Origin of the sequence: Guyparkeria hydrothermalis, assembly GCF_023555375.1 — a bacterium.
GTDB classification, from domain to species: Bacteria; Pseudomonadota; Gammaproteobacteria; order Halothiobacillales; family Halothiobacillaceae; genus Guyparkeria; species Guyparkeria hydrothermalis.
Genome location: NZ_JAJSEE010000001.1, coordinates 1 through 115,343, shown reverse-complemented (window position 1 = coordinate 115,343; position 115,343 = coordinate 1). Strand labels below are relative to the sequence as shown.

The following is a 115,343-nucleotide window of genomic DNA, read 5'->3' as shown; positions in this document are numbered from 1 at the left end:
CTCACGGCTTGAGCTGGATCGAGCCGGCCGAGCGACGGGCACGCTCGCGCGCCTGCTCGATCGACTCGCCTCGGGCCAGCGCCACGCCCAGGCGGCGCTTGCCGGAGACGACGGGCTTGCCGAACAGCCGCAGTTCCGTGCCGGGTTCGGTCAGCGCGGCCGCCGTCCCGGTCAGTACCGGGTGTCTGCTCTCGCCCTCGCGCACGATGGCACAGGAGGCCGACGGGCCGCGCTGGGCGATCTCGTGCACCGGGAGACCCAGCATCGCCCGTAGGTGCAAGGCGAATTCCGACAGGTCCTGCGAGACCAGGGTCACCAGCCCCGTGTCGTGCGGGCGCGGCGAGACCTCGCTGAACCAGACCTGGTCGTCCTTGACGAACAGCTCCACACCGAAGATCCCGTAGCCGCCCAGTTCCTCGACGATGGTACGCGATATCTCCCCGGCCCGTGCCAGCGCGGTCTCGCTCATCGGGTGCGGCTGCCAGCTCTCGCGGTAATCACCGTCGACCTGGGTGTGACCGATTGGCGGGCAGAGGGTGATGCCGCCGCGATGGCGGACGGTGAGCAGGGTGATCTCGTAGTCGAAGTCGATGAACGATTCGACGATCACCCGGCCCCGTCCCGCCCGGCCGCCGGACTGGGCGAATTCCCAGGCGCGCAGTGCCGCGCCCGGCTCGCGCACCAGCGACTGGCCCTTGCCCGACGAGCTCATCACCGGCTTGACCACGCAGGGCGTGCCGATCTGATCGATGGCATCGAGGAACTGCGCTTCGGTCTCGGCGAAGGCGAACCGGCTGGTCGGCAGGGAGAGGGTCTCGGCGGCCAGTCGGCGGATGCCCTCGCGGTCCATGGTCAGCCGCGCGGCGCGGGCGTTCGGGGTGACCACGAAGCCCTGTGCCTCGAGCTCGAGCAGGGTGGCGGTGGCGATCGCCTCGATTTCCGGGACGATCAAGGCCGGCATCTCCTGGGTGATCACGCTCTTCAAGGCCGCACCGTCGAGCATGTCGATCACGTGCGAGCGATGCGCGACCTGCATGGCCGGCGCATTGGCGTAGCGGTCGACCGCGATCACCTCCAGGCCCAGTCGCTGGGCCTCGATGGCAACCTCCTTGCCGAGCTCGCCGGCACCCAGGAGCATCAGGCGGACCGCCTCGGGCGAGCCGGGGGCGCCCAGTTGCGCCGCGCGGGTGTCGATGCTGCCGTGATCAGCCATGACCGAAATGCTCCGTGACGTAGTCGATGTCCTTGTCGCCGCGCCCGGAGAGGTTGGCCAGGATGGTGGTGCCGGGGTTCTCCCGACCGAACTTCATCGCCCAGGCGATCGCGTGAGCCGATTCCAGGGCCGGGATGATGCCCTCGCGCCGCGAGATCTTGTAGAAGGCGTCCAGGGTCTCGTCGTCGCTGATCGCGTGGTAGTTCACCCGACCGGAGGTCTTGAGGTAGGAATGCTCGGGGCCGACACCGGGGTAGTCCAGCCCCGAGGCGATCGAGTGCACCGGCGCCGGGTTGCCTTCCTCGTCACTCAGGAGCAGGCACTTAAAGCCGTGGATCATGCCCGGCTTGCCGAAGGTCATGGTCGCCGAGTGCTGGCCGAGCTCGGTGCCCTTGCCCAGCGGCTCGACGCCATGGAGCTGCACGTCGTCATCGTCGATAAAGCCCGCGAAGATCCCCAGGGCGTTGGAGCCGCCACCGACGCAGGCGGTGACGTGGTCCGGCAGCTCGCCGGTCATCTCCAGGTATTGCTCGCGCGCCTCGAGGCCCATCACCGACTGGAAGTTGCGCACCATCTGCGGGAAGGGGTGCGGGCCGACCACCGAGCCGATCGCGAAGATCGCCTCGTCGGCCTGCGAGAGATAACTCTGGAAGGCCGAGTCCACCGCTTCCTTCAAGCTGCGGCCACCGAAGCCCACCGGCACCACGTTGGCCCCGAGCAGCTTCATGCGCGTGACGTTGGGCGCCTCCTTGGCGATGTCGATCTCGCCCATGTGGATCTCGCATTCCATGCCGAAGTAGGCCGCCGCGGTCGCCAGGGCCACGCCGTGCTGCCCGGCGCCGGTCTCGGCGATCAGCTTCTTCTTGCCCATGTGCTTGGCGAGCAGCGCCTCGCCCATGCAGTGGTTGAGCTTGTGCGCGCCGGAGTGGTTGAGGTCCTCGCGCTTGAAGTAGAGGTGCGCGCCGACATCGGCACTGAGGTTGTGCGCGTAGTAAACCGGGGTGGGGCGGCCCTGGTAGTGCTTGCGGATGTAGCGCAGTTCGTTGAGGAAGTCGGCCGAGCGCATCAGGCGCCGGTAGGCCTGCTCGATCTCGGCGAAGTGCGGTTCGAGCTCGGGGGGAAGAAAAGCGCCTCCAAATTCACCGAAGTAGCCTTCCTTGTTCGGAAAATCCTTGAGATAAGACATTCAAACTCCCTGCCAAGTGATTGGGTTGCGTGCCTGCATGATCCAACGCCGGGCAGGCGTTGCCAAGCCCGACGGCGAACCGGATGGCGGAATGGCATTCCTCGAGCCGTTCGTCCCGGTTGTCGTGGTCTTTCCGGTCCTGCCTTCCCCATTGGGGTGCATAAAGTTCTGCATAACCTATACAAGAGGTATACAATACCGATACAAACACGCCGGCCGACGCACCCGTCGGGTGCGAGCCGGTCGGGAGGAATCGAAGATGTTCAATCGTCGTCTGCACCACGAACTGGCCGAGTGCCAGGACCAGCTGCGCCAACGAAACGCCGTATTGGATGCGGTGCGCGATTCGGTCGCCTACATCGAGTTCAGCCCGGATGGTCATGTGCTGGACGTCAACGCGCGTTTTCTCGAGACGGTCGGGCGATCACGTGGCGAGGTGATCGGGGCGCACCACCGCCTGTTCTGCGACGACGATTACGCCGCATCCACCGCCTACCAGCGGTTCTGGGAGATCCTGCGCAGCGGGGAGTCGCACTCCGGGACCTTCCCGCGGGTGACGGCAGGCGGTGATCGCCTTTGGCTGGAGGCCACCTATTTCCCGGTCAAGTCGGCGGACGGCCGGGTCGAGCGGGTGGTCAAGATCGCCTCGGACGTGACCGAGCGGGCCGAAGAGCTGCGCGAACACGAGGCGATGTTCAAGGCGCTGGATCGATCCATGGCGGTGATCTCGTTCACCCCGGACGGCACGATCATCGACGCCAATCGCAATTTCCTCGACACGGTGGGGTACTCGCGCGAGCAGGTGCGCGGCAAACACCACCGGATGTTCTGCGACGACGCCTTCTATCGCGAGCACCCGGATTTCTGGTCGGAGCTGGCCGACGGGGCGTTTCGCTCCGGCCGTTTCCGCCGCTATCGCGCCAACGGCGCGGAGGTCTGGCTGGAGGCCACCTACAACCCGATCTTCGATGAGGACGGACGCGTGGAAAAAGTGATCAAGTTCGCCACCGACGTGACCGAGGCGGTGCTGGCCGCCGAGCAGACGCGGGACGCCTCGTCGGTTGCCTACTCGACCGCCCAGCAGACCGCCGACATCGCCGCGCGCGGTGCCGACTCGCTGCGCACGTCGATCGAGACCTCCGAGCAGATCCGCGACCTGATTGCCGAGGCCAAGGCGGTGATCGGCAACCTCAACGACGAATCCAAGAACATCGAGACCATCGTCGCTACCATCAGCGCCGTGGCCGACCAGACCAACCTGCTGGCGCTGAACGCCGCGATCGAGGCGGCCCGTGCCGGCGAGCAGGGGCGGGGGTTCGCCGTGGTGGCCGACGAGGTGCGCCAGCTGGCCGCGCGCACCAGTGCCGCGACCGGTGAGATCGCCGAGGTCATCCGGGGCAACCTCGACTACACCGGCGACATCGTCCAGCGCATCGAAAACGCCAGCCGGGTGGCCGACCTGGGCCGGGAACAGGTCCGATCGGTCGAGGCGATCGTCGAGGAAATCCGCGAAGGCGCGTCTCACGTCCTCGACTCGGTCTCGTCGATCCCGCGCGGGTAATTCCATCGATCCGGTCTGCCGCCCCCAAAGCGATCGATAGGGGGTAATTGAACCCTTGGTCCACGGCGCGCCCCGGTGAACGCTCAGGCCCGGGGGCGCCACAAGTTGTAAGCTCGCCCCAGCACCAGCTCCCGGGGCGGGTACGTCGTCCCGGTGCAAGCGACCACCGACGGACGACGGATGCCGCTGAACCACGCCCCCATCAGACGCCTCTACCTTCGCCATGCGCTGGTCATCCTGACCGTGCTGGTGGGGTTTGCCGTGCTGGTGTGGACGTTCGTCGATTCGCATCGCGACCTCAAGCGCTCGCTGGCCAAGGAGACCTTGAATCACCTGGCGATGGAGTACGACCTCCTCAAGAGCTACCAGCGCACGCTGGCAGACGAGGTGGTCACCGATCACCTGCGTACACCGGTGGTACTCGAGCTCATGCACCGGGCGGCGAGCACGGAGGACCCGGCCGAGCGCGCACGCCTGCGCGAGCAACTCCATGCCCGGCTGGAGCCGGTCTACAAGCGGATGCGCGAGAACGGGTTTCGCCAGCTGCACTACCACCTGCCCGGCGCGGTGAGTTTCCTGCGCTTTCATCGCCCGGACGCGTTCGGCGACGATCTCTGGGACGTGCGTGCCGGCCTGCGATTGGTCAACGAGACCCGACGCCCCGTGTTCGGCTTCGAGGAAGGTCGGGTCTACAACGGCTTTCGTCACATCTACCCGTTGCTGCACGAAGGCGAGTTCGTGGGCTCGGTCGAGGCCTCGTTCTCGTTTCGCACCTTCCTGCTCCACCACGTCGATCTCGATGCCAGCCTGTATCGGCTGATCCTGCCGCAGTCGCTGGTCGACTCGACGGTCTGGAGCGAGCCGCGCGAACGCTACTACGCGGGCACCCCGCTGCATCCGGACTACCTGCGTGACAAGGAGGCCGATCCCTTCAGCAACCCGGCCCTGTTGCCGCCGGCGGGCAACTGGAGCGAATCCGAGGTGGACGCGCTGGAAGCCGCCGTGGCCGATCGAGCCGCGGAGAAGCTTCCCGAGGGGCGGGCGTTCTCGCTGGTCACGCTTGCCCCCAGCCCGGTGGTGATCTCATTCCTGCCGGTCGAGAACACGCTCGGCGACTCGGCGGCCTGGATCATGCGTTTTCAGCGGGCGCCCGAGGCGGCGGTCTCGTGGGGCTGGATGTGGCTCAAGATCGCGATCGCCCTGGGCTTGTTGCTGCTGGTCATCGCAACCCTGCTGGTGCTCGATCGGCGGGATTACCTCGGCAACCGCGCGCGGGCGCAACTGCTTGCCGATCTGCACGAGGAACACCAACGTCTCCAGCAGGCGCAGTGGATCGCCCGTTTGGGCAGCTGGGAATCGGACGGCCCGAATGGCGAGATCCGTTGGTCGGACCAGGTGTACGACATCTTCGGGGTCTCTCCGGGATCCTTCCGACCCACCCACGAGTCGTTCATGGCGTTGGTGCACCCGGCCGACCGCGACCGGGTGGCCGAGGCCGCCGAACACTCGTTCGCCACCGGCGCTCCCTACGTGATCGAGCATCGCATCCTGCGCCCGGACGGGCAGGTGCGCCACGTGCTGGAGCGCGGCGTGGTGGAGACCGGCGCAGATCGCCGCGAGCGCATGATCGGCACCGTTCAGGACGTCAGTGAGCAGCGTGCGCTGGCGGAAAGCCGACTGGAATCCGAGGCGATCATCGAGTCGGCGCACGAGGCGATCTTCGTCTGCGACACCGAGGGGCTCGTGCAACGTTGCAACGCCTCGTTCCGGCGACTGGTCGGCGTGGACGAGACGCAGTCCACGTCCCTGCACGTGCAGACGATCTTTGCCAGTACCGCTCGCGACGATGCCGTCGACCTTCCCGCCGCCTGGCGCGAGGCGCGGGAACAGGGCTCCTGGGAAGGCGAACTGATGCTGCTCGATCGGAAACGGGGCGAGCGCACGCCGGTGTTGCTCTCGCTGACGGCACTGACCCTCGACTGGGGGGAACGCCGGCTGGTCGGGCTGTTCAGCGACATCAGCGACATCCACGATCGCGAGCGGCGCATGTGGTACCGGGCCCATCACGATCCGCTCACAGGCGCGGCCAACCGGGTGCTGTTCCACGAGCGCCTGACTCGCGCGATCGCCGAGGCCGAGCGCCACGGCGACCTGGTCGCGGTGCTCTACCTCGACCTGGACGACTTCAAGCCGATCAACGACACCCATGGCCACGACGTGGGGGACCAGGTGCTGGTCACCCTGGTGCGTCGGCTGCAGGAGGCGACACGCGAGACCGACAGCGTGGCGCGTCTCGGTGGCGACGAATTCGCGGTGCTGGTTGTGCGTCCGGCCGATGCCGAGGACGTACGCACCGTCGCCGAAAAGCTCGGCGAGGTGGTCGAGCGGTCGATCACGCTCGACGGGCTGACCGTGCGGGTTACGGTCAGTATTGGTTCGGCGGTCTACCCGACCGACGGCACGACGCCGGAGGCCTTGCTGCAGGCCGCCGACGAGGCCATGTACCAGCAAAAGGCCCGGTAACGCGCTGGCGTCACCGGGCCTTCGATCGACGCCCGGATGCCCGGGCGGCCTGCATTGGCGTTGGGTCCGTGCCGGACCGGGTGTCGAATCAGCTTCCGTTGGGCGGGGTGGCGCTGATGCGATGGATCGACAGGTCCGCGCCCTCGAACTCCTGTTCTTCGGTCAGGCGGATGCCGACGCTGCGCTTGAGCAGCCAGTAGACGAGAAAGCCGCCGGCCAGCGCGATGGAAACGCCCACCGTGGTGCCGATCAGCTGCGAAACCAGGCTCACGCCGCCCATGCCGCCAAGCGCCTCCAGCCCGAAGATGCCGGCGGCAATCGCGCCCCAGGCGCCGCACAGCCCGTGCAGTGGCCACACGCCCAGCACGTCGTCGATCTTCCAGCGGTTCTGGGTGAGGATGAACGTCGCGACGAACAGGGCACCGGCAATCGCGCCGATCGCGAGTGCGCCCAGCGGGTGGACGATGTCCGAGCCAGCGCAGATGGCCACCAGCCCGGCCAGCGGACCGTTGTGGACGAAGCCCGGGTCATTGCGACCGACGAACAGGGCGGCGAGCACGCCGCCGACCATCGCCATCAGCGAGTTGAGCGCGACCAACCCCGAGACCGCCTCGACCGACTGGGCCGACATGACGTTGAACCCGAACCAGCCCACGGTCAGGATCCAGGCACCCAGGGCGAGAAACGGGATGCTCGACGGCGGGTGGGCGGCCATGCCGTGCTTGCCGTAGCGCCCGCGACGCGCCCCCAGCAGCAAGACCGCGGCCAGGGCGATCCAGCCGCCCATGCCATGCACCACCATGGAGCCGGCGAAGTCGTGGAAGCCGGCCCCGAAGGTGGATTCCAGCCAGCCCTGCAGGCCGAACCGGCCGTTCCAGACCATGCCCTCGTAGACCGGGTAGATGAACGCCACGATCAGGAAGGTCGCCGCGAGCACCGGGTAGAACTTGGCCCGCTCGGCGATGCCGCCGGAGACGATGGCCGGGATGGCGGCGGCGAAGGTCAACAGGAAGAAGAACTTCACCAGCTCGTAGCCGTTGCCGACATTGAGCTCGGCGGCCGCGGCGTAGAAGTCCATCCCGTAGGCGATCGAGTAGCCGATGAAGAAGTAGGCGATCGTCGCGACGGCGAAATCGGCGATGATCTTGACCAGGGCGTTGACCTGGTTCTTCTCGCGCACCGTGCCCACCTCGAGAAAGGCGAAGCCGGCGTGCATGGCCAGCACCATGGCCGCACCGATCAAGAGAAAGAAGGTGTTCGCACCGTCCTGAAACGTTTCCATCGAAGTCTCCGGTCTGAAGGGTTGCTTGCACCATAGGCAGGAATCGTTCCATGGCCACATGCCGCATTAAGGGGCAGTCGACCGGCAACGAATGCGTCTCTCTGGTGCAGAGACGCCCATGCATGCACAACCGGGGTGCAAAAACGGCGGCGGGCGTCGTTCGATAGTGCATTGACTATGCTCACCTGACCTCGTGTTCCATGACGGTTCCCGTCGGGGGTGAGCCATGACCGATTCAGACTGGAAATTCCGTCGCGAGACGATGGTTGAACACCAGGTGCGAGCTCGAGGCGTCCGATCACCCCAGGTGCTCGAGGCGATGCGGCAGGTGCCACGCGAGGCGTTCGTGCCGCAGGACCTGCGCGAGTTCGCCTACGAGGACACCGCGCTGCCGATCGCCGCCGGTCAGACCATTACCCAGCCCTGGGTGGTCGCGATGATGATCGAGGCGCTCGATCTCAAGGGGGGTGAGCGCGTGCTCGACATCGGTACCGGCTCGGGTTACGCCGCGGCGGTAGTCGCGCGGATCGCCGCCGCGGTGTACAGCATCGAGCGCATCGGGGAGCTCGCCACCCAGGCGCGTCGCGCGTTGAGCGACCAGGGGGTTGGGAATGTCGAGGTGCGCGAGGGCGACGGGTCGCTGGGCTGGCCCGAGGCGGCGCCCTTCGATGCAATCATGGTGGCCGCGGCGAGCCCCGGTGTCCCGGATCGACTCAAGCGCCAGCTGGCGATTGGCGGCCGATTGGTGATCCCGGTGGGTGAGGACGACGAGGCGCAGGAGCTGGTGCGGATCACGCGCCTGGGCGAGAACGCGTATCGCACCGAGGATCTGGCCGACGTGAGCTTCCTCCCGCTGTTGGGCGAGGCCGGCCGGGACGAGGCTCGCGCCCGTTCGCCGCGGGCCGGCCCGCGCACGATGTCGCCACGCGATCAGTCACTCGGTCGCCGCATGGCGGCGGTGGCCGAAGGGTTCGATGCGGTCGACGACCTGCCGCTGGACGGCCTGCTGGAGCGCATCGGCGACTCGCGTCTGGTGCTGATCGGCGAGGCCTCCCACGGCACCTCGGAGTTCTACCGCGCCCGCCAACGGATTACCCGGGCGCTGATCGAGGCGAAGGGGTTCGATTTCGTCGCCATCGAGGGCGACTGGCCCGATGCCGCCCGCATCGATCACTACGTGCGACACGCCGAGTACCCGCCATCCGAATGGACCGCTTTTGCCCGGTTTCCCACCTGGATGTGGCGCAACGCGGAGGTGCGCGGGTTCGTCGACTGGTTGCGCGAGCACAATGCCGATCGGGCGCCCGCCGATCGTGTCGCCTTTCACGGCCTGGACCTCTACAGCCTCTACAACTCGATCGCGGCCGTGCTCGACTACCTCGACGACGTCGACCCGGAGGCCGCCGCCGTTGCCCGGCAGCGCTACGGCTGCCTGACGCCCTTCGAACCCGACCCGGCCGACTATGCCCGGATGTCGCTGAGCCCAGGCTATGCCGGCTGCGAGCGACCGGTGGTGGCGATGCTGCGCGATCTGCAGCAACGTCACCGTCGGTACGCCGAGCAGGACGGCGACCGGTTCCTCGACGCGGTGCAGAATGCCCGCCTGATCGCCAACGCCGAGGAGTACTACCGCTCGATGTTCTACGGCTCGCGTAGTGCCTGGAACCTTCGCGATGGCCACATGTTCGAGACCCTCGAGGCGTTGCTGGCTCATCACGGCGAGGACAGCCGTGGCGTGGTCTGGGCGCACAACTCGCACGTGGGCGATGCACGGGCTACCGACATGTCGCGGCGCGGCGAATTCAATATCGGCCAGTTGTGTCGGGCCCGATTCGGCGAGGCCGTCTACTCGATCGGTTTCGGCACGGACACCGGCACGGTGGCGGCGGCCTCGAACTGGGACGAACCGATGGAGATCAAGACGTTGCGCCCGGCGTTGCCAGACAGCTACGAGCGTCTCTGCCACGAGACCGGTCGGGCCGGTTTCCTGTTGCCGCTGGGCCGGGGCGGCGACCCCCAGGTACGCCAGGGCTTGGCCGAGTCACGCCTGGAACGGGCGGTCGGGGTGATCTATCGTCCGGAAACCGAACGCGCCAGTCACTACTTTCACGCCGAGCTGCCGCGCCAGTTCGACGAGTACGTCTGGGTGGACCGCAGTCGGGCCGTGACGCCGCTGGACAGCCGAGCGCTCGAGGGTGCGGCGGATACGTATCCCTTCGGCCTGTGAGGCCCGGTCAGAACGTCGACAGGCCGGTCGCCTCCATCAGTCGGTAGCGCCAGTAACGCCACCACGAGTCGTCGGCGTACTCGGCAAAGGGCAGGCTGTGGTGCTCGCCGTTGGTGTTGCACCAGCGCGTATCGAAAAAGGCCATGGCCTCGCGGAGCGCCGGGTGATCGGGCGGGGCCTGCCATTCGACGTTGGTCTCCATGTTGAAGTTGTCGAGGTTGCGGCGGGTGAAATTCGCCGACCCGAGCAGCAGCCGACCGGAGCCATCGGCCTGGCGATGGAGCAGCATCTTGCTGTGACACTGCTCGCCGCGCGTATCGCACCAGCGCACCGGGACGCCCGCTCGGTGCAACTCCATTCCGACCGGCCGGTTGGGGATGCCGCTCTTTTCCCGGCCGAAGGCATCGTGGTTGGCGTCGAGCAGCACGCGCAGCGCCACCCCGCGTGCGGCTGCCTGCTTGAGGGCATCGATCACCTCCCGGTGCGAGAGGTAGAACATCGCCAGGTCCAGTCGCTCGCCGTCCTCCGCCGCCTGGATCATTGCGACGGCGGCCTCGCGGATACGTGCCTCGGTCAGTACCCGTAACCGTCCTTCCTTCGAGTCGAGGGGGTCGCCCCGCGGGGGCGAGGGGAGGGCGAAGGCGCGCTCGGCGCCGGACAGCTCGGCGGCGGCCTGCTCGGTCGCTAGCAGGTCCAGGGCGGCCGGGCCGGCAAACCGCAGGGCGACGTTGCCATGCCGGCTGCTCGCGTCATGCGGGTTGGCCGAGGTCACCAGCCCGATCCATTGCTCCCCCCGATCGGCGATCACGGTCTTGCGGTGGTTGGCCTTGAAATTGAGCAGCCGCATCCACGCGGCGAGCGTGGCGCCACGGTCCTCGGCCAGGGGGTTGGGCAGCCATCCGGCGCCGGGTTCGCTCTCCAGCCATCGGCAGCACAGCCGCCACAACCCGGACCACAAGGGGTTCGGATCGCGCAGACGGTCGAGGTCGGTAGTGATGACCCGAACCCCCTCATCTCGCAGTTTGCCGAGGTGGTCAGCGGCCACACCGCCGTACGCGGTATTGACCGGGTCGGTGATCAGCACGGCCTTGAGATCGGGCTGTCGGCCTCGCTGGTCGATCAGCGCCTGGGTCAGCTCGGTCGACAGCGGGCGATGACCGTCACCGGTCTCGCCGGCGAAATCGTTGAACAGGAACATGTCGAGGACGAGCAGCCGTTGCGACCCGACGATCATTTCCCGGATCGCATCGAATATCCGCTGGTCGCTGACGCGCGTCCCGTCGGGCGCCGTGTAGGTCGTGTCGGCGAGAAAGCGCACCTCCTCGGCGGGGACCCACGGCGTGGCCACGTCCAGCCCGCCGGGCATGGGCTTGTAGACATGCCAGGCGCCCATGGCCAGCCAGGCGATCAGCCCGATCGAGAGCAGGGCAATCAGGCTGCGCTTGCCGGGACGGTAGCGGCGGTGGCGGGGCGGCTGAGGTGGGTGCATGTCGGGCCTCGGTATGGATTCGGACCCCTCACCTGAGCGTTACCTGGCGGGGCTTGATCGGAATGCTACACGCTTGCCAGGTAATCGGGCTCGGGGGCCACGACCTTCCTTTTTCGGGCGGCGTGGTGCCGCGGTGGTGGCGATAGGCCGTAACTATTGAACGCCAAGGAAAAATCAATTTGCAGGCGGTGGACGGGAGGCCTAAGTTCGATCACTGATTCGGTGGCGCATGGATCCCTGGGGTTCCGGTGCCGCTGTCGTTTTCCCGGCGGACACCCGTCGGGCGTTTCGCATCAGCGAACCCGGAGAGTCGGCCGTGCAAGGCGGACCTCTGCCAAGACCACGAGGAGTAGGAAATGGGCGAGAACGCGAACGCAGGCAAGTGTCCGGTCATGCATGGCAGCCGCACCAAGATGGGCGGCGGCGGTGGTGGTGCCAAGGATTGGTGGCCTAACCAGCTCAACCTCGGCATCCTGCACCAGCACACGGGCGTGTCCAATCCGCTGGGCGAGGATTTCGACTACGCCGAGGAATTCAAGAAACTCGACCTCGAGGCGGTCAAGAAGGATCTCGTCGACCTGATGACCGACTCGAAGGAATGGTGGCCGGCCGATTACGGTCACTACGGCCCGTTCCTGATCCGCATGGCCTGGCACTCGGCGGGCACCTACCGCACCGCCGACGGGCGCGGCGGCGCCTCCACCGGCAACCAGCGCTTCGCGCCGATCAACAGCTGGCCGGACAACGCCAACCTCGACAAGGCCCGCCGCCTGCTGTGGCCGATCAAGCAGAAATACGGCAACAAGCTCTCCTGGGCGGACCTCTACATCCTCGCCGGCAACATGGCGCTCGAGTCCATGGGCCTCAAGACCTTCGGCTTCGGCGGCGGTCGCGTGGACATCTGGGCACCGGAAGAGGACATCTACTGGGGCGCCGAGGAGGAGTGGCTCGCGACCAGCGACGCGCCGCACAGCCGGTACTCCGGTGACCGTGAGCTGGAAAATCCGCTCGCCGCCGTGCAGATGGGCCTGATCTACGTCAACCCGGAAGGCCCGGACGGCGAGCCCGACCCGCTCGCCTCGGCGCGGGACATCCGCGAGACCTTCGAGCGCATGGCGATGAACGACTACGAGACCGTCGCCCTGACCGCCGGCGGCCACACCTTCGGCAAGGTCCACGGCGCCGGTGATGCCGCGCTCGTCGGCCCGGAGCCCGAGGCCGCGCCGATCGAGGAGATGGGCTTCGGCTGGAAGAGCCGCTATGGCAGCGGCAAGGGCCGCGACACCATCACCAGCGGGCTGGAAGGGTCCTGGACGCCGACCCCGACCCAATGGGACATGACCTACCTGGACGTGCTGTTCGGCTACGACTGGGAGCTGACCAAGAGCCCGGCCGGCGCCTGGCAGTGGACGCCCAAGAACCTGGCCGAGAAGGATCACGCCCCGGATGCCGAGGACCCGAACCGGCGGGTCGGCATCATGATGAGCACCGCCGACATGGCGATGCGCGAGGACCCCGAGTACCACAAGATCGCCAAGCACTTCCACGAGAACCCGGAGGAGTTCGCCGATGCCTTTGCCCGGGCCTGGTTCAAGCTCACTCACCGCGACATGGGCCCGAAGGACTGCTACCTCGGCCCGGACGTGCCGGACGAGGACCTGATCTGGCAGGACCCGGTGCCGCCGGTCGATCACGTGCTGATCGACGAGCAGGACGCCGAGGACCTCAAGGCGGCCATCCTGGATGCCGGGCTGGGCGTGCGCGAGCTGGTCTACACCGCCTGGTCGTCGGCCTGCACCTTCCGCGGCTCGGACAAGCGCGGCGGGGCCAATGGCGCTCGAATCCGCCTGGCGCCGCAGAAGGACTGGGAGGTCAACGAGCCCGAGCAGCTCGCCCGCGTGCTCAAGACCCTCGAGGGCATCCAGAAGGAATTCAACGACGCGCAGTACGGCGGCAAGCGCGTGTCGCTGGCCGACCTGATCGTGCTGGGCGGCGCGGCGGCCATCGAGCTGGCCTCCTGGGATGCCGGTTACCCGGTCGAGGTGCCGTTCGCGCCGGGTCGGACCGACGCGACCGACGAGCAGACCGATGCCGATTCCTTCGATCCGATGAAGCCCGAGGCCGACGGGTTCCGCAACTACCGTCGCGCCAAGTTCACCGTCTCCGACGAGGAAATGCTGATCGACCGCGCCCAGCTGTTGGGCCTGTCGGCACCGGAAATGACCGCCCTGGTCGGCGGCATGCGGGTGCTGGGCGCGAACCACGGGGAGAGCAAGCACGGCGTGTTCACCGACGAGCCGGGCACCCTGACCAACGATTTCTTCGTCAATCTGACCGACATGGACACGGTCTGGAAGCCCACCGAGGCGGACGAGGACATCTACGAGGGGCGCGACCGCAAGACCGGCGAACTCAAGTGGACCGGCACGCGCGTCGACCTGGTGTTCGGTTCGAACTCGCAACTGCGGGCGATCGCCGAGGCCTATGCCCAGGACGACGCCGGCGGGCGGTTCGTGCACGACTTCGTCGCGGCCTGGAACAAGGTGATGAATGCCGGGCGCTGCGACCTCGGCTGACCGCTAGGCTGCCGCCGGCAACGCCGGCGAGCATGTTCGACAAGGGCCACCGATCCACTGGGTCGGTGGCCTTTTTGTTGCTCCCGGGTATAGGCCTCATGCCATGGGCGTCAGATTGTGCGGCCAAGGCGTCCCCCGGAGGCAGCGGCAGTGAGCCGGCTGCCGTTTTTCGCCTTACCGTGGCCTGTCGGATTCCTCGTCCCGGTCGCCCGAGCCTGACTGTCCCATCGTATCCGCTAACTCGGCGGGCTCTGCCGTCGTCGGGGTGGCGGCGTTGGTCATCTCCATGACGGCGTCGTCCCGGTAGGTGTCGGTGTCCTCGGGGCGCGCACCCTCGTCACGGTGCTGGTAAAGCTGCTTGCGCAGACGGCGGGTGTACTTCGCCGCCTTGTAGGACTGGTCGACGATGCGCCGGACGTGGCTCAACTCGTCGAGCCGGGCGACCATCTGGCGCACGGGCAGGCGGTCGTCGGCGCCGGCGCGCAACAACAGCGCCTTGAGCGCCTGGTAGTCGTCAGCGAAGTCCTTGATCGCGCGCTTGATCGGCTTCATCTCGAAGCCCTCGGCGTCCGGGTCGGCCAGGGCGAGGAAGTGCGCCGTCTCGCGGCGGAACTCGGTGAGTGCCTCGGCGATTGCCGGGTCGGTGGGCGCGGTCAGGGTGGCCTCGAGCTTGGCGATCTCCTCGACGTGTTCGGCGATGTCGCCGTAGTAGCGGCTGATGCGCATGGCCAGCGGGAAGCCCTCGGCGATCGAGGCGGGGATCTCGCCGTACTGGGCCCGGTTGGAAAATTCCACGCAGGCGAGGATCAGCCGGTCAACGATGGCGCGGTCACGGTGCAGCCGATCGATGGCCGCCGAGCCCTCCATGCTCACCACGTCACGCGCGCCACGCCGGGCGATCTCGCCGATGCGCTTCAATTCCATGTTCAGCGCATCGAGCGCGAGGTCCGGGGTGCTGGCGATGTGGCGGTCGAGATGCCGTGGCTGACCCTCGTCTTCCTCGGCGCTGCGAAACCGCGTCTCGAGGAACGACACCAGCCGTGGTGTCAGTGGCCAGAATATCGCCATGCCCAGCAGCTTGGTGGTGGTGTGGAAGATCGCGAGCGAGGTGGCCGGGCCCGGCTCCAGGCGCATCAGTTGCGCGGTCTGCGCCACCAGCCAGAGCAGGGCGGGCAATGAGACAAAGGCGACGATGCCGACCACCACGTTGAACAGCACGTGGGCCACCGCGGCGCGCTTGGCCGAAGAGGTCGCGCCGATGACCGCGAACAGGGCCGTCGAGGTGGTGCCGACGTTCGCACCGATCACCATGGCGGCCGCCGCGGTCAACGGGATCAGGCCGGTGCCGGCCGCCGTGAGCGTGATCGCGAGCGAGGCACTCGACGAGTTCATCACCACGGTCATGACCACGCCGATGGCGACGAACATCAGCAGGCTCAGTATGCCGTTGCCCGTGTGGTCGGCGAGGTCGAAGCCCTGACCGAAATCGCCGAACGCGGTCTTGAGCACGTCCAGCCCCAGGAAGAAGATGCCGAAGCCGGTCAGGGCATCCCCCAGGTAGGCGCGTCGCTTGCCCTGGCCGGTGACTCGCAGCAGCATGCCGATGGCCACCGCCGGCAGGGCGAGGGCCTGCAGATCGACCTTGAAGCCGACCAGCGCGACCAGCCACGAGGTGGCCGTGGTGCCGATGTTGCTGCCGATGATCACGCCGATCGCCTGGAACAGCGTCAGCAGACCGGCATTGACGAAGCCGACCGTGGCGAAGATCACGGCCGACGAGGATTGCACCACCGCCGTGATGCCGATGCCGGAGACGATGCCGCGTGGGGTGGTGGCCGTGCCGCGGGCGAGTATCTCGCGCAGGGCATCGCCGGCGGCGACCTTGAGGCCGTCGGTCATCAGGCGCATGCCCAGCAGAAACAGGCCCACGCCGCCCAGGAAGGTGAGTATCAGGTGAAGGTTCATGGGGTCATGATAGCTAGGGAAACTCTGCACGATTCGATGGCATCTCTGGCTCGCGGGTTTGTTCGCAATCGAGACGCCGGACCGAAGGCGGGCTTATTGCCCGTCGAGGGACGGCAACGACGAGTGCGGGCAAACCCGCGAGCCCCGTCCGGGCGGGCCTCCAAGGGCCCATCTGCGGCGTTGCAGCCCTTGTAAAGGGCGACGGCCCTTCACGGCGGACTGTGCCTTGCATCTGGACCCTTGGAGGTCCCGCAGAGACGTCATCGAATCGTGCAGAGTTTCCCGAGGAAACCCTGCACGAATGAATGCCAAGCCCCGCCGGGCGCGCGGGACGGGTGCTAGACTCCGCTTCCCCGTCAACACCCTGATCGGCCGGGCGTCTGTCAATCCGAGGACGACTGGTCGTTGCGCGAGACCGTGAGGTTGCCATGCCCCGTCGTATCGTCCTGATGCCCTTGTTGCTGGCCGGCATCGGCCTGTCCGCACTCCTGACCGGCTGCCAGGCCGAGGTGGAGGCCGAACTCCGGGTCAGCGACATCAGGGATCGGGAAACCCGCGGGCTGTTCGCCACCAGCCGGGTCGGCACGGACGACTGCGATCGCGGCCCCCGGAGCAACGTGCGCGACGGGAGCGCGGGCTGGACCACCTGGGTGCTCTCCGGCGTGTTTCCGGACACCCGTTACCGCGCCTGCCGCGTGACCGACTCAGGCGCCGAGACCACATTTCGCAACATGTTCGTCTTCGATGCCATGCCCGGCGAGGCGCTGGGCGGGCTGTCGCACGTGAACGTCAAGTTGCACGAGCAGACGCTCTCGGTCGGCTTGCCGGACTACGTGCAGGGCAACATCGAGCGGGTGCGTGGCCAGACCGGGTTGGATGACAACCCGCGGATCACCACCCGGCTGACGCTGGTGAACAACGAGGACGACGCATTCGTCTACCGGCTGGCCCGCTACGAGGACGGCGGACAGGCCGACTGGAGCGAGTCGCGTGTACTCGAGGCCGGTACCCGGGTGTCGCTCGACTACCCGGCCGCGCTGGCCGAGCAGGTGCTGGTCGACGGGCGGGCACCGTTGTTGCGGATCGAGTCGGGCGACGACTGAGCCCCCGGCCGAATCGATTCGACCGAATCGGTCGAGGGCTGTCGGGCAGCGCTGAACGCGAGTGCCCGTCTTACCGCGAGCAGCCGCTCGGTCGCTCGCCGGTCGGGTCTTCGTCTCGGAAGGGGTGACAGCGGCGCGGGATCAGGCGCAGGTCGGCCAGCAACGCGCAGGTCAGCGAGCGCCGGCGGCTTTCGGGGTAGAGCGCGCGGTAAAGCATGATCTTGAGCGTCACGAACGCGCCCAGCACGATGCCGCCCAGGGCGATCAGGCTCCCCAGTGCCAGGGTCGAGGCGCCGGACAGGCCCTGGCCCACCGAACAGCCCATCGCGATGATCCCGCCGGTACCCATCAAGAGCCCGCCGATCGAGTAGGTGCCGAACTGCGACCAGGCACGGAATCCCTGCAGTCGGAAATGGCCGCGCACCACGGCCCACATGCCGGCGCCGACGATGACCCCGAGCATGGCGACGATGCCGAAGGTCACGAGACCTAGCGCCGGCGATTCGGCCAGGCGGAGCACCTCGGCGGCCGGCGCAACGAAACTCAGCGACTGGGTGCCGGTACCCTTGGGCGGGTCGAATGCAAGGGCCGCCTCGCTCATCAGGACCTGCCCCATGGGCGAGCCGGTCCAGAGCCAGCCGGCGGTGATCACCAGGCCGATGCCCAGCCCGCCAATCACGTCCGCACGACGCATGCGTTGTCCATGATCCATCCGCCACAGCCAGGCGAGCAGCCCGACCGTGACGACCAGCGCGATGGCCAGTCGCCAGTGTTCCAATGACCCGCCCGGAGTGATGCCCGCGAGCAGGGCGCCCAGATCCTGGTGGCCGATCGAGATGGCCTCGAAACTGAAGTGCGGCCAGGCCAGCGTCTGGTCGACGAACCAGCGCGCCTCGGGCCAGTAGAGCAGCCCGGCGGCGGTCACGCCCACCACGGCGTAGGCCCACAGCGATTTCATGTCCCCCTGGCCGATGTTGACCAGCGTCTTGGTGGTGCAGCCGCCGGCGAGCACCATGCCCACGCCGAACAGCAGGCCGCCGAGCAGGTAGCGCAGCCATGGGAAGTCGGCGGCACGGTAGTTCACCCGCGTCTGGTCGAGATCGAATACCCCGCCGGTCTCGAGCAGCGCGACCCCGAGGATGGCCACCGCGATCGACAACAGCCAGGCGCGCATCCGGCCCGGATCGCCGGTCAGCACCCAGTCGGACACCGCGCCCATGTTGCAGTAGCGGGTGGCCGCGGCGATGGCGCCGAAGGCCAGTCCGATCAGGGCGGCGCCAGCCAGTAGGGTCAGCCAAGGGGTGTCGAACAGTAGGGGCATGAGGCGGTCGTCGATTATCGAAGGGCGAATGTCCCCTCATGGTAGGGCGAAATGCCCGTCAGGGCGTTGTTTTCGCCACAGAATCTCGTGATCGGGGCATAAGTCGGGTATCCGTCGCGGCCGGATGAGATATTACCGAATCGAATCAAAGGTTTCGAATAGTTCGACAACGTCACCGGAAATCTGGTCCATACTCCGGCGCTTGCCAGCACAGTGCCAGGAGAAACGCGTGAGTCTGCTCATCGAGGGGAAACTGCATACCGATTGGTTCGAATCCGAGTCCGAGGGCGGCGAGTTCGTCCGCAAGGACTCGATGTTCCGTCACTGGATCACGCCGGATGGCTCGCCGGGGCCGACCGGGGAGGGTGGCTTCCCGGCCGAGGCCGGGCGCTACCACCTCTACGTCTCCTACGCCTGCCCCTGGGCGCATCGCACGTTGATCTTCCGGGCCATCAAGGGGCTCCGGGACCTGATCAGCGTCGACGTGGTCCACCCGCACATGCAAGCCGAGGGCTGGCACTTCGGCGAATTTCCCGGTGCCACGCCGGACAGCCAGATGGGCGCGCACCACCTCCACCAGTTGTACACCCGGGCCGATCCCAAGGTCAGCGGCATCGTCACCGTGCCGGTGCTCTGGGACAAGCAGCGCCAGACGATCGTGAACAACGAATCGTCCGAGATCATCCGCATGTTCAACTCGGCCTTCGACGACCTGACCGGCAACCGGCACGACTACTATCCGGCCGATTTGCAGGGGGCGATCGACGAGATCAACGCCACCGTCTACGACAACGTCAACAACGGCGTGTACCGGGCGGGGTTCGCCACCACGCAGGAGGCCTACGAGGCGGCCTTCGACCGCCTGTTCGAGGTGCTTGACGAGCTCGAGGAGCGACTGTCCGGCCAGCGTTACCTGGTCGGCAACCGGATCACGGAAGCCGACTGGCGCCTGTTCACTACCCTCGCGCGCTTTGACGCCGTCTATCACGGTCACTTCAAGTGCAACCGGAACCGGCTCGTCGACTTCCCGAACCTGTGGGCGTTCACCCGTGAGCTCTACCAGTGGCCAGGTGTGGCCGAGACGGTGCGCCTCGATCACATCAAGCACCACTATTACGTCAGCCACGACTGGATCAATCCCACCGGCATCGTGCCGCGCGGGCCCAAGATCGACTTCGACCAGCCGCATCATCGCGGCGTTCACCGTGACGAGCGCGAGGTGTTGCTGTGAGTATCGAGATCCGGGATGCCACCGTGATGGCCGAGGGGGCCGGCGCACGGGTCAAGCGCCATCTGCCGCTGCCGGCGTTCATGAACTTCGACCCGTTCGTGATGTTCGATCACTTCGAGCTCGGCCCGGGGACGGGCTTTCCCGAACACCCGCATCGGGGCTTCGAGGCGATCACCTACCTGTTCCGTGGCGAGATCGAGCATCGTGACAACCTCGGCAACGTCTCGACGGTCGGGCCCGGTGGCGCGCAACGATTCACGGCCGGGGCGGGGATCGTCCACTCCGAGATGCCCTCGGTCGAGGAGACCACCAGCGGGATCCAGCTGTGGGTGAACCTCCCGCGTCGGTTGAAGGCCAGCGAGCCTGCCTACGAGGAAGCCCCGGCCGAGACGGTGCCCGAGGTCGACTTCGAGGGCGGACGCGAGCGGCGCATTGCCGGCGAGGGCGGACGGGTCGTCTTGAAGACCGACGCCCTGTATCGCCATGTCCTGCTCGATGCCGGCGGTCGGCACGCCATCGCCTTGCCTGCCGGTTGGCGGGCGATCGTTTATCTCAAGGATGGCGCGGCGCGGATCAACGGGCAGTCGCTCTCGCCGGCGCAGGCCGCCTTCCTCGACGGCGAGACGCGGATCGAGCTCGAGGCGGTCGACGACAGCGAGGTGATGGTGGCGGCCGGCCGTCCGCACGGTGAGCCGATCCGTCAGCGTGGGCCCTACGTCGATTAGCGTCGATCTGACGGGCCGCGCGTTGCCGCGTTGAAGCCGGCTGGGTAGCATGGCGATTTTTTGGACGGTCATTCCATGAATCAACGTTCCATCGTGGCCCTGACGGGCTTGGCGCTGGCGGTCTATGCCGCCTGGCTCGTCTACCTGGGGCTGGTGCTACCGCCCGAGCGCGCGGACGCCCTGTTCAGTGAAACGGGCTGGTTTGAAGACTTGAGCGCGGTGTTCTGGCTGGTTCTGGCCGCGGTGCTGCTGTTTGCCAGACCAATCCGCCTGTCGCGTCGCATCGGCATGGCCGTGATTGCCGCGGCACTGGCTGCCCGCGAGGAGGGCTGGCACAAGAAGTTCACCACCGACAGCCTGTTCAAGTCCGACTACTACCAGATGACCGGCGTCCCGATGGCCGAAAAGCTGATCGCCGGCGCCGTCGCGGTGGGGCTGACGATCACGCTGATCTGGTTGCTGGTGCTGGGCGGACGGGAGATCGTCGGGCGTGGCGGCTGGCGTCGTCCCTGGGGCTGGCTCGCCCTGTTCGCGGTGGCGATCTCGCCGATCCTCAAGGCCGTCGACCGTGGCCCGTCAATCCTGCGGGTGCAGTTCGACATTACGCTGCCGGAGAACATCGACATGGTGATGCTTTCCCTAGAAGAGGGCATGGAGTCGGCCCTGCCGGTGCTGTTCCTCCTTGCCCTGGGGCTGTACCTGATGGACCGCCGATCCGGCGGGACCACGCCCGCCGCGGATCGTGCCCATGGGTGAGGAGTCGGGCGCCGATTTCCGCTGCGGCATCGTGGACGTGCTGGAGGCTGCGGCATTGCACAAGCGGCACGCCGAGGTCCAGGTGGATGGTCGCTGGCGGCGCATTCGGGTCATCGACGTGGTTACCGATCACGGCGAGGACTGGGTGGTGCTTCCCGGGGATGACCGCCTGGCGGTAAGCCGGATCGAGAAGGCTCGCCCGGAGCGGTAGTAAGCAAGGGGTGAGGCAAGGCACGAAAAAAACGGGGCGAAAAGCCCCGTTTTCCGTCGCCGACGCCCGCCTGATGCGACCGGGGGCGCTTGCCGTTCCCCCTACATGCCTTCGAACAGGATGAACGTGCGGTTCATGTTGGTGCGATGCCAGCTGTCGTAGTGCTCGAGATACTTGAAGGCCTCGAGGTCGTCGTTGGCATTCATCACGTCGCTCATGGCCTCGAAGTTGCGGGCCGCCTCGCCGACGGTGTTGACCAGAAAGTCGTAGTAATCGCCGCTGTCGCGTCGGGCACGCTCCATGTCGCTGACGCGGCCATGGCCCGGCACGACGTGTTCGGGGTCGATTTCCTCGAGTCGGGCGAAGGCCTCCAGGCCGTTCTGCGGGTTCGACCACGGGTGAATGCCCAGCAGGCGATCGACGTAGACGAGGTCGCCGGTGAACGCCACGTCGCTTTCCGGCAGGTAGGCCATGGCATCGCCGGGGAAGTGGGCGTTGGTCAGGGAGAGGTCGATCTCGGTGCCGCCGAGCGTGATGGAGGTGGTCTCGCCATCGAGGACCCGGTCGGCATAGGCCGGCCTGGTGCCCTCGAAACGTTCGCCCAGTGCCTCGGGCAGTCGACCTTCCATGTGCTGGTCGGCGAATTCCTGCTGCGACTCGACGGTCTGCTCGAGGGCGATGACCTCGGCACCCTGTTGCTGGAAGTAATCGTTACCCAGCCAGCGATGGTCCTGCACGCCGATATTGACCACCCAGCGGATCGGCTGGTCGCTGACCTTGGCGACGGCTCGCTCGATGTACGGGCCGCTGAAGGCACCCGGGCCGGAGTCGATCAGGATCACGCCCTCGTCGGTCACGATCACCCCGTAGTTGGCGTTCATGCCGTGATTTTCGTAGGTGCGGGCATCGGTCGGCCCGATGATCGCGTACACCGAGTCGGTGACCGGCTCGGCCGTCGGCTGGTAGGTGGTCTCGCCATCGGCATGGCCGAGGGCGGTGGTCAGCAGGGCCAGCGTGCCGGCGAGGAGGGCGGTGAGTCGTTGCATGGGTCTCTCCAGTGAGGGGGTGGTCGAGTATACATTCGTCCGATCGAATATTGTCAAAAAGGTTCCCGCAACGACACCTCGGCCGGTGCTAAGCTCGACCCAAGGTCATGGACACAAGGCCCTGGGCACCAGGGCCATTGTCCGGGCCATGGCCAGGCGATCGGGTCAGGCGATTCGGGGCGGCCGGGATTGATCAAGGGAGAGGCAGTAATGCGCTTTGTGCGGCGATTTTCCGAACTGGGCATGAACGACGTGGCCACGGTGGGGGGCAAGAACGCCTCCCTGGGCGAGATGGTCGCCCAGCTTTCTGAGCGTGGCGTGCGGGTGCCCGACGGGTTCGCGACGACCGCGGAGGCCTATCGCCATTACCTCGAGCACAACGATCTGACCGACCGGATCGGCGAGGTACTCGGTTCGCTCGATACCAACGACGTCACCGCGCTGGAAAAGGCCGGACGGCAGATCCGCGGCTGGATTGCCGAGGGTGAGGTGCCGGCGGACCTTGCCGAGGAGATCGTCGCGGCCTACCGGGAACTGGGCCAGGAGTACGGCGAGAACACGGACGTGGCCGTGCGCAGTTCGGCCACCGCCGAGGACCTGCCTACCGCCTCGTTCGCCGGCCAGCAGGAAAGCTATCTCAACATCGCCGGCGAACAGGCCCTAATCGACAGCATCCGCCACGTGTTCGCCTCGCTGTTCACCGACCGGGCGATCTCCTACCGGGTGCACCAGGGATTCGATCACATGGCGGTGGCCCTCTCGGCCGGGGTGCAGAAGATGGTGCGCTCGGACAAGGCCGCCTCGGGGGTGATGTTCACCATCGACACCGAGTCGGGCTTCCGGGACGCCGTGTTCATCACCGCGGCCTACGGGCTGGGCGAGAACGTGGTGCAGGGGGCGGTCAACCCGGACGAGTTCTACGTCTACAAGCCAAAGCTCGAGGAAGGCTTGTGCCCGATCGTCTCGCGCCAGCTGGGCGTGAAGGCGATCCGCATGATCTACACCGAGGATGCCCGCCACGGTGCCTCGACCCGCAACGTCGACGTGCCGGTCGAGGAGCGCCAGCGTTTTGCGATCACCGACGAGGAGGTGCTGACGCTGGCCCGCTTTGCCGTGGAGATCGAGCGCCACTACAGCGAGCAGGCCGGCGAATTCCGCCCGATGGACATCGAGTGGGCCAAGGACGGCGACAGTGGTGAGCTGTTCATCCTCCAGGCCCGTCCCGAGACGGTCCACTCGCAGCGCGAGGCCGCCACCCACGCCACCTACCGGCTGGAAGAGCGGGGCGAGGTGCTGGTCGAAGGCAAGAGCGTCGGCGAGCGCATTGCCGCCGGGCGCGCCCGGACGATCGAGTCTTCGGCCGAAATGGCGAAGCTCGACGACGGCGAGATCCTGATCACGGACATGACCGACCCCGACTGGGAGCCGATCATGAAGCGCGCCGGGGCGATCGTCACCAACCGGGGTGGACGGACCTGTCACGCCGCGATCATCGCCCGCGAGCTGGGCATTCCGGCGATCGTCGGCTGCGGCGATGCCACCGAGCGGGTGCCCGACGGCGAGGAGGTGACCGTCTCCTGCGCCGAGGGCAGCACCGGGCATGTCTATCGCGGCGTGCTGCCGTTCACGGTCGAGCGGCTCGACCTGTCGGGGACCGAGACCACGCGCACCGACTTGATGATCAATCTCGGCGATCCCGAGCAGGCCTTCCGGCTGGCCTCGCTGCCGGCGGCGGGCGTGGGCCTGGCGCGACTGGAATTCATCATCAACAACCGCATCGGCATTCACCCGCGGGCGTTGCTCGAATATGACCAGCTGGATGCCAAGACACAGGCCGAGATCGATCGGCACACCGTGGGTTTCGCCGATCGACGCGAGTTCTACATCCAGAAGCTCGCCGAGGGCGTGGGCACGATCGCGGCGGCCTTCCACCCGCGGCCGGTGATCGTGCGCCTGTCGGACTTCAAGTCGAACGAGTACGCCGCGATGGTCGGCGGGGCGGGGTTCGAGCCCCACGAGGAAAACCCGATGCTCGGCTTTCGCGGGGCGTCGCGTTACTACGCCGAGTCGTTCGCCGAGGCGTTCCTGCTCGAGTGCGAGGCCCTGCGGCGCGTGCGCGAGGGGATGGGCCTGACCAATGCCCAGGTGATGTTGCCCTTCGTACGCAGCGTCGAGGAGGTCGACCGGGTGCTGGCCCTGATGGCCAAGGCGGGGTTGGAGCGCGGCCGGCACGACCTCAATGTCTACCTGATGTGCGAGATCCCGGCCAATGCACTGCTCGCCGAGGAATTCCTCGAGCACGTCGATGGCTTTTCCATCGGCTCGAACGATCTCACTCAGCTGACATTGGGGGTCGATCGCGACTCCTCGCTGATCGAGGGGCTCGACGAGCGCAACCCGGCGGTCTTGAAGCTCATGGCCATGGCGATCGCCGCCTGCCGCGAGCAGGGCAAGTACATCGGGATCTGCGGTCAGGCGCCCTCGGATTTCCCCGAGATCAGCGAGTGGCTGGTCGAGCAGGGCATCTCGAGCCTGTCGCTCAACCCTGACAGTCTCCTGCCCATGCAGCAGACGGTGCTCGAGGCCGAAAAACGGTTGGCATAACCAGACCGGATTGGTCCGATTTTGCTACCCTAGGGGGCTAAGCCAATAGCGGAGTGACGAGATTGATGGGCCTGTTCGGCAAGAAGCGCAACGCCAACGACGAACGAACTGCCGAGATCCAGCGAGCGGTCGAGGCGATTCACGATCCCAACAACGACCAGACGCTGGCCGAGTCGGGGGCGGTCGAGCGTGTCGAATGCGGCGACAAGTCATGCCAGATCGATATCGTGCTCGACTACCCGCCGGGGGACTGGGAGGCCGAGCTGACCAGTCGGGTTCGCGAGGCAGTCGCCGGCGTTGATGCCTCGCTTGCCCCCGCCGTCACGGTGGCCTTTGTTGCCCCCGAGGGCTCGGCCCTGCATGGCAAGCCCCTGCCGGGCGTGAAGAACATCATCGCGGTGGCCTCGGGCAAGGGTGGCGTGGGCAAGTCCAGCACTAGCATCAACCTCGCCCTGGCCCTAGCGGCCGATGGCGCGAAGGTGGGGCTGCTGGATGCCGACATCTACGGCCCGAGCCAGCCGCGCATGCTGGGTAGTCACGAGAAGCCGCGCCAGGTCGACGACAAGTCGATGGCCCCGGTCGAGGCCCATGGCCTGCAGACCATGTCGATCGGATACCTGGTCGACGAGGAATCGGCGATGGTGTGGCGTGGCCCGATGGTCACCTCGGCCCTGATGCAGTTGCTCAACGACACCCGCTGGGACGGCCTGGATTACCTGATCGTCGACATGCCGCCGGGTACCGGCGACGTGCAGCTGACGCTGGCGCAGAAGGTGCCGGTGGCCGGCAGCGTGATCGTCACCACCCCGCAGGAAATCGCCACCCTGGACGCGCGCAAGGCGATCACCATGTTCAACAAGGTGAACGTGCCGATCCTGGGCGTGATCGAGAACATGGCGACCCACGTCTGCTCGAACTGCGGTCACGTCGAGGCGATCTTCGGCGAGGGCGGCGGCGAATCGATCGCCAGTCAGTACGGCACCGACTTGCTGGGCCGCCTGCCCCTGGATCTGCGGATCCGCGAGGACCTGGATGCCGGCACCCCGACGGTCGCCAAGGACCCGTCCGGCGCGCTGGCCGGCACCTACCGTCAGGCCGCGCGACGGCTTGCCGCGGGCCTTGGGCGTGCCGTGCGTTCGGAGCAACAGGCCGGACCCGAAATCGTCATCGAGGAGTAAACCATGCTCGAAATCACCATCCCCAGTCGGGGCGTCCTGCACCTGTCGCACCTGGTGCTCGACTACAACGGCACGCTCGCGCTCGACGGCGCCCTGGTCGAAGGCGTGGGCGAGCGCCTGCACGAGCTGTCCAAGCACCTGGACGTCCACGTCATCACCGCCGATACCTACGGTGACGTCGAGGGGCGACTGGCGGACCTGCCGGTGACGCTCTCGACCTTGTCCGACCACCTGCAGGACGAGGCCAAGCAGCGCTACGTGCGCACGCTCTCGGCGCGTGAATGCGTCACCATCGGCAACGGGCGCAACGATGCCCTGATGCTGGCCGAGGCCGTGCTGGGTGTCGGCGTGATGCAACCGGAAGGGCTGTCACGCCACGCGCTGGATGCCTGCGACGTGATCTGCCCCGACATCAACAGCGCCCTTGATCTACTCTTGAAACCCAAGCGGCTGATCGCGACGCTGCGTAACTGATACGCACTGGCGGCGCCCTGCGAGGCCACCGCCATTTCGACCCATTTCGACAATCATTTCAGCCAGTTCGACTGGCCCAAGAGAAAGGAGGCAATCCATGTCCCAGGTCACATTCAAGGGCTCGCCCGTCAACGTTGCCGGCGCGCTGCCGTCCGTGGGTGACAAGGCGCCCGCGTTCTCGCTGACCGCGAGCGATCTTTCCGACAAGGGGCTGGAGGCATTTGCCGGCAAGAAGAAGGTGCTCAACATCTTCCCGAGCCTGGATACCGGCACCTGCGCCCAGTCGGTGCGCGAGTTCAATCGCCGCGCCGGCGAACTCAACGACACGGTCGTGCTGTGCATCTCGATGGACCTGCCGTTCGCGCAGGGTCGCTTCTGTGGCGCCGAGGGGCTCGATGATGTGGTCACCCTGTCCGCTTTCCGTCATCCGGAGTTCCTCGACGATTACGGCGTGCGCATCGCCGACGGCCCGCTGGCCGGATTGGCCGCCCGTACCGTCGTGGTGCTGGATGCCGACAACACGGTGCGCCACGTCGAGCAGGTCGGCGAGATCGCCGACGAGCCGAACTACCAGGCCGCCCTCGGCGCGCTCTGACGAAAGAACTACCGACTGCCTGGCACCCGCGGGGTGCCGGGCGACCATCGGCCCGGCACGTGAACGGATCGCGGCCGGGCCGTTGTCTTTTCGAGCAGGGGAATAAGGCGATGAGCAATCGACTGGGCGTCGACCTGGGGGGCACCAAGATCGAGGTGGCGGTACTGGACCCCGACAACCACATCCGCTGGCGGGAGCGCGAACCCACGCCCAAGGGTGACTACGCCGGGACGGTCGAGAGCATGGCTGCGCTGATCGAACGCGCCGAGCGCGAGTGCGGTCGGGCCGACGGCATCGGGGTGGGCACCCCCGGCACGATTTCGCCGCGTACCGGCCTGATCAAGAACGCCAACTCCGTGGTACTCAACGACCGACCGCTCAAGGCGGATCTCGAGGCCCGCCTGGGGCGCGAGGTGCTGATGGCCAATGACGCCAACTGCCTCGCGCTGTCCGAATCGGCGGATGACGGGGCCGCGGCGGGTGCCGATTCGGTGTTCGGCGTGATCCTCGGTACCGGCGTGGGCGGCGGGCTGGTGATCGATGGCCGGGTGCTGGTCGGGCGTAACGCGATCGCCGGCGAGTGGGGGCACAACCCGTTGCCCTGGGCGGAGGGTGACGAGTCGCCCGGCCCGGCATGCTGGTGTGGCCTCAACGGGTGCATCGAGCAATGGCTCTCCGGGCCGGCATTCGAGCGCGATCACGCCGAGCGCAGCGGCGAGTCGCTAACCGGCGAGGCCATCGTGGCCCGTGCGCTGGACGGCGACGAGGTGGCCAACGCGAGCCTCCTCCGCTACGAGCGGCGCTTGGCACGCGCGCTGGCGCACGTCATCAACCTGTTCGATCCTGACGTGATTGTGCTCGGCGGCGGGATGTCGAACGTCGACCGGCTCTACCAGAACGTCCCGGCGCAGTGGGACGAGTTCGTCTTCTCCGACCCGATCAGCACGCGTCTGGTGCCGCCACGTTTCGGTGATTCGAGCGGGGTACGCGGGGCGGCGTTCCTGGGCGAGTCCCTTGCCTAATTTCTGGCCGATTCGCCGGGCCAACGCCTGCGCTGACGCTGTTTGCCGATCGATCGCTCACTCCGGCGAATACTGCAGTGATGCGCTGGGTTGATAGGTCCATAAGCAGGGTCTAGATTCAGACCCATGACCTGGCCTGACCAAGGCGGTCATGCGATCAAACAATCGGAGGTTGATTGTGATGGACATCGAACTGCAAATCGTACTGGTCAGCATCCTCGCCATGATCGGCATCATCGGCATGCCTCTGTACGCCTTCTGGATGCTGTGGAAGAAGTCGGGCGAGGCCAAGCACGCCCAGGAAGAGCGACAGCACCAACATCAGCACAGCTAACGCCGCTTGAACGCTCGGTGGTCGAGTCCGGACCACCCGGGAACCCGAATTGAGGAAGGCCGGTGCCGCAAGGCACCGGCCTTTTCGTTTGTCGAATCCGGAAAAGAGCCAGCATTTGCCTAGGCTGACTAGCCGTACGGACCGCGCTCTAAGCTAGACTGGTTTTATCGGGTAATCCGCATCAAAGGAGAGATCGGTGGTGGGCAGTCTCCACACCGGCCGGCGGGCCGAAAACCAGGATATGCCGGGGCCGTTTCGTGGCGGCTCGCGGCCTCGCTATGCCCGTCTCAAGCGCATGCTTCCGTCGTTGGTCGCCGGCCTGGTGGTCAGTGGCGTGCTGCTGGCCTCCACGTGGGTGGTCGAACGGCAATTGACCACGGCGGTCCTGCAGGCCGATCTGGATGACCTGGCCCAGATCCGCACGCGCATCGAATCCCAGCTCAACCAGGCCTCGAATGTGTCCGACGGTGTTGGGGCGATGATCGAGGTCAACCACGGGCTCGACGTCGACAGCCTGCGCTCCGTCGCCGACCGGATGCTCGAACGCACGCCGGTAATCCGGTCGATCGCGATCGCCCCGGACAACGTCATCCAGATCAGCATTCCGCTCGAGGGCAACGAGGCGGCAATCGGCGTGGATCTCGCCGCTCATCCGATTCAGGGGACGTCGTTGCGCCGCGCGATGCAGACGGGTGAACCCGTGCTGGGCGGGCCCTACGAGCTGGTGCAGGGCGGTTACGCGGTCATCCACCGGGTGCCGGTCTTCTTCGACACCGACGGTGACGGGGCCGAAGAGTACTGGGGCGTGGTATCCACGCCCATCGACGTCATGCGGCTGTTCGAGAGTGCCGGGGTGAGCGACCGACTGAACGAGGGCAGCCTGGCCGTGCGCGGCATGGATGGCCTCGGGGCGGACGGGGCGGTCTTCCTGGGCCAACCGGAGCTGTTCGCCGAAGGCGATGTCCTGACCACCCCCGTGATCGCCCTGGACGGGCGCTGGCAACTGGCCATGCAGCCCAGCCAGCCGCCCGCGATGGTCACGTGGTTGACGCGCGCCGCCGAGCTGCTCGCCGTGCTGGTCGGCCTGCTGGTGATCTGGCTGGCCGTGCGCTGGCAGGCACAGCAGCGTTCTCTGGTCGATTCCGAGCGACTGTTGCGTGACGTGACCTCCAACGTGAGCGACGTGGTGTTTCGCACCGATCGCCGCGGACAATTGGTGTACGTCAGCCCGGCCTACGAGCGGATGGTGGGACGTTCCGAACAGGGCGTCATCGGGGCGTCCTGGCTCAACCTCTTTCCCGAGGAGGAACGGCGACGCATCCGCGAGGCGGCCGAGCGCATGCGGGGGCGTGGCCGCGCCGGCACCGGTCAATCGCGCCTCGAGCGCGTCGTGTTGACCACGAGGCTGGTGCGCAACGACGGCACGGAAGTGCCCGCCGAGGTGCGCGTCGAACCGGTTGCCACCGCGGCGCAAGGGCAGTCCGGCCTGGTCGGCACGCTCACCGATCTCTCCGACCGGCAGGCGTTCGAGCAGCTCGAGGGGCTGGCCACGGCCGTGTTCGAGGGGGCGGGGGACGCCATCGTCATCCTCGACCGTTTCCGGCACGTGCTGGCCGTCAACCCGGCCTTCGAGCGGCTGGTGGGGCAGTCGTCCAAGGAACTGGTCGGGGCGCGCCTGACCACCCCCGAGGTACTGGATCACAGCCGTCGACGACTCGAGGCCTGTGTCCGCGGCCTGCGCCAGCGCGGGCGCTGGACCGAGGAGCTGGCCTGTCGGCTGCCGGACGGTCGCGAGCGCGTGCTGGGCTGGTCGGTCGACCTGATCCGTGACGATCGTCGCCGGGTGAGCCGCTACGTCGCCGTGATCAGCGACGTCACCGTTCGCCATCGCCGCATGCAGGCCATGCACCATCGCGCCCTGCACGACCCGCTTACCGACACGCTCAACCGCTCCGGGCTCGAGGAACGCTTCGAACAGGCCCGGTTGCATGCCATCCGCGAGGGTACGGGCATCGCGTTGGCGTTCGTCGATCTCAACGGCTTCAAGCCGATCAACGACACCCTGGGGCACCACGTCGGCGACGAGGTGCTGCGCGAGGTGTCACGGCGCCTCTCCGGTGTGGGTCGTCGCGAGGACATCGTGGCGCGACTGGGCGGCGACGAGTTCGTGGTCGCCTTCTACGGGGTGCGCAACGACGCGGACATGGTCCGCCTGGGTGACGCACTGCTCGAGGCGCTGCGGGAGCCGATGATGCTCGGTGGCACCGCGCAGCTGATCCACGTGCAGGCATCGATCGGTTTTGCCCGGTTCCCGGACGATGCCGACACGCTCGATGGCCTGATGCGGCGCGCCGACGCGGCCATGTACCGCGCCAAGGAGAAGCGTGACGACACCGTGGTCTTCCATCGTGACCTGGTCGCGGCATCCGACTCCACCAGTCATGAATGAAAATCATGTAAAAAGAGAATAAGGCGCGACGAAATGCATGTTGTCTTTCGATAGGGTGAATCCACATCCATTATCGAGAGTCACCGACATGACCGCCGCGACCATCCCGCCCGTCACCCATACGCCCTTCACCAACAAGCTCGTCACCCACACCCTCGGCTTCCCCCGCATCGGTCAGAATCGTGCCCTCAAGTGGGCCCTCGAGGACCATTGGCGCGGGACGTCCGATCGGGTCGCCCTGCACGAGACCGCCCGCCAGGTGCGCGACGATTCCCGCCGATGGCACCGTGAGGCCGGTATCACGCGTCCGGCCTGCGGCGATTTCACGTTCTACGACGGCATGGCCGACCTGTGCCTGTTGTTCGGCCAGGCACCGCAACGGTTCGGCGACCGGCCCAATGACCTCGACTCGCTGTTTTCCCTGGCGCGTGGGCAACAAGGAGAGCAGGGCAGCCTCGCGCCGCTGGCGATGACCAAGTGGTTCGATACCAACTATCACTACCTGGTGCCCGAGCTGGACGCGGCACGCCCATTCCGGCTCGATGCCGGGCGCCTGCTCGACGAGATCAAGGAGTCGCTCGCCGACGATCCGTCCAGCAAGCCGGTACTGATCGGGCCGCTGACCTTCCTGTGGTTGAGCGGGGGTGCCAGCCGGGAGGAGCGCCTGGCCCGGGCGCCGGAACTCGCCCATGCCTACGCCGCGCTGTTGAGCGAGATCGCGGCCCTGGGCGCCGAGTGGGTGCAACTGGACGAGCCGATCCTCGGGCTGGATCTGCCGGCCGACTGGCTGGCCGCGTTCGAGCCGGTTTATCACCGCGTGAAGACACCGGGACTCTGCCTGATGCTGGCAAGCTACTTTGCGCCGATCGACGGGCGATTGTCCCTGCTGGCCGGCCTGCCGGTCGATGGCCTTCACGTCGATGCCTCGTCCGGTGGCGAGCTCGACGCGATTGCCGATCGTCTGCCGGCGTTCAAGGTGCTCTCGGCGGGGGTGCTGGACGGTCGCTCGATCTGGCGTGCCGACCTGGCCGCGCTGCTTGATCGACTCGAGCCGCTGCATCGACGCTTGGGAGACCGCCTGTGGCTGGCGCCGAGCTGTTCGCTGTTGCACCTGCCCCTCGACGCGGGCGAGGAGTCCCAGGCTGACACGGCGCTGCCGCCAGCCTTGGTCGAGAATTTGAGCTTTGCGCGTCAGAAACTGGTTGAACTGCAATTGCTGGCGCGGGGGCTGGCCGAGGGGCGCGACGCCATTGCCCCTGAGATCGAGGCGGCCACGGCCGCCCGCCAGCGTCTGGCCGCGTTGCCGGGACGACGGGATGACGCCCGCCGCGAGCGGTTGAGTCGATCGCTCGACCGTGAACCCGTCCGCCGTCACGCCTACCCCGATCGGGCCAGGGCCCAGCAGGCCCGGTTGAGGCTCCCGGCGTTTCCCACCACGACCATCGGCTCGTTCCCGCAGACCGACGAGATCCGGGCGACGCGCCGGGCCCATCGGCGCGGGGAAATCGACACGAACGCCTACGAACGGGCGATGCGTGCCTCGATCGCCGACACCATCGCCGAGCAGGAAGCCCTGGGTCTCGACGTCCTGGTGCACGGCGAGCCCGAGCGCAACGACATGGTCGAGTACTTCGGTCAGCAACTGGATGGATTCGCCTTCACTCGTGCCGGCTGGGTGCAGTCCTACGGATCTCGCTGCGTTAAGCCGCCGATCATCTGGGGTGACGTGGCGCGTGCTCGTCCGCTGACCGTCGAGTGGAGTCGCTATGCCCAGTCGCTCACCGATCGGCCGGTCAAGGGCATGCTCACCGGCCCGGTCACGATGCTCTCCTGGTCGTTCGTGCGCGATGACCTGTCCCGTGAAGCGGTCGCCTACCAGCTTGCCGCGGTGCTGCGCGAGGAGGTCGCCGACCTGTGTGCCGCCGGTATCGCCGCGATCCAGGTGGACGAGCCGGCCTTCCGCGAGGGATTGCCCCTGCGCCGCGCCGGCTGGGATGGCTATCTCGACTGGGCCGTGCGCGCCTTCCGGTTTGCGACCGCGTTGGCACCGACCGACGTCCAGATCCACACCCACATGTGCTACAGCGAGTTCAACGACATCATCGCGGCCATCGCCGCGCTGGATGCCGACGTGATCACCATCGAGACGACCCGCTCGAACATGAAGTTGCTGGATGCCTTCGCCGAGTTCGAGTATCCCAACGAGATTGGCCCGGGCGTCTGGGACATTCACTCGCCGCTGATCCCGAGCGTGGCGGAGATGGTCGACCGGCTGGAACTGGCGCTGGACAAGGTGCCGGCCGACCGATTGTGGGTGAACCCCGACTGCGGGCTCAAGACGCGCGGCTGGGAGGAGGTGCGCGCCGGATTGCGCAACCTGGTCGCCGCGGCGCATGAATTGCGCGAACGGGCACGCATCCGGTCATCCCGCGCGCGCTGAGTCGGTCTACACTCCGTGGCCCTGCGCGATGACCACGGAGCAAACGCGTGAAACGAATCCTGACCGCGATCACCGCGGCGAGTGTGACCCTGCTGAACCTGACTGCCTGTTCGGGGGCGCGGGTCCTCGAGTCACTCGCACCGAGCGAATCGGTGGCCGTGACCCGTGACGTGGTCTTCGATGCCGAGCGCGAGTTGTCGCTGGACGTCTACCGCCCCGTCGATGCGACCGACGCGCCCGTGGTGGTGTTTTTCTGGGGCGGTAGCTGGCAGTCGGGCGATCGTTCCACCTACGGGTTCCTGGGGCGGACACTGGCGAGTCGCGGACTGGTGGTGATGATTCCGGACTACCGCGTCTACCCGGAGGTGCGCTACCCGGCGTTCCTGTGCGACTCGGCCCGCGCGGTGGCCTGGGCCCGCGAGCAGGCCACGGCGTACGGCGGCGATCCCGCACGGCTATCGCTGTTGGGGCATTCGGCCGGCGCGTACAACGCCGCGATGCTGGTCACCGATGCACGCTATCTCGAGTCCGTGGGTGGCGGGCGCGACTGGATTGCCAGCTGGGCGGGACTTGCCGGCCCCTACGATTTCCTGCCGTTGAACGACGCCACGCTCGAGCGCATCTTCGAGCCGGCCGACCCGTTGGCATCCAGCCAGCCGGTCAACTGGGTCGATGCCGACGTGCCGCCGACGCTGCTGGTGGTGAGCGCGGACGATCCGGTGGTCGATCCGCGCAACACCGAGCGCCTCGCCCGCCGGCTGGAACAGTCCGGCGTGCCGGTGGAGTTGTTGCGCGTGGATAACCTGCGTCATGCCGGGCTGGTGATCAGCCTGTCGAACGTGTTCCCGTTCGGCGAGGAAGTGCTGGCGACGGTGTCGCGGTTCTTACTTGGTCCGGCAACCCCGGATGATGGGATGCCCGGGCCGGTTCATGCGAGCGCCGAGGCTGGCACGCCGGCTAGGGAAACTCTGCACGATTCGATGACGTCTCTGCGGGACCTCCAAGGGCCCAGATGCAAGGCGCAGTCCGCCGAGAAGGGCCGTCGCCCTTTACAAGGGCTGCAACGCCGCAGATGGGGCCCTTGGAGGCCCGCCCGGACGGGGCTCGCGGGTTTGTCCGCACTCGGCGTTGCCGTCCCTCGACGGGCAATAAGCCCGCCTTCGGTCCGGCGCCTTGATTGCGAACAAACCCGCGAGCCAGAGATGCCATCGAATCGTGCAGAGTTTCCCCTGGTGACTCAGGTCGAGTCGCCGTCTTCCGGGGCCGCGCGCAAGGCAGCGACCGCACGGATGCGTTCCCGCCTCAGGGCCTCGCCGAGTGCCTTGCCGCGAATGCCCCGTTCGAGCAACGGCTGGGGCGAGACGGCCGCGACCGCGGCGCGCACCCGGCGCAGCCAGTCGCCCTCCGGGTAGTCGACCGATTCCTTGCCCGGTTTGCCGCGCGAGTCGGCGTGGCAGACGGTGAGGATGTCGTCGAAGCGTTCCGGGCGTCGCAGGGCGTCGAGCTCGTCGAGCAGGTCCACCAGCGTGGCATCCCGCATCTCCAGGGCCCGATGGATGCGACCGTGCTGGGCGGTGACGGTGATGGCCAGTTCGCGGACCGCCTTGGAGGTGCGCAGGCGTTCGCAGAGCGCCCGGGTCGGCTGGATGCCACGCCGTTCGTGGCCGATGTGACTCGGCCATTCCTCGCGCGGGGTCAGGGCCTTTCCCAGGTCGTGGCAGACGGCGGCGAAGCGCACCGCGACCGAGTCGCTCAGCCCGGCGGCGGCATCCAGCACCAGCAGGGTGTGGATGCCGGTGTCTACCTCCGGGTGGTATTCCTCGGGCTGTGGCACGCCGAACAGGGCCTCGACCTCGGGGAAGGTCGCGCCGAGGGCATCGACCTCGTGAAGCACCGCGAAGTAACGCGAGGGCCGCTCGGTGCCCAGGGCCTTGACGGTCTCGGCCCAGACGCGTTCCGGGACCAGGTCGGCAAGCTCGCCGCTGTGGCTCATCTCCCGCATCAGCGCGGCGGTGGCACCGTCGACCTCGAAGCCGTGTGCGCCCAGTTGCGCGGCGAAGCGCGCCACGCGCAGTACGCGCAGCGGGTCTTCGACGAAGGCCGGGCCGACGTGGCGCAGTCGGCGCGCCTCGAGATCGGCCTGACCGCCGAAGGGGTCCACCAGTTCGCCGTCCTCCCGCATCGCCATCGCGTTGATGGTCAGATCCCGCCGCGCGAGATCGTCCTCGAGCGTGACCTCGGGGGCGGCGTGGACGGCAAAGCCGTGGTAACCCCGGCCCTGCTTGCGCTCGGTGCGGGCCAGCGCGTACTCCTCACCGGTCTCGGGATGCAGGAACACGGGAAAATCGGCGCCGACCTGGCGAAACCCGCGTTCGAGCATTGCCTCGGGCGTGGCCCCCACCACGACCCAGTCGCGGTCGACGACCTCGCGACCGAGCAATCGATCGCGCACGGCGCCGCCGACGATGTAGCACTCGAGGTTGTCGGTGACCGAATCGGGCATCGTATCTCCGGGTGATTGAGTCGGGTTTGGGTGGCAAAAGCCTGCTTTATCATGACGGTTGGCGGCGGTAGACTACCGCCCGAACCAGTCACGTTGCGGACACAAAGTCATGAACGCGAACCCCTATCTTGAGGCATTGCAGAGCCAGTCGCCACGTTTCGAGTCCACGCTGCGCAGCATCGGGCTGGTCGCGGCGACCGAGGCGACGGTGCTGATCACCGGCGAGACCGGCACCGGCAAGGAACTGGCGGCCCGGGCCATCCACGCCGGCTCGCCGCGCGCCGCGCGTCCGCTGGTGACGGTCAACTGCGCCACCATTCCCGACGAGCTGGCCGAATCGACCCTGTTTGGCCATCGGCGTGGGGCGTTCACCGGGGCGCTCGCCGACCAGCCGGGCCTGGTCGACCAGGCCGATGGCGGCACGCTGTTTCTCGACGAGTTGGGCGAGTTGCCGTTGGCGCTGCAGGCCAAACTGCTGCGGCTTCTGGAGAGCGGCGAGACGCGCGCCGTGGGCGAGACCGGCACGCGCCGGGTCGACCTGCGCGTGGTGGCGGCGACTCATCGGGATCTCGCCGGCATGGTCGAGGCAGGCGAGTTCCGCGCCGACCTGTACTTCCGCCTGGCGGGCGTGCCGATCGAGCTGTTGCCGCTGCGGGATCGTCAGGGCGACGTCGACTGGCTGTTCGGCCGCTTTCTGGAGGAGAACGCGGCCCGCAACGGGGTGGCCTTGCCGCGGCTGACCGCGCGTGCCACCGGCGTGCTGCGGCGCTACCGCTGGCCGGGCAACGTCCGGGAGCTCAAGCAGCTCGCCGAGCGGCTGGTGATCTTCCACCCGGGTGGGGTAGTCGACGTCGAGGCATTGCCGCCGGCGATGCGCTCGGCGGCCCAGAGCGAGCACGGCGGACCGATCGCCCCCGGTTTCCTGCTGCCTGAGGGCGGCGTCGACCTGGAGGCCGTCGAGAGCGACCTGCTGCGCCAGGCCCTGGTCCAGAGCGGTGGCAACAAGTCGCGCGCCGCGCGCCTGCTCCATCTCAGTCGCGATACGTTTCTCTATCGCCTGAAGAAGTTTGCCATCGAATAGCGGCGCGGCTCATCGGGCCCTCAGCCCCGTGTCGGTGCATGCCGGCACGGGGCTTTTCGTTTGCGGTGCCGGCGTGCGTGGGGCGATCTCGGCAGCAAAAAAAACGGCAGCCCATGGCTGCCGCAAGGCCACGCCGCGGCGTGACAGTCTGGAGAGAGCAAGGGATCAGAAGGTGGCGGTCAGGCGCGCCCAGACGGTGCGGCCCGGTTCGTTGATGCGCGCGGTCGGGTCGCCGAACACGCTGCTGTAGGCACGGTTGACGTGCTGGGCGTAGGTTCGGTCGAAGAGATTGTCGATACCGGCCTCGAGGCGCCAGTGGCGGTGGATGTCGTAGCCGGCAGTGAGGTCGAGCACGGCGTAGCCGGCGGTCTCGGAGGTGTCGAGTCCGCTTTGTTCATCGATGGCCTCGGCGCGCGCGGCCCAGCGCAGGACCACGGCGCCGTCGAGGGCGCCTCGCTCGGCGTGCAGGCCGAGATTCCCCGACAACGGCGGGATCTGCGGCAAATCGCGGGAATCGCTGGTGTTGCGGCCACGCACGTAGCTGACCTGGGCCTGGGTCGTCAACCAGTCGGTCACCGCGTAGCTCAGGTCGAGCTCGCCGCCGTAAAGGCGCGCGTCGACGTTGCGGAAACTCGTGGTCATCGGCATCAGGCCCGCGATCTGCCGATCCTGCAGGATGTAGTTGTCGACCTGGTCGACGTACAGGTTGGCGTTGGTAACGAGCCGCTCGCCTTGCCAGGACAGGCCGGTCTCGACCTGGTGATGGATCTCGGGTTCGAGGTCCGGGTTGCCCACCTTCATGAGGTTGCCGTTCATCAGCGTGCTGAGGTAGCGCTGGGTGAGGTTCGGGGCGACCGCGGTTCGGCTGATCCCCACGTGCCCCGCGAGATTGCCGGTGAACGTGTGGTGGTAGCGGAGCAGGGCGCTGATCGCCGAGTCGCTCTTCATCTCTCGGGCGGACTCGCGGATGGCGATCGGCACCATCGGGTGCGTCGCGATGCTCTTGTCGAGGCGCGAATCGATCTCGCTCTCGAAACGATCCACCCGCAGGCCGGCGCGCAGCGCATTGCGTGCATCCACTTGCCAGTCGCCTTCGACAAAGGCACCCATCTGGTCGGTCCGGCCATCGGGCCATTGGCGGAACATCAGCATGTCGGTCATCCCATTGAACGCTTGGGCATCCTGTTCGACGCGCTGGAAATCGAGGCCGTAATCGAGCTCGACCTGGTGGATGCGGGAAGACGCGGTCAGGCGCGCGGTGGTGGTGTGCGATTCGGCCGGCGCTTCCATGGGCATCGGGGCGGTAAGCTCGCGCAGGCTGTAGTTGTCCATGAGGTGATCGACATTCGCGCGCGAGACCTCGAGCCGCAGGGCATCGACCGGACCCTCGAGATCGCCGAGACGGCCGTCGAGGCGATAGATGGTGGCGTTGTCGAACACCGAATCCATGCCGGAACCGGCGTAGCGGGTATCGAGCATCCGGTTGCGATCGATGGACACCTCGATACCGGTCGCCTCCGACACGCGGTAGCCGCCGATGATCGTGCCGCTGCGCTGCTTGAACGACGAGGGCACTTCGTTGCCGTCACCGTCCTCGTAGTTCTCGCCGTTGCCGATCTGGCCGATCACGCGGCCGTAGGCGTTGCCGTCGCTGAGTAGCACGTCCGCGCTGGTCTGGTCGGCCAGGCCGTTGCTGCTGGTGGCAAAACCGAGGCGTGACTGCATGCCGGCTTCGGCGGCACGCTCGACGGTGTTGCGGGTGAGCTCGATGCGGCCGCCGCTGCCGCCCGGGCCCCGGGTGAGGGAGGTCACCCCCTTGTGTACCTCGACGGCATCAAAGCCGGCCAGATTGCCGAAGCTCGTCGGCGGGTCCATGCGGTTGGGGCAGGCGTTGGCGATGCCCGCGCCGTCGAGGAGCACATTGAGCTGGTGTTCCCGTTGCCCGCGAATGATCGGATCGAGCCCGTGCCCCGACATCCTGCCGGCCTCCACCCCGCTGATCTCGCGCAGTGTTTCGGCCAGGTCGGCCCTGGGCGCGGTTTCCTCGCCCGTCAGCGTGGCCGGTTCGTCGATCGCCGGCGGTTCGGCGGCGGTGATCAGGATCGTCTCCAGGCCCTCGGCCTCAGCGGCCTGGCAAGTGGTCATCAGGCCGGCGAGGATCGAGGCGCGCAGCAGGGTGGGTCGATGCAGGGGGCGGCAGACGGTCATGCGGTGGTCATCCCTCGATGGTTCGTTATACGTCACGATTGGTTCCCCTCTGGTTTGCAGAAACCGGGCCATCGATAACCCATTGATTTGTCGTTGTCCGAGGGAGGCAATCCGTGGCAGGTGGCCCATGCGGTGCGGCAAATGCCGCGGTGTGGCGAGGCCGGTAATCGAGAAGGGCCGTGGTTTGTGCCAGAATCGCGGGCCTGTTTACCCGCTTAACCTGATGTAAGGAGTCGCCCATGGAAATTCGGCAGGATCGGCGCTACGGCGAAACCCACGAGTGGTACACCGTCGAGGACGACGTAATCACCGTGGGCGTGACCGAGCAGGGTCAGGAGATGCTGGGCGACGTGGTGTTCGCCGACCTGCCGGACGTCGGGCAGGCGGTTTCCGAGGGCGCGCCTTGCGCCACGCTCGAGTCGGTCAAGGCGGCATCGGACGTGCTTTGCCCGGTTGATGGCGAGGTGCTCGAGATCAACGAGGCACTCGAGGACAGTCCCGAACTGATCAACGACGATCCGCTCGACGAGGGCTGGATCCTCAAGATCCGCATGGAGGGCGAACCGGCCGACTGGATGAGCCCCGACGAGTACGGGCGCATGCTCGAGGCGACCGACTGACCGCGGCGGCGCGTTTGACCGATTGGCCGCCAGGGACGAAAGACAGGCTCGATACCAAGCCGGAGAGAGGCCGATGGCATCCGAACAGAATTACGGGCTCCGGCGCGTGTGGTTTGCGTTGCGCTATTCCCTGCAAGGGTTACGCGCGGCATGGCGCAAGGAGGAGGCGTTCCGTCAGGAGATCGTGGTGGCGCTGGGGGCCGTGCCGGCGGCGTGGTTCGTCGGCGACACCGCGCTTGAGCGGGCGCTGCTGATCGCGGTCGTGCTGCAGGTGCTGATGGTCGAGCTGATCAACACCGGAATCGAGGCGGTGGTCGATCGTATCGGACACGATCCGCACAAGCTGTCCGGACGCGCCAAGGACGTCGGCTCGGCGGCCGTGTTGATGGCGATCGTGATCGCCGCCGTGGTCTGGGGCGTGCTGTTGTTCGACTGACGTGGTCCCGGGCCCGGGGAGGCCCGAGCTCCGGGTCAACGCTCCGAGATGCGTGCCAGTCGGCTGAGCAGGAAGAACACCACCGGCCAGGCCGCCAGGTTGCTCAGCGCCCGCGAGAGGTAGGTGGCCATGGAGACCAGATCGTTGGCCACGCCCTCGACCCACAGGGCCACCATCAGGAACACCAGGGTGAATGTCGCGATCAGCAGCGCCTGGGAGAGCAGTGGGGCCACGCTGAGGCGTTGTCGCAGGGACAGGACGAGGAAGACCGTCAGGGTGAACAGCAGGGCGTTGAGTCCCAGCAGCCCGTTGGTGGCCACGTCGAGCATCAGCCCGGCGATCCAAGCATAGATCAGTCCGGCCTGAGCCGGGCGGTAGAGCGACCAGAAGATCACCGTGAGCAGCAGCCATTGCGGGTTGTGCACCTGCACGGCCGCCGGCAGCGGCAGCAGGGTCAGTGCCAGCGCCGCAATGCTCGTCAGGAGAATCGCGAACCAGCTAGTCGTCATCGCTCTCCCCCGTAGCCGTCGTGGCGGACTCGTCTGGTGCCGGCGCGACGGCCGGGCGCTCGAGAGTCTCCCCGGGTGTTCCGCCTGCCTTGGGCGAGGCATCCGGGGCATCCGGGGGCTCGGTAATCACCAGCACGTGATCGAGACGTTCGAGGTCGGCGACCGGTTCGGCAATCAGCCGGATGAAGCCCTGGGCCTCGTCCATCTCGATGGTGGACACGCGGGCGACCGGGTAGCCGCGCGGGAAGGCGGTGTCGATGCCGGAGGTGGTCAGCAGGTCGCCCGGTTCGATCGCGGTGCGCTCGGGCACGCGTTCAACGACCAGTTGCCGGTCGCCGGTGCCCCGGAGCAGGGCACTGCGGCCGGTATCGCCGAGGATGACCGAGAGCATGTGGTCGCGAGAGGTCAGCTGGATGACGGTCGCCCCAAAGCGCGTGCTGCGCAGGATCTGGCCGACCACCCCGTGGGCGTCGATGACCGGGTCGCCGGGGCGCACGTCATCGCCAAAGCCGCGCCCGATGGTGAAGAGATTGCCCCGCAGGCTGGGCGGGTGACCGATGCGCCGGGCGAGCAGTACGCCCGGAATCGTGCTCGCCTCGCCGTCGAGCATGGCGCGGAGCTCGTCTACCTCGCGTTGCAGGGCGACGAACTGCTGCATCTGGCCGCGTAGCAGCGTGTTCTCCTCGCGCAGGCGCTCGACCTCGGCGTGCAGCTCGCGGCGTTCCACGAACCATTGCCCGATGCCGCGGGCCATGACCACCGGCTGGTGGATGGTCTTGATGATGCCGTCGGTCGCCCCGCCCAGCCCCTGATCGAGCTGACCGACCCAGCGGGTGCCGATCCGGTCGAGGCTCATCAGGGCGATCGATACCACCACCAGCACCAGGAGCAGGTTGAGTCCGGGCCGGTGGGAATCGAAAAGCGCCATGACCGGCGCCGTTACTCGTCAGCGAAGAGGGTGTTGTTGCGCTGGTCGATCAGCTCGAGCACCTTGCCGCCACCGCGCGCCACGCAGGTGAGCGGGTTCTCGGCGACCACCACCGGCAGACCGGTCTCTTCCATGATCAGCTTGTCGAGATCCCGCAGCAGGGCCCCGCCACCGGTGAGCACGATGCCGCGCTCGGCGATGTCGGCACCCAGTTCCGGCGGCGTCTGCTCGAGGGCGGCGCGCACGGCCTGGACGATGCCGAACAGCGGCTCTTGCAGCGCCTCGAGGATCTCGTTGGAGTTGAGGGTGAAGCTGCGCGGCACGCCCTCGGCCAGGTTGCGGCCCTTGACGTCGATCTCGCGCAGTTCCTTGCCCGGGTAGGCCGAGCCGATTTCCTTCTTGATCCGCTCGGCGGTCGCCTCGCCGATCAGGATGCCGTAGTGGCGACGGACGAAGGCGATGATCGATTCGTCGAACTTGTCGCCACCGATGCGTACGGAGGAGGAGTAGACGATGCCGTCAAGCGAGATGACGCCCACCTCGGAGGTACCGCCACCAATGTCGACGACCATCGAGCCGCGCGGCTCGTCGACGTCGACCCCGGCGCCGATCGCCGCGGCCATCGGTTCCTCGATGATGAAGGCGCGGCGGGCGCCGGCCGAAAGCACGGATTCGCGGATCGCGCGGCGCTCGACCTGGGTCGCGCCCACCGGCACGCAGACCAGCACGCGCGGGCTGGGGCGGAACCAGTGCGAGGAGTGCACCTTCTTGATGAAGTGCTGCAGCATCTTCTCGGTGACGTGGAAGTCGGCGATCACCCCGTCGCGCAGGGGGCGCACGGCGTGAATCGACTTCGGCGTGCGGCCGACCATCTGCTTGGCCTCGTTGCCGTAGGCCTGGATCACGGTCTGACCGCCATCGTTCCGCAGGGCGACCACCGAGGGCTCGTCGAGGACGATGCCCTTGCCGGACACGTAGATCAGGGTGTTTGCCGTGCCCAGGTCGATGGACAGGTCGGTGGAGAAGATGCCGCGGAAGCCTTTGAACATGGGGGATATAACCGAATGATGTCTATTGTTATGTGGTCGAACCGGGGAGCGGTTCGTGAGCGCGCTGCCGCGGCGAGACGACAGCGCCTGAGTCCTTTCCCGTTCGCGCGGCGCGATGGACCTGCCTGGCCGGCAGGCAACCTCCCTCGGTATCGGTCCGTCGACCGACCGCGATGAGCCGCGAAAAATAAGCGGTTACGGTAGCAACATGCGCGCTTTCAGGCAAGTGCCGAACTCGGCAGGCAGGCGCGGCTGTGGTAGGCTTCGCGCCGGATTTCCACCCGCCGGCACGCGCCTTTCGACAGGCGACCCGCCGGCGGGTTCCCATCGCCGTCGGGTGAATGCCTTGGCGAACGGCCGCGCGGCCGGGTGGGGGCGGATACGTCAAGCCACGTTACGTGCCAATCTCACCAATTTCACGTTACACGCCAATCACGTTCCTTGAGGGATGACGACCATGTCGTTGACCAACGATCAACTGCAAGCGGTGGCGCACCTCGCCCGGATCGCCGTCGAGCCGGACTGGGCCGAGGCGCTGCGCTCGGATATCAACGGGATCCTCGAGCAGGCCGACCGCCTTGACGACCCGAGGCTGAACGACCTCGAGCCGATGGCCCATCCGCTCGACCAAGTGCAGCGGCTGCGTCCCGACGAGGTCACCGAGACCGACGACCGCGAGACCCTGATGGCCGCCGCCCCGGCACAGGAAAACGGCCTGTTTTTGGTGCCCAAGGTCATCGAATGAGTCGAACCCGGCCGGCCGCGCCCGGCCCGGTCGTCATGTATGCCGACAACGACCCACATTGCCTGCAAGGGGATTAGTTTTCGTGTCCACCAGTGATATTCCGCATCGTGGCGGGGATGCCGCCCTGATCAATGCCTCGATCGCCGAGTTGCGCGCGGGACTGGCCGCCGGCGAGTACACCGCTAACGACCTGTCCGCGGCATTCGCCGCACGCATCGAGACGATCGATCCGTCGCTCAATAGCCTGGTCAGTCGGGTCGAGCCGGTCGAGCCCGCCTCGGAGACCGGTCGCCTGGCCGGTATCCCCTACGTGCACAAGGACATCTTCTGTGCCAAGGGCACGCGCACCACCTGCGGTTCGCGCATGCTGGCCGACTGGGTCGCACCCTACGACTCGACCGTCCACGAACGCCTGACCCGGAGCGGTGCCGTGCTGCTGGGCAAGGCGAACATGGACGAGTTCGCCATGGGCTCGTCCAACGAGAACAGTCACTTCGGCGCGGTCGCCAACCCCTGGGACACGAACGCGGTACCGGGTGGCTCGTCGGGTGGGTCGGCCGCGGCCGTCGCCGCGCGGCTGGTGCCGTTCGCCACCGGCACCGACACGGGCGGCTCGATCCGCCAGCCGGCCGCCTTCTGCGGCGTGACCGGCATCAAGCCCACCTACGGCCGCGTCTCGCGTTACGGGATGATCGCCTACGCCTCGAGCTTCGACCAGGGCGGGGTGATCGCGAAGTCCGCCGAGGATTGCGCCACGGTGCTCGGCGAGATGGCCGGGTTCGACGAGCGGGATTCGACCTCCGCCGACCGCGAGGTGCCCGACTACGCCGCCACGTTGAACGACTCGATCGCCGGTCTGCGCGTCGGCATCCCCAGGCAATGGTTCTCCGAGGCGCTCGACCCGGCCGTGGGCGACGCCGTGACGGCGGCGATCGACGAGCTGCGCGCCGCCGGTGCCGAAACGGTCGAGATCGACCTGCCGGACGCCGACATCGCGCTGGCCGCCTACTACCTGCTCGCCCCGGCCGAGGCCTCCTCGAACCTGTCGCGCTTCGACGGCGTGCGCTTCGGCTATCGCTGCGAGGATCCGAAGGACCTGCAGGATCTCTACGAGCGCAGCCGCTCCGAGGGCTTCGGCGCGGAGGTCAAGCGCCGCATCCTGGTGGGCACCTACGCGCTGTCCGCCGGCTACTACGACGCCTTCTACCGCCGCGCGCAGAAGGCCCGCCGCCTGGTGACCGATCACTTCCAGCGTGCCTTCGAACAGTGCGACGTCATCGCCGGGCCGGTCACGCCCACCCCGGCATTCGACCGCGGCGCGCACAGCGACGACCCGGCCAAGATGTACCTCGAGGACATCTTCACGATCCCGGTGAACCTGGCCGGACTGCCGGGCATGTCGGTGCCCGCCGGTTTCGTCGCGGGGCGCCCGGTCGGCCTGCAACTGATCGGCCGCCACTTCGACGAGGCGCGCCTGCTCAACGTCGCCCACCAGTACCAGCAGCGTGTCGACTGGCACACCCGCATGCCGTCGCTGGGCGGCGATTCCTCCAACCACTAAGCGAAGGGCAGAAAACGACATGTCTGACTACGTCATCCCTTCGGGCTGGGAAGCGGTCATCGGGCTGGAAATCCACGCCCAGCTGGCCACCCGTTCCAAGATCTTCTCCGGCGCGTCGACCGCCTTCGGCGCCGAGCCCAACGCCCAGGCCTGCGCCGTCGACCTCGGGCTGCCGGGCGTTCTGCCCGTGCTCAACGAGGGCGCGGTCCGCATGGCCTCGCTGTTCGGCCTGGCCATCGACGCCGAGATCTCGCGCGTCTCGAGCTTCGACCGCAAGAACTACTTCTACCCGGACCTGCCCAAGGGTTACCAGACCACGCAGCTGGCCCGGCCAATCGTCGTCGGCGGCCAGGTGACGATCACCACCGGCGAGGGCAAGCAGGCGCGCGAGCACACCATCAACGTCACCCGCGCCCACCTCGAGGAAGACGCCGGCAAGTCGCTGCACGAGGATTTCCACGGCATGACCGGCATCGATCTCAACCGGGCCGGCACCCCGCTGATCGAGATCGTCTCCGAGCCGGACATGCGCACCCCCGAGCAGGCGGTCGCCTACGCCCGCAAGATCCACGCGATCGTGCAGTACCTGGGTATCTGCGACGGCAACATGCAGGAAGGCTCGTTCCGCGTCGATGCCAACGTCTCGGTGCGCCCCGAGGGCGAGACGGCCTTCGGTACCCGCGCGGAGATCAAGAACGTCAACTCCTTCCGTTTCCTGCAGCGGGCGATCGAGTTCGAGATCGAGCGCCAGGTGGATCTGTTGGAGACCGGCGGCGAGGTGGTCCAGTGCACGCGCCTGTACGATCCGGACCGCGACGAGACCCGCCTGATGCGCACCAAGGAAGACGCGGACGACTACCGCTACTTCCCCTGTCCGGACCTGCTGCCGGTGGTGCTGGACGAGGCGACGATCAAGTCCTGGCGCGCCCAGCTGCCCGAGCTGCCGGACGCCAAGGCCGGCCGCTACCAGTCCGAGTACGGTCTGAGTGCCTACGACGCCGGCGTGTTGACCGCCAGCCGTGCGACCGCCGAGTACTTCGAGGCGGTGATTGCGCGCGACGGTGCCGATCCCAAGCTGGCCGCGAACTGGGTGATGGGCGAGGTCGCCGCGCTGTTGAATCGCCTCGAGCTCGAGATCGGCGACTGCCCGGTCCCGGCCGACAAGCTGGCCGACCTGCTCGAGCGGATCGGCGACGGCACCCTCTCGAACAAGCTCGGGCGCGAGGTCTTCGAGGCCCTGGCCGAGGAGGGCGGCTCGGTCGACGCGATCATCGAGGCGCGCGGCTTGAAGCAGATCTCCGACACCGGCGCGATCGAGGCGATGGTCGACGAGGTGATCGCCGCCAACCCCGGCCAGGTCGAGGCCTACCGCGGCGGCAAGGACAAGCTGTTTGGCTTCTTCGTCGGCCAGGTGATGAAGGCCGCCAAGGGCAAGGCCAACCCGCAGGCGGTCAACGAGGTGCTCAAGCGCCGCCTGGACGGCGACTGAGCCGACGCACGCCAACCGGAGAGTCTCATGAGCGAAATGACCGGCAAGGCCGAATCGATCGACTGGCAGCGTTTGCCGCAGGGCGACGAGCTGTTCCGCTTTTCCTTCGAGGACGGGCGGGTGCGGGGCGTCTCGCTGCGCCTGGAGACCACCTGGCAGGCGGCGATCGAGAACCACGATTACCCGCCCGCGGTGGCCAGCCTGCTCGGCCAGGCGGTGGCCGGGGCCGTGCTGATGGTGGCCAGCCTCAAGTTCGAGGGGCGGCTGGTGCTCCAGTTTGCCGGCCGCGGCCCGATCAGCCTGCTGGTGGTGCAGGTCACCTCCGACCGGCGCTTTCGCTGCATGGCCAAGTGGGACGACGAGCGCCTCGCCGAGGCGGGCGATCACCTCGAGGAGCAACTGGGCCGCGGTCAGCTGGTGCTGACGATCGAACCCGAGGACGGCGCGCGCTATCAGTCGCTGGTTCCGATCGCGGGCGCCGGCCTGGAAAACGCCATCGAGGGTTATTTCCAGCAGTCCGAGCAACTCCCCACCCGGCTGGTCCTGGCCGCGGATGACGAGGTGACCGCCGGCATGCTGATCCAGCAGATGCCCGAGACCGGCGGGATCGTGCCGACGGCCGGCGCGGCGGCCCGCGGGTTCGAGCACGTCGGCAAGCTCGTGGACACCCTGCTCGGTGACCAGGGACGTCGCGAGATGCGACAGGTCTCGGCACCGGAGTTGCTGCACCGGCTGTTCCACCAGGAGGCGCTGCGCATCCACGACGTGGCCCGCGTGGCGTTCAACTGCGGTTGCACTCGCGAGGGCGTCGGCCAGATGCTGACCAGTCTCGGCCGCGAGGAACTCGAGGCCACGCTGGACAGCGAGGAAACGCCGGACGTCATCGAGATCCGTTGCGACTTCTGCGGCAGCCTGTATCGCTTCGATCGCGTCGACGTCGAGCAGCTGCTCACCAGCGAGAGCGTCGAGCCGCCCGAGTCCACCCGTCACTGACCACGAACGTGCCGGCCTCTGGTCGGCAAGCGCCATCGCCCCCATACTGGACGACAGCAACGACCACCCGGTGTATCGCATGACGTCCGGTCACGCCCTGCCCAGTTCACCTGCCGACGACGGCGTGTCGCTCGATGCGCTGTTCGTCGAGGTCCGTCGCCATATCCTCGATCGCCAGCACCCGATCTCGGGACTCCTGCCCGCGAGCACCGCGGTGACCGCCCACGGCGACTACACCGATGCCTGGGTACGGGACAACGTCTACAGCATCCTCGGCCCCTGGACACTGGGCATCGCCTGCCGGCGTGCCGGTGAGACGTCGCGTGCCTTCGAGCTGGAGCAGGCGGTGGTGCGCAACATGCGCGGCCTGCTGATGGCCATGATGCGGCAGGCCGATCGGGTCGAGCGATTCAAGGCAAGCCTCGACCCCATCGATGCGCTGCATGCCAAGTACGACACGGCGACCGGCGAGGCCGTGGTGGGTGACGAGGACTGGGGGCACCTGCAACTGGACGCCACCTCGCTGTACCTGTTGATGCTGGTGCAGATGACCGCCTCCGGTCTGACCATCGTGCAGGGACGCGACGAGGTCGATTTCGTCCAGAACCTGGTCTGGTACCTCTCGCGCGCCTACGTGGTGCCCGATTACGGCATCTGGGAACGCGGCAACAAGATCAACCACGGCGTACGGGAACTCAACGCCAGTTCGCTCGGCCTGGTGCTGGCCGCGCTGGAGGCCGCCGACGGCTTCGACCTGTTCGGCGCCAATGGCGATGCGCGTAGCCGGTTGCTGGTCGTGCCGGACGACATCGCCCGGGTGAGGCAGTGTCTGGACTCGATCCTGCCCCGCGAGTCGGCCTCCAAGGAAATCGACTCGGCCTTGCTCGCCGTGACCGGCTTTCCCGCCTTTGCCGCCGGTGAGAAGGCCGCCGAGGTGATCGAGCGCATCGACACCCGCCTGGCGGGATGCTACGGCTACAAGCGCTTTCTGCGCGACGGCCATCAGACGGCGATCGAGGACGAATCCAAGCTGCATTACGAGCCGGAGGAGCTCGAGGCATTCGCCCGCATCGAGTGCGAGTGGCCGCTGTTTTTCACCTACCGGTTGATCAACGCCTGTTTCGCCGGCGACCTGGCGTCGGCCCGGGCCGTCCACCGCCAGATCGAGTCCGTGGCGGTCTGCGAGGGCGGGGCCCCGGTGTTGCCCGAGCTCTACTTCGTGCCGGCCGATTCCATCGAGGCCGAGCGGAAGCGGCCCGGTTCGGTCAACCGATTGGCAAACGAGAACCGACCACTCGTCTGGGCACAGAGCCTGTGGGTGGTCGGGCGGTTGCTGCTTGCCGGGTGCATCCGCCCGGCGGACATCGACCCGATCGGGCGGCATCGTGGTGCCGAGCGACTGACCACGCAGGAGATCGGCGTGGCGCTGCTGGCACGGACCGAGACGGTCGCCGATCGACTCGCGGCGGCGGGCGTGAGCCATGTGACGCGTGAGGGCCGGCAACGCACGTCGGTGATCACCGCCGACACCCTGGTCGAGCGCCTTGCCTCGTTCGGGGCCAATGGCCACCTGGCGCTGACCGGCCGTCCGGCCCGGCGCCTGCTGGGTCTGTCGGCGGCCCGGGTCGTCGCAACCGACCGTGGCGAGACCGCCGTGCTGCCGGCGCTGTTCGATAGCGACACCTTCCTGCTCGGCCGGGATGCCGAGTTGCTGGTCCACGAGATCCGGACCAGCCTGGCCTACCTGGCCCGGCACGCGAATGGGGCAAGCCACCCGATCTGGGTGATCCCGGTGGACGAGTGGATGCTCGATGGTGCGGGAGGCGAGGCCGTGCTGTCCTTCTGCCGCGAACTGGAGAACGGGGCGTTGGACGGGATGCCGGTGACGCTCGCTCACCTGGATACCCTGGTCGAGTCCGCGTCACGCTGGGTGTTGCCTGGCGAGCTGCCGCCGGCTCGGCCGGCCGAGCCGTTCGTTCCCGGCCGCTGGGAGTGCGGGGGCGACGTCGACGGTCTGGCCGCGTCGCTGGGCGAATCGCCGTCGGTCGATGCGCTGACGGCCGCCTTCGGCGAGGCTGTCGCGCTCGACGAGCGGCTCGCCTTGCTCCGTTGGCTGCGCGCCGCCGATGTGTCGTCCGAGCGGCGGTTTGCCGATATCGATGGCCGGGTGGGTGACTGGCACGCGCACGGTATGGCGCTGTTGCGCCTGGCCCAACGCGTGGCGGCGTGGCGCGTGATGCGACTGGCCGCCGATCTCGTCGGGGTGGTCGACGGGTTTCTCGAGGTGGCCCTCATGGATCTCGTGGTGCGACAAAAGCGCGTGGCCGTGGGGCGTTCCTACAGCCGACGGGCGGTGATCGACGCGCCGATTTCCAACCGCGAGATCCTGCGCCGGATCCACGCCTACTGCGGTGACGATGCCCGTGAACGGGCCTTGACGCAGGAACTGGTCATCCACCTGGGTGCCTGGCTGCGGGCCTCGCCGGAGCTGTTTGATCACGTGCTCACGCTGCGCACGGGGCCGTTGCTGCAGATCCTGGTCGCCTTGCGGGCGCGTGAGTCCGGCACCTCACCGGCGCAGGCGCTGGACGAGCTCGTGTCCATGGCACCACAGGAATTGCGGCAGCGGCTGCGCGAGGCGATCGACTGGCGTGATCGTCCTGAACGGCTCGAGGCGTTGCATCGACGCGATGGTGGCGGCGTGGCGACGGTCGCACCGCGGAGCGAGACGCTGACCCCGCAGGATCCCATGCCGCTCAATCGACCGTATGCGCACGACGCGGGCGCAGGGGACGAACGAGGGGTCGACTGGTATCACCAGCGCGAAATCGGTGGGGCGATGAGTCGCTTGCCGGAACGATTCTACGAGGGGGTCTGGGAATTGCTGGGCCACGTCCCGGCGCTGGTGATCGGCAACCGCTACGACTCGCGCAACGTCCTCGACAGCCAGGTCTACCGGGGGCAGTCGACGGCGAGGGAACACAATTTCGCGCTGGCCGTCGAGCATCGACTCAACCGGATCGAGGCGCCCGAGTACCGCGAGCTGACCGTCGAGGCGATCGTCGCGTTGATCGAGATCCTGACGGCCGGCGAGGATCTGGTGATCGAGGAACCGCTGGTGCTCGACGTGGTGATCGGCCACGCCGTGCGGCTGGCCTGGATGGCCGAGCACCCCGACGATGCCGGTCGTTACGACGACGCGAGGGCGGATGCCTGGCAGGCGTTCTACCGCCGGTCGCCACGGGCCGTCGCCCACTGGGTGGGCAAGGCGCTGGATTACCTGTTGACCGCGGATGCCGCCGGGCAGGCCGGGGCGGCCGGCGGTGCCGGGATGCAGAGGGAGGTGAAGGAATGAACCGGATGATCCTGGCCGGAGATATCGGCGGCACACGGGCGCGCCTGGCGTTGTTCGAGCCCGGGGCGGCAACGGCGTGCTTCGTGCGCACGCTGCCCAGTCGTGACCACGCGGATTTCGCCACCCTGCTTGCGGCCTTTCTCGACCTCGCCGGCCAACGGAGGGGGGCGCAAGGGCGGACCATCGAGGCCGCGGCGTTCGGTGTGGCCGGGCCCGTCGATGGTGAGGGGGCCGAGGCGCGTGTGCGGGCGACCAATCTGCCCTGGACCCTTTTCGCTGCGGCCATCGGCGAGCAGCTGGGTGGCTGTCCCGTGCGGTTGGTCAATGACCTGATTGCCGTCGGGCTGGGTGCGCTCGCCAGCCCGGTCGACACGCGCGTCAACCTCAACCCGGAAGCCGCGATCGGGGATGCCCACAGCCATGCACAGGGCCATGCCGCCGTGATCGCACCGGGCACCGGCCTGGGCGAGGCCCTGTTCTTCCATGACGGCAGTCGTCATCACCCCATGCCCAGCGAGGGCGGGCACTGTGACTTTGCCCCCAATGACGAGCGCGAGACCGCGCTGTTGGCCTATCTGCGCGGGCGTTTCGGTGGGCACGTCAGCTACGAGCGCATCCTCAGCGGGGATGGGTTTTCGTCGCTGTACGCCTTCGCCCGTCACGCCCAGTTGGGGCGCTGCGCCACGGATGCCGACGAGCAGCTCGCGGCCGCCGCCGATCCCAATGCCCGGATCACGGCCTGGGCACGCGACGGGTCGGATGAGTGCGCGGTGATCGCCTGTCGGTTGTTCGCGCGCATCCTCGGCGCGGAGGCCGGCAATATCGCCCTCAAGGCCTTGCCGACGGGCGGGGTGTTCATCGCCGGCGGGTTGGTGGGGCATGTCCTGCCGTTTCTGCGCGAGCACACGCTCGAGGGCTTTCTCGACAAGGGCCGGTTTGCGACCATGCTGGGCCGTTTGCCGCTGTGGGTGGTCGCCGACGGGGAACTGGGAATCACCGGGGCCAGGCGGCTGGCGGAGCAGCAAATCAACCACACACGGGATGAACGATGAGCCGTGACGACCTGAGCGGACTGTACGTGATCACCGACACCACCCGGTTCCAGCGCGAGGCGCTCGTCGGCGCGGTGGCCGAGGCGATCGAGGGCGGGGCGCGCATCGTCCAGTACCGCGACAAGAGCGATGAGGTCGCTCGACGCCGAGACGAGGCCGCGGCGCTTGCCGAGCTGTGTCGTCGTCACGGCCGGGTGTTCATCGTCAACGACGACGTGTCCCTGGCGATCGAGGTTGGGGCCGACGGCGTGCACCTCGGGCGTGACGACGACGCGCTGATGGACACGCGGGCGCGTTTCGAGGCCGCCGGGCTCGATGCGATCATCGGCGTGTCTTGCTATGCTGACCGGCTTCGGGCCGAGCGTGCCGCGGCGGAAGGGGCCGACTACCTGGCCTTCGGGGCCATGTTCCCGTCGCCGACCAAGCCGCATGCCCCCGGGGCGCCCGCCGACGTACTCGGCTGGGCCCGGGAGACCCTCGGCCGCCCCGTGTGTGGCATCGGCGGCATCACGGCGAGCAACGTGGCGGACTTGATGGTGCATCGCCCCGACATGATCGCGGTAATCAGCGAGGTGTTTGCCGCCTCCGATATCCGCGCCGCCGCCGAGTCGCTGACGCGGGCCATGGTGGCGGCCTGATCCGACACCCGCAAACGCCGTGTCCCCATTTCCTAGGTTTCAAGAACTCATCACGATCCGGAGAATCCCCAGATGACCGCATCCAACCACGAGCTGTTCGAACGCGCCCAGGCCCACATCCCCGGTGGGGTGAATTCGCCGGTGCGTGCCTTCGGTTCGGTCGGCGGCGATCCCGTCTTCGTCAAGCGCGCCGAGGGCGCACGCTTTTTCGACGAGCACGACCAGGCCTACATCGACTACGTCGGTTCCTGGGGGCCGATGATCCTGGGTCACGCGCATCCCGAGGTGATCGACGCGGTCCGCGAGGCGGCCAAGAGCGGCCTGTCGTTCGGGGCGCCGACGGTCAGCGAGACGCGCATGGCCGATCTGCTCTGCGAGCTGGTGCCGTCGATGGACATGGTGCGCCTGACGTCCTCGGGCACCGAGGCGACCATGAGCGCCATTCGCCTCGCGCGCGGCTTTACCGGCCGCGACCGCATCGTCAAGTTCCAGGGCAACTACCACGGCCATTCCGACTCGCTGCTGGTCGAGGCCGGCTCCGGGGCGCTCACCCATGGCGTGCCGAGCTCGCCGGGCGTGCCGAAGGCGTTCGCCGACCTGACCACCACGGTCGAGTACAACAACCTCGACCAGGTGAAGAAGGTCTTCGAGGAAGTGGGTGACGAGGTCGCCGCGATCATCGTCGAGCCGGTGGTCGGCAACATGAACTGCATCCCGCCGGAGCCGGGCTTCCTCGAGGGCCTGCGCCAGGTCTGCGACGACTACGGTGCCGTGCTGATCTTCGACGAGGTGATGACCGGGTTCCGCGTCGCGTTGGGCGGGGCGCAAGCGCATTACGGCATCAAGCCGGACCTGACCACGATGGGCAAGGTGATCGGCGGCGGCATGCCGGTGGGCGCCTTCGGTGGTCGCCGCGAGATCATGGAGATGATCTCGCCGATGGGGCCGGTCTATCACGCCGGCACGCTCTCGGGGAACCCGATGGCGATGGCCGCGGGCGTGAAGACGCTCGAGCTGATCAGCGTGCCGGGCTTCTTCGACGTGCTCGCGCGTCGCACCCAGGCGCTCTGCGATGGCCTGTCCGCGGCGGCCAAGGAGCACGGCATTCCGATGATCACCCAGAACGTCGGCGGCATGTTCGGCCTGTTCTTCACCGACAAGGACCGCGTGGCCAACTTCAACGACGCGACCGCCTGTGACAAGGAGGCCTTCAAGACCTTCTTCCACGGCATGCTCGACGAGGGGGTCTACTTCGCGCCGTCCTCCTTCGAGGCCGGGTTCGTCTCGATGGCCCACGGCGAGGCGGAGATCGACGCCACCATCGCCGCCGCCGAACGCGTTCTGGCCCGCATGGCGGGCTGATCGCTCCGATCCCGCCCCCTCGCGGGGTGGGCGCGCAAGACGCAAAAAGGCCGCCGGAATCATGGATTCCGGCGGCCTTTTGATATTTATGGGGCCGTCGCGGGCGACGGGAACCCGGTCGTTTTACTGCTCGTCTTCGAGATTGGCGTCCGGATCCCAGCCCGCTTCGTGGGCCTTTTGCATCTGACGCTCGTAGATTTCGGCGTGGCGCTTTCGCAGGTCGTCGGGCAGCAGGCTCGGGATGCCGCCGCCGTGCTTGTCCCATTCGGCATTGACGCGGTCGGCCAGGCCCTGCAGGCGGCCAAGTTCCCAGCCCTCGCAGGTCTCGTCTTCCGGGATCAGGCCGAAGACGCGTGCGTCGAGCACCAGGCGACCGTGGAAGGTCATGCCCCCGTCGCGATCGTTGTCGATCCCGACGTAGCCGTCTTTCGCTGAGTTGCCTCTACGCTGCATGTTTTACTCCGTGCTCTGTCATTCGGATTCGTGGAAACGGGCATCGACCAGGTCGGCGATGCCCTCGATGGCCCGGGCGGCATCGTCGCCGGTGGCGGTGACGGTGATCGTCTTGCCACAGGCGGCGGCCAGCATCATCAGGCCCATGATGGACTTGCCGTTGACGCGACGGTCGTTGAATTCGACCTCGACGTCGCTCTCGAACTGCTCGGCCGTGGCGGCAAATCGGGCCGCGGCCCGAGCGTGCAGGCCCCGGCGGTTGCGCAGGGTCAGATCCCGCGTGATTGCGGTCGGATCGCTCTCGCTCATGGCCGGTCGGTCGCTCCTTCCTGGATGATGCCCTCGCGCCCGCCGCTGCAGGCCTTCGCCGTCATCTCGTCGAGCGGCAGGCGCGGATAGTTCAGGGCGCGGACGAGCATGGGAAGGTTCACGCCCGAGAGCACCTGCACCTCGTGCTGGTCCAGCAGCCGGTGGGCGATGTTCGACGGGGTCGAGCCGTACATGTCGGTCATCACCAGCACCCCCTCGCCGCTGTCGAGGTCGGTGACGCGGCGACGCGCGGCATTCAGCAGGTCGATCGGGTCGTCGTCCTGACGCACGTCGAGGTGCTCGAGCCGGGTGGGCAGACGTTCGAGCATGTCGGTGGCCGTCTCGATCAACTGGCCCCCGATATCGTTGTGACAAATCAGCAGGATTCCGACGGTCATTGCGGGAGTGATTCCTCAATCGCGCTCGGCAAAGCGTGCATCATACCGAAAAACCGGCGCGGGGCAGGGCGGCTGACCGCATGGCCTCAGTGGTTGCCGAGATCACGGTGTCGAACCACCAGGTTGGCGAACGCCGGTCGCAGGTCGCGAGCGATCTGCTCGACCAGGTAGACCGAGCGATGCTTGCCGCCCGTGCAGCCGATCGAGCAGGTCAGATAGCTGCGATCGCTGCGACTTGCCTGGGTGAGCATGTGGGCGAGGAATTCACCGATGCGGGTGCGCGTCTCGTGGGTGACCGGGTGTTGCTCCAGGTATTCCACCACGGCCTGGTCGAGCCCGCTGTGCGGTCTGAGCGAGGTGTCCCAGTGCGGGTTGGGCAAAAAGCGCACGTCGAAGAGAAAGTCCGAATCCAGCGGGATGCCGAACTTGAAGCCGAACGACTGGATCAGGATTCGGGGCCCGGCCTCCTTCTCGCCGATCAGACGAGAGCGCACGTCCTCGCGCAGCTGGTGGACCGTGGTCAAGCTGGTGTCGATGACCAGGTCCGCGTAGGCGCGAATCGGCATCAACAGCTGTCCCTCGCGCGCGATCGCCTCGACCAGGTTCTCGATCTGGTAGGAGAGCGGGTGGCGCCGCCGGGTCTCGGAAAACCGGGTGATCAGGCGTTGCCGGTCGGCCTCGAGGAAGAGGCTGCTGATCTCGAGTTGCGGCAGACGCTCCTTGAGGCGGTCGATCCGGTCCGGCAGGTTCGCGAGCGACTTTTCGGGGGCGCGGGCATCGATGCTGATCGCGATGCCGCGGGCGACGATGCCGCCTTCGAGGTAACTCTCCGCCAGGTGATCGAGCAGGTCGGGCGGCAGGTTGTCGATGCAGTAGAAGCCGCTGTCCTCGAGCGCGGCCAGTGCCACGGACTTGCCGGAACCGGACTGGCCCGTCACGAGTATCAGCCGGGGCACGGCACGGTTCATGACCAGGGCTCCGGCTTTTCATCGGGCCGGGCGGGGATCACGCCCCCGGCGAACAGCTTGGCGATCCGCGGGCTGGTCGGCTGGCCGCCACGTTGGCGTTCGAGGTTGCGCTGCCGCACGATCGTCTCCAGCAGCACGGCGAGGTTGCGCCCCGGGGCCACCGGCAGCCGCCACACCGGGATGCTCTGTCCGGCGACCCGCTCGTTGCCCCGGTCGCCGAACAACCGTTCGTCGGCGCCGATGCGCCGGCCGGCATCGGCGGGGTATAGGTCGACGATCAGGCGCAGGTACTTGCGTGCCTTAAGCGCGTTGCTGCCGAACAGCTCGCCGATATCCACGATGCCGATGCCACGCACCTCCAGCAGGCCGAACAGGCGATCGGGGCAGGAGCCGGTCACTTCCTCGCCGTGGGCCATGAAACAGGGGGCGTCGTCCGCCACCAGCCGATGCCCGCGGCTGAGCAGCTCGAGTGCCACCTCGCTCTTGCCGATGCCGGCCGCCCCCCGGATCAATACACCCAGCCCGCTGATCTCCATGAACACTCCGTGACGCCAGTCCTCGTCGGTGCGGCCGCAGAGGCGACGCAGGCGACGGGCAATCGTCTCGTCGTCCTCGTGCGTGCTCAGGATGTGGATTTCGGCCGTCGTGCTCGGCGCGGCGGCGTGGCGGTCGAGCCAGTCGGTCAGCACGTCGGCGTGGGCCTGGCTGAGGATGATCACCCGGGGGGCGCTGATCGCCGAGACTGGACCGTTGGCGCGCTCGAGGCATTCCTCGCCACATTGCAGGTAGTGGCGTAGCGAAGGTGAAATCAACGCGACGCGCGTTGGGATCCACGGGTTGGCCGGGCCGAGCAGGCGCTGATCGTCGGCGACCGGGGCGTCCCAGTCGGCCGGCAGTGCCTGCTGCCAGTCGGCGTCACCCGCATTGGAGGGGAGGTGTTGGTAGGTGAAACTCGGGATCATGGCCTGCCCGTTCGAGAGCCGATGGTCGGGCCTGGGCCCGGCTTAGGGAAGGTCTGCGCGAATCCGATGCCACTCTGGCTTGGCGAGCCGTTCGTGATCGAGGCGCGATGTCGCCGGCGTACCGGTGGTCACGTCAAGACATCGTAACGCGGAGCACGGGCGGCTCGACAAGCCCCGCTCTGCGCGCCTTGGGTCGGGCACCTGCGGTGTTGCCGTCCTTGGAGAGAGAATAACTCTTCCGCGGCGGACGGTCGCCTTGTATCTGCCCGACCCAAGGCGCGCAGAGCGGTATCGGATTCGTGCAGACCTTCCCTTAGCTCGCGGTCGCTTCCGCGCTGTCCTTGAGCCACTCTACCATCAGTGCCTGGACACGCTCGGCGCTCTGCGCTTCCATGAGGGTGTCGCGCTCGTCGGCATCGTTGAGGTGGCGTGCCAGGCGGCCGAGAATCTCCAGGTGTTGCTCCGGGCAATCCTCGGGGATGACCAGGCCGATGACCAGGGTGACCGGTGCGCCATCGGGGGCACCGAAATCGACGCCTTCGCGCAGCCGGATCAATGCGCCACGCGGGGTCAGGATGTCGTCGACCCGGCCGTGGGGGACGGCGATGCCATGACCGATTGCCGTGCAGCCCAGCCGTTCGCGGGCGACCAACGCCTCGAAGATGCGGGTGGCCTGTTGGCCACCGAGTTCGTCGTCGGCGAGCAGGCCGGAGAGCACCTCCAGAACCCGCTTGCGGCTCTGGTACAGCTCGTCGATCCGGATGTGGTGGATCGGAAACAGCTCGGCAGTATTCATTAAGCACCCTGTCGGTCGACGGTCCGCGAGGATCGCTCGCGGGTCGGGGCGGGAATGGTTGAATCGGCGCGCATCATAGCGTGTTGCGCCTGCGGTGCAACACCGATCCGGACGAGACGGAGGCCGTTGTCGGTCGGCTTCCTTCCGTCAGCCCGCCGGCGATCGGGCCGGCGGGGCCAGCTCAGCGGTGGCTGGTCAGCTTTTCCTTGTGCTTGACGATCTGCCGGTCGAGCTTGTTGATCATGGCGTCGATGGAGGCATACATGTCGTCGGTGACGGCCTCGGCGTGCATGTCCTGCCCGCTGACATGGAGGTTGGCCTCGGCCTTCTGGGCTTCCTTGCGCTCGATAGTCAGGATGACGTGGATATCCACCAGCTTGTCGAAGTGACGCTCAAGGCGCGTGAACTTGTCGTGGACGTGGGCCTTGAGTGCCTCAGTGACGTCGACGTGATGACCGGTGATGTCTATCTGCATGTGCCGCTCCTTAATAAGTGCGTTATATCAGTCGCTTGCGGTCTGTTGACGAGGCGATTCCCATCGCCTCGCGGTACTTGGCGATCGTGCGTCGCGCGACGTCGATCCCCTCGTCTCCAAGCATGGTCGCAATCTTGGCGTCGCTCAAGGGCTTCTTGGGATTTTCTTCCTCGACGAGCTTCTTGATGCGGGCGCGGATGGCGGTGGCCGAACATTCGCCCCCGTCACTGGTGCCGACGTGGCTGGAGAAGAAATACTTGAATTCGAACACGCCCCGCGGGGTGAGCATGTACTTGTTGGTGGTGACCCGGCTGACCGTCGATTCGTGCAGTTCGAGTGTCTCGGCGATCTCGCGCAGCACCAGCGGTTTCATTGCGATCTCGCCCTGCTCGAAGAACTCGATCTGGCGGCGCACGATCTCCCGGGCCACGTTCAGCAACGACTCGTTGCGGCTCCTCAGGCTCTTGATGAACCAGCGGGCCTCCTGGAGGTGGTTGCGGATGTAGGTCGCGTCCTTGCCGCGGCTGGAGCGGTCGATGAGGCTGGCGTAGGTCTGGTTCACGCGTAGGCGCGGGGCGATTTCGGGGTTGAGGTCGACATGCCAGCCATCCTCGCGGTGGGTGACGATCACGTCCGGCTTGATGTAGTCGGCGGCGGTGTCGCCGATCGACAGCCCCGGGCGGGGATCGAGCACCTGGATCAGGCGGAGGGCGGCCTCGAGCCGCTCGCGGCTGATACCCAGCCCCTTGATCACCTGCGGCAGCTCGCGCCGGGCGATGGCCTCGAGCCAGTCGCCCTCGAGCAGGGCGCGGGCATCGTCGGCCGCCGGGTCGTCGGCGTGATGCTGGTCAATCTGGATGGTCAGGCATTCGGCCAGCGATCGCGCCGCCACCCCGACCGGGTCGAGCTGCTGGATGTAGTGGAGCGTGGCCTCCACCTCCTCGGTGTCGATTCCCGGCAGGTCCTCGGCGAGCATGGCCACGATCTCCTCCAGCGGTTCCTCGAGATAGCCGGAGGGCTCGAGCGACTCGATCAGCGCGGTGGCGATGCGACGGTCGGTGTCCGAGAGGGAGGCGAGATGGACCTGGCTGAGCAGATGGTCGCGGAGGTTGTCCTCACCCGTCGATTGCGTGGCGAAGGGGTCGTAGTCCTCGCCCGGGGCGCTGGCGCTCAGGGCGGTGCTGCCGTCGGACTCGTAGTAGTCGTCCCAGGAGGAATCGACCACCAAGTCCTCGTCGGCCGACTTGTCCTTGCGATCCTCGAGCAGTTCCTCGCCGGCCTGGGCGCCGGGGTCCTGTTCCTCGGCGGTGGTCGCCTCGGTCGCCTCGTCCTCCTCGCGCTCGTCCTCGGCCACTTCCAGGAGCGGGTTGCTGTCCAGCGCCTGCTGGATCTCCAGGCTCAGCTCCAGCGTGGAGAGCTGCAGCAGGCGGATGGACTGCTGCAACTGCGGCGTCATGGCCAGCGACTGGCCCAGGCGAAGCTCGAGACCTGCCTTCATGCCGGCCATGTCGCGCCTCCGGGGGTCAAAACGAGGATAGGGTGGGGACGAATCGTGGAAGCGGCAAACCGGGCGGGAAGCCAGGTCTGAGCCGGGGGGTAAGGGTGACGTGCGCACGCAATTTGCATGGCGTCGAGTTTAGCCGATCGATACCGCACTGTGCCAACGGTTTTGCCCGATCCGCCGCGCCGCTCGTCGGTCGAGCGGATCGCCATTTCGAACGAATGGTCCGGTGCAGGGTTTCCCTGGGGAAACTCTGCACGATTCGATGGCATCTCTGGCTCGCGGGTTTGTTCGCAATCGAGGCGCCGATCCGAAGACGGGCTTGCTGCCCGTCGAGGGACGGCAACGACGAGTGCGGGCAAATCCCGCGCGCCCCGTCCGGGCGGGCCTTCAAGGGCCCATCTGCGGCGTCGCGGGGTTCGTCCATGAACCCCGCCCTTCGGGCTGGCTTGCGCCGGCCGGATCGGCGTCCTGCCGATCCGGTTCAGCCCTTGTAAAGGGCGACGGCCCTTTACAAGGGCTGCGCCTTGCATCTGGACGCTTGGAGGTCCCGCAGAGACGTCATCGAATCGTGCAGAGTTTCCCTAGAGGGTGAAGTCCTGGCCGAGGTAGACGTCGCGCACCGACTGGTTGGCGAGGAGCTCGTCGGCCGTGCCGTGTGCCAGGATGCTGCCGTCGGAGACGATGTAGGCCCGCTTGCACACGCCGAGGGTCTCGCGGACGTTGTGGTCGGTGATCAGCACGCCGATGCCGCGGTCCCGCAAGTGCTCGATGATGCGCTGGATGTCGATCACCGAAATGGGATCGATGCCGGCAAACGGTTCGTCGAGCAGCATGGCGCGGGGATTGGCCGCCAGCGCCCGGGCGATCTCCACCCGGCGTCGCTCGCCACCCGAGAGCGATTGGCCCTTCGAGTCGGCGATGTGGGTGATGTTGAGTTCCTCGAGCAACTCGTCGAGCGCCTGTCGACGGGTGGCCCGGTCGAGATCGCGTCGCAGCTCGAGGATGGCGAGGATATTCTCGCGCACGGACAGCTTGCGGAACACCGACGGTTCCTGCGGCAGGTAGCCCAGCCCCAAGTGCGCGCGTCGGTCGATGGGCGTGTGCGTGATGTCGCGGCCATCGAGGTAGACCGCCCCCTGATCGACCCCCACCAGGCCGACGATCATGTAGAAGCTGGTGGTCTTGCCGGCACCGTTTGGCCCCAGCAGCCCCACGATTTCGCCGGCCTCCACGTGCAGCGAGACATCGCGCACCACGGGACGGGCCCCGTAGCTCTTCGACAGGCTGCGCGCCTCGAGCAAGGCCGTGCGCGGCTGTCCGGTGGCCGGGGACCCGGGGCGTGTCTCGGCGTGATTCATGGATGCCTCAGTCGCCACCGTTGCCGCCTTCCTTGTTGCGCGGTTGCAGGGTCATTTCGACCCGCGATTTGCCGCCTTCCTCGCCGGCCTCGACCACCTCGGTGGCGAGATCGTAGGTGATGCGGTCGGAACGGATCTCGTCGCCGCTGCGCTTGAGCCAGGCCTCGTCGGTCAGCACCACCGTGCCTTCGGCGGTGCGGTAGTCCGCCTGGAGCGCCTCGCCTTCGACCCAGTTTCCTTCCTCGTCGCGTTCGCGGAAGGTGGCGGGGCGCCCCTCGAGCACTGCGCGTACCAGCTCGCCGTCCTCGAGGTAGAGCGTGGCGCGCTGGCCCGTCGCGTGCAGACTGCCCTGATCGATTACCACGTCACCGGTGTAGACGCTGGTGCCTTCCTGGTACTTGGTCACCTTCTTGTCCGCCTGGACCTTGACCGGCTGATTGCGGTCGGCCTGGGCGGCCAGTGCCGGCGCCGAGCCGAGCCCCATGGGAAGCCCGATGGCCAGCCCGATGGCTACTCCGACGACTCGGCCCGCGAGCCGGGGGAAGCGCGCCCGTGATGCGTGGGGGGATGTCGCTGTGATCTGCATGGTGTGTCCTTCCTGCCTCCCGGCCGTGTCGGGGCAACCGTGCCCGACGGGCCGGCCTAGTCGGTGTTCCCGGTCGAGCCGGGCTGGATTTCGTCGCGGATCTGCCCGGTCTGGGTCAGAACCTCGTTGCCCCAGTCGAGGGCAAGCCGGTCGGCGTCGCTGTGCCAGCGCGGCGTCCCGTCGGGAGCGGTTTCGCTCAAGCGTCCCGGAATGTCGGTGCGTGCCTGGCGCTTGGCGGGGTGGAGCCAGAGCTGCTCGGTGGTCAGCTCGAGGCGCCCGCGTTCCTGGTAGGGCGCGCGCTGCGCGTGGACCGAACCGGTCATCTCGATCGTCTCGCCACGCTCGCTCACCGTGCCGGCATCGGCGCGCAGTGTCCATGGGGGCGCACCGGGTGCCTCGTCGATCAGCGTGGCCGTGGGGGCGTCCATTTCGTATCGATCGCCATCGGCCAGATCCAGCTGGATGGCCTGCGGCGTGTCGAGTCGGTAGGCAAGGCGCCCCTGCTCGTCGTATTGCCAGCTGCTGGCCTGATCGAGACGCTGGGCGTAGCCACCGCCATCGTCGCTGGGTGGGACCAGCTCGTCCGCCAGGTTGTGCCAGGCCAGCCAGGCGAGCACCCCAAGCCCGGCAACGCCCAGGAAGACACGGTTGAGGCGAGACGAGACCGACCAGCGCACGATCAGCGGTACCGTGCCAGCACGTCGGCCCACTGGTCGCGCGCGTCGATCAAGGTGTCGATCAATGCCCGCACCGCGCCACAGCCACCGGGCACCGGGCTGATCCAGTCGACGCGGCTGCGGATCACCATCGGTGCATCGCTGACCGTCGCCGACAGGCCGGCCCGGTTGAGCATGGGCAGGTCGAGGACGTCGTCGCCCATGGCCGCAATCTCGTCGAGCTCGATCTCGAGCAACTGGGCCAGTTCCTCGATCGCCTGGCCCTTGTCGGTCGCGCCGAGCACCACGTGCTGGATGCCCAGCGACTTGGCCCGTCGGCTGACCGCCGGCGAGGACCGCCCGGTGATGATCGCCACGTCCACGCCCAGTTCCTGGATCACCTTGATGCCGTGACCGTCACGGCTGTGGAAGATCTTGTGTTCCTCGCCGTCCTCGGTCAGGTGCAGGCGCCCGTCGGTCATCACGCCATCGACGTCGAGTACCAGCAGGCGGACCCGGCGGGCCCGTTCGATCCAGGTGTCGTTCTTGCCCGACATCACGCCACCCCCGCCCGCAACAGGTCGTGCATGTTCAACGCGCCGACGAGGCGCTTCTGCTCACCGACCACTAGCAGGCCATTGATCTTGTCACGCTCCATCATCGCCATGGCCTCGGCGGCGAGCACGTTGGCCGGGCAGGTGCGCGGATCGGGTGTCATCACCTTCTCGATCGGGCAGTCGAGGTCGACGTCATGGCGATCGAGCAGGCGACGCAGGTCGCCGTCGGTGAACAGCCCCAGCAGGTGGTCGCCCTCGTCGACCACGGCCGCCATGCCAAGGCCGCCCGAGGACATCACCAGGAGGGCCTGCTTGACGCTCTGGCGCGGTCCGACGCGAGGCAGCTGCTCGCCGGTATGCATGACATCACGGACGTGCAGCAGCAGGCGGCGGCCCAGCGAACCGCCGGGGTGGGAGAGGGCGAAGTCCTCGGGCTGGAACCCGCGCGCGTCGAGAAGCGCCACGGCCAGTGCATCGCCCATCACCAGGGTCGCGGTCGTGCTGGCGGTGGGGGCGAGGTTGAGCGGGCAGGCCTCTCGGTCGACGCCGACGTCGAGGTGCACGTCGGCGGCCTGGGCCAGGGTCGATTCCGGCCGGCCGGTCATGGCGACCAGGCCGACGCCGAGGCGCTTGATGACGGGCAGGATGGCCAGCATCTCGCCGGTCTCGCCGGAATTCGACAGGGCGATGACCACGTCGCGATCGGTGATCATGCCAAGATCGCCGTGGCTCGCCTCGCCCGGGTGGACGAAGAAGGCCGGGGTGCCCGTGCTCGCCAGGGTGGCGGCAATCTTGCCGCCGATATGCCCGGACTTGCCCATGCCGGTGACGATCACGCGGCCTTCGCAGTCGATCATCAGGCGGCAGGCGTCGACGAACGCCTGGTCGAGCCGCGCGGGGAGCGCGTCGATGGCCTGGCGTTCGATGTCGATCACCTCGCGGGCCATGCGCAGCAGGTTGTCGGGATGCAGGGCGTTGGGCTCCATGGGGTATCCGGTTGGCATGCTAAGATTTTCGGGTTTCGGAGTATATCAGTCCGCTGCGGACGGGCGGCCCGTAGCGTATCGCTGCCGGCGTCCTGCTCGGCGTTGCCCACCCGTTGGCGGCTGTCTGTCGACTCCGGCCGGGCCTCGTCGGTTCCCGCGCCGGTCAATCCCAACGTCCTGGAGGTGAGCGCATGCAGCCGATAGCCACGGCGAGCGAACGGACCATCGAGGTGGATCCTGTCGACAAGGTGATCGAGCGGCAGCGCGAGACGGCCCATCGCCTTGGTCTTGAGGTGTTCTTCCGGGACGGCGAGGCCGGTGGCGAGCCGGCCCCCGAGGTGGCGGTCATCCCGTCCGGCGGCTTCTGGATGGGCAGCCGGGTGACCGAGCACCGGGCGCGGGCCTTCGAGCAGCCACGCCACGAGGTCTACCTCGATCGCGCGTTCGCGGTTACCCGCGGGGCCATCCGTCGCCGCGAATACCTAGCCTTCCTGCAGGCGAGCGGGCATCGTCGGCCGCGTCCCTACAGCTGGAACGATCCCGAGTTTCCCATGTACAACGTCTCGGCCCGCGATGCCGAGGCCTACGCGCGCTGGCTGAGCGAGGCGACCGGGCAACGCTATCGGCTGCCGACGGAGGCGGAATGGGAATACGCGGCGCGCGCCGGCAGCGACACCATGTTCTGCTTTGGTGACCGGATCCGTCGCCAGGAAGTCAATTGCGCCGGCGGCCTGCACTGCACCCGCGGGCTGTTTCTTTGCGGTATCGGCAAGCCGGTGCGGGTGGGTAGCCTGCCGCCCAATGCCTGGGGGCTCTACGAGGTCCACGGCAACGTGCAGGAATTCACCCAGGATCATTGGCACGACGCCTATCCCGGCGGGCCGCGTCCCGGCGACCGCCCGTACCGGAGCATCGACCGCAAATACCGTTACCTGCGCGCGGTGCGCGGCGGTTCGTGGTTCGACCCGCCGGGGGCATGTCGCAGCGGCTCGCGGGCGCGTCGCCATCAGGACGAATTCGACCTCAACCTCGGATTTCGCCTGGTGCGCGAGATCGAGGCCTGAGCGCCGTGTATCATGCGCGGCCACGCATGTGATCCGAACGACGTGTCCCGCATCCCGAACGGCCCAGCCGAGGGCGCTCGGAGCGGGTGCGTCGAATGAATTCCCGAGGTAGGCAACGGCGATGAAGGCGATACATCTGGGTCTGCGCCAGCGGCGTTCGCCGGCACTCGAGTCGAGTTTCTTCGATCCCGAGATGCCGGCCGAATGGCGGGTGGCCTACCTGCTCAACGAGCAGGACGCCCTGTGGGTGGCCGGTGACGACCCGGATGTCGAGACCGTGCTCGCCGAGCTGGACGACTCGCCCAACGCGGTATTCGTCGTGGTCGAAGACGCCGCCTGGTCGGCAGCCTGGCAGGCGCTGGCCGACGCCGGTCGCCATGCCATCGTCCGCCTGGGTGACGACACCCCGGTCTGGCGCCCCGAGGGGGGCGATCAACCGGCCGTGGTCGGCCTGGTGCCGGCAAGCGACCAGCCGGCGGACCTGCATGCCTGGCTCTCGGCCTTCCTCGACCAGGCGCCCGCCGAGGCGGCCCTGTTCGTCGAGGGCGAGCCGCCTTCGGTCGCCACGGTCGACCGCCTGCGGACCCTGGTGGAGTTGATGGGACGGTGAGCGAGCGGCGCGACACGGCCGCGATGATCGAGCTTGACGGGGTGCGATTTGCCCGCGGCGAGCAGGTGATCTTCGATAACGTCGACATGCGGTTTCCGCGCGGGCAGGTCACGGCGGTGCTGGGCCCGTCGGGGACCGGCAAGACCACGTTGCTGCGCCTGATCGGCGGGCAGGTCCGTCCGGCCCACGGCCGGGTGCTGGTCGACGGCATCGAGGTCTCGCGTGTCCGCCGCAAGGCGCTGTATGCGCTGCGTCGGCGCATGGGCGTGCTGTTCCAGAATGGCGCCCTGTTCACGGATCTCACCGTGGGAGAGAACGTCGCCTTTCCCCTGCGGGCCCATTCGCGACTCGACGAGGCACTGATCGAACGCATCGTGCTGTTCAAACTCGAGGCGGTCGGCCTGCGTTCGGCGCGTGAGAAGTACCCGGCCGAGCTTTCCGGCGGCATGGCACGCCGCGCGGCCCTGGCTCGAGCGATGGCGCTGGATCCCGAGATCATGCTCTACGACGAACCGTTCGCCGGGCAGGACCCGGTGAGCATGGGCGTGTTGCTGCGCCTGATCCGTCGTCTCAACGACGCGCTCGGGTTGACCAGCATTGTCGTCACCCACGATGTCAGCGAGGCACTGAGCATCGCCGACCAGGTGATCGTGATTGCCGGCGGGCGGGTGATCGGCCGGGGCACGCCCGAGGAGGTGCGCGCCCAGCGCGAGCACGAACCGGCCCTGGCGCAGTTCTTGGACGGGGCGGCCGAGGGGCCGCTCAACGCCGCCGAGGACGAGGCGCCGTTGGCGGCGGACCTCGGGCTGGGAGGCGATCGATGAAAGCGGTTGTCGACGCGATCGCCCGGCTCGGGCGGCTGTTCCTGGACGGGGTGCAGCACGCGGGGTCGATGGCACTGTTCGCCGTCGAGCTTGCCTGGGTGCTCATTCCCACCTGGACCCGGCCGCGGGACATCCTGCAGCAGGTCTATGCCGCCGGCGTGCTCTCGCTGGTGATCATCCTGGTCGCCGGCGGATTCGTCGGGCTGGTGCTGGGGTTGCAGGGCTACAACATCCTGTCGAACTTCAACGCGAGCGAATCGCTGGGTGTGATGGTGGCCCTGTCGCTGGTGCGCGAGCTGGGGCCCGTGGTCGCCGCCTTGCTGTTCGCCGGGCGGGCCGGCTCGGCGATCACCGCCGAGATCGCCCTGATGAAGACCACCGAGCAACTCGCCGCGCTGGAGATGATGGCGGTCGATCCGCTGCGTCGCGTGATCGGCCCGCGGTTCTGGGGGGCGATGATCTCGGTGCCGTTGCTGGCCGCGCTGTTCTCGCTGGTGGGTATCGTCGGCGGCTACTTGATCGGGGTCGTGGTGCTGGGCGTCGACCAGGCCTCATACTGGGGCCAGATTCGAGAGCAGATGGAGGCCTGGGACGACGTTGGCGGCGGGGCGATCAAGTCGCTGGCCTTCGGTGCGGTGATTGCGCTGATCTCGGTCTATGAGGGATACCGGGCCGAGCCCACGGCGAGCGGCATGGCGCGCGCGACCACGCAGACCGTGGTCTTGAGCTCGCTCGCCGTGCTGGGACTGGATTTTGTAATGACGGCTTTCATGTTTGGGGCGTGATGGAATGAATGTGCAACGTGGAGTCGAGCTGGTCGTCGGGCTGTTCGTGCTCGCCGGGATCGCCGCACTGATGGTGATGGCCCTGCAGTGGAGTAATTTCGGCGCCAGTCGCGTCAGCGGTTACGAGGTCACGGCCCGTTTCGACAACGTCGGCGGGCTGACCGTGCAGTCGCCGGTCAAGCTGGCCGGCCTGACCATCGGCCGGGTGGATTCGATCGAGATCCATCCGGAGACGTTCCAGGCGGAGGTGCGCATGGTGATCGACGACAAGTACGACAACCTGCCGACCGATTCCTTCGCCAACATCTACACTGCCGGGTTGCTCGGGGCGCAATACGTCGAGATTTCCCCCGGCGGGGCAATCGAATCGCTGGAGGACGGCGACCGGATCACGATGACCCAGTCGGCCATCATCCTCGAGAGCGTGGTTTCCAAGTTCCTGTTCGACAAGGCAAAAGAATGAACAAGCGAGATGGATTCATTGAGTGGGGCGGTGCGCTGCTCCTGACGGCGGCCCTGGCGGGGCTGGCCTCCACCACGGTGCGGGCCGAGACACCACCGGGCGAGCCGATTACCCTCGAACAGGCCACCGACATGGCCCTGCACGCCGATCCGCGCATCGAGGAGCAGCGGGCCAACGTTGCGCGCGCCCAGGCGCTGATCGAGCGCGTCAAGGGCGAGGGCGGGGTGCGCGTTTCGGCCAACCTGTTCATGGGGCTCGCGCCGAAGGCCGAGGACGGCATCTTCACCAATGGCACGAATACCTGTCCGGCGGGCGAGTCCTGCACCCTGCGTGACGACGGCAACGAGCTCGACGAGGGCTTGACCGTCACCAGCGGCCTGACCGCCTCGATCATCCAGCCGCTCTACACCTTCGGCAAGCTGGAGAACTATGGCAACGCCGCGCGGCTCAACCGCGACGTGAAGGCATCCGAGGTGGCCCTGGCCCGCGGCGAGACCTGGCTGACCGTTCGTCGTGCCTACTGGGGTTATCTGGCCGCGCGCGATACGCGGCGCATGCTCGAGGGCGTCAAGCGACAGGTCGACCGCACGCGCGAGGACATGCGCGAGGATGCCCAGGCCGGCGAGGTGCCGATGAGCCAGCTCTACGCGCTGGAGAGCGGCGCGGCCCAGCTCGAGCGGTATCTCGCCGAGGCGGGCAGCGTCGAGGCCATCGCGATCGACGGCCTGAAGACCATCATCGGCGTGCCGATCACCTCGAGCATCGAGGTGGCCGACCCACGCATCGAGCCGGTGACCTTGCCCGAGGGCGGACTGGCCGAGCTGGCCGACCGCGCCCTGGCCCAGCGCCCGGAAATGGCCATGGCCGAGAACGGCCAGGCGGCGATGCGCAACTACGTCGCGGCGCGCAAGAGCGAGCGCTATCCGAACCTGTATGCCGGCGTGATCGCCGGGGCGACGTACACCCCGGGACGGGATCGCTTGAACAACCCCTACATTAACCAGCCGCTCAACCAGGCCTACGCCGCGCCCGTCGTTGGCCTGCAGTGGGATTTCAACCCCGGCGTGATGCGCGCCAACGTGAGCGATGCCGAGGCGCAGCTGCAGGGCGTGGTGGCCAAGGCCCAGCTCGCCCGCCAGGGCATTCCCTTCCAGGTGGCCGAGGCCTACCACACCGCCCACGGGCTGGAGCGCCAGATCCGCGCGCTCGATGCCGCCAAGGGCAACACGCGCAAGTGGATGGTCTCGACCTTCATGGACTATCAGGCCGGCCTGGTCGGTGGCGAGGAACTGGCCGAGGCGGTCAAGGCCAACACCGAGGCACAGGCGGACTACTTCCGCGCCATCAACGACTTCAACATGAGCGTCGCCCAGCTGGCGATCGCGACCGGCGATTATCCGCAATAAGCGCGATCGCCCCTGGACACCATCCGCAAAGAAGACCAAAAATCCATGATGAGCATTGCCCTGTCCCCGTTTGCCCGACACTCGCGCGTATCGTTTCCCAGCCTTGGGTTGATCGGCCTGTTGCTGGCCGGTCTGAGCGTGACGGCGCGCGCCGAACCCACCGAGGCGGATGCCCGCGAGCTGGTGGAATCCACGGCCGAGGCGGTGATCAGCGAGATCCGTGACAACCAGGCGGCGGTCGAGGCCGACCCCGAGGCGTTGCTGGAGATCGTCGACCGGCTGCTGTTGCCGCACGTCGATTCCGAGCGCATGACCCGTCTGGTCCTGGGGCGCTACTACCGCCAGGCCACCGCCTCCCAGCGCGCCCAGTTCAACAAGGAGTTCCAGCGTCTGCTGGTGCGCACCTACGCGGGCCCCCTCTCGGCGCTCGGCAACCAGGAGATCGAGATCGTCGGCACCAAGCCGGGCGGGGCGGACGACGAGCTGGTGGTCGAGTCCGAGGTCTCCGGGGGTGATCTGGGAACCGTGCCCGTGGCCTACCGCATGGCGCCGGTCGACGGCGAGTGGAAGTCCTACGACGTCGTGGTCGACGGCATCAGCCTGGTCAACAACTACCGTGGCAGCTTCGCGCAGAAGATCCAGCGTGACGGCATCGACGGGCTGATCAGCACCCTGCGGGAGCAGAATGAAGACGGCCGGAACTGAACGCGGCTGGTCCCTGCGGGTCGAACCGGGCGTCATTCGCCTGAGCGGGGCCTTGCTGCGCGCGGGGTTCGATCGCCAATCGGTCGATCTGCCCGGTGACGTCGTCGGTCCGGCGGTGGACGTGCACCTCGGCCAGGTCAAGCGGATCGACACCGCGGGACTGGCCTGGCTGGCCGCCATTCAGGCCCAGGCCGAGGCAAAAGGCATCCGTCTGCGATACACTCACGCGCCCCAGGCCATGCGCCAGATGATGGCGGTGTACGGTCTCGAGGGCTTGATGCCGCTTGAGACCGGCCTGGATTAGCCCACGGCCCGAGACCCGATCCGATTACATGAACAAGCTCCTGATCCGCGGCGGCACGCCACTTGACGGCGAGATTCGCATTTCCGGCGCCAAGAACGCGGTGCTGCCGATGATGGCCGCCTCGCTCCTGGCCGACTCGCCGGTGACCATCGAGAACGTCCCGCACCTGCAGGACGTGACTACCACCATGGAGCTGCTCGGTCGCATGGGCGCGACGCTGACGGTGGGCGACCAGATGAGTGTCGAGGTCGACACCACCACGGTCGACACCCTCGAGGCACCCTACGACCTGGTCCGCACCATGCGCGCGTCGATCCTGACGCTCGGGCCGATGCTGGCCCGGTTCAAGAAGGCGCGCGTCTCCCTGCCGGGCGGCTGTGCCATCGGCACGCGGCCGGTGGATATCCACCTCAAGGGCCTCGAGGCGCTGGGCGCCGACGTCCGTGTCGAGGGTGGCTACATCGAAACGGCCGCCGAGCAGTTGGTCGGGGCGCGCATCGTGCTCGACCAGGTCACGGTCACCGGTACCGAGAACCTGATGATGGCCGCCGTGTTCGCCAAGGGCGAGACGGTGCTCGAGAACGCCGCCCGCGAACCCGAGGTGGTCGATCTCGCCAACTTCCTCAACGCCATGGGCGCGGACGTGCGCGGGGCGGGCAGCGACGTGATCCGCATCCACGGGGTCGAGCGCCTGCAGGGCGTGCGCTACCGCGTGCTTCCCGACCGGATCGAGACCGGCACCTATCTCGTCGCCGCGGCCATGACCCGCGGGCGCATCCTGGTGCGCGATACCCGTCCCGAACTGCTCGACGCGGTGCTGGCGAAGTTGGAGAAGGCCGGTGCGGAGATCGAGGTCGGCGAGGACTGGATTCGTCTCGACATGCACGGTCGTCGGCCCAAGGCGGTCGACATCCGCACCGCGCCGCATCCGGGCTTTCCCACCGACATGCAGGCGCAGTTCGTCGCCATGAACGCGGTGGCCGAGGGCACCTCGACGGTGGTCGAGACCATCTTCGAGAACCGCTTCATGCACGTCCAGGAGATCCAGCGCATGGGCGCGGATATCCACATCGAGGGCAACACCGCGGTCATCCGCGGGGTCGAGGCCCTCTCCGGCGCGCCCATCATGGCGACCGACCTGCGTGCCTCGGCCAGCCTGGTGCTGGCTGGCCTGGTGGCCCGTGGCGAAACGCTAGTCAATCGCATCTACCACATCGACCGGGGCTACGAGTCCATCGAGGAGAAACTCTCCCGCCTCGGCGCCAATATCCAACGGATCACGAGCTGATCGCCATGTCCCAATCCGACCAGATCGTCGTCGCGCTCTCCAAGGGGCGCATCTTCAAGGAAACCCTGCCGCTGCTGGCGTCCGTGGGCATCGAGCCGCTCGAGGACCCGGACAAGAGCCGCAAGCTGATCCTCGAGACCAGCGATCCGAGCGTGCGCCTGTTGATCCTGCGCGCCTCGGACGTGCCCACCTATGTCCAGCACGGCGCTGCCGATATCGGTGTCGCCGGCAAGGACGTGCTGATGGAGCACGGTGGTGAGGGGCTGTTCGAGCTGGTCGACCTCAAGATCGCCCAGTGCAAGCTGATGGTCGCCGGCAAGCCCGGCGCGCTCGATCGGGCCGGGCGCATTCGCGTGGCGACCAAGTACACCCGCTCGGCCGAGTCCTATTTCGCCGACCGTGGCCGCCAGATCGAGCTGATCAAGCTGTACGGCTCGATGGAGCTCGCGCCGCTGGTCGATCTCGGCGACTGCATCGTCGACGTGGTCGACACCGGCAACACCTTGCGCGCCAATGGCCTGGAACCGCTCGAGCACATCGCCGAGATTTCCTCGCGACTGATCGTCAATCGCGCGGCGCAGAAGCTCAAGCATGCACGGGTGAGCGATTTCGTCGAGCGGGTGGAGCAGTACCTGGAGGGCAAGTGATGATCCGTCGCATGAACGCCCGCGCCGCGGGTTTCGATCGCCAGCTCGACGAGCTGCTCGACTGGTCCGGCGTGGCCGACGATCGTGTCGAGACCATCGTGCGCGACATCCTCGCGGACGTGCGCAAGCGCGGTGACGCCGCCGTGGTCGAACACACCCGCCGCCTTGATCGCCTCGAGGTGGACTCGGCCGGTGCGCTGGAACTCTCGGCCGAACGGCTCGATACCGCGCTCGCGGCGATCCCCGCCGAGGTGCGCGAGGCGCTCGAGCTGGCCGCCGAACGGCTGCGCGCCTACGCCCAGCGCCAGAAGGGCGAGAGCTGGAGCTACACCGAGGCGAACGGCAACGTGCTGGGCCAGCAGGTCACGCCGCTCGACCGGGTGGGCCTGTACGTGCCCGGCGGCAAGGCCGCCTATCCCTCGTCTGTACTGATGAACGCCATCCCCGCCAAGGTCGCCGGGGTGGCGCAGGTCGTCATGGTCGTGCCGACGCCGCATGGCGTGGTCAACGACACGGTGCTGGCGGCCGCCCGCATCGCGGGCGTGGATCGCGTGTTCACCGTCGGCGGGGCGCAGGCGGTCGGCGCACTGGCGTATGGCACGGAGACGATCCCCGCGGTCGACAAGATCGTCGGCCCGGGCAACATCTTCGTCGCCGCGGCCAAGCGCGAGGTCTTCGGCCGGGTCGGCATCGACATGATCGCCGGGCCGTCGGAAATCCTGATCGTCTGCGACGGGCACACCGATCCCGACTGGATCGCGATGGACCTCTTCTCGCAGGCCGAGCACGACGAACAGGCCCAGTCGATTCTGCTCGCCCACGATCCGGACTTTCTCGACACGGTCACGGCCTCGATCGAGCGTCTGTTGCCCCAGCAGCCGCGCGCGGAAATCATCGCCAAGGCGCTGGAGTCCCGCGGCGCGCTGATCGAGGTGGCCGACATCGATCACGCCATCGAGCTGGTCAACCGCATCGCCCCCGAGCACCTCGAGTTGTCCTTCGAGGGGGCCGAGGATCGCCTGGGCGAGATCCGCAACGCCGGGGCGATCTTCGTCGGGCGCTACACCGCCGAGGCTTTGGGTGACTACTGCGCGGGCCCCAACCACGTGCTGCCCACCTCGGGCACGGCGCGATTTTCGTCGCCGCTGGGCGTGTACGACTTCCAGAAACGGTCGAGCATCATCCACTGCTCGGCCGACGGGGCCGCCGAACTGGGCGTGACGGCCGCCTGCCTGGCCCGGGCCGAAGGCCTCGAGGCGCACGCGCAATCGGCCGACTATCGTCGCGAGTCCGAGGGGTAGGTCATGAGCGAGCCGGCAGGGCGATTCTGGTCCGACGATCTGGCAACGCTGAGCCCGTACGTGCCGGGCGAGCAGCCCAAGATCGACGACCTGGTCAAGCTCAACACCAACGAAAACCCGTTCCCCCCGTCGCCGTGCGTGATCGAGGCGATCCGCGAGGCGGCCGATGCCGGGTTGCGCCTGTATCCGGACCCGAGCAGTCAGGCGCTGCGTGAGGCCATCGCCGAGTACCACGGCGTGACCGGCGCACAGGTGTTCGTCGGCAACGGATCGGACGAGGTGCTTGGGTTCCTGTTCCGGGCGCTGTTCCAGCGTGGCCGACCGATCGTCTTCCCCGACATCACCTACTCGTTCTACCCGGTCTATTGTCGGCTGTTCGGCATCGAGCCGCAGATCGTTCCGTTGGATGACGAGCTGGCCGTGGACGTCGAGGCGATGTGCGCCGTCGACCCGGCATCCGTCGGCGGCGTGATCCTGCCCAATCCGAATGCCCCGACCGGCCGGCTTCTCGCCATCGACCAGGTCGAGCGCCTCGCGGCGCATTTTTGCGATTGCGCGGTGGTCATCGACGAGGCCTACGTCGACTTCGGTGGGGAGTCCGCCGTGGGACTGGTGGACAGCTATCCCAATCTGCTGGTCACCCAAACCCTGTCCAAGTCGCGCTCGCTGGCGGGCTTGCGCGTGGGTTTCGCCATCGGCGACTCCGGTCTGATCGAAGGTCTGACCCGGGTCAAGGACAGCTTTAATTCTTATCCGGTCGACCGGTTGGCCAGCGCCGGCGCTATCGCCGCGTTTGCCGACGAGGCCTATTTCCGCGACACGCGCGATGCGGTGGTGAGCATGCGCGAGCAGCTGACGGCCGATCTCGAGGCACGGGGTTTCGAGGTGCTGCCTTCGGCGGCGAATTTCGTGCTGGCGCGCCATGCCAGTCGAGCGGGCGCCGAGCTGGCCGCCGGGCTGCGCGAGCGACGCGTGATCGTGCGCCATTTCGACCGGCCGCGCATCGGTGATCACCTGCGCATCACCATCGGCAACGAGTCGCAGAACGCGGCATTGCTCACGGCGCTCGACGAGGTGCTGGCCGGCGGATGATTTGCTTAGGGCAGCGCTGAACGAATCGGATGCCGCTCTGCCGAGCTCCGAAGGGCGTGCCTTGAGCCCGCACCGGCGGCGTTGTCGTCCTTGGAACGAGGATGACTCTTCCGCGGCGGACGAATACCGTGCATTTGCCGGCTTCAAGACGCGCAGAGTGGTATCTGATTCGTGTAGGGCTTCCCTGATGGCCTGTTTTCGGACTGGTACGCGTGTTATTCTTCGTCCGCGTTTTGGCCAGTCGATCTGGCCGCGGCGCCACCCAATGGTGCCCTGTGTTCGTCCCTTCGCGACGGATCTCCGTGAATCCCGCCAGGCCCGGAAGGGAGCAACGGTAGCGGTCGATCCGGGCGCCGGAGACCGGCGGATGCAGGGTGCCACCCAATTGGATCCCGCGCTATGAGTTATCTGGTACTGGCACGCAAGTGGCGCCCCCGGCGTTTCGACGACATGGTCGGCCAGGGTCACGTGCTCCAGGCCCTCACCAACGCGCTGGATCGCGATCGTCTCCACCACGCCTACCTGTTCACCGGCACCCGCGGGGTGGGCAAGACGACGGTCGCCCGCATCTTTGCCAAGGCACTCAACTGCGAGCAGGGCGTCTCCAGCCAGCCCTGCGGCGAGTGTGCCGCCTGCCGCGAGATCGACTCGGGTCGCTTCGTCGACCTGATCGAGGTCGATGCCGCCTCCCGTACCAAGGTCGACGACACCCGCGAACTGCTGGAAAACGTCGTCTACCTGCCGGTCAAGGGGCGCTTCAAGATCTACCTGATCGACGAAGTGCACATGTTCTCGCAAGCGAGCTTCAACGCCCTGTTGAAGACGCTCGAGGAGCCGCCCGAACACGTCAAGTTCCTGCTCGCGACCACCGATCCGCAGAAGCTGCCGGTCACGGTGCTGTCCCGCTGCCTGCAGTTCAATCTGCGCGCGCTGCCCGAGGCGCATATCCAGACCTACCTCGCCGATATCCTCAACCGGGAAGGCCTCGAGGCCGACCCGGAAGCGCTGCGACTGGTCAGTGACGCCGCCGGCGGCTCCATGCGCGATGCCTTGAGCCTGGTCGATCAAGCGATCGGCTTCTGCGACGGGCGCCTCGAAACCGAGGCAGTCGCCGACATGCTGGGCGTCACCGACCGTCGCCTGCTGCATGGCCTGCTCGAACGCCTGGCCGCGGGCGATGCCGATGGCGTGTTCGGCCTGGTCGATCAGGCGCTGGAGCGTTCGGTGGACCCGGCTCGCCTGTTGGCCGAGCTCGCCGAGGCAGTGCACCAGTCGGCCCTGGCGCAATGGCTGCCGACCGACGTCCCGACGGTGAACGTCGATGCGGTCACCCTGCAACTCTGGTATCAGATCGCGCTTTCCGGTCGCCGGGATATCGGCTGGGCGCCGTCGCCGCGGATCGGGCTGGAGATGACCCTGCTGCGCATGCTCGCCTTCGAGCCCGGCGTGGAGCCGGGGAGCGGCACGAAAGGCGCATCGTCCACCCAGGGCACGGACACGAGGCGGCCGTCGTCCGCCTCGGCACCGGCGCCCGCGACGTCGTCGCCCACCGCGATGCAGCCGCCCGGCGAGGTTCCAACCATGGTCTCGGACCGTCCGTCCGCGCCCTATGAGGCGGCGCGTGCGGTCAATGACCCGGCAGCGGCTTCGGCTCAGTCAACTCAAGCGCCGGTGAAGTCGATGGCCGGGGAGGGCGTGGCCGACGCTCCGACGCCGCCCCCGGCGCGAGCGGCCGGCGGGCGCTCGATCACGCCGGAGAACTGGTTCGAGATCGTCGGCCAGCTTTCCATGCCCGCCCGCAGCCTGGCCGAACGCTGCCACGCGACCAACGAGGACGACACGGTCGTGCTGGTGATCGACCCGGGGTTCCGCTCGATGGCCTCCAAGGCGACACAGGAACGGCTGGTCGCGCAGCTCGAACGGCTGGGCGTGACCCAGCCGGTGCGGTTCATGGTGGGCGAGACCTCGGCGGTGTCGGCCCCGGTGCCACCCACCGTGCATGCCTCGGCTAACGCCGAACCGACCGAGCCGGCCGATTCATCACCGGCCCACGGCCAGCCCGACCCCGCAGGGCAACCGCAACGCAACGGCCATGTCGGGGACGATCTCGGCGGCCAAGCCGGGCAGCCGGCCCCAGCGCCGTCGGGCGCGATGGAAACCCCGGCCGAGGTGCGTGAGCGCAACGAGCGTGCCGAGGCCCAGGCGCGCGTGACGTCGCTGCGCGAGCACCCGGCGGCCCAGGTCCTGGCCGAGCGTGCCGGGGCCCAACTGATCCAGGAGTCCGTGCGCCCGTTGGGTGGACACGGCACCGTCAACGAACGTTAGCGAGCAGGAGACATCCGCAAATGAAAGGTGGAATCGGCAACCTGATGAAGCAGGCGCAGGCGATGCAGGAAAACATGCAGCGCATGCAGGAAGAAGTGGCCAAGATGGAAGTCGAAGGCCAGTCCGGTGGCGGCATGGTCAAGGTGACCATGACCGGCAAGCACGAGGCGCGGCGTGTCTCGATCGATCCGAGCCTGCTGGAAGACGACAAGGACATGCTAGAGGACCTGATTGCCGCGGCGATCAACGACGCCTCCCGGCGCATCGAGCAGGAGCAGCAGGAGAAGATGTCGGGTATGACGGCCGGCATGAACCTGCCGCCGGGCTTCAAGATGCCGTTCTGAATCGGCCTGACCTGATCTCATCGCCCGATCCATTGCGGTTCGGGCGTTTCTCGTTACGGAGTGTCGCCCGTGCAATTTTCGCCCAGTTTCCAGCAACTGATCGACGCGCTGCGTTGCCTGCCCACGGTGGGACAGAAGACCGCGCAACGCATGGCATTGCACCTGCTCGAACGCGATCGCGCCGGCGCGGGCCATCTTGCCGAGGCCATCGGTGAGGCGCTGGAGAAGCTGGGTCACTGCCGTTCCTGCCGGGTGTTCACCGAGGGTGAGATCTGCCCGATCTGCGCCGACAGCCAGCGCGACGACCGGCTGCTGTGCGTGGTCGAGTCGCCGGCCGACTGGATCGCGATCGAGTCCTCGGGTGCCTACCAGGGACGCTACTTCCTGCTGCTCGGGCGGCTCTCGCCGCTCGACGGGATCGGCCCGGACGAGCTGAAACTCGACCAGCTCGCCGATCGACTCGACCAACCCGGGATCGAGGAGGTGATCCTCGCGACCAGCGCAACGATCGAGGGCGAGGCGACGGCCGGGTACGTCACCGAGCTTGCACGCGCACGTGGTCTTCGGGTGACGCGCCTCGCGCAGGGCGTGCCCATGGGTGGCGAGCTAGAGTACATCGACGCAAGCACGCTGAGTTTGGCGCTCAAGGGCCGTCGCGAGGCCGAGTCCTGAGACGAGCCCCTCACGTCATAAGAGATGTGGATGTAGTATAAGTTTCTCCTGGTTCATTCGGAGAAACGGCCATGCCCCGTCCCTTTGCGGCATTCGTCGCGACGTTACTGTTCAGCGTCCCGCTCTTCACGACAAACGCCATCGCAACCGAGATGGCCACGCCAATTGGCATCGAGGCCGGCGACCCGTTTCCACGCTGGGAACTCGATGACCAGCACGGCAAGACCCACCAGCTGCCCGGTCAGTCCACCGAGGCGATCGTGTTTTCGCGTTCCAAGCAGGCCGACGAGTCGTTGTCGCCGGTACTCGACGACGTGGTCGGTGCGCGATTGATCGATGGGACGGTCGTCTACCTCTCGGACATCAGCCGGATGCCGGGGCTGATCAGCCGCCTGTTCGCGCTGCCGGCGCTGCGCGACCGGCGTTATCCGGTGGTGCTGATACGCGAGGAGGGGGTGTCCGAGCCCCTGGTGACCGAGACCGACTGCCTGGTCCTCTATCGCATCGAGCGGGGCACGGTGGTTGGCCGCGAGGACCTGTGCAGTGAAGAGGACGTGCGGAACGCGTTCTAGCGGGGCTAGATCGTGGTGTTGTTCTGCTCGTCGATCAGCGTGTCCGGGCCGGTGGCGTCGGGGTCGGCGGGGTTGTGGATGACCCGGTCGCGTCCTTTGCGCTTGGCGGCCAGCAACGCGTCGTCGGCGCGTTGGATGATGCTGTCGGCGTAATCCTGCGGGATCACGTTGGTCAGGCCGATCGAGATGGTCAGCTCGCCGAGTTCGCGGCCGCTCTCGGCCAGGCGCAACTTCGATTGGGAAATGATGTTGCGCAGCTTGTTGGCCACGGCCATGGCCCCGTCGGTGGGCGTGTCGGGCAGGACGATGGCGAACTCCTCGCCGCCGTAACGCAGCACCTGATCCTGGCCCTTGACGTGCTCCTTGAGCGTGCGCGCGATGAAACGCAGGATCTTGTCGCCGACCAGATGGCCGTAGTTGTCGTTGATCTGCTTGAAGTGATCGATGTCGGCGAGCAGAAACGCGCCGGGCTCACCGGCCGAGAGCGCGGCCGTGATCTGCTTCTGCAGGAGGTCGTTGAGGCCGCGACGGTTGGGCAGGCCGGTCAACGGGTCGGTGCGGGCATCACGACGGGCGTTTTCCAGCTCCTTGCGGAGCTTGGCGATCTGGTCGCCGGCGCTGTTCATCTGGTCGGAGGATTCCAGCGCGCTCTTCTCGACGTGACGGGTATCTTCCATCACTTCCTCGGTCAGTGCCCGCAGGGCCTCGACCGATTCGCTGCGATCGATCTGGCGGACGAAATCGCCCAGCGTCGAGGCGAAGTTCGAGAATTCATTGCCGGTATTGAGCATCTGCAACATCATGTTGCGCATCACGCGCAGCATGATGTCCTGGGCACGCGTCATCTGCTTGAGCGCGCCGTTGAGCACGTGGGTGTCGAACAGGTCCTGCGCAATTTCCTGGGTCAGGCCCTTGCTGCTGTTGATCGCGTCGTCCATGTCCTTGGTGAGACTGGCGTCGCGCTTGAGGGCGCGCTCGTAGAACAGCGTGATGTAGACCGGGGTCGGCGGCAGTCCCAGCTCGGCGAGCTGGGAAAGCACCATCCGCATGATTTCACTGGCCTGGCCGCGGTCGTGGGTGTAGTCGAACATGTGACGTTCCGGTTGGTTATGTCTTGCCGGGCTCGCGCCGGACCGCCCGGCCCGTGCGACGCTTCAATCGTCCAGCAGTTCGGACAATTCGCGCGAGAGCTGATGCTCCTCGACGCCGTTTGCCTGCAGCAACTCGCGCAAATGGGTCAGCGCATCCAGCTCGATGCTCGACCAGGCGAGGGCAACGCAGCGGTTGGATTCGCGAATGATGCGCGCGGTGAGTTCGACCAGGACCGTCTGGTCCGGGTCGGAGAGAATCTCGATGTTCAGCGGTTCGGCCACGCAATCGTCGGTCAGGCTGCCGGCCGTTTCGAGCTCGATCAGGATGCCCTTGAGCGAGACGTCCAGAATGGTGCCGCGCAGGGTCTTTGCCGGGCAGCGCACGCGCACCGGCAGCGGGATTTCGACACGGGCAAAGCGGCGTTGCGTGATCATTCCGTTGTAATACTCCTGGACGAACTGGGCGCAGTGAACCGCACTGGCTAGAGGATACTGCCTTACTGCCCAGGGCGCCACCGCAAATCCCTGGCGTGACGTGAATGGCCAGGATCAGCTGCTAGAATGCCGCGCATGCCGACAGTGATCGAAATTCGCACCCCCGGGCGGGGCTTTACCAACATCACCAGCCAGGTCCAGGCCGAGCTGGAGGGCAGCGGCCTGTGCCATTTGTTCCTGCAGCACACCAGCGCTTCGCTGATCCTGACGGAGAACGTGTCGCCGGAGGTGCGAACCGACCTCGAGACCCTGATCAGTCGGGCCGCGCCGGACGGCGATCCGGCCTATCGCCATGACGACGAGGGCCCGGATGACATGGCCGCCCACTTTCGCACCTTGCTGGCCGGTCACGAGCTGTCGCTGCCCATGGCCGACGGCCGCCTAATGCTGGGAACCTGGCAAGGCGTGTTCTTGTGGGAGCACCGGACCCATCCGCATCGACGGCGCCTCGTGATCACCCAGCTTCCCGAGCGGCAATGACCGCACCTGCCAGCGGCTGGCCACTCGAGCCGGCCGCGCTGACCTGGAACGACGACGAGACGCCGCGCAGCGAGGCGTTCGGCGACGTCTATTTCTCTCGTGCCGGCGGCTTTGGCGAAAGTGAGCATGTGTTCCTGGCCGGCAACGAGCTGCCTACCCGGTTCGCCGCGGGGGAGGGCACGCGCATCCTCGAGACCGGTTTCGGTACCGGCCGAAACTTTCTGGCCACCGCGTTGCTGTTCCTCGAACTCGCACCGGCCGACGCCTCGCTCGACTTCGTCAGCCTGGAAAAGCATCCCGTGGCCCGCGACGATCTGCCGCGCCTGGCCCATGCCCAACGGCGCCTCGCAAGCGATTGGCTCGCCGGCCACCCGGGATTCGCCGCCGGGGCCGAGGCCCGATTCCACGACCTGCAATCCGCGCTGCACGCGCAATGGCCCGACCCCGTGCCCGGGTTTCACCGACGGTTTCTGGCCGGTGGGCGAATCCGGCTGACGGTTATCTGGGGCGATGCCACCGACCAGTTGCCACGCATCGACGGCCGGTTCGACGCCTTTTACCTGGACGGTTTCGCCCCCGACCGCAATCCCGAGTTATGGCAGGAGGCGTTGATCGCGGAGCTCGCGCGCCGTGCCGCGCCGGGCGCGACGGCTGCCACCTTTTCCGCCGCCCGCCGGGTGCGCGAGGCATTGGCCGCGGCCGGGTTCGTCACGGAGAAGCGCCCCGGCTTCGGGCGCAAGCGCGACATGCTCTGCGCCCGACGCGATCCGGCTGCATTCGGCGCGCCCAGGAAGAAAAGCGGTCCGGGCGTGGGACCCGTTGCCGTGCTGGGGGCCGGCATGGCCGGCACCACCGTGGCCAGGGCCCTGGCACGGCGGGGGCGGGACGTGGTGGTGTTCGAGGCCGGCGACGAACCGGCGGGCGGCGGCTCCGGCAACCCGGCGGGTCTGGTGGCCCCGGTGATCAGTCGCGACTGGAACCGACTGTCGCAACTGACCGCGACCGGGATGGGCTTCATGCGCGCGGAGCTGGATGGGCTGGTCGATGGCGAGACGGCGGCCTTCAACGGGGTGATCAAGCTGGCCCGCGGCGAGCGACACGCCATCAAGCAGGCGGGGATCGCCGCGGCCCTGCAGCCCGACCCGGGGTTTGCCCAGTGGTGCGAGGCCGATTCCCTGGCCGCACTGAGCGGCGTGGCCGACGTCGATGCCCCGGGGTGGTGGTTCCCGACCGCCGGCTGGTTGCGCCCACGATGGGTGATTGCCCGTTGGCTGGCCGAACCGGGCATCGAGACGCGCCTCGACCGCCCCGTGACCGGCATCGTGGACCAGGCGGGCGGTTGGCGGTTGCGGACATCGGACGGCGCAACCCATGGCCCGTTCGGCGAGGTGGTGGTGGCGGCGGGTCCGGCGTCCGGCGGGTTGATCGCGTCGTTGTCACGCTGGATCGAGCCCTGCCGCGGACAGGTCAGCTGGGGGCGGGTCGATGCCGACCGGGCCGGCGGGCCGACGCGCGGCCGGCCCCTGATGCGCGAGGGATACTCGCTCGACCTGCCGAGTGGCGAACGCCTGTTCGGCGCGAGCTTTCTTCCCGGTGATCGGGCCCTCGAGGAACGGGAGGCCGAGCACGAGGAAAACCGTCAACGGCTGGCATCCATTGCCCCGTCGCTGGCCGATGGGGTCTCTACGATCGCCCTGCAGGGACGTGCCTCCCTGCGAGCAACCACGCCGGATCGGCTACCGATTGTCGGTCGGCTCGCCGACGGGCTGTGGGTGTCGACCGGTCACGGGGCGCGCGGGCTGACCTGGTCGGCCTGGCTGGCCGAGTACCTCGCCTCCTGCATCGAGGACACCCCCTCGCCATTGCCGCGGGATCTGGCCGAGGGCCTCAAGCCCGCGCGCTTCGATGAGCGGGCGGCCCGCAAGGCGGCGCGGTCAAACCGGGGGCGGAGCGGCTGAACCTAGCCCCGATATTTCATGAAATATCCGGGCTAGCCGACGACGATCGTTCAGGGCCGCTGAACGCCGCCGAGCGCCGGGGCGTCAGTCGGCCAGGCGGCGAATCCGCTCGCGCTGGGCCGCCAGTTCCTCGAGCTCGGCCTCGAAGCCGGCCAGTCGCTCGCGCTCCTGGTTGACCACCACCTCCGGGGCGCGCTCGACGAAGTTGGCGTTCGACAGTTTGCCGCGCGCCTTCTCGATCTGCTTCTCGATGCCCTCGACTGCCTTGTTCAGTCGCTCGAGTTCCGCGGTCACGTCGATCAGGCCGGCCAGCGGGATGTGCACCTGCATCTTGCCCACCAAGGCCATCGCCGATTCCGGCAATTCACCGTCAAGCTCCTCGATCGACTCGATCCGCGCGACGGTGGTCAGCAGCGGTTCGAGCTCGCGGATCCGTGCCCGGTCGCTGTCGTTGGCCTCGGTCACCAGTACCGGCAGCGGCTTGCCCGGGGCGATGTCCATCTCCGCGCGGATGCGGCGCACGCCGAGGATAAAGCCCTGCAGCCACTCGATCGCTTCGCCGGCCTCGGCGTCGATTTTCGACTCGTCGGCGACCGGGAACGGGGCGGTCATGATGCTGTCGTCGGCCGCGCGCCGGGTGCCGGCCAGCGGGGCGACCCGTTGCCAGATGGTCTCGGTGATGAACGGGATGAACGGGTGGAGCAGGCGCAGCAGGGTCTCGAGCACGCGCACCAGGGTGCGGCGGGTGCCGCGCTTGGCGGCCTCGTCGCCGTGCTTGATGGCCGGCTTGGTCAGCTCGAGGTACCAGTCGCAGTAGGTGCTCCAGGTGAAGTCGTAGAGCGTCTGCGCGGCCAGATCGAAGCGGTAGGTCTCCAGGTGCTTGGTGACCGTCGCCTCGCAGGTCTGCAGTTCGCCGATGATCCAGCGATCCGCGGTGCCCAACGTGACCGGATCGTCACCGAGACCGGTGTCCTCGCCCTCGCACTGCATCAGCACGAAGCGACTGGCGTTCCAGAGCTTGTTGCAGAAGTTGCGGTAGCCCTTGACCCGCTCGAGGTCGAAGCTGATGTCCCGCCCGGTGGTCGCCTGGGCGGCGAAGGTGAAGCGCAGCGCGTCGGTGCCGTGTTCCTCGATGCCGTCGGGGAATTCCTCGCGGGTCTGCTTCTCGATCTGTTTCGCCTTCTTCGGCTGCATCAGGCCGGTGGTGCGCTTTGCCACCAGCGATTCGAGATCGATGCCGTCGATGATGTCGATCGGGTCGAGCACGTTGCCCTTGGATTTCGACATCTTCTGGCCGTGGGCGTCTCGCACCAGGCCATGCACGTAGACCTCGCGGAAGGGCACGTCGCCGCCAAAGTACTTGCCCATCATCACCATCCGGGCGACCCAGAAGAAGATGATGTCGAAGCCGGTGACCAGCACGCTGGTGGGGTAGAAGCGCTCGAGCTCGGGGGTCTGCTCGGGCCAGCCCAGCGTGGAGAACGGCCACAGAGCCGAGGAGAACCAGGTGTCGAGCACGTCCTCGTCCTGGTTCAATGCGACGTCCGCGGCGATGTCGTACTTCTTGCGCACCTCGTCCTCGTCGCGACCGACGAAGATGTTGCCGTCGGCGTCGAACCAGGCCGGGATGCGGTGGCCCCACCACAGCTGGCGGCTGATGCACCAGTCCTGGATGTTCTCCAGCCACTGGAAGTAGGTGTTCTCCCAGTTGCCGGGCACGAAGCGGATGTCGCCCGAACGCACCGCGTCGATCGCGGGCTCCGTGATCGCCTTCTTCCCGCCCGGGGTGCCCTTGGCCGTCTCGTCGCGGGTCAGGTCGACGAACCACTGGTCGGTCAGCAGTGGCTCGATCACCGTGCCGCTGCGATCCCCGCGCGGCACCATCAGCTTGTGGTCGTCGATCTGCACCAGCAGCCCCTCGGCCTCGAGATCCGCCACGATCTGTCGGCGCGCCTCGTAGCGGTCGAGACCGCGGTAGCGCTCGGGCAGGTGCGTGTCGGCGTTCTCGGCCGCCTTGCCCACGCACTCGGCCGCCTCACGGATGGTGGCGGTCTCGGTGAGCACGTTGAGCATCGGCAGGTCATGGCGCTGGCCGATGGCGTAGTCGTTGAAATCGTGCGCCGGGGTGATCTTGACGCAGCCGGAACCGAACTCCGGATCGACGTAGTCGTCGCCGATGATCGGGATCTTGCGTCCGACCAGCGGCAGGGTGATGGTCTGGCCGATCAGGCCGTTGTAACGCTCGTCGTCCGGGTGGACGGCCACGGCGGTGTCGCCGAGCATGGTCTCCGGGCGGGTGGTGGCGACGGTCAGGTAGCCGCTGCCGTCGGAGAGCGGGTAGCGCATGTGCCACAGGTGGCCGGCTTCCTCCTCGCTGACCACCTCGAGATCGGAGACGGCGGTGCGCAGCACCGGGTCCCAGTTGACCAGGCGCTTGCCGCGGTAGATCAACCCGTCCTCGTAGAGGCGGACGAACACCTCGCGCACGGCCTCGGACAGGCCCTCGTCCATGGTGAAGCGCTCGCGCGACCAGTCGCAGGAGGCGCCCAGGCGCTTCATCTGCTCGGTGATGAAGCCGCCCGACTGTTCCTTCCACTCCCAGACCTTCTCGAGGAATTTCTCGCGGCCGATGTCGTGACGCGAGATGCCCTGACCCTCGAGCTGGCGCTCGACCACCATCTGCGTGGCGATGCCCGCGTGGTCGGTGCCCGGCTGCCACAGGGTGGCCTCGCCGCGCATGCGGTGCCAGCGGGTCAGCGTGTCCATCAGGGTGTCCTGGAAGGCATGGCCCATGTGCAGTCGGCCGGTGACGTTCGGCGGCGGCAGCATGATGCAGTAGGCGCCCTCGGCCTGCATGTCGGGACGGAACCGGTCGCCGTCCATCCAGCGCGTGTAGCAGTCCTGTTCGATCTGTCGGGGGTCGTAGGTCTTGTCCATGCGGTTATCTGGTTCGCTTGTCGTCGGGTCGGGGGCTCGAGTCGGGGCGGCCGTGCCCGGGTCTCGTCGGGGGATCAGGCGTCGTCGGGGCGCACCGAGTCGACGCGGTTGTGGTCGACGGCGACGCCGGCGGCCTTGTACTGCCGCCAGCGGTCGCGGGCATCGGCACGGGGCTGGTCGCCGGCCGGGATGACCTCGTCGATGCGCTCGCGTTCGCCGGCGCGCGGGATCGTCGCGCCGGTGAGGTTGATCACGCGGGCAAAGCCGCCGGCCTCGGGGTCGCAGCCGATGAAGATCGGCGCGTGGTCGGCGTCCTCGGGGTCGGCCGTGTGCGGCACGAAGCGATCACCGCGATAGGACCAGAGATAGTCGTCGAAGCCCTCGACGTGGGCGAGGTTGGCGCAGACCACGTAGGTGGGATGCTCGGCCTCGGCCTGTTCGGCGCAGAGTTCGGCGGCGAAGTACCAGAAGGCATCCTCGGCCGGGTCGTCGATCAGGTGAAATACGATCTCGCTCATCTCGGTTGTCGGGCGCGCTCGATGTCCGGGTCCGTGGGTGCTGCGAGGCCGGCCGCCGATCGGTATCCTGCGCATTGAGGCTCGAATACCCGGGCCGCCGCCGGCCACGCCACGGAGCAAACGAACATTATGCCCAATTACCCCATGCCGCCCAAGGCGCATGCCGTCGAAATCGGCACGGCGGTGGCCCGCACGTGCCATCGAAACCCCGAGGGCGCATCGTGAACACGACCACCGGCCGTGCGTTGTCCGTGGTCAGCTGGCTGGCGGTGCTGGCGCTGCTCGGGGCGGCGGTCATCTGGGTGGGGCCGGCCCGGCTGGTCGCGCCCTGGCTGTCGATCGACCCCTGGGCCCTGGCGGTGGCGCTGGTCTTGATGCTGGCGAGCTACGTGATCCGCACGCTGCGCATCACGCGCTACTTCCCGGACCGATTGTCCGGCCGGTTCTGGTCGGCGTTCCGCCTGGCCAACTGGCACAACCTGATGAACAACCTGCTGCCGATGCGCGCCGGCGAGGTGGCCTTCCCGGTGCTCATGCAGCGCTACTACCGGCTCTCGCCGCTGGAGAGCGTGCCGGTGCTGTTGTGGTTTCGCCTGCTCGATCTGCAGGTGGTGTTGCTGATCGGTCTGGCCGCCGGCGGTCACCTGCTGGGCCTGTCGGGGGGCGTGCTCGCGGGGCTGGTGGCGCTGTTGCTGGCCGCGCCCGTCGGGGCCTTTGCCTTGCGCCATGGCTTGCATGGTCTCCTGGTCCGGCGCGAGGGCCGCTTCGCGGCGAAAGGGGCGGAGATGCTCGCCAGCCTGCCCGATCGTCCGGGGCGGTTTGTCGCCACGCTGTTCTGGACCTGGGCGAACTGGCTGGTCAAGCTTGCCGCGCTCGGCTGGGTGCTGGCCGCGTTCGCCCCGGTCGGGTTTGCCGCGGGGGTGCTCGGAGCGATCGGCGGGGATCTGACTACGGTATTGCCGGTGCATGCCCCGGGCGGGTTCGGTACCTACGAGGCCGGGGTGGCGCTGCTGATCGCGCCATTGGTCGACGAGCCCCGCACCGTGCTGGCCGCGGCGGTCAACCTGCATCTGTTCGTGCTGGGCACGGCGCTACTGGCCGCGACGCTATCGCTGCTGATCTCTCGTCCGGCCCCAACCGCCACGCGTACCGCGACCCCGAGCGGCGACTAGTCGGCGGATTCCTCGGCCGCCGTGTCGCGGATCAGCTGGTCGAGGGTGTTCATGAACCCCTGCAACCGGGCCTCGAAGGTCGCCCCCGGTATCCCGCCATCGTGAAACTCCTGGAGCAACGCCAGGATGCCGGTGGCGAGATGCCGGTGCCGGTCGAGGTTCTCCGTGGCCCACCAGGCGGCCGCGGCGCGCAGGCGGTGGTGGCGGTCGGAGTTTTCCAGGTGGGCTCGACCCAGCGAGCGCAGTCCCCAGAGCGCGGCCATGGCACCCAGTGCGGTGCGCGGCCGAGCGGGGTTGGTGACGAAGTCGAAGCGCGTCATCCAGCCGGCGAGCTCAGTACGTCGCATGGGGCGGGCGATGGCGTAGCCCTGGCCGAGCTGACCGCCGAGCAGGGCGGTGGCCTCGATCAGGTCGGGCGTTTCCAGGCCCTCGACCACCGTGCGCAGTTCCAGGGCCTGGGCCATCTGGATCATCGAGGCGATGAAGGTGAGCACGCGGCCCGGCTCGTGCTGGGCGGCGCGCACCATTCCCTGGTCGACCTTGACCGTGTTGAAGGGCAGGCTGCGCAGGCGCAAGAGGTTGTTGTACCCGGAACCCAGGTCGTCCATCGCGAGGTTGATGCCCAGTTCCCCGAGGCGCTGCATGGGGCGGGCGAGATCGCGCGGCTCGAAGCCGGTGTCGCCCTGCTCGAGCAACTCGAGGGTCACTCGCTGGGGACTGACCCCGTGGCGGTCGAGCGCGGCCCGGACGTGCCCGGGCGTGGCCGGGTCCATCAACACCCCCACCGGCAGGTTGATCGCCACCGACAACGACGGGCCATGGCGGGCCTCGATGTCGCGCAGGCAGGCGAGTGACTGGTCCAGCCCGATCTCGAACAGGCGCATCACCTGGCCGTCGTTGAGCCAGGGGATGAACATGTTGGGCAGGATGACCTCGCCACTGGGCAGATACAGGCGCGCCAGCGCCTCGAGCGTGGTCAGGCGACCCGTCTGCACGTCGATGACCGGCTGGAAGATCATCTCCAAACCGCCGTCGTAGAAGGCCTGACGCCAGCGGTCGTAATCGCCCTTGGCATAGAGCAGGGCCGCCGGACTGCGGATCTGTCGCCAGGCCTGGCTGACCAGGGCCATCAACTGGCCGGCGAACCCCTGCAGCCGGGCGCTGGCGAACATGCCGGGGATGCGCCCCTGCAGGCAGATCACGGCGATGGGCTGGTCGCGGTTGTCGAGGATCGGCACGGCGACCGTGCTGCGAATGCCCGCGGCGTCGGCCCGCGTGGCCCAGGGCGCGCCCGCTGGGTCGTCGAGGGTGTTGTCCATGCGCACCACGCGCGCCTGGCGGTAGGCGGCCGAAACTGGATGGGCCGACTCGGGGCGCTTGAGATCCAGGGTGGGATGGGTGTCGGCCCGGTCGTTCGATCGGGCGAACAGGTCGTCCCCCTCGGCGTAGTTGGCAACGAAACGGCCGTCGGCATTGGGTGAGAGAATCGCCACGCCCGTGATGCCGGGCAGGCCCGTCAGGGTATCGAGCAGGTGCTCGTTGAAGTCCGGCCAGTTGTGTTCGTTGCGGCGGCGCTGGTCGATCTCCACCAGGGCGGCGTGGAACTCGTCGTCGACGGCCTGGCCGGCGGCGAGCTGGTGGGAAAGCTCCATGCTCAACCGCTCGGTGAACACCCGCTCGAGCCGATTCTGGTGGCGCTGGTTGAGGTGGGCGCGGTTGAAGGTCTCGTTGAACTCGTGCATGTAGACCGTGATCGCCCGGACGAGATCGCTGGGCGACACGCCCGCCAGGGCATGCACGTGGCCGATCTGACGCGCGCGATTGGCGTGTTGCTCCTCGCCGAGGTCCGGGGCGAGCAGAAAGGCCAGGTGCTCGGCCTGCTGGTGCTTGAGCCCGTCGTATTCACGGGCGGACAGGTGACCGAGCACGGTACGGATCGATTCCTGCCGGGAGAGCTCGGCGTAGAAGCGATCGATGAAATCCTCGCTGAGACGGCTCACCTCCGGCTGGATGCGCTCGAGCAACATCCGGGCCGCCGGTCCATAGGCGGGAATGGTTTCCGACATCTCGGGCAGGTCCGAGTGGCGTTGCGTGGTTTCCCGTTCCCAGATGACCCAGTCCTGCGTGCGGATCGACTTGCTGTTCTTGGCGGCGTACAGCGCGGCATCGGCGTTGCGGATCAACTGCTCGGGCGCGCTGTCGTCGAGGGGGTAGCGGGTCACGCCGATCGAGCCGTTGGCATGCACCTCGAGCCCGTCCTCAAGCGAGATCGGTCGACGAATCGTGGTGGCGACGCGGTCGAGCACCCGCGTCAGGCCGGCATCGTCCTCGATGTCCTCGAGTATCAGCAGGAATTCGTCGCCGCCCAGCCGGGCGGCCGTGTCGGTGTCGCGGATCGCCCCCTTGAGGCGCGCGGCGAGCGTCATCAGCATCTCGTCGCCGGCGGCGTGCCCGAAGCGGTCGTTGATCGGCTTGAAGTCGTCGAGGTCGAGCAGGGCGACGGCCAGCATCTGGTTGTGGCGGTCGGCCCGTGCCAGCGCTTTGGGCAGCTCGGCGTCGACGGCACGCCGGTTGGCCAGGTTGGTGAGCGGGTCGTGGTAGGCGAGATAGGTGTTGCGTTGCTGTTCCTCGTCGAGCCGGTCGCGCAGGTCGAGCTGTTCCAGGCTGCGGTTGACCAGTTCGCCCAGGTGCACCAGGACCTCGGTTACCTGCTGGTCGAGGTCCGATTCGGCCGCGGCGACGATCACCAGGAAGGCCCACAGCCGTCCGCCTCGCGACAGGGGGACCAGCGCGGCAAGCGGTGGTGTGTCGAACCAGTTGAGCGCGGCAAAGGGCGCGGCGATGCGCTCGTCGATCACCAACCGGCGTCCGGCGTCCACCAGGGCATGGGCGCGCCGTATCCCGTCATCGATGGTGCGCTGCACCTGCGGGTCCGGCCGGTCGATGACCTCGCTGGCCCCGCCGGTGGCGATCGGTGCCGTGCCGTGATCGGCTGGTGCGACCCAGGCGCCGAGAAACAGGCCGGTTTCCACCAGTTGGGTGCAGACCACCTCCAGCATGCGCTGCTCGTCGTCCGCCAGGATCAGGGTGTCGATCTGGGCAAGCAGCGACTGCATCAGTGCCTGGTCGCGCTCGAGCCGCTCGATGCGCTGGCGTTGGCGCTGCTTTTGTTCGGCGGCGTCCGGACGGTGGCTGGCGAACAGGTGATCGACGCACCGCGTCAGGGCGGAGAGCGTGTCCGGCTCGGGCAGGGGGGCTTGGGTCTCGATCGCCCAGTAGCCGGGGGTATCGCTCTCCGGGCCGAGCGCCTGGAGAAACAGGCGGTCCTCGATGTCCTCGATCCCCGGTCCCGAGTTGCCGGCGGCGGTGGCGTCCGGGATCAGGGAGCGGTCGAAATCGTTGCTTGCCGCGAGCAGCCGTCCGTCCTCGCTGAGAAAGACGGCGCTGCGAGACAGGGTGGGGTAACAGGCGGCGATGGTCTCGAGCAGGGCGGCGATTGCCTCGTCACGCGCCAGGCGTTCGCCGAGCGATCGGGCGAGGGCCTCGATGCGGCGGGTGGTGTCCGGGATGCTCATCGTGGTGACGGACTCATCAGCGGACACGTGGCCGGGTAGGGCCGGAACAGCAGTGAGGGCGCCTCCCCGAGTGGGGTCGACGCGTCGGAAAAGGCGAGTTCAATAGAAGGTAGGCCGTGGCTCATGCGTGGATGGAGGATCAAGCCGTTACGGATTTGGGTCAAGTCGGATCGCCCCCGGTGCCCGGGGCGAATCGTTGCGGAAAAACGGGTCGGTAGCGACGGCAATCGGGATTCGGCACCCGCCCGGGTGGTGGCGGTGGCTGGCGTTCCTGCCGTACACTGCCCCCGCGGTTTGACGTGGGTGCCGTCTCGTCTCGCTTGCGCGATGACTGCCACGCCGGTCAATGCCGGGACGCCGAGCCCCGGCATTGGACATGCGTCAACCACACCACCCGACATCGAGTCATTCCCACGGGGTGCCCCACGCCATGACAACCCAACTTGCCGCGCCGCTTTCCATCGTCGTGCCGATGTTCAACGAGCAGGAGAACGTCTCGCCACTGGTCGATCGGGTGCACGAGGCATTGGCCGAGTATACCGGAGCGTGGGAGTTGTTGTTGGTCGACGACGGGTCGTCGGACGCCACGGTCGCGCGCATTCGCGAGGCACGGGAGGCCTTCGGTTCGCACGTCCGTCCGATCCCGCTCACCCGCAACTTCGGCCAGACCGCGGCGATGCAGGCGGGGATCGATCTCGCCCGGGGCGAGGTGATCGTCACGATGGACGGCGATCTGCAGAACGACCCCATCGACATCCCGCGCATGGTCGACCGGCTGCTGCGCGAGGACCTTGACCTGGTTGCCGGCTGGCGGCGCGATCGCAAGGACAACTGGGTACGCAAGGTGCCCTCGTGGCTGGCCAACCGTCTGATCCGTCGACTGACCGGCGTCAACCTCCACGACTACGGCTGCAGCCTCAAGGTGTTCCGCGCCGACGTAATCAAGGGCGTGCGCCTGTACGGCGAGATGCACCGCTTCATTCCGGCCTGGCTGGCCACCCAGACGGCACCGAGCCGGATCGCCGAGGAGGTGGTTACCCACCACCCGCGCACCGCGGGCACCTCCAAGTACGGCCTGTCGCGCACCTTCCGCGTGATCATCGACCTGATCAGCGTCTACTTCTTCATGCGCTTCTCGGCGCGACCGGCGCACTTTTTCGGCCTGCTGGGCACGGGGTTCGGCCTGCTGGGCGGCCTGGGGATGTTCTACCTGTTGATCGAGAAGATCCTCGGCCACGACATCGGCGACCGGCCGCTGCTGCTGGTCTCGATCCTGTTCATCCTGATCGGGGTGCAGATGCTGACCACCGGCGTGCTCTCCGAGATGCTGTCGCGGACCTACTACGAGTCACGTGATGTGCGCACCTACCACCTGCCGGCGCGCTTCGATGCCGCCGGCGAGAACGATGCCTTCAGGATGCCCAACGCGGTCGAGCGGGGCGGGGAACGAACCGCCGGGGAGGAATCCGCATGAGCCACCAGCCTCAGTTGGCCCGCGACCCGGACACGGCCACCCAGCTGGTCTGGGCGTTCGTGCTGACCGCCGCCGTGCTGCTGGCGGGCGTGTTCGTCTGGCCGGGTGCCCGTGAGTCGCTGTTTCATGTCTTCAACGCGCTCGGGGGCGTCGAGGCAACCCAGCCGTTCTGGGCCGGCATCAACGCCCTGGCCGATACCTGGCTCACGCTCGGGCTGTTGTTGCCGTTTGTCCTCTGGCGCCCGCGCCTGGCGATCCTGATGCTGTTCGCCGCGATCGTCGCCACGGCAATCACCCACACGCTCAAACCCGGCCTGGACATCCTGCGCCCGCCCGGCGTGCTCGGGTCGGATGCCTTCCACCTGATTGGGCATTCGATCCGTTCCGAGGCGTTTCCCTCCGGTCACACCGTGACGGCGTTTACCTTTGCCGGCCTCCTGATCCTCGGGCTGCGGCCGCGCTGGCCCTGGGTGGCGCTGCTGCTGGCGGTGGCCTCGATCATGGGCATCTCGCGCATGGTTGCCGGCGTGCACTGGCCGACCGACGTGCTCGCCGGGGCGATCGTCGGCCTGGTGTCGGTGGTCGCGGCGGTCTGGCTGGTCGATCGGTGGCCGGCGGCGCGTCACGCCCGCTGGCCCGTGCCGGTCGCGGTGTTCGTCTGCGCGGTGTGCGCGCTCGGGGCCCCCTGGGTGGACGTGGGTTACCCGCAGGGCGTGTGGGCCAACTGGCTGGTCGCACTGATCGGGGTGGCGGCGCTGTTCGTCGGTACCCTGCGCTACTGGCCCGGCCGTCTGGGCCGGTCGCTCGACCGGCGGCTGGGCGGTATCGGCCGGCGGGGTAACTGGTGATGCCCGCGGGGATCGTCAAACTCGGGTGTGCGAGGCTATAATTCCGCCATGTCACTGATCGCCTTCGGGGTTAACCACAAGACCGCACCGGTGGACGTGCGCGAGCGGATCGCGTTCGGCCCCGATCGCGTGCACAACGCGCTCAAGGAATTGCTTGACGACGGCGGCGCGCGCGAGGCGGCGATCGTCTCGACCTGCAACCGCACCGAGATCTACACCCACGCCGAGTGCGTCACCGACGAGCTGGTCGAGTGGCTGGCGACGTTCCACCAGATGTCGCCCGAGGCGCTGGCCCCTTACGTCTATGCCCACACCGACGAATCGGCCATTCGCCACCTGATGCGCGTGGCCTGCGGGCTCGACTCGATGGTGCTGGGCGAGCCGCAGATCCTCGGCCAGATCAAGGACGCGTTCACGCTCGCGCAGGACGCCAATGCCCTGGGCCCGATCCTGGGTCGCCTGTTCCAGAACACCTTCGCCGTGGCCAAGCAGGTGCGCACCGACACGCAGATCGGTGCCTCCCCCGTGTCGGTGGCCTTCGCCGCCGTGAGCCTGGCGCGCCAGATCTTCGGTTCGCTCGAGGAAAAGACCGCGCTGCTGATCGGTGCCGGCGAGACGATCGAGCTGTGCGCGCGCCACCTGCAGTCGGCCGGCCTGACCAAGGTGATCGTCGCCAACCGGTCGATCGAGCGTGCCCACATGCTCGCCGAGCAGTACCAGGGCAGCGCCATCGGCCTGGGCGACATCCCCGCCCACCTGCACCGGGCCGACATCGTGATCTCCTCGACCGGCAGTTCCCTGCCGGTGCTCGGCAAGGGCGCGGTCGAGCAGGCGATCCGCGAGCGCAAGCGTCGCCCCATCTTCATGGTCGACATCGCCGTGCCGCGCGACATCGAGCCGCAGGTGGGCAACCTGCAGGACGTGTATCTCTACACGGTCGACGACCTCAAGACGGTGATCGACGAGGGCCAGCGCAGCCGCCGCGAGGCCGCCGAGCAGGCCGAGGAGATCATCGACGTGCAGGTCGAGCATTTCCTGCAATGGGTGCAGTTGCAGACCGGCGCCGAGCTGATCCGTAACTACCGGCGTCGTGCCGAGGCCATGCGCGACGAAACCCTCGCCCGGGCGCGCTCCATGATGCAGTCGGGGCGTGATCCGCAGGAGGCGCTCGACTACCTGGCCCGCACGCTCACCAACCGTCTGATCCACCAGCCGACGGTGGTGCTCCGCCAGGCCTGTGTCAGCGGCGATCTCGCCACCGTCCAGAGCGTCTCCCACGTGGTCGGCCTCGACGAGGACGCCGAGTCGCTGGCCCAGCGCGCCTTGCCCGTGGGTCAGTGGGGCAATCGCAATCCGAACGACGACCGCGAGCGCTAGCAAAGGCCCTGCGCCCGCCACTCGGCCGGGCGCCGCTCCTGTGACTGTTCGTTCCCCTCACTTTTTCGTACCCGAATCCCCTCTATGCATCACGCCCTGGCCGCCCGGCTCGACAGCCTTGTCGAACGTTTCGAGGAAGTCACCGCTCTGCTCGCCGACCCCGAGGTGATCGGCGACCAGGAACGCTTCCAGCGCCTGTCGCGCGAATACGCCAAGCTCGAATCGCTGGTGAGGAATGTCGAAGCCTATCGAGCCATCGAACGCGACCTGACCGAGGCACGCGCGCTGGTCGAGGGCGATGATCCCGACATGGCCGAGATGGCGCGCGAGGAACTGGCCGAGCTCGAGTCGCGCCACGCCGAACTGGACGCGGAGATCGAGCGCCAGCTCCTGCCCGAGGACCCGAACGACGAGGGCGACGTGTTCCTCGAGATCCGCGCCGGGGCCGGCGGTGACGAGGCCGCCATCTTCGCCGGCGACCTGTTTCGCATGTACGGGCGCTTCGCCGAATCCCAGGGCTGGAAGGTCGAGGTGCTGTCCGCCTCCGAGGGCGAGCACGGCGGTTACCGTGAATTGATCAGTCGGGTCAGCGGCGATGGCGTCTACGCCTGGCTGAAGTTCGAGTCCGGCGCGCACCGCGTGCAACGCGTGCCGGTCACCGAGACCCAGGGTCGCATCCACACCTCGGCGGCCACCGTGGCGGTCATGCCGGTGATCCCGGCCGCCGAGGCGCCGGAGATCAACGCGGGCGACCTGCGCGTCGATACGTTCCGCGCCTCGGGTGCCGGCGGTCAGCACGTCAACAAGACCGACTCGGCCATCCGCATCACGCACCTGCCCACCGGTACGGTGGTCGAGTGTCAGGAGGAGCGTTCCCAGCACAAGAACCGCGCCCGGGCCATGGACCTGCTGGCGGCAAAGCTCGCCGACGAGGCGCGCCGGGAACAGGCGGCGGCGACGGCGGCGAGTCGCAAGGCCCTGGTGGGAAGCGGCGATCGTTCCGACCGTATCCGCACCTACAACTTCCCGCAGGGGCGGGTGACCGACCACCGCATCAACCTGACGGTCCACCAGCTCGACAAGATCCTCGACGGCGACCTCGCCCAGGTGGTGGTGCCGCTGCGCCAGGCCGACCAGGCCGAGCAGCTCGAGGCATTGGCCCAGGACGGCATGTGATCGAGGAAGGCGCGTGATCGGGGACGAGGGTGCCGGCGAGAGCCTAGATACTGTGCTGCGCCGGGGGGCGGAACGGATTGCCGCCGGTCGCGGCTGCGACCGGGGCGAGGCCTTGTTCGAGGCCCGCCTGCTGGCCGGGTTCGTGACCGGCCTGGATACCACGGCGCTGATGCTGCGGGGCGACCGCCCCCTGGACGCCGACACGCGCGCGGCCGTCGACCGTCTCTGCGATCGGCGCGCGGCAGGTGAGCCGGTCGCCTACCTGGTCGGGGAACGGGGTTTCTGGCGCTATCGCTTCCAGACCGCGCCGGGCGTGCTGATTCCCCGGCCGGACACCGAGGTCCTGGTCGAGTGGGCCCTCGAGCGGCTCCCCGAGCGGACCGCTCCTTGCGTGCTGGATCTGGGCACGGGCACGGGCGCGATCGGCCTGTCGATCGCCGCCGAACGGCCGGCTGCCTGTGTGCACGCGGTCGATCGCAGCGAGACGGCGACCCGACTGGCGGCCCGGAACCGCGCCTTTCTTGCCGAGCAGGGCGCCTCGGTGGGCATGGGGATATGGCAGGGCGACTGGCTGTCCGCGGTGGCCCCCGAATCGGTCGATCTGATCGTCAGCAATCCGCCCTACATCGACGCCGACGACCCGCACCTGCGTCTGGGTGACGTGCGCCACGAACCGGTCGAGGCCCTGGTCGCCGCCGATGCCGGCCTGGCCGACTACCGGCGCATCGTCGAGCAGGCCTCGTCGGTCTTGCGACCGGGCGGTTGGCTCTTGTTCGAGCATGGGTTCGAACAGGCCGACGCGGTGGCGGCGCTGCTTGACCAGGCCGGTTTCGAGGCCATCGAGACGCGGCGCGATCTCGGCAAGCAGCCGCGCGTGACCGGCGGGCGGCGTCCCGGCTGATCCTCGCGATACGTCCATCTTGGTTCGCCTGACTAGGGAAGGTCTGCACGAATGCCATACGACTGAAGGCTTGGTGAGTCGTTCGTGATCAAGGCACTCAGAGCGATATGGCATTCGTGCAGACCTTCCCTAACTGCGTTAGTCTTGACTCGTACAGGGCGGAAGGCAAGGCGCCGGCATGGAAGACAAGCAACTGATCAAGATGCACGAAATCTGGTTTCGTGGCCCGCACCAGGAAGGTGAGCCGGCACGAGCCGCGGAGGCGTTCGCCCGGTGGCTGCCGGGGGTGATCGCCGCCAGACGGCGCGGGCCGCTCTGCCTCGAGGTCGAGTACGACCTGTCCGGCATCTGCCTGAAGGCCATCCGCCAGGCACTGCAGGCCTCGGGCTTTCACCTCGACGCCGCGCTTTTGGAAAAGCTCAAGTGCGCCCTGGTCGATTACACCGAGCAGAACCAGCGCGAGGCCCTGGGGCTGGACGGCTGCAACCTGCCGCCGCAGAAATACCGGCCGACCGGGGAGGCAGGCGCGGTCCGTGAGCGACACGTCGAGGATCAGGGCGACCGATCCGACGACCCCTGGCGCCATTACCTGTAATCCCGCGTCATGAATAGCGGGTGATCGATCACCCCTTCGGTGCCCGGCCCCTGGCCGGGCATTTGCGTTCCGGCACGTAACGATGGCTCATTCTGACGATTGACTGGCAATGAAAGACGACCAATTGCTGCGCTACGGGCGCCACATCATGCTCGATGGACTGGATTACGAGGGGCAGGAGCGCCTGCTCGATGCCCGCGTGCTGATCGTCGGGCTGGGCGGGCTCGGCTCGCCCGTCTCGATGTACCTGGCTGCAAGCGGGGTGGGCGAGCTTCACCTGGCCGACTTCGACCGGGTCGATCTCTCCAACCTCCAGCGTCAGATCGTGCATGACCAGGCGCGTGTCGGACAGAGCAAGGTGGCCTCCGCCGCCGCCCGTCTGGCCGAGATCAACCCCGAGGTGCGGCTGGTCCCGGTCGAGGAGAAGCTGGCGGGCGACCGCCTGGCCGAGGCGGTGGAGCGGGTCGACCTGGTGGTCGATTGCTCGGACAACTTCGATCTGCGTTTCGCGCTCAACGCGGCATGTGCCGAGCGGCGCGTGCCGCTCGTTTCCGGGGCGGCGATCCAGTGGGCCGGCCAGGTGACCGTGTTCGATCACCGCGATCCGGACGCCCCCTGTTATCGCTGCCTGTACCGCGAGGAGGGTGAGGACGAGTTGCGCTGCGCCGAGACCGGCGTGCTCTCGCCGCTGGTGGGCATGATCGGCAGCCTGCAGGCCGCCGAGGCAATCAAGGTGCTTGCCGGGGCCGGCCGGCCGCTGGTCGGCCGACTGGCGCTGTTCGATCTCAAGGATGCCGAGTGGCGCACCGTCAAGTATCGCCAGGACCCGGGCTGCCCGGTCTGTGCCGTACGTCGCGGCGGTTGAGCCAGGCGTAGTCCTTAGTCGTCGGACTCGGCCAGGGCGCGGGCCACGTCGCGCACCAGCTGCGGGCCGCGGTAGATGAGTCCCGTGTAGACCTGCACCAGGTCGGCGCCGGCGCGGATCTTCTCCAGTGCCATGTCTCCCGAATCGATACCGCCCACCCCGATGATCGGGAAATCGTCCGGCAAGCGCTCGCGCAGGGCGGCGATCACCTCGGTCGAGCGCTCCCGTACCGGGCGGCCGGAGAGCCCGCCGGCTTCGTCGGCCTGCGGCAGGCCCGAGACCAGCGGTCGCCCGATGGTCGTATTGGTGGCGATCACCGCATCGATGCCGTGGGCGACCAGCGCGTCGACCAGTGCCGGGAACTCCTCGTCCTCGATGTCCGGGGCGATCTTGATCGCAAGCGGCACGTGTCGCCCGCTCTCGTCGCGCAGGCGCTCGCGTTCCTCGGCCAGTCCGGCCAGCAGCGCGGTGAAGGCCTCGCCGCCCTGGAGGTTGCGCAGGTTGGCAGTGTTGGGCGAGGAGATGTTGATGGTGACGTAATCGGCTTGGTCATACACGGCGGCCAGCCCCGTGCGGTAATCGTCGAGTGCCCCCTCGATGGGGGTGTCGAAGTTCTTGCCCAGGTTGATGCCCAGCGGCACGCTGCGCGGCGCGGCGGCGATGTTCGCCAGCGCCGACTCGATGCCGTCGTTGTTGAAGCCCATCCGGTTGATCAGGGCCTCGGCGTCGGTGAGTCGGAACAGGCGCGGCGCGGGATTGCCCGGCTGGGCGCGCGGGGTCAGCGTGCCCACCTCGAGAAAGCCGAAGCCCAGGCAGGATAGGCCGGCGATGTGCGCGGCGTTCTTGTCCAGGCCGGCGGCCAGTCCGACCCGGTTGGGGAAGTCCAGGCCCATGACCGTGGTGGGGTCCGCCGGGACCCCGCGACGCTGCATGCCGCACCACGGCGTGCGGGCCGCGAGATCGAGCAGGGTCAGCGTGACGCGGTGGGCCGTTTCCGGATCGAGGCGGAACAGCAGGGGGCGGAGGAGGGGATACAGGTCCATGGAACTCGTTTCTGCAGGCTGGATGCGGCGGGTCGATGACCGGAAGCGCCCATTGTAACGAGATTTGCCGGCCAGCGGCGGAACCCCGCGCGGCGATTGATATACTCCCGCGCCAGTGCCCACCGGGTCACCTGCCGGCCACCCGCTCGTGATGAGACCGACCACCATGCTCGATTCCCGCCGCTTTCACCTGATCGTCCTGGCCGTGGCCGTCGCGATCGGCTACGTCTGGGGCATTGCCAGCCTGCCCCTGTTCGACCTCGACGAGGGGGCGTTCACCGGCGCGACCTGGGCGATGTTCGAGCGTGGCGACTTCCTCACGCCGTACCTCAACGAGGAGCCGCGCTTTGCCAAGCCGGTGCTGATCTACTGGTTGCAGGCCGCCTCGGTCGGGGTGTTCGGGTTCACCGAGTGGGCCTTCCGCCTGCCGTCGGTGCTCGCCTCGGCGGCGTGGGTAGGGCTGATCTATGCCTTTGCCGACCGGTATCTGGGTGGCCGCTCGGCCTTCTTCGCCGGGTTGATCGCGGCCACCTCGCTGATGACCACCGTGGTCGGCAAGGCGGCGATTTCCGATGCCGTGCTGCTGTTCTTTCTCACCGCCGCGGTGTTCGCCACCTTCAATCACTGGGTGAGCGGCGAACGGCGCTGGGTGCGCTGGGCCTACCTGGCGATGGGACTGGGGTTTCTCACCAAGGGGCCGGTGGCGGTGGTCATTCCGGCGCTGGCGAGCTTCGCGTTCTACCTGGTCACGGCGCGCGGGCGCGACTGGTGGCGGGCGGTGCTCGACTGGCAGGGCATACTGATCTTTCTCGCCGTGGCGCTGCCGTGGTACATCGCCGTCTGGATCGAACACGGCCAGTACTTCATCGACGAGTTCTTCCTCAAGAACAACGTCAGTCGGTTCGACGAGCCGATGGAAGGCCATTCCGGTGGTCTGTGGTACTACCCGGTGGTCACCCTGGTCGCCCTGTTGCCATTCACCGGGGCGGTGCTCACCGCGTTGCGCTACCTGCCCAGTGACTGGCGGGCGGCCTACGGCAAGCCGGCCTCGTTGCCGCTGGCGCTGCGCCGCTTCGGCTGGATCTGGTTCGGCCTGACGCTGCTGCTGTTCTCGTTTTCCGGCACCAAGCTGCCGCATTACCTCAACTACGGCCTGGTCGGCCTGATGCTGGTGATGGCCTCGCACCTGCCGCACATCCGGCACCGGTGGCTGCACCTGGTGCCCCCGGCGCTGTTCCTGTTGTTCGTCCTGCTGTTGCCCTGGCTGGTGGAAATCAACTTCGACCAGATCAAGCCGTCCTACGTGCAGGACATGCTCGCCGAGCGGGACCGGTTCTTCGGCGTGTCGTGGTATCTCATCGTCGGCGGCACCCTGGCCCTGGTCATTGCGGCCGGGCTGGCGCGCACGTGGTCGCTGCCCAAGGTGATGATCCCGGTGGCACTGTCCTGCGCGCTGGTGGTCAACGCGTTGGTGCTCAACGCCGTGGGCCAGATGCAGCAGGGGCCGGTGCGCGATGCGGGCCTGATGGCGCGTGATCTGCCGGGGCCGCTGGTGATGCGCGACATGAACATGCCGAGCTTCGGTGTCTACGCGCAGAAGGTGGTCGAGCGCCGCGAGGTCCGGGAGGGCGACCTCCTGCTAACCCGTAGCGAGCGGGCCGAGCGCACGCCGGGCGAGGTGCTCTACGCGAAGGGCGGCTACGTGCTGATGCGGGTTGGCTCCGGCGACTGAGCCCCGGCGGCTGGCCGGCTCGGGAAGGCCGTCCTTGAATCGTTAATGAGCTACCATGATTCCATGGCCGCCACGCTAGGCCATGGAAGCGTAATCGACGGATCGTTCTGACCCACGATGGCAGACCCCCGATAGATCGAGGGGCTGTGGATGAGAGAGGTAGAGGCATGCAGGATTTTCTCAAGAATCGACGCCGTTTCATGACCGCGATGGCGGGCGCCGGCGCCGCGTTTGGACTGGGCCGCGCACAGGCGCAGGACGGCGGTGGCGAGGAGGAGTTGTTCTTCCCGGGTGACGAGCCGGCGCACAAGGTGATCTACCAGCTCAACCACGGCGACGTGGAGTACCAGACCCACGTGCTCAACTCGATGAACGCCATGATCGGCAAGTACGGCGGCAACGTGAAGATCGCCGTGGCCTGCTTCGCCAAGGGTATCCACATCCTGGCCAAGGAGCCCATGCGCGAAGTCGACGAGGAGATCTATGCCCGCGTCGAGGGGTTCGCCAAGAACTACGACGTCGAGTGGATCGCCTGCGGCAACACCATGGATACCGTGGGTTACAGCGCGGACGACATCCGGGAGTTCGCCCGTATCGAGCAGGTCGGTGCCGCGGCCCTGATGGAATACCAGGAAGACGGCTACGCGTACATCGCCTGGTGAGGATTTATCAATCCACGCGAACAACCCATTTAAACCCATTGATCCCATTAAGGATTGTCTGTGGATGAACTGATTATTCGCCAGCCGGACGACTGGCACCTGCACCTGCGCGACGGGGCGATGCTCGACGCCGTCGCCGGCTACTCCGCGCGCCAGTGCGGCCGGGCGATCATCATGCCCAACCTGGTGCCGCCCGTGACCAGCGTGAGCGAGGCGCGGGCCTACCGCGACCGTATCCTCGCCGCGCTTGGCCCGGACAGCGGGTTCGAGCCGTTGATGACCCTGTACCTGACCGATCGCACCACGGCCGCCGACATCGAGCAGGCCGCGGCCGATCCGCACGTCCACGCGGTCAAGCTCTACCCGGCCGGGGCCACCACCAACTCCGAGAACGGGGTCACCGATCCGCTGGCGATCGAATCGGTGCTCGCGGCGTTGGAACGCACCGGCCTCCCGTTGTGCGTGCACGGCGAGGTGGTCGACCCGGCGGTCGACATCTTCGATCGCGAGGCGGTGTTCATCGAGCGCGTCCTCAAGCCCATGCTCGAACGCTACCCCAGCCTGCGCGTCGTGATGGAGCACATCACCACCGCCCAGGCCGTGGCCTTCGTGCGCTCCCAGGGCGAACGCCTCGGCGCGACCATCACCGCGCACCACCTGATGTTCAACCGCAACGCGATGCTCGCCGGCGGGATCCGCCCGCATTACTACTGCCTGCCGATCCTCAAGCGCGAGAAGCATCGCGAGGCGCTGCTCGAGGCGGCGGTCGATCCGTCCGGCAAGTTCTTCATGGGCACCGACAGCGCCCCGCACCCCAAGGGCGCCAAGGAGTCGGCCTGCGGCTGTGCCGGGGCCTTCACCGCGCCGGTGGCCGTCGAGCTCTACGCCCAGGTCTTCGACCGGCTGGGCGCGCTCGATCGGCTCGAGGCGTTCACCAGCCTCAACGGGCCACGGTTCTATGGCCTGCCGGTCAACGAGCGTCGCCTGCGCCTGGAACGCAAGGCCCAGACGGTCCCCGCACCGATCGATTGCGGCGGCGACGTGGTCGTGCCGTTCCTGAGCGGAGAGACGATCGACTGGACCGCGACGCTTGTCGATGAGTGAGGTCGACGGCGCCGGCCAGCCGGATGTGCAGCCGCCGCTGGACTGGCCGGGGGCGCCGGGCTCTGCGCGACCGCGGCTTGCGGGTTCACCCGCCTGGCAGGCCGGGCTCAAGCAGAGCCCGGAGTCCTTCCGCGTGGACGAGGAACTCGGCTTTGACCCCAGCGGGGCGGGCAACCACTGGCTGATGCGCCTGGAAAAGCGCGACATGGCCACCGGCGCGCTGGTCGACTGGATCGCCAAGGTGACCGGCACGCGGGCGCGCGACATCGGCTTTTCGGGGCTCAAGGATCGCCACGCGGTCACCACCCAGTGGCTGAGCGTTCCGCACGAATCCTTCGATCCGGCGGCCTTCGAACGGGCCTGCGCGGAGGCGGGCGTCGGCCTGCTGGCGCTCGATCGCCATGATCGAAAACTGCGCCGTGGCACCCACCGCGCCAATCGATTCCGCTTGCGCCTGCACGACGTCGCGCCCGTCCACGAGAGCGAGGCGCCCGACCTGGCGGGGTACCTGGCCGAACGGGCCCCGGGTCTCGCCTCGCGCGGCATGGCCAACTACTTCGGCGAACAGCGCTACGGGCGGTATTTCGGCAACCTGCGCGGCCTGGTCGAGTGGGGCCAGGGCATCCGGACGGGGCGCCCCAAGCGCCAGGCGCGCAACTGGTTGCTGTCCACGCTGCGCTCGGCGATCTTCGACCGCGTGCTGGCCGACCGGGTTGCCAGCGGTGGCATCGACCGGGTCGAGCCCGGTGACCTGCTGCAACTGGCCGGTTCGCGCAGCCGTTTCCTCGCCGAGGCCGACGAGCTCGACGTGCTCGAGGCGCGGCTGGCGCAGGGCGACGTCATGCCCACCGGCCCGTTGTGGGGCGAGGGTGCCTCCCCGGCGGGTGATGGGGTGGCGGCCCGCGAGAATGCCCTGGCCACCGAGATGCTGGCCCGGTTCGGCGAGGCGACCTGGCGGCAATGGCTGAGCGATTGGCGGGTGGAGGCCGACCGTCGTCCACTGGCCGTACGCGTAACCGACCTCGAGTACGGGGTCGAGGACGGCGCGGTCGAACTCGCGTTTTCCCTGCCGCCGGGCAGCTACGCCACCGAACTGGTCGCCGAGCTTTTCACCGTGACGTCGTCCGATTGAGTCCACGTGGTTCGCGGTCGCTTCGCGGCACGGGGCGGTCGTGACGACTAGGCTCATGCCAACGAATCGCTGAGGGGAGACTCCCATGCTCGAATCCATCGCGGTCCTGATGGGATCGATCGTCCTGGTCGCGCTCACCGCCCTGACCGGCGGTATCTTCCGCCCCGATGGCTGGTACCGCGAACTGGCCAAGCCGTCGTGGACGCCGCCGGACAAGGTCTTTCCCATCGCCTGGGCGGTGCTCTATCTCCTGATGGCGGTGGCTGCCTGGCGGGTATTCATGGCCGACGAGTCGACCGCCCGCAGGGCCGGCCTGATCCTCTACCTCGTCCAACTGCTGTTCAACGCCGCCTGGTCCTGGCTGTTCTTCGGTCGCCGGCGCATCGTGGCCGGGCTCGTCGACATCCTGGTGCTGTGGTTGGTGCTGAGCCTCACCATCGGGCTGTTCGCCCAGGTCAGCGCGCTTGCCGCCTGGCTGCTGGTGCCCTACTGGTTCTGGGTCGCCTTCGCCGCGTTGCTCAACGCGCGCATCTGGAAGCTCAACCCGTTCGAGTCATCGCCCCGTAACGTCTGACCGCCAGGCTGCGGGTCGGAGTAACGGACCGGCGGGCGCCGACACCGGCTCGGAATTGGGTAGAATCCCGCCTTTGACGTCCATCGCCGGGAGCGACCCATGTCCGAGCACCACCTGCCGCCCGATTCGATCGGCGAGCACGACGAGGAATACCTCGGCCCGAGCAAGTCCCAGGTCAAGCGCGAGGCGCACGCCGCCCAGGCGCTGGGCGTGGGGCTGGCCGAGCTGGACAGCGAGGCGCTCGACCGCCTGCCGATCACCGATCGCCTGCGCGACGCGGTCGACCAGCTCAAGGCGACTCGCTCGCGGGGCGCGGCCAAGCGCCAGCGCCAGTACATCGGCCGCCTGATGCGCGAGGAGGACGTCGAGGCCATCGAAACGGCCCTGCGTCGGCTCGACCCCAACTCGCCGGAAAACCAGCGCCGGCAGATGCAGGCCGAGGCCTGGCGTGACGCGCTGATCGAGGACCACGAGGCGATTACCCGCTTTATAGACAGCTACCCGGCCGTCGACGTCCAGCACCTGCGTCAGCTGCAGCGCTCGGCCCGGACCGAGGCCGCGCGCGAGGAATACGGCAAGGCCAGCCGCGCCCTGTTTCTCGAGGTGCGCGACGTGATCGAGGCGGCCGGGGACATGAACGACGAAGGAACCAATCCAGCATGAAGGTCACGATTTTCGGCACCGGCTACGTCGGTCTGGTCACGGGGGCCTGTCTCGCCGAGGTGGGCCACGAGGTCACCTGCGTGGACGTCGACCCGGGCAAGATCGCGCGCCTGAACGACGGCATCATCCCCATCTACGAGCCGGGTCTCGAGCCGATCGTGCGCGAGAACCACGAGCAGGGCCGGCTGCACTTCACCACCGATGCCGCCGCGGGTGTCGCCTTTGGCGAGCTGCAGTTCATCGCGGTGGGCACGCCGCCGGACGAGGACGGCTCGGCGGATCTCCAGTACGTGCGCGCCGTGGCCGCGACCATCGCCGAGCACATGGAGGCGCCCAAGATCATCATCGACAAGTCGACCGTGCCGGTGGGCACGGGCGACCAGGTGCGCGAGGTGGTCGCCGAGACGCTCGCCCGGCGTGGCGTGGATCTGGCCTTCGACGTCGTCTCCAACCCCGAATTCCTCAAGGAAGGGGCGGCGGTCAACGACTTCATGAAGCCCGATCGCATCATCGTCGGCACCTCTGATCCCCACAGCGAGGCGGTGATGCGCGAGCTCTACGCGCCGTTCAACCGCAACCACGACCGCGTGATCGTGATGGACCTGCGCTCGGCCGAGCTGACCAAGTACGCGGCCAACGCGATGCTGGCGACCAAGATCAGCTTCATGAACGAGCTGGCGAACCTCGCCGAACGCCTCGGGGCGGACATCGAACAGGTGCGTCTCGGCATCGGCTCCGACCCGCGCATCGGCTATCACTTCATCTATCCGGGTTGCGGTTACGGCGGCTCGTGCTTTCCCAAGGACGTGCAGGCGCTCTCGCGCATCGCCCATTCGGTCGACCACGAACCGTTGCTGCTGGATGCCGTCGAGGCGGTCAACCGTCGCCAGAAGCACCGCCCGTTCGAGATGCTGGTCGCGCACTACGGCCGCGTCGAGGCACTGGCCGGCAAGACCTTTGCCCTGTGGGGGCTCGCCTTCAAGCCCAACACCGACGACATGCGCGAGGCCCCGTCGCGCACCTTGATGGAATCGCTCTGGGCGGCCGGGGCGAAGGTGCAGGCCTTCGACCCCGAGGCGATGGAGGAAACCCAGCGCATCTACGGCCACCGGGACGACCTCGCCCTGGTGGGCACGCGCGATGCCGCGCTCAAGGGCGCGGATGCCCTGGTGATCTGCACCGAGTGGAAGGCCTTCCGCGCGCCGGACTTCGCCTTGATGCGCGAATCGCTCACCGCGCCGGTGATTGTCGACGGGCGCAATCTCTACGACCCCGACCGCCTCAAGGCCGAGGGCTGGCACTACTACGGCATCGGTCGGGGCGAGACGGTCCAGCGCCTCGCTTGAGCCGCGTTGATCCGCGGGCGTCCCATTCACCCGCCTGCAAGTCGCGATTCTCCCGCCTAGACTCCCTGGTAGATCTCACGAGAAAGGGGAGGCAAGCCATGAAACAGCCAGCCTGGTTGATCGGCGCGACACTGCTCGCCGCCGCCGGCGTGGTGGGCGCCGAGGAAATGAAGGTCAAGGTCACCCCTGACCTCGAATCGGTCACCGTGATGCACGAGGGCGAAGAGGTCGTGATCAAGCGCGACCAGGACCCGGACGGTCGCATTGCCGAGGACTACACCCAGACCAGTCGCGAATGCCCGCCGTTCTGCGTCCAGCCCATGCAGCTGCTGCCGGGCGTGCACACCATTGGCGAGATCGAGCTCCTGGAGATGCTCGCCGACCGCGCGATGGGCGAGGACGAGTTCCTGCTGATCGATTCGCGCACCCCGGACTGGTTCACCAAGGGCACCATCCCGAGTGCGCAGAACATCCCGTGGACGCAGCTGCATCCCGAATCATCGACCTTCGATCCGTTCGTCGCCGAGACGCTGCTGATCGACGAGTTCGACGTCAAGAAGACCGGCGGCCTGTTCGACTTCCGGGAGGCCAAGAAGCTGGTGCTGTTCTGCAACGGTCCCTGGTGCGGCCAGTCGCCGACCAATATCCGGGCCCTGGTCGGCATGGGCTACCCGGCCGACAAGATCTACTGGTACCGGGGCGGCATGCAGCTCTGGCACACCCTGGGGTTGACTACCGTCAAGCCCTGACCGGACCAGGCAACGCGAGTCCAAAGCCCACGTCACTGGCGTGGGCTTTTTGCGTGGGCGCAACAGCCCGTTGTGGCGGGGCGGGAATGCGTAGTCGACTACTGGTTGCCCGGAAATCGTCGGTTGATATAGTGGATTCGCCCGGGCGTATGCCCTTCACTATCCGGCCAATCGGAGGCCGCTTAGGACCACGCCACGCATGGATCGTCGACGTTTTCTCGCCCTGACCCCGCTTGCCCTTGGCGTCTCGGGAATGCTCCCGTTTCTCGGCGGGTGTCGGCAGGACGATCCCTTGCGCGTCTCCTACCACCCCTGGATCGGCTACGAGACCCTGTATTTGGCCGAACGCTTCGGCTGGTTGCCCGAGGCGGCCACGCTCACCCGCCGCCAGTCGGCCTCCGAGTCGCTTGCCGCCCTGCAGAAACACGAGGCCGATGCCGCCGCCCTGACCCTTGACGAGGTGATCCGCGCGCGCGTGCAGGGCATGGACCTGGTGGTGGTGATGGTGTTCAACGTCTCGGCCGGGGCGGATGCGCTGGTGGTCGACGAATCGATCAAGCGCCTGGAGCAGCTGGAAGGCAAACGCATCGGGGCCGAGGGGTCGGCGGTTGGCGCCATGCTGCTCGACCGGGTACTGGACAAGGCCGGTCTGAGCCGCGAGCAGGTTACGGTGGTGGACCTGCCGATCGACCGCCACGTGGCCGCCTGGGAGGTCGGCGACGTGGAGGCGCTGGTCAGCTACGAGCCCACGGTCGCCCGATTGCGTCGCCTCGGTGCCGTGCGCATGGCCGACAGCCGCGACTTCCCCGACACCATCTTCGACGTGCTCGCCGTGCGCCGCGATTGCATCCACCACGTCGAGCACACCCTGCTCGGCCTGATCGACGCGCATTTCCGGGCACTCGAACACCTGCGCTTCAACCGCCAGGACGCGCTCTACCGGATCGCCGACGTGGAGTCCGTCTCGCCCGGCGACGTCCGCCAGGCGTTGGGGGGTGTGCTGCTGCCGGATCGACTTGCCAACCAGCGCTATCTGAGTGCCGGTTCGCGCCTGACCGTGGCGGCGGCCGAACTCCAGCGCCGGATCGGCACGTCGGGCGGCTTGCAGGGCGACTGGTTCACGGATGCCTTCCTGCCGCGGAGGCACGCGCGTGCAATCTGATCGGACCAACGGGCATGCCAACCGCGGCGGGGTCGCCTCCCTCGCGGCGAGACTCCTGCGCGGGCTGACCCTGTGCGTGCTGGTGAGCACGCCGATGGTCACGCTGGCCGCGTCGGGCGAGCGACTGGTGCTGGGCATCTTCGCCGTTCGCCCGGTGCCCCTGATGGAGCTGCGCTTCGGGCCGCTGGTCGACTACCTCAATGCCTCGATCGAGTCGGCCGAGTTCGAGATGCGCGTGCTCGATCTCGACCACCTGGACCGGGCCATTCAGCGCAACGAGATCGACCTGCTGCTGACCACGCCCACCCACTACGAGCTGGTGCGCAGCGAGAACGCGCTGTCCGGCGTCCTGGGCACCCTGGTCACCCAGCACCGGGGCCGCAGCACCCGCAGCCTGGGCGGGGTGATCATCGCGCGGCGCGATTCGGCCGAGATCGACGAGCTGGCCGACCTGGCCGGGCGCGTGATCGCCGCCCCCGGGGAGCGGTTTCTCGGCGGCTACCAGGCACCGCTGTTCGAGGCGTTCGAGGCCGGAATCGACTTGCGCGAATCGGCGATGTTCGATTTCCTCGGCAGTCACGACGCGGTGGTGCGTGCCGTGCTCGACGGCCAGGCCGAGGCGGGCTTCATCCGTACCGGCGTGCTGCAGGACCTGATCGATCGCGGCCACATCGATCCGCGGGTGCTCAAGGTGATCAACCGTCAGCACCTGGGCGACTATCCGTACCTGGTCTCGACCCGGCTCTACCCCGAGTGGCCGCTGGTGACGATGCCCCACGTCGGACTGGCGCTGGAACGCCAGATTGCCGCGGCGCTGTTCAGCCTCAACGTCGACGATCCGGCCGCCCAGACGGCCGGCATTGCCGGCTTTGGCCCGCCGGCCGACTACCTGCCGGTCGAGCGCGTCACGCGCGAGCTGGGTCTGCCGCCGTTCGAGCGCGCCAACGACATCACCTGGGCCGATATCTGGGCACAGCACCGCAACGAGCTGCTGATCCTGGCGCTGGCGATGGTGCTGGTCGGGTTGCTGACCGTGGCGCTGGTGTTCCGCCAGATCGCCCTGCGTCGCAGCGAGGAGCGTTTCCGGCGCTTTTTCGAGGACAACGCCTCGGTACTTTTGCTGATCGATTTCGAGAGCGGCGAGATCCTGGATGCCAACCAGGCCGCGGCCGGATTCTACGGCTGGCCGCGCGAGGAACTGGTCGGTCATCCGATCGACCGGCTCTGGGCGCACCGCTGCCGGCAGTTCGAGGAGGTCTGCCGGGGCGGGATCACCGGCGGTCACTGCCATCTGCATACCCACCGGCTGCGCTCGGGCGAGGAGCGTCGCGTCGAGGTGCACGTCACCCCGCTGACCGATCACCGCCACCGCGGCCGGATGTTCGTGATCGTCCACGACATCACCGAGCGCGAACGGGCCGAGCAGGCGCTCGAGCGCGAACGCGAACGCCTGGGCAACGTGATCGAGGCCACCAACGTCGGCACCTGGGAATGGAACATCCAGACCGGCGAGACGGTATTCAACGCGCGCTGGGCCGAGATGCTCGGGTATCGACTCCCGGATCTCGAGCCCACCACCATCGAAACCTGGAAGGGCCTGGTCCACCCGGACGACCTGGAGCGGGCCGACGCGGCCCTGCAGGCCTGTTTCCGGCGCGAGCGGGACGAGTTCGAGGCCGAGGTCCGCATGCAGCACCGGGACGGTGACTGGGTCTGGGTGCTCACGCGCGGCCGGGTGCTGGAATGGACCGAGGCGGACGAGCCGCGGCGCATGTGGGGCACGCACCAGGACATCACCGCCCGCAAGCAGATGGAGCAGGACCTGCAACTGGCCGCCTCGGTGTTCGTGCACGCCCGCGAGGCCATCCTGATCACCGATCTGGACGCGCGCATCATCGACGTCAACGCCGCGTTCACCGAGATGACCGGCTGGCGCCGCGACGAGGTGATCGGCCACACGCCGAAGTTCCTGCAGTCCGGCACCCACGATCGCGAGTTCTATCGCCACATGCGCGAGCGCCTGCGCACCGCCGGCTACTGGAGCGGCGAGCTGTGGAACCGGCACAAGAGTGGCGAGCTGTTCGCCGAGCGGCTGACCATCAGCCTGGTGCACGACGCCGAGGGCCGACCGCGCAACTACATCGCGCTGGCCTCGGACATCACCGACATCAAGAACTACCAGCGCGAGCTCGAGCACCGGGCCAACCACGATGCCCTGACCGGCCTGCCCAACCGCGTGCTGATGGCCGATCGCCTCCGGCAGGCCATGGCGGCGGCACGCCGCAATCACGGCACCCTGGCGCTGGCCTTCCTCGATCTCGACGGATTCAAGGCGGTCAACGACGAGCACGGCCACGACATGGGCGACAAGCTCCTGATCGACGTGGCCAAGGACCTCGGTGCCCAGCTGCGCGAGACCGACACCCTGTCGCGCATCAGCGGCGACGAGTTCGTCATCATCCTGAGCGGCCTCGACCAGGAGGCGGATGCCGAGCCGATCATCAACCGGCTGGTCCAGACGGCGGCCCGCGAGCGTCGGATCGAGGGGGCGACGCTGCAGGTCACGGCGAGCATCGGCTATACCTTCTACCCGCAGGAAGGCGTTCTCGACGACGAGATCCTGCTCAAGCAGGCCGACGAGGCCATGTATCAGGCCAAGGCCGGCGGGCGCAACCGGGCCTATCGCTACGCTAGTTTGCCGAAAGGCTGATTAATACGACGCCAGCCACGATCAACCCCATGCCCAGCAAGGTGGGTAGGTCGGGTACTTCCCGGTAGACAACTGCCGCCACCAGGGCGACGAGAGCGATTCCCACCCCGGCCCAGATGGCGTAGGCCGCCCCGACCGGAATGCTCCGCAGGGCGAGCGCGAGGCAAAAGAACGCACCACCGTAGCCCGCGATTGCCAGTGCGCTCGGTCCTAGCCGAGTAAAGCCATCCGTTGCCTTGAGCGCGTTGGTGGCCACGACCTCGAGAATGATGGCGATGGCCAAATAGGCGTAGGGAGTCATGTCGTCGTCCTACTCGTCGACTCGCTGGTCGGAGAGCATGCCTGCCTAATGGGTCGAATCCGAATTCCTCGAACCCCCGGGGGTGGGCTCGGTGTTCGGTTTGGGTGTGTCTCCAGGCATCTCCGAGTGGTCGCCCAGCCCCACGCGCGGGGGTTCCTCCGGGCCGAGGACCGTGTCCGGGGCGGAGGGGTGCACCTCCTCGGCGGCGGCGCGTTCGGCCTCCCGCTCGGACTCGCGCAGCAAGAGATTCTCGACCCGCTGGCGAATCAGGCGCTCCTTCTCCTCGCGCTGCCAGAACTCCTGGGTGAGATCCCGGTGCAGGGCGAAGGCCATCAGCACCATCAGGAGCATGAAGGGGAAGGCGGCGATGATCGACACCGTGCGCAGCCCCTCGAGTCCGCCGGAGAGCAGCAGCACGATCGCCATCGACAGCTGCAGCAGGCCCCAGAGCACGCGCACGAAGCGCGTCGGGTTGAGCACGCCCTTGGAAGTGAACATGCCCAGCACGAAGGTGGCCGAATCCGCCGAGGTGATCACGAACACGCAGACCAGCGCGATCGCCGCCAGGCCCGCGTAGGTGCCCCAGGGCATCTGCTCGAGGGTGGTGTAGAGCCCGGCGGGCACCTCGCGGGCCACCGCGTCGGCAATCCCCGCCGCCTCGTAGAGCTCCAGATGGATCGCGCTGCCGCCGAAGGCGGCGAACCACAGCATGCTCAGGCCCACCGGCACGATCATCACGCCCAGCACGAACTCGCGGATGGTCCGCCCGCGCGAGATCCGTGCGATGAACGAGCCCACGAACGGCGCCCACGACAGCCCCCAGGCCCAGTAGAACATCGTCCACTGCTCGACCCAGTGCTCGCTGGAGTAGGGCGTGGTCACCAGGCTCATCTGCACGATATTGCCCAGGTACTCGCCCATCGTCTGGGTGAACTCCTGGAAGATGAACGCCGTCGGCCCGAACAGGATCACGTACAGGAACAGCCCGATCGCGATGATCATGTTGAGGTTCGACAGGTAGCGGATACCGGCCTTGAGCGGTGTCATCGCCGAGATGGTGAACAGCACGCCCAGGCCCGCGATGATCATCATCTGCGTCGAGGTGCCGTACTCGATGCCCTCGAAGCGCGCCACCCCGCTGTTGATCTGCAAGGCACCCAGGCCCAGCGTGGTGGCGACCCCGAAGATGGTCGAGACCACCGCGAGGGTGTCGATCGCCACGCCCCAGCCGCCGTCGACGCGGTTGCCCAGCATCGGCCGGAAGGTCTCGCTGATCAGGCCGCGCGCGTTGTGACGAAAGCGGATGTAGGCGATCGCCAGCCCCACCAGCGCGAAGTTCGCCCACTGGTGCAGCCCCCAGTGAAAGAAGGCGTAGCGCATGCCCGTCTGCGCCGCCTCGGCCGTGCGCGGCTCGTCGAGCCCCAGTGGCGGTTCGTTGAAGTGCATCATCGGCTCGGCCACGCCCCAGAACACCAGGCCGACGCCCATGCCGCCGGAGAAGATCATGGCCAGCCAGCTCTTGAAGCTGAATTCCGGCGGCTCCTCGTCCGGCCCCAGCCGGATGTTGCCGAACTTCGACAGGCCCAGGAACAGGATGAAGATCACGAACCCGCTGGTGGCCAGCAGGTACATCCAGCCCATCTTGTTGGCGGTGTAGTCCAGGACCTGGTTGGCGACCCGCTCGACGTCGTCGGGGAAGAGCGCGGCGACCGTGACGAAGCCGGCGATGATCAGCACCGAGAGATAGAAGACCGTGCCGACGTCGCCCAGCAGCCGGCCGTACAGGAGTTGGAACTTGTTCATCGAGTCTGTCCGTGACGGATCGTGGGTTCGCCGGGATCGGACCCTACCTTAGCGGATTCGGGCCGCCGGGGCAGGGCGGTGGCCCCGGAGCGGCGACGTGCCGTCCACGCCACCCACCACCGTAGGAGCGCCGTCAGGCGCGAAACCCACCGACGACCACCTGCCCGCAATCCACCCTTGCTTCTCATCCGAGCGGCGCCACCCGTACCCCGCTGTGGGAGCGAGCCCCGCTCGCGAAACGCGCCAACGGCGTGTGTCTCGCGCCGTAGGTTGGGCTTCAGCCCAACGTCGGCCGAATGGCCGACTTGCTGGGACGGGTCTACCCGATTGAGGTGTCGGGGTTGCGCGCTTTCTGGTGGAGGTGGAACGATTTCGGGCGTTTGTTTCGCTGGGCGGTTTCGATCGCACCGCGTTGCTAACGCCCGAGGTACTTTCTATTGCTTGTCCAATAGAAAGTACCCAAAGACAAGGACACCCCGGCGCCTTGGCCCTTCGGGCTTCCCTCGTCAGCGCTGCCTTGCTGTCGGGTCGGTTCAACACGACGTCCTGTCGTGCTGAACCTCGGCGCCACGTCCCTGTGGCGCCGACCCGGCAAGCCAGCGCTGACGAGGCAAGGCACAGGGGCCCGGGGATTGCCAGCCCTTGATTCCTGCTCAAAGACGTGCCCGACGTGCTTTCCTCAGAGCGAGACAGCCGCACAGCGGCTTTCGCGAGCAAGGCTCGCTCCCACACGCCCACCTGATCCCCTGTGAGGGATCGCCACGCGCGCCAGCGGCAACCGGGTGGTTTTCCGCCTGCATCCCGAAACCTGCATTTGACATACCTATATGGTATTGCTATCAATCAATAAGTCGTTGTTTGAACGGAGGGGTCACCATGGCGACAGTCACGAACGCCGCGCCGGCCGCCAGGGGCGGGGCGGAGGTTTACGAGTACGACCTGATCAAGTGGTTTACCGTCGCCTCGATCGTCTGGGGCGTGATCGGCATGCTGGTGGGGGTGTACATCGCCAGCGAACTGGCCTGGCCGGCACTTAACGCCGGCGTGCCCGAGATCACCTTCGGTCGCCTACGCCCGGTGCACACCAACCTGGTGATCTTCGGCTTCGGCGGCAACGCCCTGATCGCCACCTCGTTCTACGTAGTGCAACGCACCTGCCAGGCGCGCCTGTGGGGCAGTTCCTCCGTCCACCACACCCTGTTCTGGCTGTGGCAGCTGATCCTGGTCGTGGGCGTGGCCAGCCTGGTCGTCGGGCACAGCCAGTCGCGCGAATACGCGGAGTTCCCGCTGGCGATCGACGTGCTGATCCTGATCGCCTGGACCGCGTACTTCGCGATCTATTTCGGCACCATCCTGCGGCGCAGCCAGCCGCACATCTACGTCGCCAACTGGTTCTATCTCGCCTTCATCCTCGCCACGGCGATCCTGCACCTGTTCAACAACCTGCAGGTGCCGTACTCGCTGTGGGGGTCCTACTCGGTGTTCTCCGGCACGCAGGACGCGATGACGCAGTGGTGGTACGGGCACAACGTGGTGGGCTTCATCCTGACGGTCGGCTTTCTCGGCATGATGTACTACTTCGTGCCCAAGCAGGCCGGGCGGCCGGTCTACTCGTATCGACTGTCCATCGTGCACTTCTGGGCGCTGTCGTTCCTGTACATGTGGGTCGGTGCGCACCACCTGCACTGGACGGCGCTGCCCGACTGGGTCTCCACGCTCGCCGCCGCGTTCTCCATCCTCCTGCTGCTGCCGTCCTGGGGCGGGATGATCAACGGCATCATGACGCTCTCCGGGGCCTGGGAGAAGCTGCGTACCGACCCGATCATCCTGTTCCTGATCACCGCGCTGGCGTTCTACGGCATGTCCACCTTCGAGGGGCCGATGCTGTCGCTGAAATCGGTCAACGCGCTGTCTCACTACACCGACTGGACCATCGGCCACGTCCATTCCGGCGCGCTCGGCTGGGTGGCGATGATCACCATCGGCTCGTTCTACCACCTGGTACCGAGGCTCTGGGGCAAGCCGCTGCATTCCACGCGGCTCGTGTTCGTCCACTTCTGGCTCGCGACCATCGGGATCGTGCTCTACATCGTCGCGCTCTGGGTCGCCGGCGTGGGGCAGGGGCTGATGCTGCGGGCCTTCGACCAGTACGGCAACCTGGCCTATACCTTCGTCGAGACCGTCGCCTTCCTGCATATCCCGTACGTGGTGCGCGCGCTCGGTGGGGCGATCTTCCTCGTTGGGTTCGTGCTGATGGCGTACAACTTCTATCGGACGATCTTTGCCGACCAGCGCCTTACCGAGAAGGAGCGGGGTGTCGAGGTGGCGACGGCCTGATTCCGCGTCTCGGTTTTCGTTGACGCTGAGGAACGATGCCCACCGATTGGTGGGCATTCTTAATGGAATGGCCTGCTCCCACCCTATTACGCTGTTTGGAGGAACAACCGAAC

98 protein-coding genes, 1 other RNA gene and 1 pseudogene are annotated in these 115,343 nt (G+C 67.5%); 67 read left to right on the top strand and 33 right to left on the bottom strand.

What is annotated here, in order from left to right; all coding sequences use genetic code 11:
• Position 1: 1 nt before the first annotated feature.
• Both purT and trpB read right to left on the bottom strand, forming a co-directional pair.
• The gene (gene purT / locus LV475_RS00500) at positions 2 to 1,213 is read right to left on the bottom strand and encodes a formate-dependent phosphoribosylglycinamide formyltransferase (RefSeq protein ID WP_136867551.1); all 1,212 of its coding nucleotides are present in this window, start codon (positions 1,211 to 1,213) and stop codon (positions 2 to 4) included.
• On the bottom strand, positions 1,206 to 2,399 hold the full coding sequence (gene trpB / locus LV475_RS00495) for a tryptophan synthase subunit beta (protein WP_136867550.1): 1,194 nt from the start codon (positions 2,397 to 2,399) through the stop codon (positions 1,206 to 1,208). The genes purT and trpB overlap by 8 nt, the downstream gene beginning before the upstream one ends.
• A 259-nt stretch (positions 2,400 to 2,658) precedes the next feature.
• On the opposite strand from trpB, the gene LV475_RS00490 reads away from it, so the two are divergent.
• Both LV475_RS00490 and LV475_RS00485 read left to right on the top strand, forming a co-directional pair.
• Complete coding sequence (locus LV475_RS00490) at positions 2,659 to 3,960, top strand: methyl-accepting chemotaxis protein (protein WP_136867549.1); 1,302 nt, start codon at positions 2,659 to 2,661, stop codon at positions 3,958 to 3,960.
• A gap of 180 nt (positions 3,961 to 4,140) precedes the next feature.
• Positions 4,141 to 6,483: a diguanylate cyclase domain-containing protein gene (locus tag LV475_RS00485; RefSeq protein ID WP_136867548.1), complete on the top strand. Its 2,343-nt coding sequence runs from the start codon at positions 4,141 to 4,143 to the stop codon at positions 6,481 to 6,483.
• 88 nt (positions 6,484 to 6,571) lie between these two features.
• Here the strand turns inward: LV475_RS00485 and LV475_RS00480 are convergent, their stop codons facing one another.
• Complete coding sequence (locus LV475_RS00480) at positions 6,572 to 7,765, bottom strand: ammonium transporter (protein ID WP_136867547.1); 1,194 nt, start codon at positions 7,763 to 7,765, stop codon at positions 6,572 to 6,574.
• Between the two features lie 226 nt (positions 7,766 to 7,991).
• On the opposite strand from LV475_RS00480, the gene LV475_RS00475 reads away from it, so the two are divergent.
• Positions 7,992 to 9,992: a protein-L-isoaspartate(D-aspartate) O-methyltransferase gene (locus LV475_RS00475; RefSeq protein ID WP_136867546.1), complete on the top strand. Its 2,001-nt coding sequence runs from the start codon at positions 7,992 to 7,994 to the stop codon at positions 9,990 to 9,992.
• 7 nt (positions 9,993 to 9,999) lie between these two features.
• On the opposite strand, the gene LV475_RS00470 is transcribed toward LV475_RS00475, so the two are convergent.
• On the bottom strand, positions 10,000 to 11,481 hold the full coding sequence (locus tag LV475_RS00470) for a phospholipase D family protein (protein ID WP_136867545.1): 1,482 nt from the start codon (positions 11,479 to 11,481) through the stop codon (positions 10,000 to 10,002).
• A gap of 356 nt (positions 11,482 to 11,837) precedes the next feature.
• Between LV475_RS00470 and katG the strand changes: the two genes are divergently transcribed.
• Positions 11,838 to 14,057 carry a catalase/peroxidase HPI gene (gene katG, locus LV475_RS00465; protein WP_136867544.1) on the top strand — a complete coding sequence of 740 codons (2,220 nt, stop codon included), beginning with the start codon at positions 11,838 to 11,840 and terminating at the stop codon, positions 14,055 to 14,057.
• A 174-nt stretch (positions 14,058 to 14,231) separates the two neighbouring features.
• Here katG and LV475_RS00460 read toward each other — a convergent pair whose 3' ends face one another.
• Positions 14,232 to 16,022 carry a Na/Pi cotransporter family protein gene (locus LV475_RS00460; protein ID WP_136867543.1) on the bottom strand — a complete coding sequence of 597 codons (1,791 nt, stop codon included), beginning with the start codon at positions 16,020 to 16,022 and terminating at the stop codon, positions 14,232 to 14,234.
• Positions 16,023 to 16,450: 428 nt separating this feature from the next.
• Between LV475_RS00460 and LV475_RS00455 the strand changes: the two genes are divergently transcribed.
• Entirely contained in the window at positions 16,451 to 17,125 is a 675-nt protein-coding gene (locus LV475_RS00455) for a hypothetical protein (protein WP_136867542.1), read from the top strand.
• 70 nt (positions 17,126 to 17,195) lie between these two features.
• Here the strand turns inward: LV475_RS00455 and LV475_RS00450 are convergent, their stop codons facing one another.
• Positions 17,196 to 18,446 (bottom strand): YeeE/YedE family protein, encoded by a 1,251-nt coding sequence (locus LV475_RS00450; protein ID WP_136867541.1) that lies wholly within the window; start codon positions 18,444 to 18,446, stop codon positions 17,196 to 17,198.
• A 229-nt stretch (positions 18,447 to 18,675) separates the two neighbouring features.
• On the opposite strand from LV475_RS00450, the gene LV475_RS00445 reads away from it, so the two are divergent.
• The 4 genes from LV475_RS00445 (at position 18,676) to LV475_RS00430 (ending at position 21,369) form a co-directional block, all read left to right on the top strand.
• The gene (locus LV475_RS00445) at positions 18,676 to 19,677 is read left to right on the top strand and encodes a glutathione S-transferase family protein (RefSeq protein ID WP_136867540.1); all 1,002 of its coding nucleotides are present in this window, start codon (positions 18,676 to 18,678) and stop codon (positions 19,675 to 19,677) included.
• Positions 19,674 to 20,402, top strand: coding sequence for a pirin family protein (locus LV475_RS00440; protein ID WP_136867539.1), 729 nt, complete (start codon positions 19,674 to 19,676; stop codon positions 20,400 to 20,402). The genes LV475_RS00445 and LV475_RS00440 overlap by 4 nt, the downstream gene beginning before the upstream one ends.
• A 75-nt stretch (positions 20,403 to 20,477) precedes the next feature.
• Positions 20,478 to 21,158: a hypothetical protein gene (locus tag LV475_RS00435; protein ID WP_136867538.1), complete on the top strand. Its 681-nt coding sequence runs from the start codon at positions 20,478 to 20,480 to the stop codon at positions 21,156 to 21,158.
• Positions 21,151 to 21,369: a hypothetical protein gene (locus LV475_RS00430; RefSeq protein WP_136867537.1), complete on the top strand. Its 219-nt coding sequence runs from the start codon at positions 21,151 to 21,153 to the stop codon at positions 21,367 to 21,369. The genes LV475_RS00435 and LV475_RS00430 overlap by 8 nt, the downstream gene beginning before the upstream one ends.
• A gap of 101 nt (positions 21,370 to 21,470) precedes the next feature.
• Here the strand turns inward: LV475_RS00430 and LV475_RS00425 are convergent, their stop codons facing one another.
• On the bottom strand, positions 21,471 to 22,415 hold the full coding sequence (locus LV475_RS00425; protein ID WP_136867536.1) for an MBL fold metallo-hydrolase: 945 nt from the start codon (positions 22,413 to 22,415) through the stop codon (positions 21,471 to 21,473).
• 210 nt (positions 22,416 to 22,625) lie between these two features.
• Here LV475_RS00425 and ppsA point away from each other — a divergent pair, with 210 nt between their 5' ends.
• From ppsA to LV475_RS00380, 9 genes and pseudogenes are all read left to right on the top strand, one after another.
• Positions 22,626 to 25,019 (top strand): phosphoenolpyruvate synthase, encoded by a 2,394-nt coding sequence (gene ppsA / locus LV475_RS00420; protein WP_136867535.1) that lies wholly within the window; start codon positions 22,626 to 22,628, stop codon positions 25,017 to 25,019.
• Positions 25,020 to 25,084: 65 nt separating this feature from the next.
• On the top strand, positions 25,085 to 26,197 hold the full coding sequence (apbC, locus tag LV475_RS00415) for an iron-sulfur cluster carrier protein ApbC (protein ID WP_136867534.1): 1,113 nt from the start codon (positions 25,085 to 25,087) through the stop codon (positions 26,195 to 26,197).
• Positions 26,198 to 26,200: 3 nt separating this feature from the next.
• Positions 26,201 to 26,671 (top strand): HAD family hydrolase, encoded by a 471-nt coding sequence (locus LV475_RS00410; RefSeq protein WP_136867533.1) that lies wholly within the window; start codon positions 26,201 to 26,203, stop codon positions 26,669 to 26,671.
• Positions 26,672 to 26,768: 97 nt separating this feature from the next.
• Positions 26,769 to 27,266, top strand: coding sequence for a thiol peroxidase (gene tpx / locus LV475_RS00405; protein ID WP_136867532.1), 498 nt, complete (start codon positions 26,769 to 26,771; stop codon positions 27,264 to 27,266).
• Between the two features lie 110 nt (positions 27,267 to 27,376).
• Complete coding sequence (locus tag LV475_RS00400) at positions 27,377 to 28,288, top strand: ROK family protein (RefSeq protein ID WP_136867531.1); 912 nt, start codon at positions 27,377 to 27,379, stop codon at positions 28,286 to 28,288.
• 181 nt (positions 28,289 to 28,469) lie between these two features.
• The gene (locus LV475_RS00395; protein ID WP_156574163.1) at positions 28,470 to 28,622 is read left to right on the top strand and encodes a hypothetical protein; all 153 of its coding nucleotides are present in this window, start codon (positions 28,470 to 28,472) and stop codon (positions 28,620 to 28,622) included.
• A 199-nt stretch (positions 28,623 to 28,821) separates the two neighbouring features.
• A complete protein-coding gene (locus tag LV475_RS00390) occupies positions 28,822 to 31,071 on the top strand; it encodes a sensor domain-containing diguanylate cyclase (protein ID WP_136867530.1) in 2,250 nt (749 codons plus the stop codon).
• 88 nt (positions 31,072 to 31,159) lie between these two features.
• Positions 31,160 to 33,511, top strand: coding sequence for a 5-methyltetrahydropteroyltriglutamate--homocysteine S-methyltransferase (gene metE / locus LV475_RS00385; protein ID WP_250105544.1), 2,352 nt, complete (start codon positions 31,160 to 31,162; stop codon positions 33,509 to 33,511).
• A 47-nt stretch (positions 33,512 to 33,558) separates the two neighbouring features.
• A pseudogene (locus tag LV475_RS00380) lies at positions 33,559 to 34,317 on the top strand (alpha/beta hydrolase); the annotation flags it as partial.
• A 431-nt stretch (positions 34,318 to 34,748) separates the two neighbouring features.
• Here the strand turns inward: LV475_RS00380 and LV475_RS00375 are convergent.
• A complete protein-coding gene (locus LV475_RS00375) occupies positions 34,749 to 36,014 on the bottom strand; it encodes a multifunctional CCA addition/repair protein (protein WP_136866925.1) in 1,266 nt (421 codons plus the stop codon).
• Positions 36,015 to 36,123: 109 nt separating this feature from the next.
• On the opposite strand from LV475_RS00375, the gene LV475_RS00370 reads away from it, so the two are divergent.
• Positions 36,124 to 37,095: a sigma-54 interaction domain-containing protein gene (locus LV475_RS00370; RefSeq protein WP_136866924.1), complete on the top strand. Its 972-nt coding sequence runs from the start codon at positions 36,124 to 36,126 to the stop codon at positions 37,093 to 37,095.
• Positions 37,096 to 37,260: 165 nt separating this feature from the next.
• On the opposite strand, the gene LV475_RS00365 is transcribed toward LV475_RS00370, so the two are convergent.
• On the bottom strand, positions 37,261 to 39,303 hold the full coding sequence (locus LV475_RS00365) for a TonB-dependent receptor domain-containing protein (RefSeq protein ID WP_250105543.1): 2,043 nt from the start codon (positions 39,301 to 39,303) through the stop codon (positions 37,261 to 37,263).
• A gap of 239 nt (positions 39,304 to 39,542) precedes the next feature.
• On the opposite strand from LV475_RS00365, the gene gcvH reads away from it, so the two are divergent.
• Entirely contained in the window at positions 39,543 to 39,923 is a 381-nt protein-coding gene (gcvH, locus tag LV475_RS00360; RefSeq protein ID WP_136866922.1) for a glycine cleavage system protein GcvH, read from the top strand.
• A 73-nt stretch (positions 39,924 to 39,996) separates the two neighbouring features.
• Positions 39,997 to 40,359, top strand: a complete 363-nt coding sequence (locus LV475_RS00355) for a diacylglycerol kinase (protein ID WP_156574149.1) — start codon at positions 39,997 to 39,999, stop codon at positions 40,357 to 40,359.
• Positions 40,360 to 40,394: 35 nt separating this feature from the next.
• Here LV475_RS00355 and mreD read toward each other — a convergent pair whose 3' ends face one another.
• Genes mreD through LV475_RS00340 form a run of 3 tightly spaced genes read right to left on the bottom strand, consistent with a single transcriptional unit; the run spans position 40,395 to position 42,845 of the window.
• Positions 40,395 to 40,868: a rod shape-determining protein MreD gene (gene mreD, locus LV475_RS00350; RefSeq protein ID WP_250105542.1), complete on the bottom strand. Its 474-nt coding sequence runs from the start codon at positions 40,866 to 40,868 to the stop codon at positions 40,395 to 40,397.
• A complete protein-coding gene (mreC, locus tag LV475_RS00345; protein WP_136866919.1) occupies positions 40,858 to 41,796 on the bottom strand; it encodes a rod shape-determining protein MreC in 939 nt (312 codons plus the stop codon). The genes mreD and mreC overlap by 11 nt, the downstream gene beginning before the upstream one ends.
• Before the next feature lie 11 nt (positions 41,797 to 41,807).
• Positions 41,808 to 42,845 carry a rod shape-determining protein gene (locus LV475_RS00340; RefSeq protein WP_136866918.1) on the bottom strand — a complete coding sequence of 346 codons (1,038 nt, stop codon included), beginning with the start codon at positions 42,843 to 42,845 and terminating at the stop codon, positions 41,808 to 41,810.
• Between the two features lie 457 nt (positions 42,846 to 43,302).
• Here LV475_RS00340 and gatC point away from each other — a divergent pair, with 457 nt between their 5' ends.
• From gatC to hemL, 8 genes are all read left to right on the top strand, one after another.
• Positions 43,303 to 43,590 carry an Asp-tRNA(Asn)/Glu-tRNA(Gln) amidotransferase subunit GatC gene (gatC, locus tag LV475_RS00335; RefSeq protein WP_136866917.1) on the top strand — a complete coding sequence of 96 codons (288 nt, stop codon included), beginning with the start codon at positions 43,303 to 43,305 and terminating at the stop codon, positions 43,588 to 43,590.
• Between the two features lie 124 nt (positions 43,591 to 43,714).
• Positions 43,715 to 45,151, top strand: coding sequence for an Asp-tRNA(Asn)/Glu-tRNA(Gln) amidotransferase subunit GatA (gatA, locus tag LV475_RS00330; RefSeq protein ID WP_250105713.1), 1,437 nt, complete (start codon positions 43,715 to 43,717; stop codon positions 45,149 to 45,151).
• A 19-nt stretch (positions 45,152 to 45,170) separates the two neighbouring features.
• On the top strand, positions 45,171 to 46,640 hold the full coding sequence (gatB, locus tag LV475_RS00325; RefSeq protein WP_250105541.1) for an Asp-tRNA(Asn)/Glu-tRNA(Gln) amidotransferase subunit GatB: 1,470 nt from the start codon (positions 45,171 to 45,173) through the stop codon (positions 46,638 to 46,640).
• Positions 46,641 to 46,667: 27 nt separating this feature from the next.
• Positions 46,668 to 47,633: an Hsp33 family molecular chaperone HslO gene (gene hslO, locus LV475_RS00320; protein WP_250105540.1), complete on the top strand. Its 966-nt coding sequence runs from the start codon at positions 46,668 to 46,670 to the stop codon at positions 47,631 to 47,633.
• A gap of 79 nt (positions 47,634 to 47,712) precedes the next feature.
• Entirely contained in the window at positions 47,713 to 50,988 is a 3,276-nt protein-coding gene (locus LV475_RS00315) for a glycoside hydrolase family 15 protein (protein ID WP_250105539.1), read from the top strand.
• The gene (locus LV475_RS00310) at positions 50,985 to 52,040 is read left to right on the top strand and encodes a glucokinase (RefSeq protein ID WP_250105538.1); all 1,056 of its coding nucleotides are present in this window, start codon (positions 50,985 to 50,987) and stop codon (positions 52,038 to 52,040) included. The genes LV475_RS00315 and LV475_RS00310 overlap by 4 nt, the downstream gene beginning before the upstream one ends.
• On the top strand, positions 52,037 to 52,678 hold the full coding sequence (thiE, locus tag LV475_RS00305) for a thiamine phosphate synthase (protein WP_250105537.1): 642 nt from the start codon (positions 52,037 to 52,039) through the stop codon (positions 52,676 to 52,678). Before LV475_RS00310 ends, thiE begins: the two co-directional genes overlap by 4 nt.
• A 72-nt stretch (positions 52,679 to 52,750) precedes the next feature.
• On the top strand, positions 52,751 to 54,040 hold the full coding sequence (gene hemL / locus LV475_RS00300; RefSeq protein WP_250105536.1) for a glutamate-1-semialdehyde 2,1-aminomutase: 1,290 nt from the start codon (positions 52,751 to 52,753) through the stop codon (positions 54,038 to 54,040).
• 123 nt (positions 54,041 to 54,163) lie between these two features.
• Here the strand turns inward: hemL and LV475_RS00295 are convergent, their stop codons facing one another.
• From LV475_RS00295 to LV475_RS00235, 13 genes are all read right to left on the bottom strand, one after another.
• Positions 54,164 to 54,493, bottom strand: coding sequence for a hypothetical protein (locus tag LV475_RS00295; protein WP_136866911.1), 330 nt, complete (start codon positions 54,491 to 54,493; stop codon positions 54,164 to 54,166).
• A gap of 18 nt (positions 54,494 to 54,511) precedes the next feature.
• Positions 54,512 to 54,802, bottom strand: coding sequence for an HPr family phosphocarrier protein (locus tag LV475_RS00290; protein ID WP_136866910.1), 291 nt, complete (start codon positions 54,800 to 54,802; stop codon positions 54,512 to 54,514).
• A complete protein-coding gene (locus LV475_RS00285; RefSeq protein ID WP_136866909.1) occupies positions 54,799 to 55,200 on the bottom strand; it encodes a PTS sugar transporter subunit IIA in 402 nt (133 codons plus the stop codon). The genes LV475_RS00290 and LV475_RS00285 overlap by 4 nt, the downstream gene beginning before the upstream one ends.
• 86 nt (positions 55,201 to 55,286) lie before the next feature.
• Positions 55,287 to 56,168: an RNase adapter RapZ gene (gene rapZ / locus LV475_RS00280; protein WP_136866908.1), complete on the bottom strand. Its 882-nt coding sequence runs from the start codon at positions 56,166 to 56,168 to the stop codon at positions 55,287 to 55,289.
• Positions 56,165 to 57,130 carry a hypothetical protein gene (locus LV475_RS00275; RefSeq protein ID WP_136866907.1) on the bottom strand — a complete coding sequence of 322 codons (966 nt, stop codon included), beginning with the start codon at positions 57,128 to 57,130 and terminating at the stop codon, positions 56,165 to 56,167. The genes rapZ and LV475_RS00275 overlap by 4 nt, the downstream gene beginning before the upstream one ends.
• Positions 57,131 to 57,443: 313 nt before the next feature.
• A complete protein-coding gene (locus LV475_RS00270; protein ID WP_136866906.1) occupies positions 57,444 to 57,926 on the bottom strand; it encodes a PTS sugar transporter subunit IIA in 483 nt (160 codons plus the stop codon).
• Positions 57,927 to 58,107: 181 nt separating this feature from the next.
• Complete coding sequence (gene hpf, locus LV475_RS00265) at positions 58,108 to 58,401, bottom strand: ribosome hibernation-promoting factor, HPF/YfiA family (RefSeq protein WP_136866905.1); 294 nt, start codon at positions 58,399 to 58,401, stop codon at positions 58,108 to 58,110.
• Between the two features lie 22 nt (positions 58,402 to 58,423).
• Positions 58,424 to 59,908, bottom strand: coding sequence for an RNA polymerase factor sigma-54 (locus LV475_RS00260; RefSeq protein ID WP_430886855.1), 1,485 nt, complete (start codon positions 59,906 to 59,908; stop codon positions 58,424 to 58,426).
• 578 nt (positions 59,909 to 60,486) lie between these two features.
• Positions 60,487 to 61,263, bottom strand: coding sequence for an LPS export ABC transporter ATP-binding protein (gene lptB, locus LV475_RS00255; RefSeq protein WP_156574130.1), 777 nt, complete (start codon positions 61,261 to 61,263; stop codon positions 60,487 to 60,489).
• Positions 61,264 to 61,270: 7 nt separating this feature from the next.
• Entirely contained in the window at positions 61,271 to 61,849 is a 579-nt protein-coding gene (gene lptA / locus LV475_RS00250; protein WP_250105534.1) for a lipopolysaccharide transport periplasmic protein LptA, read from the bottom strand.
• Between the two features lie 56 nt (positions 61,850 to 61,905).
• Positions 61,906 to 62,559: an LPS export ABC transporter periplasmic protein LptC gene (lptC, locus tag LV475_RS00245; protein ID WP_250105533.1), complete on the bottom strand. Its 654-nt coding sequence runs from the start codon at positions 62,557 to 62,559 to the stop codon at positions 61,906 to 61,908.
• Complete coding sequence (locus LV475_RS00240) at positions 62,529 to 63,062, bottom strand: KdsC family phosphatase (protein ID WP_250105532.1); 534 nt, start codon at positions 63,060 to 63,062, stop codon at positions 62,529 to 62,531. Before LV475_RS00240 ends, lptC begins: the two co-directional genes overlap by 31 nt.
• Entirely contained in the window at positions 63,062 to 64,048 is a 987-nt protein-coding gene (locus LV475_RS00235) for a KpsF/GutQ family sugar-phosphate isomerase (RefSeq protein WP_250105531.1), read from the bottom strand. Before LV475_RS00235 ends, LV475_RS00240 begins: the two co-directional genes overlap by 1 nt.
• Before the next feature lie 191 nt (positions 64,049 to 64,239).
• Between LV475_RS00235 and LV475_RS00230 the strand changes: the two genes are divergently transcribed.
• The 17 genes from LV475_RS00230 (at position 64,240) to LV475_RS00150 (ending at position 78,450) form a co-directional block, all read left to right on the top strand.
• A complete protein-coding gene (locus LV475_RS00230; RefSeq protein WP_250105530.1) occupies positions 64,240 to 65,112 on the top strand; it encodes a formylglycine-generating enzyme family protein in 873 nt (290 codons plus the stop codon).
• A gap of 121 nt (positions 65,113 to 65,233) precedes the next feature.
• Complete coding sequence (locus tag LV475_RS00225; protein ID WP_250105529.1) at positions 65,234 to 65,722, top strand: hypothetical protein; 489 nt, start codon at positions 65,234 to 65,236, stop codon at positions 65,720 to 65,722.
• A 23-nt stretch (positions 65,723 to 65,745) separates the two neighbouring features.
• Positions 65,746 to 66,546 carry an ABC transporter ATP-binding protein gene (locus LV475_RS00220; RefSeq protein WP_250105712.1) on the top strand — a complete coding sequence of 267 codons (801 nt, stop codon included), beginning with the start codon at positions 65,746 to 65,748 and terminating at the stop codon, positions 66,544 to 66,546.
• Positions 66,543 to 67,331: a lipid asymmetry maintenance ABC transporter permease subunit MlaE gene (gene mlaE, locus LV475_RS00215; protein WP_136866898.1), complete on the top strand. Its 789-nt coding sequence runs from the start codon at positions 66,543 to 66,545 to the stop codon at positions 67,329 to 67,331. Before LV475_RS00220 ends, mlaE begins: the two co-directional genes overlap by 4 nt.
• A gap of 4 nt (positions 67,332 to 67,335) precedes the next feature.
• A complete protein-coding gene (gene mlaD / locus LV475_RS00210; RefSeq protein ID WP_136866897.1) occupies positions 67,336 to 67,794 on the top strand; it encodes an outer membrane lipid asymmetry maintenance protein MlaD in 459 nt (152 codons plus the stop codon).
• Positions 67,791 to 69,200 (top strand): TolC family protein, encoded by a 1,410-nt coding sequence (locus LV475_RS00205; RefSeq protein ID WP_136866896.1) that lies wholly within the window; start codon positions 67,791 to 67,793, stop codon positions 69,198 to 69,200. The genes mlaD and LV475_RS00205 overlap by 4 nt, the downstream gene beginning before the upstream one ends.
• A 45-nt stretch (positions 69,201 to 69,245) precedes the next feature.
• Positions 69,246 to 69,905, top strand: coding sequence for an MlaC/ttg2D family ABC transporter substrate-binding protein (locus tag LV475_RS00200; RefSeq protein WP_136866895.1), 660 nt, complete (start codon positions 69,246 to 69,248; stop codon positions 69,903 to 69,905).
• Positions 69,886 to 70,209 (top strand): STAS domain-containing protein, encoded by a 324-nt coding sequence (locus LV475_RS00195; RefSeq protein WP_136866894.1) that lies wholly within the window; start codon positions 69,886 to 69,888, stop codon positions 70,207 to 70,209. Before LV475_RS00200 ends, LV475_RS00195 begins: the two co-directional genes overlap by 20 nt.
• A 28-nt stretch (positions 70,210 to 70,237) precedes the next feature.
• Positions 70,238 to 71,497: a UDP-N-acetylglucosamine 1-carboxyvinyltransferase gene (murA, locus tag LV475_RS00190; RefSeq protein WP_136866893.1), complete on the top strand. Its 1,260-nt coding sequence runs from the start codon at positions 70,238 to 70,240 to the stop codon at positions 71,495 to 71,497.
• A gap of 5 nt (positions 71,498 to 71,502) precedes the next feature.
• Positions 71,503 to 72,144, top strand: coding sequence for an ATP phosphoribosyltransferase (hisG, locus tag LV475_RS00185; protein WP_136866892.1), 642 nt, complete (start codon positions 71,503 to 71,505; stop codon positions 72,142 to 72,144).
• Entirely contained in the window at positions 72,144 to 73,445 is a 1,302-nt protein-coding gene (gene hisD, locus LV475_RS00180; protein ID WP_136866891.1) for a histidinol dehydrogenase, read from the top strand. Before hisG ends, hisD begins: the two co-directional genes overlap by 1 nt.
• A gap of 3 nt (positions 73,446 to 73,448) precedes the next feature.
• A complete protein-coding gene (gene hisC, locus LV475_RS00175) occupies positions 73,449 to 74,537 on the top strand; it encodes a histidinol-phosphate transaminase (RefSeq protein WP_136866890.1) in 1,089 nt (362 codons plus the stop codon).
• Between the two features lie 276 nt (positions 74,538 to 74,813).
• An RNA gene (ffs, locus tag LV475_RS00170) (signal recognition particle sRNA small type) lies at positions 74,814 to 74,910 on the top strand.
• Between the two features lie 26 nt (positions 74,911 to 74,936).
• Positions 74,937 to 76,862, top strand: coding sequence for a DNA polymerase III subunit gamma/tau (gene dnaX, locus LV475_RS00165; RefSeq protein WP_250105528.1), 1,926 nt, complete (start codon positions 74,937 to 74,939; stop codon positions 76,860 to 76,862).
• A 20-nt stretch (positions 76,863 to 76,882) separates the two neighbouring features.
• Entirely contained in the window at positions 76,883 to 77,206 is a 324-nt protein-coding gene (locus LV475_RS00160) for a YbaB/EbfC family nucleoid-associated protein (RefSeq protein WP_136866889.1), read from the top strand.
• Positions 77,207 to 77,275: 69 nt separating this feature from the next.
• The gene (recR, locus tag LV475_RS00155; protein WP_136866888.1) at positions 77,276 to 77,878 is read left to right on the top strand and encodes a recombination mediator RecR; all 603 of its coding nucleotides are present in this window, start codon (positions 77,276 to 77,278) and stop codon (positions 77,876 to 77,878) included.
• Between the two features lie 71 nt (positions 77,879 to 77,949).
• Positions 77,950 to 78,450 carry a hypothetical protein gene (locus LV475_RS00150; protein ID WP_197039056.1) on the top strand — a complete coding sequence of 167 codons (501 nt, stop codon included), beginning with the start codon at positions 77,950 to 77,952 and terminating at the stop codon, positions 78,448 to 78,450.
• Positions 78,451 to 78,455: 5 nt separating this feature from the next.
• On the opposite strand, the gene LV475_RS00145 is transcribed toward LV475_RS00150, so the two are convergent.
• Positions 78,456 to 79,541 carry a GGDEF domain-containing protein gene (locus LV475_RS00145; RefSeq protein WP_136866887.1) on the bottom strand — a complete coding sequence of 362 codons (1,086 nt, stop codon included), beginning with the start codon at positions 79,539 to 79,541 and terminating at the stop codon, positions 78,456 to 78,458.
• 63 nt (positions 79,542 to 79,604) lie between these two features.
• The gene (locus LV475_RS00140; RefSeq protein ID WP_136866886.1) at positions 79,605 to 79,976 is read right to left on the bottom strand and encodes a PilZ domain-containing protein; all 372 of its coding nucleotides are present in this window, start codon (positions 79,974 to 79,976) and stop codon (positions 79,605 to 79,607) included.
• A gap of 126 nt (positions 79,977 to 80,102) precedes the next feature.
• Here LV475_RS00140 and LV475_RS00135 point away from each other — a divergent pair, with 126 nt between their 5' ends.
• Both LV475_RS00135 and mnmC read left to right on the top strand, forming a co-directional pair.
• Positions 80,103 to 80,516: a secondary thiamine-phosphate synthase enzyme YjbQ gene (locus LV475_RS00135; protein ID WP_136866885.1), complete on the top strand. Its 414-nt coding sequence runs from the start codon at positions 80,103 to 80,105 to the stop codon at positions 80,514 to 80,516.
• Entirely contained in the window at positions 80,513 to 82,474 is a 1,962-nt protein-coding gene (mnmC, locus tag LV475_RS00130; protein WP_136866884.1) for a bifunctional tRNA (5-methylaminomethyl-2-thiouridine)(34)-methyltransferase MnmC2/FAD-dependent 5-carboxymethylaminomethyl-2-thiouridine(34) oxidoreductase MnmC1, read from the top strand. The genes LV475_RS00135 and mnmC overlap by 4 nt, the downstream gene beginning before the upstream one ends.
• Before the next feature lie 84 nt (positions 82,475 to 82,558).
• Here the strand turns inward: mnmC and LV475_RS00125 are convergent, their stop codons facing one another.
• Together LV475_RS00125 and LV475_RS00120 are read right to left on the bottom strand one after the other, a co-directional pair.
• The gene (locus LV475_RS00125; RefSeq protein ID WP_136866883.1) at positions 82,559 to 85,411 is read right to left on the bottom strand and encodes a valine--tRNA ligase; all 2,853 of its coding nucleotides are present in this window, start codon (positions 85,409 to 85,411) and stop codon (positions 82,559 to 82,561) included.
• Positions 85,412 to 85,485: 74 nt separating this feature from the next.
• A complete protein-coding gene (locus LV475_RS00120; protein ID WP_169303589.1) occupies positions 85,486 to 85,929 on the bottom strand; it encodes a DNA polymerase III subunit chi in 444 nt (147 codons plus the stop codon).
• Between the two features lie 221 nt (positions 85,930 to 86,150).
• Here LV475_RS00120 and LV475_RS00115 point away from each other — a divergent pair, with 221 nt between their 5' ends.
• Positions 86,151 to 87,101 carry a lysylphosphatidylglycerol synthase transmembrane domain-containing protein gene (locus LV475_RS00115; protein WP_250105527.1) on the top strand — a complete coding sequence of 317 codons (951 nt, stop codon included), beginning with the start codon at positions 86,151 to 86,153 and terminating at the stop codon, positions 87,099 to 87,101.
• Here the strand turns inward: LV475_RS00115 and LV475_RS00110 are convergent.
• A complete protein-coding gene (locus tag LV475_RS00110; protein ID WP_250105526.1) occupies positions 87,098 to 90,676 on the bottom strand; it encodes an EAL domain-containing protein in 3,579 nt (1,192 codons plus the stop codon). The two genes, LV475_RS00115 and LV475_RS00110, sit on opposite strands and share 4 nt — an antisense overlap.
• 430 nt (positions 90,677 to 91,106) lie before the next feature.
• Between LV475_RS00110 and LV475_RS00105 the strand changes: the two genes are divergently transcribed.
• From LV475_RS00105 to LV475_RS00075, 7 genes are all read left to right on the top strand, one after another.
• On the top strand, positions 91,107 to 92,150 hold the full coding sequence (locus LV475_RS00105) for a glycosyltransferase family 2 protein (protein ID WP_136866879.1): 1,044 nt from the start codon (positions 91,107 to 91,109) through the stop codon (positions 92,148 to 92,150).
• Positions 92,147 to 92,998, top strand: coding sequence for a phosphatase PAP2 family protein (locus LV475_RS00100; RefSeq protein WP_136866878.1), 852 nt, complete (start codon positions 92,147 to 92,149; stop codon positions 92,996 to 92,998). The genes LV475_RS00105 and LV475_RS00100 overlap by 4 nt, the downstream gene beginning before the upstream one ends.
• Positions 92,999 to 93,046: 48 nt before the next feature.
• Positions 93,047 to 94,375: a glutamyl-tRNA reductase gene (gene hemA / locus LV475_RS00095; protein ID WP_250105525.1), complete on the top strand. Its 1,329-nt coding sequence runs from the start codon at positions 93,047 to 93,049 to the stop codon at positions 94,373 to 94,375.
• A gap of 84 nt (positions 94,376 to 94,459) precedes the next feature.
• Positions 94,460 to 95,551 (top strand): peptide chain release factor 1, encoded by a 1,092-nt coding sequence (prfA, locus tag LV475_RS00090; RefSeq protein ID WP_136866876.1) that lies wholly within the window; start codon positions 94,460 to 94,462, stop codon positions 95,549 to 95,551.
• A gap of 13 nt (positions 95,552 to 95,564) precedes the next feature.
• Positions 95,565 to 96,452 (top strand): peptide chain release factor N(5)-glutamine methyltransferase, encoded by an 888-nt coding sequence (gene prmC, locus LV475_RS00085; RefSeq protein ID WP_136866875.1) that lies wholly within the window; start codon positions 95,565 to 95,567, stop codon positions 96,450 to 96,452.
• Positions 96,453 to 96,630: 178 nt separating this feature from the next.
• Complete coding sequence (locus LV475_RS00080) at positions 96,631 to 97,047, top strand: hypothetical protein (RefSeq protein ID WP_250105524.1); 417 nt, start codon at positions 96,631 to 96,633, stop codon at positions 97,045 to 97,047.
• 109 nt (positions 97,048 to 97,156) lie between these two features.
• On the top strand, positions 97,157 to 97,912 hold the full coding sequence (locus LV475_RS00075; protein WP_250105523.1) for a HesA/MoeB/ThiF family protein: 756 nt from the start codon (positions 97,157 to 97,159) through the stop codon (positions 97,910 to 97,912).
• A gap of 14 nt (positions 97,913 to 97,926) precedes the next feature.
• Here the strand turns inward: LV475_RS00075 and LV475_RS00070 are convergent, their stop codons facing one another.
• A complete protein-coding gene (locus LV475_RS00070) occupies positions 97,927 to 98,955 on the bottom strand; it encodes a quinone-dependent dihydroorotate dehydrogenase (RefSeq protein ID WP_250105522.1) in 1,029 nt (342 codons plus the stop codon).
• 166 nt (positions 98,956 to 99,121) lie between these two features.
• Between LV475_RS00070 and LV475_RS00065 the strand changes: the two genes are divergently transcribed.
• The 10 genes from LV475_RS00065 (at position 99,122) to LV475_RS00020 (ending at position 110,789) form a co-directional block, all read left to right on the top strand.
• Positions 99,122 to 100,687: an ArnT family glycosyltransferase gene (locus LV475_RS00065; RefSeq protein ID WP_250105521.1), complete on the top strand. Its 1,566-nt coding sequence runs from the start codon at positions 99,122 to 99,124 to the stop codon at positions 100,685 to 100,687.
• A 167-nt stretch (positions 100,688 to 100,854) separates the two neighbouring features.
• A complete protein-coding gene (locus tag LV475_RS00060; protein WP_250105520.1) occupies positions 100,855 to 101,349 on the top strand; it encodes a DsrE family protein in 495 nt (164 codons plus the stop codon).
• Positions 101,350 to 101,409: 60 nt separating this feature from the next.
• Complete coding sequence (pyrC, locus tag LV475_RS00055) at positions 101,410 to 102,453, top strand: dihydroorotase (protein ID WP_250105519.1); 1,044 nt, start codon at positions 101,410 to 101,412, stop codon at positions 102,451 to 102,453.
• The gene (truD, locus tag LV475_RS00050) at positions 102,446 to 103,585 is read left to right on the top strand and encodes a tRNA pseudouridine(13) synthase TruD (protein ID WP_136866868.1); all 1,140 of its coding nucleotides are present in this window, start codon (positions 102,446 to 102,448) and stop codon (positions 103,583 to 103,585) included. Before pyrC ends, truD begins: the two co-directional genes overlap by 8 nt.
• 85 nt (positions 103,586 to 103,670) lie before the next feature.
• Positions 103,671 to 104,159: a TspO/MBR family protein gene (locus LV475_RS00045; RefSeq protein WP_136866867.1), complete on the top strand. Its 489-nt coding sequence runs from the start codon at positions 103,671 to 103,673 to the stop codon at positions 104,157 to 104,159.
• 99 nt (positions 104,160 to 104,258) lie between these two features.
• Positions 104,259 to 104,822 (top strand): ribosome biogenesis factor YjgA, encoded by a 564-nt coding sequence (yjgA, locus tag LV475_RS00040; protein WP_250105518.1) that lies wholly within the window; start codon positions 104,259 to 104,261, stop codon positions 104,820 to 104,822.
• Positions 104,819 to 106,168 (top strand): UDP-glucose dehydrogenase family protein, encoded by a 1,350-nt coding sequence (locus tag LV475_RS00035; RefSeq protein WP_156574069.1) that lies wholly within the window; start codon positions 104,819 to 104,821, stop codon positions 106,166 to 106,168. The genes yjgA and LV475_RS00035 overlap by 4 nt, the downstream gene beginning before the upstream one ends.
• Positions 106,169 to 106,266: 98 nt before the next feature.
• Positions 106,267 to 106,917, top strand: coding sequence for a rhodanese-like domain-containing protein (locus LV475_RS00030; protein WP_156574067.1), 651 nt, complete (start codon positions 106,267 to 106,269; stop codon positions 106,915 to 106,917).
• Between the two features lie 199 nt (positions 106,918 to 107,116).
• Entirely contained in the window at positions 107,117 to 108,079 is a 963-nt protein-coding gene (locus LV475_RS00025; protein ID WP_250105517.1) for an ABC transporter substrate-binding protein, read from the top strand.
• Positions 108,069 to 110,789: a PAS domain S-box protein gene (locus LV475_RS00020; RefSeq protein WP_250105516.1), complete on the top strand. Its 2,721-nt coding sequence runs from the start codon at positions 108,069 to 108,071 to the stop codon at positions 110,787 to 110,789. Before LV475_RS00025 ends, LV475_RS00020 begins: the two co-directional genes overlap by 11 nt.
• Here LV475_RS00020 and LV475_RS00015 read toward each other — a convergent pair.
• On the bottom strand, positions 110,770 to 111,090 hold the full coding sequence (locus tag LV475_RS00015; protein WP_250105515.1) for a DMT family transporter: 321 nt from the start codon (positions 111,088 to 111,090) through the stop codon (positions 110,770 to 110,772). The two genes, LV475_RS00020 and LV475_RS00015, sit on opposite strands and share 20 nt — an antisense overlap.
• 45 nt (positions 111,091 to 111,135) lie before the next feature.
• Entirely contained in the window at positions 111,136 to 112,893 is a 1,758-nt protein-coding gene (locus LV475_RS00010) for a BCCT family transporter (RefSeq protein WP_250105514.1), read from the bottom strand.
• An 876-nt stretch (positions 112,894 to 113,769) separates the two neighbouring features.
• On the opposite strand from LV475_RS00010, the gene ccoN reads away from it, so the two are divergent.
• The gene (gene ccoN, locus LV475_RS00005) at positions 113,770 to 115,230 is read left to right on the top strand and encodes a cytochrome-c oxidase, cbb3-type subunit I (protein ID WP_136866859.1); all 1,461 of its coding nucleotides are present in this window, start codon (positions 113,770 to 113,772) and stop codon (positions 115,228 to 115,230) included.
• Positions 115,231 to 115,343 lie beyond the last annotated feature (113 nt).

Coding starts and splice junctions, on each gene's coding strand:
- LV475_RS00135 (WP_136866885.1), top strand. CDS start 80,103: ATGCCGCGCATGCCGACAGTGATCGAAATTCGCACCCCCGGGCGGGGC.
- LV475_RS00045 (WP_136866867.1), top strand. CDS start 103,671: ATGCTCGAATCCATCGCGGTCCTGATGGGATCGATCGTCCTGGTCGCG.
- lptB (WP_156574130.1), bottom strand. CDS start 61,263: ATGAATCACGCCGAGACACGCCCCGGGTCCCCGGCCACCGGACAGCCG.
- yjgA (WP_250105518.1), top strand. CDS start 104,259: ATGTCCGAGCACCACCTGCCGCCCGATTCGATCGGCGAGCACGACGAG.
- LV475_RS00275 (WP_136866907.1), bottom strand. CDS start 57,130: ATGATCCCGAGTTTCACCTACCAACACCTCCCCTCCAATGCGGGTGAC.
- LV475_RS00455 (WP_136867542.1), top strand. CDS start 16,451: ATGCCCCGTCGTATCGTCCTGATGCCCTTGTTGCTGGCCGGCATCGGC.
- LV475_RS00035 (WP_156574069.1), top strand. CDS start 104,819: ATGAAGGTCACGATTTTCGGCACCGGCTACGTCGGTCTGGTCACGGGG.
- LV475_RS00120 (WP_169303589.1), bottom strand. CDS start 85,929: ATGAGCGAGATCGTATTTCACCTGATCGACGACCCGGCCGAGGATGCC.
- LV475_RS00450 (WP_136867541.1), bottom strand. CDS start 18,446: ATGCCCCTACTGTTCGACACCCCTTGGCTGACCCTACTGGCTGGCGCC.
- hemA (WP_250105525.1), top strand. CDS start 93,047: ATGTCACTGATCGCCTTCGGGGTTAACCACAAGACCGCACCGGTGGAC.
- LV475_RS00375 (WP_136866925.1), bottom strand. CDS start 36,014: ATGCCCGATTCGGTCACCGACAACCTCGAGTGCTACATCGTCGGCGGC.
- gatC (WP_136866917.1), top strand. CDS start 43,303: ATGTCGTTGACCAACGATCAACTGCAAGCGGTGGCGCACCTCGCCCGG.
- LV475_RS00370 (WP_136866924.1), top strand. CDS start 36,124: ATGAACGCGAACCCCTATCTTGAGGCATTGCAGAGCCAGTCGCCACGT.
- LV475_RS00150 (WP_197039056.1), top strand. CDS start 77,950: ATGCCCCGTCCCTTTGCGGCATTCGTCGCGACGTTACTGTTCAGCGTC.
- LV475_RS00075 (WP_250105523.1), top strand. CDS start 97,157: ATGAAAGACGACCAATTGCTGCGCTACGGGCGCCACATCATGCTCGAT.
- gatB (WP_250105541.1), top strand. CDS start 45,171: ATGTCTGACTACGTCATCCCTTCGGGCTGGGAAGCGGTCATCGGGCTG.
- LV475_RS00365 (WP_250105543.1), bottom strand. CDS start 39,303: ATGACCGTCTGCCGCCCCCTGCATCGACCCACCCTGCTGCGCGCCTCG.
- ppsA (WP_136867535.1), top strand. CDS start 22,626: ATGCGCTTTGTGCGGCGATTTTCCGAACTGGGCATGAACGACGTGGCC.
- tpx (WP_136867532.1), top strand. CDS start 26,769: ATGTCCCAGGTCACATTCAAGGGCTCGCCCGTCAACGTTGCCGGCGCG.
- LV475_RS00395 (WP_156574163.1), top strand. CDS start 28,470: ATGGACATCGAACTGCAAATCGTACTGGTCAGCATCCTCGCCATGATC.
- truD (WP_136866868.1), top strand. CDS start 102,446: ATGAGTGAGGTCGACGGCGCCGGCCAGCCGGATGTGCAGCCGCCGCTG.
- LV475_RS00240 (WP_250105532.1), bottom strand. CDS start 63,062: ATGTCGGGCAAGAACGACACCTGGATCGAACGGGCCCGCCGGGTCCGC.
- LV475_RS00030 (WP_156574067.1), top strand. CDS start 106,267: ATGAAACAGCCAGCCTGGTTGATCGGCGCGACACTGCTCGCCGCCGCC.
- ccoN (WP_136866859.1), top strand. CDS start 113,770: ATGGCGACAGTCACGAACGCCGCGCCGGCCGCCAGGGGCGGGGCGGAG.
- LV475_RS00480 (WP_136867547.1), bottom strand. CDS start 7,765: ATGGAAACGTTTCAGGACGGTGCGAACACCTTCTTTCTCTTGATCGGT.
- LV475_RS00490 (WP_136867549.1), top strand. CDS start 2,659: ATGTTCAATCGTCGTCTGCACCACGAACTGGCCGAGTGCCAGGACCAG.
- mlaE (WP_136866898.1), top strand. CDS start 66,543: ATGAAAGCGGTTGTCGACGCGATCGCCCGGCTCGGGCGGCTGTTCCTG.
- LV475_RS00340 (WP_136866918.1), bottom strand. CDS start 42,845: ATGTTCAAAGGCTTCCGCGGCATCTTCTCCACCGACCTGTCCATCGAC.
- gcvH (WP_136866922.1), top strand. CDS start 39,543: ATGGAAATTCGGCAGGATCGGCGCTACGGCGAAACCCACGAGTGGTAC.
- LV475_RS00470 (WP_136867545.1), bottom strand. CDS start 11,481: ATGCACCCACCTCAGCCGCCCCGCCACCGCCGCTACCGTCCCGGCAAG.
- thiE (WP_250105537.1), top strand. CDS start 52,037: ATGAGCCGTGACGACCTGAGCGGACTGTACGTGATCACCGACACCACC.
- LV475_RS00100 (WP_136866878.1), top strand. CDS start 92,147: ATGAGCCACCAGCCTCAGTTGGCCCGCGACCCGGACACGGCCACCCAG.
- LV475_RS00460 (WP_136867543.1), bottom strand. CDS start 16,022: ATGAACCTTCACCTGATACTCACCTTCCTGGGCGGCGTGGGCCTGTTT.
- hisG (WP_136866892.1), top strand. CDS start 71,503: ATGTCCCAATCCGACCAGATCGTCGTCGCGCTCTCCAAGGGGCGCATC.
- LV475_RS00400 (WP_136867531.1), top strand. CDS start 27,377: ATGAGCAATCGACTGGGCGTCGACCTGGGGGGCACCAAGATCGAGGTG.
- LV475_RS00160 (WP_136866889.1), top strand. CDS start 76,883: ATGAAAGGTGGAATCGGCAACCTGATGAAGCAGGCGCAGGCGATGCAG.
- hisC (WP_136866890.1), top strand. CDS start 73,449: ATGAGCGAGCCGGCAGGGCGATTCTGGTCCGACGATCTGGCAACGCTG.
- LV475_RS00230 (WP_250105530.1), top strand. CDS start 64,240: ATGCAGCCGATAGCCACGGCGAGCGAACGGACCATCGAGGTGGATCCT.
- LV475_RS00195 (WP_136866894.1), top strand. CDS start 69,886: ATGAAGACGGCCGGAACTGAACGCGGCTGGTCCCTGCGGGTCGAACCG.
- LV475_RS00475 (WP_136867546.1), top strand. CDS start 7,992: ATGACCGATTCAGACTGGAAATTCCGTCGCGAGACGATGGTTGAACAC.
- hemL (WP_250105536.1), top strand. CDS start 52,751: ATGACCGCATCCAACCACGAGCTGTTCGAACGCGCCCAGGCCCACATC.
- LV475_RS00070 (WP_250105522.1), bottom strand. CDS start 98,955: ATGGACCTGTATCCCCTCCTCCGCCCCCTGCTGTTCCGCCTCGATCCG.
- LV475_RS00110 (WP_250105526.1), bottom strand. CDS start 90,676: ATGAGCATCCCGGACACCACCCGCCGCATCGAGGCCCTCGCCCGATCG.
- katG (WP_136867544.1), top strand. CDS start 11,838: ATGGGCGAGAACGCGAACGCAGGCAAGTGTCCGGTCATGCATGGCAGC.
- LV475_RS00225 (WP_250105529.1), top strand. CDS start 65,234: ATGAAGGCGATACATCTGGGTCTGCGCCAGCGGCGTTCGCCGGCACTC.
- LV475_RS00485 (WP_136867548.1), top strand. CDS start 4,141: ATGCCGCTGAACCACGCCCCCATCAGACGCCTCTACCTTCGCCATGCG.
- mnmC (WP_136866884.1), top strand. CDS start 80,513: ATGACCGCACCTGCCAGCGGCTGGCCACTCGAGCCGGCCGCGCTGACC.
- purT (WP_136867551.1), bottom strand. CDS start 1,213: ATGGCTGATCACGGCAGCATCGACACCCGCGCGGCGCAACTGGGCGCC.
- murA (WP_136866893.1), top strand. CDS start 70,238: ATGAACAAGCTCCTGATCCGCGGCGGCACGCCACTTGACGGCGAGATT.
- LV475_RS00260 (WP_430886855.1), bottom strand. CDS start 59,908: ATGGCCGGCATGAAGGCAGGTCTCGAGCTTCGCCTGGGCCAGTCGCTG.
- LV475_RS00355 (WP_156574149.1), top strand. CDS start 39,997: ATGGCATCCGAACAGAATTACGGGCTCCGGCGCGTGTGGTTTGCGTTG.
- LV475_RS00290 (WP_136866910.1), bottom strand. CDS start 54,802: ATGAGCGAGAGCGATCCGACCGCAATCACGCGGGATCTGACCCTGCGC.
- mreC (WP_136866919.1), bottom strand. CDS start 41,796: ATGGCGCTTTTCGATTCCCACCGGCCCGGACTCAACCTGCTCCTGGTG.
- LV475_RS00200 (WP_136866895.1), top strand. CDS start 69,246: ATGATGAGCATTGCCCTGTCCCCGTTTGCCCGACACTCGCGCGTATCG.
- LV475_RS00125 (WP_136866883.1), bottom strand. CDS start 85,411: ATGGACAAGACCTACGACCCCCGACAGATCGAACAGGACTGCTACACG.
- mlaD (WP_136866897.1), top strand. CDS start 67,336: ATGAATGTGCAACGTGGAGTCGAGCTGGTCGTCGGGCTGTTCGTGCTC.
- trpB (WP_136867550.1), bottom strand. CDS start 2,399: ATGTCTTATCTCAAGGATTTTCCGAACAAGGAAGGCTACTTCGGTGAA.
- LV475_RS00010 (WP_250105514.1), bottom strand. CDS start 112,893: ATGAACAAGTTCCAACTCCTGTACGGCCGGCTGCTGGGCGACGTCGGC.
- LV475_RS00430 (WP_136867537.1), top strand. CDS start 21,151: ATGGGTGAGGAGTCGGGCGCCGATTTCCGCTGCGGCATCGTGGACGTG.
- hisD (WP_136866891.1), top strand. CDS start 72,144: ATGATCCGTCGCATGAACGCCCGCGCCGCGGGTTTCGATCGCCAGCTC.
- apbC (WP_136867534.1), top strand. CDS start 25,085: ATGGGCCTGTTCGGCAAGAAGCGCAACGCCAACGACGAACGAACTGCC.
- LV475_RS00295 (WP_136866911.1), bottom strand. CDS start 54,493: ATGCAGCGTAGAGGCAACTCAGCGAAAGACGGCTACGTCGGGATCGAC.
- LV475_RS00410 (WP_136867533.1), top strand. CDS start 26,201: ATGCTCGAAATCACCATCCCCAGTCGGGGCGTCCTGCACCTGTCGCAC.
- hpf (WP_136866905.1), bottom strand. CDS start 58,401: ATGCAGATAGACATCACCGGTCATCACGTCGACGTCACTGAGGCACTC.
- prfA (WP_136866876.1), top strand. CDS start 94,460: ATGCATCACGCCCTGGCCGCCCGGCTCGACAGCCTTGTCGAACGTTTC.
- dnaX (WP_250105528.1), top strand. CDS start 74,937: ATGAGTTATCTGGTACTGGCACGCAAGTGGCGCCCCCGGCGTTTCGAC.
- metE (WP_250105544.1), top strand. CDS start 31,160: ATGACCGCCGCGACCATCCCGCCCGTCACCCATACGCCCTTCACCAAC.
- LV475_RS00315 (WP_250105539.1), top strand. CDS start 47,713: ATGACGTCCGGTCACGCCCTGCCCAGTTCACCTGCCGACGACGGCGTG.
- LV475_RS00205 (WP_136866896.1), top strand. CDS start 67,791: ATGAACAAGCGAGATGGATTCATTGAGTGGGGCGGTGCGCTGCTCCTG.
- hslO (WP_250105540.1), top strand. CDS start 46,668: ATGAGCGAAATGACCGGCAAGGCCGAATCGATCGACTGGCAGCGTTTG.
- LV475_RS00105 (WP_136866879.1), top strand. CDS start 91,107: ATGACAACCCAACTTGCCGCGCCGCTTTCCATCGTCGTGCCGATGTTC.
- lptA (WP_250105534.1), bottom strand. CDS start 61,849: ATGCAGATCACAGCGACATCCCCCCACGCATCACGGGCGCGCTTCCCC.
- LV475_RS00140 (WP_136866886.1), bottom strand. CDS start 79,976: ATGATCACGCAACGCCGCTTTGCCCGTGTCGAAATCCCGCTGCCGGTG.
- LV475_RS00060 (WP_250105520.1), top strand. CDS start 100,855: ATGCAGGATTTTCTCAAGAATCGACGCCGTTTCATGACCGCGATGGCG.
- LV475_RS00015 (WP_250105515.1), bottom strand. CDS start 111,090: ATGACTCCCTACGCCTATTTGGCCATCGCCATCATTCTCGAGGTCGTG.
- LV475_RS00025 (WP_250105517.1), top strand. CDS start 107,117: ATGGATCGTCGACGTTTTCTCGCCCTGACCCCGCTTGCCCTTGGCGTC.
- LV475_RS00065 (WP_250105521.1), top strand. CDS start 99,122: ATGCTCGATTCCCGCCGCTTTCACCTGATCGTCCTGGCCGTGGCCGTC.
- LV475_RS00080 (WP_250105524.1), top strand. CDS start 96,631: ATGGAAGACAAGCAACTGATCAAGATGCACGAAATCTGGTTTCGTGGC.
- LV475_RS00270 (WP_136866906.1), bottom strand. CDS start 57,926: ATGAATACTGCCGAGCTGTTTCCGATCCACCACATCCGGATCGACGAG.
- LV475_RS00435 (WP_136867538.1), top strand. CDS start 20,478: ATGAATCAACGTTCCATCGTGGCCCTGACGGGCTTGGCGCTGGCGGTC.
- rapZ (WP_136866908.1), bottom strand. CDS start 56,168: ATGAACCGTGCCGTGCCCCGGCTGATACTCGTGACGGGCCAGTCCGGT.
- LV475_RS00425 (WP_136867536.1), bottom strand. CDS start 22,415: ATGCAACGACTCACCGCCCTCCTCGCCGGCACGCTGGCCCTGCTGACC.
- LV475_RS00145 (WP_136866887.1), bottom strand. CDS start 79,541: ATGTTCGACTACACCCACGACCGCGGCCAGGCCAGTGAAATCATGCGG.
- LV475_RS00235 (WP_250105531.1), bottom strand. CDS start 64,048: ATGGAGCCCAACGCCCTGCATCCCGACAACCTGCTGCGCATGGCCCGC.
- LV475_RS00285 (WP_136866909.1), bottom strand. CDS start 55,200: ATGACCGTCGGAATCCTGCTGATTTGTCACAACGATATCGGGGGCCAG.
- LV475_RS00310 (WP_250105538.1), top strand. CDS start 50,985: ATGAACCGGATGATCCTGGCCGGAGATATCGGCGGCACACGGGCGCGC.
- LV475_RS00220 (WP_250105712.1), top strand. CDS start 65,746: ATGATCGAGCTTGACGGGGTGCGATTTGCCCGCGGCGAGCAGGTGATC.
- mreD (WP_250105542.1), bottom strand. CDS start 40,868: ATGACGACTAGCTGGTTCGCGATTCTCCTGACGAGCATTGCGGCGCTG.